Here is a 111186-nt window from a genome sequence, read left to right as displayed (position 1 = left end):
CGTCCCATGATGCGGTTTCTTCGGTTTGGACGACTTGTTTGGGGATTGGCTGTGACAGTTGGCTTTGAGCCTGCTCCTCGGGGGCATTCTCGTGGGTACTTGGCCCGGCCGGTCCGCCAATCGTGAGCGATGCGAGCTTCGGGGAGAGGCGCCTCACCTCGTTGCGCACCTGCTCGTCATACCGGGCCATTTCTCCGACCGAAGGGTCATCTCGCCCGTACCAGGACTGGAGCATCACCGTTTCGGCCCGCGCGGGACCAGCACCGAAACGCAAGGCGAGACGGTAATAGCCATCGAGAAGCGTGGCGGTCGCCTTGAGGTTCAGACACGGATCGAAGGCGTCAGAAACGGAGAGGTTCAGTTTCCGAAGTTCCTCGACACCGATCCCGCCAAGTCCGATCTGAACATCCTGATGGTCGGCGATCAGGGATGTTGCCACCTCAATCGCTTCGGCCTTGCTGGCGGGCTGCACAGCAAGCGGCATGCCGCTATTGATGCGGATGTTGAAGGGAAGGAACCTGCTTTCCAGGCTGACGACGGCGGCCAGCGTTTCCACCTGGACCATTGGCGCACAGCTCTGCGCGATATCGACGAAATCAGCACTCATCGCTCAATACCAGACGCGCTGCTTGCCGACGCCATCGATCGTGACATCGATATAGTGCGGCTGCGATCGCACGTTGGGACGCACGATCGGGTAACCCATGCACTGGAGCCGGCCATCCTGTCGCTGCCACCGTGCTGACAGGACCGAGCCGGAGTTGCCGCTGTCATTGTCACGGCCGGAAGAGCAAAGCGAGCCGTCTACCCGCTGGAGGGCGGTTGAAACGCAGGTCGCCTGTTCACCGCGAGATCCGTAGCTGCTCGAAAGGCGATAACCTTCATTGCAATAATATGGCTCGTAGCCGGGCCGGGAACTGTGAAACCCGACGCCGCTGCAGGTCGGAAACGAATGACCCTTGGCAAGCGCGCGCCAGAGTTTCTGAATCGGAGGCCGGCATTCGGCATATTGGGTTGCCCCGCCGGGATTGGAAAGGCAGAGGATGACCTGACATCCCCAGTCATCAGCCCGCGCATTGCCGTTGGAAATCAGGTAAGATGGCAGCACGAACGAGATAGACAGCAAACTACTGAGCAGAAGGTTTTTCATGGATTTGCCCCTCCGGAACAACGACAGCGCGCTACGGCAACAATGTCCGGCAAGAGCGCAACACAATTTTACTATCGTATATAACATAGTTAAATAACATGACAAGAGCGCTCAAGACGCAGTTGCACAATCTCGCCTTCTCGGGGCTTATCCTGCACGAAATCCTCGATCATCCACTGGAAGACGAAACGCCCCAGGCACGGCTGAAAGAGATCGGCATGATGACGATCCTTTACACGATGAGCCAGGGCCACCAGAAGCTAACCCTTTCCAATGTCGTTGAAATTACCGGATTAACGCGAAGCGGTGCAAAGGAGACCGTCGATCTTCTCGTCAAGCGGGGAATGCTGAATGAAACCATGGGCACGAATTCCATGGGGCGGGGAACCGCACGTCAGTTTGAGATATCCGAAGACCTTCTGAAAAAGCTGAGCACCTTCGAAAGCTGAATACACCTTCGCAATTAAACTAACGTTTTTTCGATATAATCCGATGTGGGGGCGAATCAAACCCTTGCGAAAGCGCGAGCAAGGGCGGCTATTCTCAGGGGGAGGATTGGGCTCTTGACCACATTTGGTCTCGGCAAAATCGAGAAGGAGTAAATGATGGCCTTGAAGGGATCTGAACCGTCGGTGTTGATTATCGCACGAATTTGACCCACTTTTCATTTCGTACGGATCCGCCTACGCGGCGAGAAAATGTGTTCGATCAACATCATAGTTGCTACTAGATGGTACAACGCGAAATGAAAAAGTGGCGCAAAATTACCTGAAACTCAACAGGCGACGTCTTTACGCAGCCCCTCGATCTCAAGCTGCTCGGGCTTCACCTGTCCGTGACCGGGAAACGCCTGCGCCGGGTCCGTACCGTATTCCCTGACCCACTTGCGTAGGACATTCTCATGAACATCCAGATCGCGGGCTGCCTGTGCAATGCTGACCCCGCGCTCTCGCACCTACTTCACTGCCTCAAGCTTGTACTCGCGGCTGAACTTCCTTCGTTGCATTCATGCGCTCCAGTTTCATTGGAAACACCTTAACTCGGTGTCCAAAAAACTGGCAGCAGGCCAACCACCGCCCTCTAGTTGCGTTCGCTCGCAAGAATCCAGCGAGTTCCGCCATTTTCGCACGCGCCAAGAAAAATTTTGGCGCGTTGGCCGACGGTCTGTTTAGCAGCAAGGCAACGTTCCCGCCGCCCCCTGCACTTGACCGCGTTCCAGATGTCGCTAAAAGCGGTTCAGGTGAACTACATCAGTCACGTTACTGCTTTGGAATTCCAGCCTTTTCGATCACCGCACTCCATTTTGCAATGTCTTCGTTGAGACGATTTCCAATTTCCTCTGGCTTGCTCGACCGAGCCTCGACCCCAAGTTCGGCGAAGCGCTTTTTGATAGCCTCATCCGCCAATACTGACGTTAATGCCCTGTTCAGCGCGGTACGAGCTTCTTCCGACGTACCCTTGGGCGCAAAAATGGCGTTCCAAGACGTTACATCAAAACCCGAAATTCCTGCCTCTATCACCGTTGGTACATCGCCGGTCAAGCTAGACCTTCTTGGGCCGGAGGATGCGATTGCGATCGCCTGGTTCTTCTGCAGTGCTGCCTGAAGTGCTGTCTGGCTGTCTATAATCATATCGATTTCGCCACCGAGCAGGGCAACCTGCAAGTCCGGAGTTGCCTTGTACGGGACGATGGTGAAATCGATTCCGGCAGCCGACTTAAATAACTCGGCGGCGAGGTTTTGAGTGCTACCGGTGTTGATGGTTCCGACATTCAGCGCTCCAGGTTCAGCCTTGGCCGCCTCTAGGATGTCGTTAAGCGCTTTGAATTTGCCATCCGCCTTGGTGACGAAGACAAAATCGAAATAGGCGAGGCTCGATACTGGCACAAACTCAGAGACCGGATCAAACGGCAACTTGTTGAACAGTGGCACGCTGATAGCCGTGCCATTCGAAAACAATGCGAGCGTGTAGCCGTCCGGTTCTGCGTTGAGTACAGCTTGGGCTGCAGTTGCGCCGCCAGCGCCCGGCTGGTTCATGATGATGATCTTCCGCCCGAGCTCCTTGCCCAATGCGTCGGCAACAATACGCGCGGTAATGTCTGCAATGCCCCCCGGGCCAAACGGCAGAACCAGCGTAATATCACGCTCTGGATAGGACTGCGCCGCTGCGGCACTCGCCGACAACGACAGGGCCAGCGCCAGGGCGCCGAGCCTTCCGATACGAAGGTAACGCGAAATCGTTCCTAAAAAGTGGTTCATGTCTACTCCTCCCAGTTGAACGCGTGTCATCTTTTGACCTTTTTGTTCCACGAGATGATGCTCTCCCGGCCTCCTCAAGCCGGGCACGCTACAACCCATGCCAGTTCATTTTGCCGGCGCAGGAAATACTCGCCCGTCGAACAGTTTGCGCGCCGTGCGCACTGTCCCGGCCGCTCTGACCTGTCCCTCGGCATCGATCTCCAGGAATACTTCCATCGCGCCGGTTGGATGCTCGATCAGATACCGGCCGTCTGGCGGCACATTGACGAGGGCGGATGCGGGGCTTCCCGCAAGCCGGGTGGCGGTCGCCACTGTCACGGCGGCAAGAACGCCGACGGAGGCGTGCACCCGATGCGGAATAAAACTTCGCGTCGAAATCGCGCCCCCATCCGTGGCGGCAGATACTAAGGTCATTTTCGGAACGGATGCCTTGGTAACATCACCGAGGTTCATCAGCGGCCCTGCTTGCAGACGGATTGCTTCGATGCGCGTCTTCAACGCATCATTTGCATCGATGTCTTCGCGACTTTCGTCGCCGCTGAGGCCAAAATCGGCCGCCCGCATGACGACGCAGGGCATGCCATTGTCGATAAGCGTCACCTCTACACCCTCGATCACATCCACGCTGTTACCGGTCGGCAGAAGCGATCCGCACATTGCCCCCGCTGTGTTTTTGAAAAGCAACGGGACAGTCGCATGATGGCCCGGGACGCCGGCAATTTCTGTATCACCAGTATAAGACACTCGGCCGCCGGGCGTTGAGATCTTGGCAACCGCGACTTCTCCCGAGTTGACCATGTGGATCCTGACCTCCGTCAGGTCGCCCTTTGCCACTACCAGTCCGCGCTCGATCGCCGCCGGACCGACCCCGGCGAGGATATTTCCGCATTCCTGGGCATCGCTGACAAGCGCCTGATCGACGAAAACCTGTAGGAACAGGTAATCTACATCGGCATCGTCACGGCTCGACGGCGAGAGAATGGCGACCTTTGACGTCAGCGGGTCGGCACCGCCGATGCCGTCAATCTGGCGCGTATCCGGCGAGCCCATGATGCGCAGCAAAAGGTCATCGCGAACACCAGGATTGGCTGGCACATGCTCAGCCAGAAAATAGGCGCCTTTGGAAGTTCCGCCGCGCATCCACAGGCAGGGGATCCCCTCTTCATACATATTTCAGGCCCTTCAGCTCGAGCGTCGGTCGCATGTTGTAGATGTCCAGTCCAAGCTCTCCTGCAGCGAGACGGGCCCGCTTGGCCTCCTCGTTGGCAAGGCGTTTTTCGGCCGCGGCCAGAACCTCATCAGCCTCGCTCCGCCGTACCACGCAGACGCCATCGTCATCGGCGACGATGATGTCCCCTGCTTCTATCTGCGCGCTGGCGCACACGATCGGCACATTGACCGATCCGAGCGTCTCCTTCACCGTACCCTGCGCTGAAATTGCCTTCGACCAGACAGGAAAACCCATCGCTGTCAGGTCACGGATGTCGCGGACGCCGGCATCGATTACCAGACCTCTGCAGCCTCGCGCCATTGCCGATGTCGCCAACAGGTCGCCGAAATAGCCGTTGTCGCAGGGTGAAGTCGGCGCCAGCACGAGAATGTCGCCTTCTTTCAGTTGCTCGATCGCGACGTGCAGCATCCAGTTGTCACCGGGGGGCGATGAAATCGTCACCGCCGATCCAGCGATCTGGGCACCGGTGTAGATCGGCCGCATATAGCTTGCCAGCATACCCTTGCGACCTTGCGCCTCGTGAACGGTGGCTACGCCTGCGGCACCGAGTCCCGCAATGGTGTCGGCTTTGGCACGTTCGAAATTCTGTACGACGATACCCATATTTGAATTTCCTTTCAGATAAACATTTGTCGCGGCAAAGCTCAGGCTGCGCTCACCCCGTGGATCCGTTGCAGGCGACGTGTGCCGATGGTTTCGGCAAGCAACTTCTCATCGAGTTTGCCTTCCCATTTGGCGATGACGACAGAGGCCAGCGCATTGCCGATCAAATTCACAAAGGTCAGCCCCTCGGCCAGGATGCGGTGGATGCCGAGGATCAGCGCGATGCTTGCAACGGGAATTGCGCCGGTCGTGTTCAAGGTTGCCGCCAGAACTACGAAGGCGGCTCCTGCCACGCCAGCGGCTCCCTTTGATGTAAGAAGCAGCACACCAATCAGCGTTAGTTCGTGCCAGATCGTTAGGGACGTGTTGGTGGCTTGCGCCAAAAACACCGCGACCGTGGTGAGGTAGAGACATGTCCCGTCGAGGTTGAAGGAGTACCCAGCTGGAACGACGAACCCGACGACAGATTCCTCGCAGCCCGCCTTACCCATTTTCTGGATTAGCCTCGGCAGCACGGTTTCAGTCGAGGTCGTGGCGGCAACGATGATGATTTCGTCCCATAGATAGCTGAACAAGCGAAACAGGCTGACACCGCACCAGTAGGCGATGCCGCCGAACACGATCGCGGTGAACAGGGCGCAAACGATGAAAAACTCAATGATCAGCGAACCGAGCGACCAGAGCGAGGATGTGCCGAACTGCCCGATAGTGAAGGCAATGGCGCCGAAGGCTCCGAGCGGTGCGAAATACATGATATAACCGATGATTTTGAAAAGACCCTGCGAGGCGCTTTCGATCACCTTGTAGACGGGCTGGCCCTTTTCACCGATCGCCGCAAGGGCAATTCCGAAGAGAACGGATATGAACAGAACCTGCAGGACATGTCCCTCCGTGAAGGCACTGACGAAACTGTCGGGGATGATGCCCATGAAATAGGCCGTCAGGGACTGGTCATGGGCGGTGGCAACATAGGACTTGATCGAGTCGGCATTGAGCGTTGTCGGATCGATGTTCATCCCGGCACCCGGCTTCCAGAGATTGACGGCAACAAGGCCGAAAATAAGCGCAAGGGTGGTAATTGCCTCGAAATAGAGGATTGATTTCAGGGCAACGCGACCAACGCTTTTCATATCATTCATGCCGGCAATGCCGTGAACGACCGTCACGAAAATGATCGGCCCGATCATCATGCGGATCATCTTGATGAACGCATCGCCGAAAGGTTTCATCGCTATCGCGATCTCGGGCGCAAAATGGCCAAGCAGGATCCCTATCACGGTACCGGCAAGAACCTGAAACCAGAGCTGGCCGAAAATCACGAAGTTGCCGCCGCTGCGCTTTCTAGCCGAACCCGATGGCACAGAATTGCTCATTGATGGATATGTCAAATGTTCTTCCTCCTTGGGCATTCAGCAACACGCAATGTCGCGCGGAACGCCCGGCACCTGACGGTGCAATGTCACTTTCCGGACCGGAATCAACCACTGTCAGGGTGTCTGGGCCGGCCGTCATGAGATGAAGAAAATTGCTCCGAACGGGTCCTGCGTAGCGAGCAGACCGACATCAAAGAATGTCAGCGACCGGATCCTCGGCAGAGTTCCTCCTCTTCCTCCACGGGTGAATTAAGGAATGGACTGGTGGAAAAGGCAAAATAGATTTGCACCCAAGCCATAAGCTCTGGTTAAGTATAGTGATGGATATGACCCGTGACATAAATCTGCGGCATTTCGAGGCCGTTGCAGCCGCCGCCCGGATGGGCAGTATCAGCGCCGCCGCGCACGCCCTCAACCTGTCGCAGCCAGCGATCACGCAGGCGGTGGCGAAGGTCGAAGCGCAACTCGGGCATGTGCTATTTGAGCGGCAACCCGGCGGCGTCACTCCGACGCGTGCGGGAGATTTGATGCGCATACGCATAGAGCGCGCGCTCGCCTATATCGTGCGCGGGGGACAAAACGTGCGCAGATCGGCACGGTTGCCGGCATTGCCGAATATCGAGCGTCGTATCACTTTTGGCCAACTGCGGTCTCTGCTGACCGTAGACCAGACTGGCAGCTTTGCACTTGCTTCGAAACTTACGGGGTTATCCGAGCCGGCCCTGCACAGATCCGCGAGGGAACTGGAGCAATTGCTCGGCATTCTGCTGTTGGCCCGACATGGCAAGACGGTTCAGCCCACGCCCGCTGCCACAAGTCTGCTTCGCTTCGCGCGGCTGGCCTTCTCGGAAATCGATGCAGGATATGACGAACTGGCGGCACTGCAACTTGAGGGGGCGGGACGCATTGCCATTGGCACCTTGCCGATGGCGCAAGCAATTCTTCTTCCCCGCGCGCTATCGCTCTTTTCGCGCATGCATCCTGCCGCACGGATTGATGTCATTGAAGGACCTTATACCGATTTGCTTGCCGGCTTACGCAATGGCCAGTTGGACGTACTTATCGGTGCTCTTCGTGAGCCAGTACCCGTCGGGGACGTGGTTCAGGAAGCCGTCTTCGACGACGACCTCGTCATCGTCGCGCGTGCTGGCCATCCACTAGCAGGCGACGCACCTCCGGCATTGTCAAGTTTGAGGAATTTTCCGTGGGTGATCGCGACAGGCGGCGCACCGATGCGGACGCGCTGGGAAGCCATCTTCGGCGAACAAGGACTCGAGCCTCCATCGGTCCATATCGAAAGCAACTCGGTGACGATCGGTCGTGGCCTCATGCTGAATGATGATTGGCTGACGTTGATGTCGCGTGACCAGTTCGTCTTCGAACGACGTGCCGGTCTGCTTGTTGAAGTGGGTGGCAGCTTCTCGTCGAAGCGCAAGATCGGCCTGACTACCCGCAGCGATTGGCGCCCGACACAACTGCAGACTGCGTTCATCGCCGACTTCAGGACAACTTGCCAAACATGGACTTCAGAAAAACTAATGGAGAAGAAGCCGTTTCGATATGCCTGAGACACTACTCTTCGGTACAACGTGTTTACGAGTTGGGAGGAGAGCCGCTCGCCAGGCATGATAGCGAGACCCGCCTTCCACGTTCATTTTGAAATCTGCGACGCGTTCGGCTTTGCCGATCGTTCGCACGTGCAGAAGGTCTTCCGACGCCATGATCATCGATTGCCACGGCCATTATACGACCGCGCCTACCGCCCACACAAAATGGCGTGACGAGCAGGAAAATGCCATCAAGAACGGTGGCGATATCGATCCGAGCTACCCAAACATATCCGACGACGAAATTCGCGATACGATCGAGGCCAACCAGTTGCGGCTGCTGCGCGAACGCGGCGCCGACATGACGATCTTTTCCCCGCGTGCATCGGCAATGGCGCCGCATATCGGCGACCAGGCGGCCGCGAAAGTCTGGGCACGCCGCTCCAATGATCTGATCAAGCGGGTCGTGGACCTTTATCCCGAAACATTTGCCGGCGTCTGCCAGCTTCCGCAGACACCCGGCATTTCGATCGAAACCTCTATCGAGGAGCTCGAGCGATGTGTTTCCGAGCTTGGTTTTGTTGGCTGTAATCTCAATCCGGATCCATCGGGTGGCCACTTTAGCGCTCCTCCCCTAACCGACCGAGCCTGGTACCCGTTTTTTGAAAAAATGGTCGAACTTGACGTACCAGCGATGATCCATGTCTCGGGTAGCTGCAATTGTGCCATGCACGCGACGGGCGCTTATTATATAGCTGCCGACACGATTGCTTTCATGCAGTTTCTTGAAGGCGACCTGTTCAAAGACTTTCCGGATTTGCGTTTGATCATTCCTCACGGGGGTGGCGCTGTACCATATCATTGGGGACGCTATAGGGGGCTGGCGGACATGCTCAAGCGCCCGCCGCTTGACCAGCATGTCATGAAGAACGTCTTCTTCGATACTTGCGTTTATCATCAGCCGGGCATTGATCTCCTTTTCGAGGTCATCGATATCGACAACATCCTGTTCGGTTCGGAAATGGTGGGCGCGGTACGCGGAATTGATCCGCAGACCGGGCATTATTTCGATGACACCAAACGTTATGTCGACGCACTGCAGATTTCCGACGCCGACAAACAGAAAGTCTTCGAGTTGAACGCCCGTCGGGTCTATCCGCGGCTCGACGCCCAGCTCAAGTCGAGGGGGTTGTAATGCCGAAATTTCAGATGGATCCGAACTGGCTGTGCTTTGATCCCGAACCGAGCAAGCCCGGCTATCGCCCTCCGGCCGGCGCAGTCGATGCCCATTGCCATGTTTTTGGCCCTGGCGATGAATTCCCCTTCGCGCCGGAGCGCAAATACACGCCGTGCGATGCCGGCAAGGCCAAGCTGTTCGCTCTTCGCGATTATCTTGGTTTCGAACGCAATGTTATCGTTCAGGCCACCTGCCACGGCGCCGACAATCGGGCCTTGGTTGACGCATTGCGCGCCTCCGATGACAAGGCCCGTGGTGTGGCGACGGTGCGCGACACGGTATCTGCAGACGAACTTTCCGAGTTGCACGAAGCCGGCGTCCGCGGCGTCCGCTTCAACTTCGTGCGCCGTCTGGTCGACCCAAAGCCGGACGCCTATTATCATGCCATCATCGACCGCATTGCGCCGCTCGGCTGGCACGTCGTCGTCTATTTTGAAGCGGCTGATCTTGAGGAGCGTTGGGATTTCTTCACGTCGCTGCCGACGACCGTCGTGGTCGATCACATGGGTCGCCCAGATGTGACGCAGCCAGCAAGCGGCCCGGAATTCGGCCGTTTCATCCGACTTATGACGGAACACGAAAACATCATCAGCAAGGTCACTTGCCCCGAACGTCTGTCGAAGATCGGCGGTCCGGGCTATGAAGATGTGGCGCCTTTCGCGCGTACGCTCGTGGAGCAGTTTCCCGATCGCGTTTTGTGGGGAACAGACTGGCCACACCCCAACATGACATCGCACATCCCCGATGACGGCCATCTCGTAGACTTCATCCCGCAGATCGCACAAACGGAAAACCTCCAGCAAAAACTGTTGGTCGATAATCCTATGCGCATCTACTGGCCCTGAATGTTGGCACCAGGATGCTGAGTGGCATTCTGCGAGGCCGCGCGGTGCATCCATGAACTCGGCCCTCAGGCCACAATAGCATAAACTTATATAAAAACTTACTGTTATGAATTGTCCAAAACGACATTCGGGCAGAAGAACAAGTGACTGATTGGGATGCCTGAGGAGTGGCGCCCCGATTTGGTCAATCGGGAGGAAAATGAATGGACGGCATAATCCAGTCGTTGGCTGTGATCTTTAGCCTATCAGGCATCGCAGCTTTGCTAATCGGGGCGGTACTAGGGATCGTCATCGGCGCCCTGCCGGGCCTTGGTCCATCAATCGGCCTGAGTCTGCTGATCCCTTTCACCTACAACATGTCTCCCGAGCTCAGCATGCTGCTGATGATTTCCCTTTACACCTCCGCCGAATATGGCGGGTCGATCAGTGCTATTCTTCTGTCAACGCCCGGGACGGCCGCCGCCGCCGCGACTGCCATAGATGGGTATGCGATGGCGCAGAAGGGGCGGGCTAATGAGGCAATCTCGATCTCCTTGACCGCGTCCACGGTTGGCGGGATTCTCGGGGGGCTCGCACTACTGCTTCTGGCTATGCCATTGGCGAAGCTCGCATTGCAGTTCGGCCCAGCAGGCTATTTTGCTGTCGGCCTGTTCGGCCTTACGTCGGTGGCAGCCCTTTCCGGCGGCTCGCTGGTCAAGGGCCTCCTCGGCGCCGTCCTCGGCCTCGCGCTGGCCACTGTTGGCATCGATCCTATTGCCGGCACGCCGCGTTTCACCTTCGGCCAATTCGAGCTCTACGAGGGCGTTCCGTTCCTCGCCGCATTGATCGGGCTTTTTGCTGTGTCCGAAGCCATCGCCCTTGCCGAAAAGCAGGCGCGGCGCACCGAAATGGGTGAAAGCCGTGTCGGTCACGTCTTCATGTCGGTCGCGTTGCTCAAGGAAACGTGGCGATCAATGGTGTCCGGTTCGGTCATCGGTACTTTGCTGGGCATTCTACCCGGCGTCGGCGGCAACATCGCATGCTGGGTCGCCCGGGATTATGCCCGTGCCCGCGACAAGAATCCGCAGGAATACGGCAAGGGCGCCGCTAACGGTATCGCGGCCCCCGAAGCCTCCAACAATGCAACGGTCGGTGGCGCTCTCGTCCCGCTCTTGTCATTGGGTGTGCCAGGATCGCCGACAACCGCTATTATGATGGGCGCCCTCATCATGCATGGACTGCATCCCGGCCCGCAGCTGTTCACTGAATCACCCGCGCTGGTGTATTCCATCCTCTTCGGCGTCATCATTGCATCGCTGGTACAGTATCTCGTCGGGTCGCTCTTCCTCCCGATAATGGCCCGTACACTGTTGCTGCCGACCGGAGTGATCGCCGCCGGCATTCTCGCCTTCGCCGTACTCGGCTCCTTCGCCATCCGCAACCTGATGTTCGACGTCTGGATGACGCTCGGCTTCGGTCTTCTCGGCTATCTTATGAAGAAGCTCAGCTTCCCGGTGGCACCCGTCATCCTGGCGATGGTCCTCGGCTACCTGATTGAATCCAACTATCGCACGGCGCTCGTGTCATCACAGGGAAGCTACATGATCTTCCTGACCGACCCAATCAGTGTGCTGTTCCTGATCCTCAGTGCAGTGAGCCTGACGGTGCCGGTCTATCGCGTCTGGTCCTCACGACGCGTTGTGGCCGTCGATCCGGCCTGAGCCATACCATCCACACATCCAGCTATCATTTCAGGGAGAGAGAAACGATGCACAGCACTACCATGTCCATGAGCAAATCCCGAGGCCTGAGGCAACTGGTTCGCTCCACCATTGCCGCCCTTTGCATGGCGACGGTCACAGGCGTCGCAATGCCTCGCCCTGCGGCAGCGGCCGACTTTCCGACCAAGGCCGTGACCCTGGTGGTCTGGTCAGGCGCCGGTGGGGCACTGGATACCTATGGCCGCAAACTTGCGGAACTGCTGGAAAAGGAAAGCGGCTGGACCGTGAAGGTCGATAACCGTGCCGGCGGAAGCGGTGCAGTCGGTCTGTCGCAGATCGTTACGCAACCGGCCGACGGCTACAACATCCTGGTGCTGACCGGCACCTTGACCTTCGGCATCGCGCAGGGCCTGATCCCGTTCAAGGTTGAGGATCTGAGGCTACTGCGCGCCATGCAGTCAGAACCGTCTTCCCTCGCCGTGCTGAGCACCAGCCCCTACAAGAACGTCGAGGAATTCGTCAAATACATGAAGGATCATCCGAACGGCATGAAAGTGGGTGGCCATTCGTCCGGTGGCTTCCACCAGTACATGCTCTATCAGATGATGAAACAGGGGGGCTTTGAAAGCGGATGGATCCCGCATGACGCCTCGGGCAAAGTGACGCTGGCGCTGCTCGGCAAGCATATCGATGCGGCGATGATGACGCCGTCCACGGGACTATCGCAGGTGAAGAGCGGTGAAATCCGACTTCTCGGCGTCAGCACCCCCGAACGGTCGCCCTTCCTTCCCGATGCCCCCACATTCAAGGAGCAGGGCTTTGATCTCGAGGGATCAATCTGGCGCGGCATCGCCGTCAAGGCGGGCACGCCGGACGACGTCGTCGCCTCGATCCAGATCGCGATAGACAAGGTAACCGCGTCCCCTGAGTGGCAGAAATTCCAGGAAGAACAGTTCCAGGACAGCCCGAACTGGAGCGAGGAAGAGTTCACCAGCCGCGTCAAAAAGGACCTGACCGAGCAGGCTGAGTTCCTCAAATCAGCCGGATTTGTGAAATGAGCGATCGAGATATCAAGCAAGCTGGCCGGGTTTTCCCGGTCAGCGACCTCATCGCCGGCATCGCTTGCCTTGCCGGTTGCGTCGCATTCCTGATGATGGCGTTGGCCTTGCCAGCCGGCCATTCCACCGGTGATACCGGACCCGGTGCCCTACCGGTTCAGGTCGGCATCTTCGGAACGATCTGTTCCCTAGCCTATCTCGTCACCACCATGCGAGGAGCTTTCGCTGAGGAGCAAGGCGATTTTTCGAGAGCGCACAGGGCATTGGCCGCTTTCCTGATCTTCGCCATCTGCCTAGCGGGCGTCAACTGGATTGGACTGCCGCTGTCGATTGCTGCGGCCTCCGGACTTGTGACACTGCTCTTTCCCGGCCAGCGCCGGCTCCTGCGAGCCGGGGCAACCGGGCTTGGACTGTGGTTGATCGCGGTGCTCCTGTTCGGAAAGCTGCTCGGGCTTCCGATGCCATGACACAGCCGTCCGGCACAGGTCAGCCACATGGACATGGCTGGTGGCGGCTGCTTATGATCTATCCGCTGGCGGCGCTAGCGGGCTGGATTTGTTCGACTTTGCACCTGCCTCTACCATGGATGATCGGCCCGCTGTTGATGACGGCGGGCCTTTCCCTTCGAGGAGTGATCCAGCGCCCGCTTCCGGTCCGCACTCGCCCCTTCGGGCAGGCGGTGGTGTCAACCGCCGTCGGACTTTCCTTCACCGGCGATGCGCTGGCCATCGTGCTCGACCTTCTGCCGCTTCTTGTCGGCATGGCGGCAATGACCACCGGCTTCTCGCTGGTCGTCGCCTTCATTCAAGCGAGGCTCGCGGGCGTACGGCTATCGCGAATGGTATTGGCGACGTTTCCGCTGGCTCCGGTGGAAGCTGCCATCATCGCCGAAAGCGTCGGTCAACCCGCCGCGCCTGTCGTGATCGCGCAGTCACTACGCATCGCCGCGGTCGTGGTCGTTATCCCCTCCCTTCTTTATTTGATAGATGGCGCCAGCAGAGGATTGGTTGCGGGCGTCGGGACAGCCACGGCATTCCTTGACCCATGGCTGCTTACCCTGCCGTTGATCGGACTGGCAGGCGGCCTACTGTTCAAGCATTTGAAGTGGGCAAATCCTTTTTTCCTTGGGCCTTTGACGATCGCCGCCTCCTTGACGGCCACTGGTATCATCCTGCCGCATTATCCTCACCTGATACTTGCAACCGCGCAGATGGTTCTCGGCGCATGGTTGGGCTCGACATTCCAGGCTAGCCTTCTGCGCGGCGCAGGCAGGGAACTTACCATATCGCTGGTGGGAACATTGTGCCTGCTATTGCTAACATGTGGGTCTGCCGCCATTCTGGCCCGGTTCACCCCGCTCGACTGGCGCAGCGCAGTTCTCGGTATCGCGCCAGGCGGCGTCACCGAAATGGCGCTGACGGCCCAGTTCCTTCATCAAAGCGTCCCTGTCGTGACCGCGGCGCAGGTCGTGCGGATATTTCTGCTAATGCCGCTAGCGCGGCCGCTGATCCGCTGGACGGAGCGCTTCGGATAACCGGTGGCCGGCTATCGAAGGCGTGCTCGTAACCCGTTGCGTAGACTGCCTCATCGAGATATAGGACCTGCGCCCGCGGCCATGTCGGCCGCCGGGCTTCGTATTTCACTCAATCTCTTGCAATCGGCGGCGTGCCATGGCTGTGAAAGGTCTCTATCGTCTTAAGACCCCATGCCTGGCCCCTTTTGCGGTCCGCCTCGGTCCACTTGATTGGCCGCCAATCGGGAGCAAGAATAAGCCGCGCGCCGGAGTTGGCGAGTTCCACACGGTTACCGGCAGGCTCCCACACATAAAGAAAGAACGTTCCTTGAATGGCGTGCTTGTGCGGCCCCGTTTCGATATGCACTCCGTTTTGTAGAAAGATGTCCGCGGCGCGCAGGATGTCCTCGCGCTGATCCGTGGCATAAGTCACATGGTGGAGCCTTCCCACCCCGCCGCCGTGTTCCTCCGTGCAGGCCAGATCATAGGTCTTGTTGTTGACGGTGAACCAGGCGCCGCCGATACGGCCGTTGTCGAGCTGAATGAACTCGGTGACGCGAGCGCCGAAGCAGGTTTCCATGAAGCTTCTGAACTCGCTTACATCGGAGGACAACAGATTAAGATGGTCAAGCCGGCGCGGAGCAGCACCGGTGAACGCGCTTGCGGTGTTCTTCAGAGCACTGCGTTCGGCCTCGATCTGCGGCGCATACCAATTGGTATCGTAGTAAATCTCGAAGACATGCCCGAAAGGATCTTCGAAGCGGAAAGCACGGCCGTGGCTAGAATCTCCCTCGACCCAGCCAAGCACATGATAACCCGACGCCTCTATGGCTTGCACGCGCCGTTCGAGCGCTTCGGGGCTGGAGGCGCGATAGGCGATATGGCCAACACCAGTTGTATGTGACCGCGTCAGCTTCAGGGTGCAGTTTTCGTAATCGTCCCAAGCCCGCAGATAAGCACTGGTCTCGTCTTGCCCTGAAAGCTTCAGGCCGTAGATTCGCGTGAAGAAGTCCAGGCTTTCGTCGAAACGGTCGGTAAGCATCTCGACATGACCGAGATGGGCGATGTCATGATAGGCCATCTCGCTCATCGGACACCTGCGCCATAAATGAGGCGATCTACTGCGGCGCGCGCACGTCCATCCAAGCACGTGCCTCCGGATGTCTCGTTCGATGGCTGGGTAATGGAAGTTGAATGAGTCACTGGTGTCATAGCGAATATTTCCTCCCTTCGCTCGAGTGTGGGATCTGATCGCTGGCACGACTAAAAGGCAAATCGAAATAACATTATTTCTATAAGAAAAAGCTATTTCACGTTCGAACATGCCTGCGAATACGCGTCCAGACAATGTCTGTTTCCGATTACATTCTATAGCAGAAACTTATGAATACGCATCGTGTTCGAATTGGGCTGTGAGTGAAAGCCACCTTATTCAAAGAGAGGAGGCGGGAGGCCTTTGGATCTGGAGGACTATATGAAAATTTTATCAAAGTTCGCGTCCGTAGCGCTGTTGCTGATGTCGACATCCGCTTTTGGTTCGGAATTGAAATTCGCCAACTACATGGCACCGACGCACCCCTATGTGTCACGCGCGTTCGAGCCCTTTGCAGAGGCCGTGTCACAGGGCACCTCAGGAGAGGTGACGGTCAAACTTTATAACGGCGGTGAACTGGGTGCAGGTCCGGTCGAGCAGTATTCTCGCGTTGTCGATGGCGTGGCAGAGTTTGCAATCTCGCTGCCCGGATATACGGCATCGCAATTCCCTTTGACGCTCACCGCGGAACTACCTGGCGTCCTGACTGAAAAGGACGGCACGCAGACTCTTCTGGCTCACCTCGATCTGTTTGCCAAAGAATACCGCCGCGTGAAGCTGGTCGGCATGTGGTCCAGTGCAGACAATGTTCTCTTCACCCGGTCGAAGCCGGTGCGTGCATTGGACGACCTCAAGGGGATGAAAATCCGCGTTCCCTCCCGCAATACCGGCCTTCTGGTCGAAGCATGGGGCGGTACACCAGTCTCGATGCCTGTGTCGGAAATCTATAACTCTCTGCAGACCGGGGTAATCGACGGTGCGATGATCGACGGCACGGCGGTAAACGCTTTCAAACTTGGCGAAGTCGCCAACTTCATCACCAAGGGAATGAAGACCACCAACTCCCCGTTCTTCATTCTCATGAACCGTGACGCCTATGCTGCACTTAAGCCGGAACAGCAAAAGGTCATCGACGAAGCCGGAAAGCAGGTTTCGCTCGATGGGCAGAAAGTCCAGCTGAGCGTCGCGGAAAAAGGTTTTGCTGATTTTGCCGCGCTGCCGAGCAAAGAGGTCATAACGTTGACCGAAGCGCAGGCGGCGCCGTTCAACGCGGCAGCCGAAAAGGTCACCGCTGCGGCTATCAAGGAAACCGAAGGCGCGCAAAACGTCGCGGATGCTCTGAAGGCGAAATGAATATGTCTTGTGATGCAACCCTGCCAGCACAAAGCTGGCTTGAACGGGTGACGGTCTGGCTGGCCGTCATCGCCGCCGCGGCCATGCTGTTTCTGGTCATCCTCATCTCGGTCGGCGTCATTTTGCGGTATGCATTCAACATACCAGTTCTCGGCCTTAACGAAATTAACCAACTGGCCGCGTTGACGCTGGTCATGGCAGCGTTGCCCTACTGCACGTCGCAAGGCGGCCATGTCGGCGTCGACGTCTTTGACAACGCCATCGGACGTCTCGGTCGGCTGGTGGGAGATATCGGTTCGCGCCTGCTTTCCGGTTTTGTCCTCTCCGTTCTCGTACAACGTGCCATTCTCAAGGCGCTGGACGCTCGCGAGTTCAGTGATACGACCAATATGCTCAACCTTCCGATCTGGCCATTCTACGGCGTTCTCGCAGTCGGCATCGCATTGTGCGTCATCGTCATGGCGGCGCAGTGCGCGACGGCTATCCGTGCAGGAGGCCGATGATGTCACCGACCACAATTGGCCTTCTAGGCATCTTCTGCCTGTTCATCCTGATGATTTTTCGCACCCCGGTGGCGTTCGCCATGCTGCTTTCCGGCTTCTTCGGAATGTGGGCACTCGAAGGGCTGCGCACCGCGGGCGCGCTAATGCTGACGGAAAGCTATTCGGCCGTGGCCAGCGAAACGCTAATCGTCGTGCCGATGTTCGTTCTCTTGGGTAACATCGCATCGGCGGCGGGATTTTCGCGCGGTCTTTATGATGCAGCTTTTGCTTGGGTCGGCCATTTCCGCGGGGGCTTGGCATCCGCCTCAGTCTTGGGCTGCGCCGCCTTCTCCGCCGTCTCAGGATCATCGGTCGCAACGGCGGTGACGATCGGTAAAGTGGCCCTGCCGGAAATGAAGCGGCTTGGTTATGCCGACGGTCTTGCCACAGGTGCCGTTGCCGCAGGCGGCACATTGGGCTTTCTGATCCCGCCCTCGACGGGTTTCGTTCTCTACGCAATCCTGACTGAGCAGTCGATCGGACGCCTGTTCATGGCAGGCATCCTGCCGGGACTGCTGTTGATGGTCCTCTTCATGCTGACTGTCTGGCTGGTCGCTCTTCGCAAGCCGGATCAGGCGCCCGCGGGCCCTAATGTTCCGCTTCGGCAACGTTTTGCCACCTTGACGCAGGCGGGGCCGTTGATGGCCGTGATGGTGCTGACCATCGGGGGCATTTATATCGGAGCCTTCACGCCTGTCGAAGCCTCCGGCATCGGTGCGGCGCTCGTCATCATCCTCGCCCTGGCCGGGCGCAAGCTGAACCGTGCCGGATTTGCGGCGGCGGTGATGGACACGCTGAAAACCACCGCCATGCTGTACATGATCGTTATTGGCGCCAACGTTCTCAATCCATTCTTCGCTGTCACGCAGATCCCGGCGCTTCTAGGCGACGGGCTCCAAGGGCTCGGACTCGGGCCTTACGGAACGCTCTTCGCGATCATTATCGCCTACGTCATTATGGGTATGTTCATGGACGGCCTGTCGATGCTGGTGATCTCGGTTCCGATAGTCTTTCCTGTCATTACCGCGCTTGGTTTTGATCCGATTTGGTTCGGAGTGGTTGCGGTGGTTGTCGTGGAAATGGGAATGATCACGCCGCCGGTCGGATTGAATGTGTTCGTTGTCAGGGGCGTGGCTGGCGACGTCCCGCTGAAAACCGTATTCAGCGGCGTCATGCCGTTCCTGTTTGCGATGATCATCGGCCTGCTGTTGATCATCCTTTTTCCGCAGATCGCCCTTGTCATACCAAATACGATGTTCGGGTAAGGGCGGAATATCCCAGGCGGCCTATCAGTTGTCGCAACATTCAACTGCTGTTCTCACACGACGCATGACAACACGAGGAATGACAATGACAGAACGTCACCCGAAGATCGCCTTCATCGGATTTGGCGAGGCGGCGGAAGCCTTCTCGAAAGGCTGGGGAGCGGAAATTTCTTCCGGTTTGAAGGCTTTTGACGAATTGTGCCTGCACGCCGACGCATCGGCAAAGCCGACCAAACGGGCCAAGGCGACAGGGGTCGTTCTGGCGGCCGATCGGGCAGCCGCGTTGCAGGATGTCGATCTCGTCTTCTGCCTCGTGACTGCCGACCGTGCAGTGCTGGCTGCAGAACAGGCTGCTCCATACCTCAAGACGGATGCACTTTGGCTTGACGGCAACAGCTGCTCGCCGGGCGCCAAACGCCGTGCCGCCAAGATCATCGGTTCTGCCGGCGGAAGATATGTGGATGTCGCCATCATGGCACCAGTTTATCCAAAACTGCATCGCACGCCGTTACTGCTGGCGGGCCCTCACGCCGATCCAGCACTTGCCGTTCTGACCGGCCTTGGCATGGAAGCGCGCGTTTCCGGGCCTGAAGTCGGCGAGGCGTCGTCCATCAAGATGATACGCTCGGTGATGATCAAGGGCATGGAAGCATTGACGGCAGAATGCCTGTTGGCGGCCCGGCGTGCCGGGATTGACGATCGCGTCCTTGCCTCGCTGCAGGCGTCCAACCCGAATATCGACTGGCCGCGCCAAGCCGCCTACAATCTGGAGCGCATGATGGTGCACGGAAGGCGCCGCGCAGCCGAGATGCGCGAGGTTGCCACCACCCTTTCCGAGCTTGGCTTGCCTAACGGACTGGCCAGCGCAACCGCCGACTGGCAGCAGCGCATCGGCGATCTCGTCCTCCCGGCGGGAGAAGAAAACTATCCCGACCGCGCCGACGCGATTCTATCACGCTTAGAGTGCTAACCGAGTTCGGCGGCCGTTTGCCGCAACACGTCCCGCAATTCCTTCTGGGCCCGAGTCGGCTCCCAGCCGGCGCGGGTTGTAATGCCGATGGGCCGCATCGCATTGGGCAATCGCACGGGCAGGATCCCAAGAACGCCTAGCTCGACCTCCGCCTGCATCCGCGAAAGCCCGCCGAGGTGATCGCTCTGCCGCAGGATCTCCCGCATCATGATAACTGATGATGTTTCGACGACATTGGTTGGTGCCTGAGTGGCGAAATAGCTGTCGAGAACGCGCCGCAATGGAGTAGAGCGACGGGGCATGACCCAAGGATGCGATGCCAATTCCGCGAAATCGAGGTCGCCGTTGTGCATCAACGCGTGATCGCGCCGTGCCACGACGACCACCTCGTCGTCGAACAAGCGTTCCTGCTCGATATCATCGATTGGACTTGGGAACCGTAACGCTCCTAGCACCATGTCTATTTCGCCCCGGCGCAGACCATGCAACAGTTCATCATACCGGCCGTCGATCACCTGCAGCGACAGTCGGGGCCTGATCTCGCGAAAGGCCAGAATGGCGCGCGGAAGCCAGCCGGAGCGCGACAGCGGCAGGGCTCCAACCACGATGCGACCCACTTCGCGACCATCGAGAGCCGCCAGATCGGCATCAGCCTGGTCAATTTCCGCCAGTGCGAGGCGTGCAGCCTGGGCCAACTGAAGCGCGGCGCGTGTCGAAATCAAGCCGTGCGCGGTCCGCTGAAAGAACGTAGTGCCTGCCGCCGCTTCCAGCATCGTGGTGGCGCGATGGACAGTCGGCTGGGCAAGGTCCAGCTGGTGCGCCGCAAGTGTGAAATTCTCGGTTTCGGTCACCGCGATCAGCGCGGCGAGTTGCTGCCACGTTGCCTGGATGCGGATCGCACGATCCATGTCTGACATTGCATTGTCGAGAATGCGCAACGCGCGATCGGCGCGGTAGTGCAGCAGCGTTCCAGCATCGGTGAGAAACAGGCCTTGCGGGCTGCGTTGCAGCAGGACATGCCCGCTTTCACGGGTGAGTTTGGCAATCGCTTGGGTGACGGCAGGCTGCGAGACGTGGTTGACGTCCGCAGCACGCGTAACGGAATTGGTCTGCCCCAGTGCCAAGAACATCCGCAGATGACGAATACTGGCAGGCATGAGCGTTCCTCTTCTTCCCCTTAGCTTACGAAGGACATAACATCCCGACAAGTCGCCTTGTCCACCTTTACTGCGAGAGCAGGTCGGCAATCATCCCCAGCGGGTGGCTCGGCTGCGTCCCGGACAAGCGTTTCGCCTGGCATCGACAGGAAAATCCGGTGGCGGCAACTATATCCCGCGATTCAATATGGCTGCGCCAGGAAAAATCAAACAGGCGGCGGGACATCGGCTGATGCCGTTTTTGGTGCCCGAACAAGCCCGCCATGCCGCAGCACCCGGTCGCCGGCGCATCCATCTCCAGCCCCATCGCCGCGAACACTTTCTTCCACAGCGCCCCGGTTTGCGGGAGGGCGGTCGCCTCCGTGCAATGCGATAGGAGCTTGATCGGCTTGTTAAGACGCGCCTTCGGGAAGTCGCGCCGGCCGGCCTCCTTAGCAAGAAATTCTTGAGGCAGGGAGACGAGCGGCAGAGCGATGCCCACTTTAGCATAGTCCTGGCGCAACATCATGGCGAAGGCGGGTTCGACGGCGATGAGCGGAAGGCCGGTCTTGGCCGCCGCGTGCAACTGACGGGAAAGGGCTTCTGCCATGCTGCGAAAACTCGCGGTGTCACCGAGATTCAGCGCAACCTTGCCGCCCGGCCGCATGGGAAGGAAGCGGACATTGTAACCCAGTGCCGCAAGCCCAGCGATTGCTTGCCGCTGTACCGCTCCATCGAAAAGTGCCGTGAACCAGTCCTGCGCAATGATCACGGTGTTTTCAGGCAACCGTCCCGGACGAAGGTCTTCTTCGCGCACTTGCAGCCCCCGGGGAAGCCAAGCCAGATGCCGCGGCAAATCCTGGCTCGCCGTCAGCCACCCACCGATCCTCGAAGCAATCGGCCATACGGGCGCAAGGACCGGAGCAAGCCGCGTGATCGCCGGGCTGAACCGTTCTGCCATTAGGACGAGGCGGTCCGCCAGCGGTCGGGGGTGGCGTGTGAAATAATCCGCCATGAAGGCCTGCCGCATAGACGGTATGTCAACCTGCACGGGACAGGAGGACGCGCAGGCCTTGCACCCAAGACACTTGTCCAGTGTTTCCAGCAGGTCCTTTTCCAGAAGGGGCAGATCAGCGTCAGCCTCGCGTCGGGCTTTGTGCCAGGTACGCAGGGCATCCGCCCTGCCCTTGGGGCTGTAACGGATATCGGCCGTGACCTTGAAGCTCGGACACATGGGCGTCGTCTTCGCATAGCTCAGACATTGGGCATTGCCATTACAGCGGAAGGCAAGCGTCAGCGGATCGCCGTCCGGCGCATTGAACGCGCGAAACGGTGTTGTCGCGATGCCCATGATCGGCACCTTGTTGGTCACTAGCTTGCCGGGATTGAAGCGCCCATCTGGATCAAAGGCCGCTTTGATACCCTGCAGCGCAGAATAGGCTTCCGCCCCGATCCAATCCCGAAGGTAGGCGCCGCGCAATCCCTTGCCGTGTTCGCCCCAGAAGATACCTCCATGCTTGCGGGTCAGTGCAAAGACTGCATCCGAAACCGCTACCATGCGCGCCCGATCCTCGGCCCTGTCGATATTGAGAGCCGGGCGGATATGCAGGCAGCCGACATCCACGTGTCCGTAAATTCCGAACCCCAACCCGTTGGTTTTCAGAATGTCCAGAAACTCGTCTACGAACGCCGGCAGGTTCTCCGGCGGTACAACGGCATCCTCGACAAAGGCGATCGGTCGTGCGAGACCGTCAACCTTGCCCAGCAGGCCGACGCCGGCCGACCGTATCGCCCAGAGCTCGGCAATCTCCGCCCGATCGCCAGCAACATGGATGGCGCTGATCCCTGCAAGGCCGCCCAGGATCCGCCGGCAATCGTCGAGCTTGACCTGAAGATGCGCAGGATCGTCGCCGTTGAGTTCTATGAAGACATAGGCAACCTTCTGACCCGCACCGGCATGCAGGGCGGCGGGCAACCGACGCAGGATCCCGGCCTGTTCGGCAATCGCCTGAACCGTTTCGTCCATCACCTCGATCGCGGTGGGATCGGCCCGGAGAAGCGGTGCGGCCGCCGCAAGCGCCGAGCGGAAATCATCAAAACCTGCGACGATCAGACGCTTTTCCCGATCGATCCGCCTCAGCTTCACACGAATGGCGCTGACGATGCCGAGCGTGCCTTCGGCACCAAGGAATAACCGCCACCATTCAAAACGCCCCTCGTCGGCACAGGCGCGTTCAAGATCATAACCGGTAAAGCGCCGGTTTAGTCGCGGCGTGTTGGCAACGAATGCCGACCTGCCCCGCCGTGCCGCCACCTCGGCGGCGTGTAGCATTGGCTGGGCCCACGCCGCAACCGGTTCGCGGCTATCGAGCAGCCCCTGCGGGTGTGCGATCTGGAGGCCCAGGATATTGTCTGAGGTTTTACCGTAGACGCGTGACCCCTTGCCGGATGCGTCGGTATTGACCATTCCGCCGATCGTGCATCGGGTGGACGTGGAGGTTTCCGGCGCGAAAAACCAGCCGGTTTCACGGATCTGTTCGTTCAAGTCATCGAGCACCATGCCGGGCTGCACATCCGCCCAGCCTTCCCGTTCATCGATGGCAATGAGACCGTTCATGTGCCGACGCAGGTCGACGATGACGCCGGTATTAAGACTCTGTCCATTGGTACCAGTCCCACCGCCCCTAGCAGTTACGGCAACGTCAGCGAACTGCGGCTGACCCATGACATCCAGCAGCGTCACCAGATCGGCCGCATCAAACGGTGCGACCACCAGATCGGGCTTGATCTGATAGACGGAATTGTCCGTCGACATGGCCGCACGCAAAGCCAAGTCGGTCTCGATTTCGCCAGCGAAACCTGCTTCCTCAAGCGCGGCCGCGAGAGCTCTTATCCGATTACCTGCAGCCTTGGCATCTGCCATTATCAACCTCCAAGTCAATGGAGGCACTTGACCACAAGCCTGGCATTCATAAAAATGCAAATAGATGAAGTTAAATTCAGAAAACCTGAATATAAACCTGAGACACTTGAGAGCGTTGGATGCGATCGCTCGCGAAGGGTCTTTTTTTGCTGCTGCGAAGCGCTTGGGTATCGTTCCATCCGCCCTGTCGGAATTGGTGCGGCATTTAGAAGAAACGGTGGGCGCTGCACTGTTCGATCGCAATACGCGACCACCGAGCATGACTCAGTTGGCGCTCACCTTTCTGGCTGACACAGCTCCACTATTGGCCGAAATGGACAAAGCGGTGGTGCGACTAAGGCAGAGCGCCAGCATTGAGCACGGAGAACTGAAAATCGGCGCTTCGCCTTCCGCGATTTCCGAACATGTAGCACCACTTTTGGCCGATTTTCTTGCCGAGAAGCCAATGGTGCATTGCCTCGTGTATGACGACATAGCCGAGACACTTGCGCAGATGGTAATCGAGGGAAAACTAGATATTGCGGTGGCAGGCCGTGCGCTTCATTCGCAAGACCTTCTGCAACACGAACTCATGCGCGACGATTTTGGATTAGCATGCCCAGTGGATGATGTGCTGACACGAACGCGCGTCAAACTCGACGACCTGAAGGACCGCGTTCTCATCGGCCTTGCTTCACAGACAGGCACCCAGCAACTATTGGTAGATAGCGATCTGCCAAGGGAGCTCTTGGACACGCGCATAAAGGCTCATTCCACCATCGCGCAACTCTGTATGGTTCGCGCAGGTATAGGATTGGCGCTCCTGCCTCAAAATGCGGTTAATCTGTTTAACGATCCGAAGATCTCATTCGTACCGGTCAGCGACTTTCAGCTTCAACGAAAGTTGTACATCCTCGAGCCCAAGAACCGAGGCCTATCACCTCTGGCTCGCGCGTTCGCAGACAAAATACGGGCTTCGCGGGTGGAGTGAATTTCGTTTGATGGCCGATCGCCTTGAAAGGAATCGAACCCGCGACCCGTTTCGTCATTGCGGAAGCTGTTGAAATATCGCGAAAATAGGTGTTCAACAGATTGCTAAGATCCTCTACGTATAGTTGAAAGATAAATGCATCTTGGAAGCACACTGCTTCGGGATCTGTCAGCCGATAACTGGATCCACGCTTTGCCGAAACGCTTCATTTTCCGCATGGTAGACCATAGGGACTGCGCCCGGTTTTTCAAAGATGGTGAGTTGCGTTCAAAAAACCATCCGCAAGCTCAACTCTGCCATCAAGCATCATATGCGGAGATCGTAAGCCGCCGCGGTGGTCCTGGCTTAAGTACCCCTGCCGGGCACGTCATTAACGACCATGTTGCGTTCTATTTCTCACCGTTGACCGGCATGGCGTACGCGATCCATAGCGGGCATGTGAATTCACTATCACCTGACGGAGCTCTCCTGGGAAAGGCAACAATGGATGACAGGGTGTTTTTCGTTGCAAACGTCGAAAATTTCCGCGATTCAGGACGAGAATATTGGTTCAGCAACATAGCGTGCAATTCGCTTGCTCCCGCTCCCTCATTCACGAACAATCTCGACGCTATCGAAAATCATGTCGCTTGGGACCTGTTCGACGAGTTTCCGATTGCGGGGCGGATAACCGAAATTGGATATACCGGATGTACGACATGGCAGCATAATCGCGATGATCCTCCGCGCTACCAAAATCGGAAACAAAAGCGCATGGCGGAGTTTTTAGTTCGAGATGCCGTTCCTTTGTCAATGTTTGATTGCATTATCTGCAAATCCGGTCTTATCAAGACCGCAGTAGAGGGTATGATGCAGGGAACGAACGTCGATCTGCCCATCTACGTTAAACCAGGATGTTATTACTGATGGCCCTGATCTTCAAAACCGGCGACATGTTCGAAGAGCCCGCGGAAGCGATCGTGAACACGGTCAACTGTGTCGGCGTTATGGGTAAAGGCGTAGCGCTCGAGTTTAAACGCCGTTGGCCCGAGAATTTCAAGGCTTACAAGCGACTGTGTGACAAGCATGACCTGCGACCCGGCAAAGTGTACGTTCACGAGAACACCGGCATGTTTCATGCCGACGGCCGGAAGTTCCTGATAAATTTCCCGACAAAGGATCACTGGCGGGCGAAGTCGAAGATCGAGTTTATCGAAGCCGGCCTCGATGATTTTGTTGAGCAGGTGTCCAGGCTGAAGATACGCTCGGTCGTGCTACCCCCACTGGGTTGTGGCAACGGAGGCCTTGACTGGCGCGACGTGAAGCCTCTGATCACCGAAAAGTTGAGCCGTGTCACGGATGTAGATTTCATCGTTTTCGTTCCGGAAGGAGAGAAGGACGCGATTGAAGCTGTGAGAGCGTCGACGGTCCGGATGACATTCGAACGCGCGGTCCTTCTTAAAGCGTTCAATGATTTGGCGATCCATTTTGACGGTAGCCTTACTCGCATAACGATGCAGAAGTTAGCGTACTTTCTGCAGGAACTGGGAGTGGATTTCGGATTGCCGTTCGCCCGAAACGAATACGGCCCCTATTCGGAAAGTCTTCGTGAGGCATTCATAGCGATGGAGCGGCAAGACCTGATTTCCGGTTTTATCGCTGGCGCGAGACAAACAACCGTGACGAAGGAAGGTCTTCGGCGAGCGCAAGAGTTTCTGAGCCGAAACGACCTTGTTCGCGCGGAGCAGCTGATTGCGGCCCTCAGCCGACTCGTAGAGGGTTACGAAAGCCCATACGGCTTGGAGCTCTTGTCCTCAGTTCATTTTGTTGCAAACTACGAAGAAATCAAAGGTGTTGACGCGATTGTTGATACGCTGGGTAATTGGAGCAAGCGTAAAAGCTTGGAATTCGACTCCAAAATGGTCGGGGTCGCTATTGATCGACTAACTGAAGATCGTCTTTTGAATTGACGCAGCCATAATAGTCGGACGCGATGGCGAGCACCCGTTAGGATTCGCCATCCGCGTCCGCGATCACCACAAATTCCACATTCAGAGACAAGCAATCGGCCCGAGCTCCAAGAAGGAGAGCGTCGAGTTGCTGCATACGCCGAACATCAGCGTCGACGATGTTGCCGTCAGCCATCTTGCCACGGATGTTATTGAAGACGGTGCGCCGGACTCTTGGCTGAAACACAACCACTTTCGTTTTCAGATTAGAGCCTAAGCCAGCGAGCATCGCGAGCAGTGCCTCCCTGTTTTCTTGGCGTTGCCCATCATGCCAAACTGCATTCTGGAGCACCCCTTCAGCGTTCGCTGCCAGTTTCTCTCTGAGCAGTCCGCGATCAACGTGGCGGAGATTTTTGATCGCCTGTCCGACGACGACTTCATAATCAGAAACGGAAAGCCCGCGATTGGCATGGTTGGAACCGCTGCCCTTCACGTGGATCAGCGTGAGCTCAGGCGGGTCGCTCGTGTCGTTGACGTGGATGAAATCTGCGGATTCCATCGCGCCATCGTCGCAAACGAGCCAACCAGTTTGCTGGCCGCGGTCTTCCAAGTTCGGCCAATGTCTGGCGACCATGCCGAAAAGAGAATTGTCCTGAGCATTGCCGGTATTTTCCACCGCAAAACGTTGCCCGTCCAGAGGCTTCTCCTGCCAGAACGCAGTTTCATCATGGGCCATCGCGACCCATCGCCAGTCCGAGAACCTGGCGTCCCGGAATCTTGTTTCATAGAAATGACCACGCGAGAAAGTGTGGCCAGTGTCGAAATAAACCGTGATGTTGTCTGGCTGCCGACATATTTTGAGGATCTCGGCATCTCGGGCTTCATTGTCGAAACCATCCATCTTGCGAATCTTGAGACGAACATCGCTACCCGGCGTCTGCTCGAATTCGTAGGCCAACCGCCCGAGCCTCACATCAGCCCAGTAGACGTCCGCTTCAAAGTTCGCGCTTCCGGTCGCCGCCGTGACTTCAAATCTGGCGGCATCGCCGAACTGCTGAAGCCAACGAAGTTCGTCTTCGCCAGCAGGGCCGCCTCCATCAGCCACTTGTTCGGGCACAATGAACGCTAAATCGTAAGGCTGCTCGATTCCATCCAGTGTGGTTATAGCGGAAGCGAGGATGGGAAGCGGCCTGTCCGGTCGCGCCGCGTCGCTCATGTAGTCTGCCGCTCGATCAAGGACCAGACCGACGTTTACGATGAATTCCTCCCAAGACCGTGTGGGTCCAATCCAGATCCTGCTCCCGGTTGGACTCGCACCGACCACGGCACTTGTGTGATGTTCGGACAAGGAAATCGTGCTGCGGACCGAGCTGAAGTAGTATGTCTGGTCCCCAAGGGGATCGAGGGAGGTCTCCAACTCAAGTCCTGAGAGAATTTTCGAGTCAGGCTTGATCGCTGTTCGACGATGTGTGCCGCTGAGCCAAAGCGTGCGGACCTGCCTCTCAACAAATGCCTTGTTGATTTCGCTCGAACTAAGCCGCCTAATTCTCGAAAACGGTCCATTGGCCGCGCGCAGGATTTTCTTTGCAACGGTGCCTCGAAGACCATTATCCGAGAACAGCAGGGCGTATAAATCTCCCCGCCTAGCCACAATGATCAGTTGGTTCAGCGTGTCTGCAATGCCTTCACCAACATACCAACTCGGCGATCGCTTTTCGACGTAGTGTGCCCAGGCAACCGTCGTCCCGTCACTTTCGATGGACGGGTCTTGGACCGCGGGGAACCTTGGCCTTTCCGTACCTTTCTTGTCAGCATTGTCTCTTGCGAGATCGCGAACTGCGGTAAGCAATTCGCTGGATGCGACGGCCTCTCCGTTGGCTCTGTAGAGCGAAACCGATAAGTACGGCGTACATTGATCGCTGGACAGCGCCATCGACATCCCCCAATCCGTCAGCGCACCAGCAACGACACGCGATTAAATAACATCAGTTCGCCCCACATCCTCACGTCTCCACTTCATAAGCCGCAGGCAAATTCTGCGGGCGATAGGCTGGCACGGCCTCCTTCCGCTGGAGCACTGACTCATGGATCGTCGCTCCTTCAGGAATAGATCGCGGCTCGTAGTGGGGCAGGTAGTAACCAAACAAGCCTTTCCGCTTCGGCCACTCGCGCCATTTTACCTTCTTCGGTAGCCACTCGAGAAGGTGCCAAGCCCCGATTGCTGATATGTGCAACTCCGCGCTTGCGCTGGGCTCGGCGTATCTGTGCTCGCTACCGCGCCTCGCCTTCCCTTCCACGAGATGATTGAACATCGACGTATTCACGTTCAAACCGTGCGCTTTGGCTTGTTGGACCATCCAACGGAGGGGGTATTTTGACAGACCGCTTTCCTTCTCCGGATAACCGCCGCCGATGTCAGAGTGGCAGCCCGAGAACCAAACCTGACGAATGTCTTGTTTTCGAGGCTCAGATGTCGAAAAGCGGTTGGGCTTGAATTCCTGGTCCTCTTTCCATCTGCGCAATCGAAACATCCGGCGAAATTCATCGATGGCAATGGCTTGACGGAAGACTTCGACGCTCGGGTTCTGCAGCGTATAAGGCAGCGTCTCCAAACTTGGAATGTAGAAGCGATCAGGTCGCGGCACGATGACGGATGCGACCGTATCCCAGACGCCAAGGAACTTGATCGGTACCGTCTGTCCACCGACAATTCTCCGGAAGTGCCAAGCTACCGAAAGATCCTCCCCATCCATGGCGGCTCGTTTGTAAGCGGCAAAGGCGTAGCCGAGGTAGTTCAGTTGGTCTGGGCGCAATAAACCGAGGAGGTAAATAAAACCAGCAAGGACACGGACGCTGTAAGCCCCGCGGCTAAAGCCGAAAAGAAATACCTGGTCGCCTTCGCTGTAATGTTCGGCCAAGAAGCGATAGGCACCCAGAACATCGTCGTCCAGACCATAGCCCGTGGCCAGTCCAAGAACGCCTTTCGCGTTCTGGCTAATTCTCCCCCAGGTCTTTCGTTGACCCAACGTTCCAACGCCGGGATCATAATAAACAACTTGATCGTCGTCCTTCTCAAGCATTCTGTATAGCTTGAGGACACTGGACATGCTCACGCCGATTTCATTGCCTGTTCCGTCACAGCAAATGACGATGTTCTTTGCCACCGTTAACTACCCCTCGCCCCGTCAGAATCTACCACAGATAGCAATCTCTTCAACTAGCTCGCGGATGCCTGTGAAGCTTGTTCTGATAAGCTCAGCGGCCTGTCACTGGATCCGCAGAGCCGATGCGAAACCACCGACGCGCCGATTCTGGTCAAAAACAATCATTGGCAAATCCGCCTTTGGCATCCACACGCGTCCAAGTTCCACCGCCGCAGAGACCGGCAAGGCTGGAAAAACGTTTATCGTTGCCCCTTCTCCGTGCACTGACTTTACTCTGTCAAAAAGCCGTCTCAGTTCCTGGCGAAAGCGCGAGAGGTCTCCGGAGTTTCGCATGATGTCGTTATGCGGCGAGGTGGTGGTGAGTGACCAAACAGAAACATCGTGGCCCAAAACGGTATCAATACGCTCCTTCGATATTGTCGCGCTCAAACCCAGAATCAGGGCCACCGTCGAATAAACCTCGGTGGGCGCCTCGACCTGGAACTCGATCGGCGCACTGTCGTTCTGCCACTTCCATGTCGCAGGCTCTCTGTGTCGTTGATGAACCTCGGCGGGCAGGATGTCGCAAAGCTGCCTTCCCAATTCGATCAGGAGCGGCTGAGGCGCAAGCGCGAAGACGCTTGCATGCGTGATCTGCTGCCGTTCGATCCGGCCCCGGATTTTTTCGGCAAACTGCCGCTGGAGGTTCGTCTGCTGAATCTGCCAATACTGTTCGTCGGCATCATCGAGCGAAAGACCAAGCATTTCCAGATCGATGGTGTCGAAGGACGCCGGGGAGCGATCAGGCTGCATGGAGGCGAAAATGTCCTCCCTTGCGACAAGCGCCTCGTTCATGCCGATATTCGCGCCGAAACGGATCACATGAGATGTCCGGTCTGGCTGAATACCAGCTGCGATACGCACCCGCCGCTCATGGTCGTCCTTCATCCGCAGGAGAAGTTCCTCCGGATGATCATCAGGTGCTTCGTCATCGATGAGACGATGGTGTTTCGCGCAGAGCAACATGAGATTTGAAATATCTTTCGCGAGAAGAGCGGACCGGGTCGGATGTCCTCGCGCGCCGTTCGGTGAGTCGGCAACAATGTGTGCGACGAAGCCGAACATCTTATCCTCCTTGCCAGACAGCAGCTCTCCAATAAGTTCGCAGTTGCAGCCACGATACTGGCAGCGGCCGGCGGCGCGCGCCCAAAGCGCCCGTTGCGTCTTCTGATCGACTTTCGTCTTCGCCATTTACGCAATCCTTTCGCGAAGGGGATGTCGGCGCTGCAAGCGGCTCCGGCTAATGCGGCGCTCGACGTCTTGTGGCTCGGGATGCTCTCCTCCACCTCGCCATTCGCCCTCACTTAGCCAGTCCTCGAAGTAAAACAGCCACAGCGACGTCCAGGGGACGATGGTCTGATCCAACCTCATCCAGGGCTGCCATTCATATGTTCGGGGCAGATAAAGACATACGCGCGTGGGGCTCTGCTCGTAGACGTGAGGAAGTTTCTTTCCACCTGCCAGCAGCACCAGGTCCGGAGTTTCAATGTAAACCCGGGGCGATCGGTTAGACGCAAATTCCAGGCGTGCCCCGTATATACGGGACAATGGAGTCGGCGTTGCGCGGAAGCGCCATTCAAGGCAGCCTGAGCCAAGGGTGCCGTCGCCAGCTGACAGCAGGTTCTTCCTGAGAAGAAGGAACTGCTGGGCGGCGGTTAGCGGCTTCGGCTCGGAAAAGCGCATGAGCTACCTGCCAAAGAACGTGTTCGCCCGCACCGGCGTGGCGGTTGCTGAAGCAAGGCCGGTCACGAGCCCGACATGCGGTGCGACGGTGAGCGCGCCGTTCCGACGCGACAGCGAGATTTCGTCGGTTATGGAGTCCATCACTGCTTTCGCTGGAGCCGGCCCAAAGGAATCCGAAAGACGCTGCTTCAGGCCGTCCAGCCCCTCAGCATCCCTCAGTCTGCCGATGTCATCGAGCACACGGGCGTGCCACGTATAGAACACCTCGGCCCGTTTCAGATCGCCGTTCCATTTCTCGGCAAAGTTCTCGCCTTTGGTGGTCTCGTTCCACACGAACCAGTGCGTCCGGCCGTCAACTATGCGAATCTCGATGAAATCTGGCATGCGCCGGATCACATCGACCAGCAAATCCAGTTCACTGTCGTAGACGTTGGTTCGGACGCAATACTCATAGCTCTGGGAGGCCACAGTGGTAACAAGAACAGATATGGGCGAGAGGGACACGTCGAGGTCGTTTGCCAGAATGAAGACGTCTCGATGCCTCTTAAGAATCTGGACGATCCGCTGCAAAATGCCCTTGAACTGGTCCTGCTCGGGATAGGGCTCCACACTGGCGTGCGCCCGATCTTCGGCCTGAAGGCCTTTCATCACCCGAAACCGGGGCACCAGTTTTACTCTTTCCAGAAAAAGTGCCTTGTAGCCTTTCGGGTTTGAGGGCTTCCAGACCTTTAGGGCGCGGTCCGGAACTAACTCGCCGCCCATGTTGCAATCACGGTTGGGAATCGATGGCGTAATATCCAGGTGGAACTCGTTGGCATATACCAACCGCCAGCAGCGGCCCATCTCGATGAGCAATGGCTTGTAGTGGCCGTTCTCCCTCAAGCGATCACCGATCGCTTTCTTCAGGACAGCCGGCTCAACCCAGATTCCAAGACCTGGAACATGCGCCACCAGGTCGACATCATGCTCGTTGCTGCCGATCGGCTTCACGGTCGTTCCGATGGCGGTCGAACCCTGGAGGGATATTCCGATCGCCTTCAGCAGCGGGTCATCAGACTCCGCGAGCCAACCCCCAACGCCTTCGTAGCGCTCCTGAGCGAGAGTGGTTTGGGACTGCGAGATTTCGAGTGTGGCGCACATCCGCTCAAGCGCACCGATGAGCATTCCCGCACGTAGAATAAGTCGCTGATCATGAAGCATTCATGCCTCCAGTCCCCGTAGAGGGGTCGATTGCGTAAGATTCGCACCTATCATTTCGTACAGATAAATCTAACGCTTGTTTCCGTCAATCCCTGTGTTATATTTTCGTACAGATAGATCGAACGGCGCGGCGCGAGAGTGCACGCGCCTTAAGCGATTCAAGGGAGCATTTGAGAATGTCTTTGGCTACCAAGCTCAAAGAACTAAGAGGGAAAAACCGGCAGTCGTTGCAGGATGTGGCAGACGCTATTGGAGCATCGAAAACCCACGTCTACGATCTGGAAACCGGCCGCAGCACCAATCCGTCTATCGACCTTCTCACTAAGCTCGCCACGCATTTTCGAGTTTCGATTGCCGATCTCGTCGGGGAAAACCCGGAAGGCGAGAGTGAGGACCCGGCGCTGGTTGCCATGTACCGAGACCTCAAGACGCTGGCCCCACAAGATCGGGAAACGATCCAGATGTTGATGGATCGACTTAAGGCTCCAAAGGAAAAATGACATGAGCGTGATGCGGATGGATTTAGCTGACACCGGATCGCCCGAAGGGCTCGTCAGTCTCATCCTGAAGCATGAGCCCGAGTTTCGAGTGCCAGTTCCGATCGAGGAGCTGGCATTGCAGCTTGAGATCGAGGAAATAGCTGAATTGGAAACCGAAGGCTTCGAGGGCGGGTTGATCACCGACAGCAGTCGGAGCCGCGGGATCATCCTGGTGAAGCGCGGCGTGAACCAGCCGCGGCGCCGCTTTACAATCGGCCATGAGCTCGGGCACTTCTTGATTGCCAATCATGTGCCGGACCAGGACGGTCGCTTCCTTTGCTCAAGACAGGATCTGCAAACCCTGTCCGCCAAGGAAAGTGACCGGCGCGCAAAGATGGAAGTTGAGGCGAACCGCTTCTCTTCCCTAATCCTAATGCCGCCGCCGAAGCTTCGTGAGTATTTCAAGAAGCAATCGTCGCCGAGCCTTGAGCACGTTTTCGAGCTTGCTGAGGAGTTTAAGGTCAGCAAAGAAGCCATGGCCCGGGCATATGCCGAGTATCACCCTGAATCCTTGGCCTTCATTATTGTGAAGGATGCGAAAGTCGGCCGGATATATCATAATCGGAAACGCTTTCCGTTCATCACAGCAAGCCGCAACAAGCCGGTTCCACAAGGTTCGTTATTCTACCGAAGAGATCTTCGGGTCGGCACTCCCAGTGAGATCGATGAAAGACTGCCGGATGTATGGATTGATGTGCCGCGCGGACAACGCGCTCCGGCGGTCAGTGAACAGGTCTGCCTTCAGAAAAATGGCTATGCGCTGATCATGCTCTGGCACGAGGAGGCTGACGAGGAACAGGATGAAAGAGAGGACTTGACGGCTCGCGACCGCTGGCGTGCTCAGCAGGAAAAATATCAAAGGCGCTGATCACAATGGAAAGCCACAACTTTGAACGCCTGAAAGCGCACATCCTCCCTTTGTCGGTTTCAAAAATGTTCGAAACGGCCCGCTTGGAATGGCAGTTGGTTGGCGTTGAGATAAGCGAGGAGTTCGACCAATGCCCTTGCGGTCAGGACATTCTTGAGCATTGCTACATCCGAAATCGCCTAAACGGAGCGACGACTTACGTTGGCAACGTCTGCATCAATCGCTTTGTAGGCATCAACACCGGCAATCTCTTTGAGGGCCTGAAGCGCATACAGGCGGACCCTTCTGCCAATGCAAACGATGACTTGATCGAGCACGCGTACCGAATGGGATATCTCTACGACGAGAAGGAATATCGGTTTCTTAAACAGACAAAGCTCAAGAGAAAGCTCTCGCCAGCGCAGCTGAACTGGAAGCAGAAGATCAATCGCCGAATTTTGAATCAAACGATTGTCCAGCGCCGGGGAGCGCATCAGTCTCGCTAACCTACTCGGGACAAGTCTACCGTGACGTGCAAGAAAGGAGAGCTCCTTCAGGAGAAGTGGCTGGAAGCAAGGGCCTACAAACACGGCTTCCTTTGGATCAGTGCCCTCGATAATAACTAATCAGCGGTGGATACTCGGGATCATCTACGACCATCTTCCGTTCAAACGTGCCGGTCTTAAAGCCTTCGAAGGGACTAAATGTCTGGTCTACGATTATGCACTGCCAATCAATCAATTCAGCGTTCAGCAACCGATACAATTCCTTGTAAAAATTCTTGAACACCAACGGATTGATATCAGGCGTAATGTTTTTCATCGTTGAATCCACGATTAGTAGCTGAGGTATGGGAAGTTTCTGTTCCGCAGCAGTTTTGTGAATAGCAAGCGCGTACGAAATCTTGAAAAGCACCGCCTTGCCGCCGCTACCTACATCGTAAAAAGTCCAGGCGGCATCAAAATTCCCCTCCGGATAAATGTAGGGAAGCCAAGTTCGCGTGTTGATGTGAATACCGTCAGTATCGCCGATCTCCGGAAACTTTATGGCTCGCAATATGGATTTGAAGTTCTCTTCTAGAGCCTTGACATGGATACGACCCTTTTCGAATTTCTCTTCTTCCTCACTGATATTGCGCATAATTTTTGCAATATCGGTGGAAAGTTTGTCTGCACTCGCCATTCTCGCCTCAATGTCCGCTGGCATTGCCCTGACGTGCATGAGAAATCTTCTTCGTTCGTTTAACTTACCCAGTTCGCTCTCGATCTGACGCGCCCGCTGCAGGTATTGCGATTCCACACTTTGTCGTACGGAATCGATAGAGCGAGATATTTCGGCACGCTTCGCCTGGATCTCCGAAAGTGACCGCGATTGATTTCTCAGCGAGTTCGATAACCTTCGTAACGATATGTCCAAGTCATCGATACGGTCTGACAAATCCTGTTCGACGGCGGAAGATGGCATGTCCCCTTCGTCGTCAGAATCGGTCTCGGCCTTACACAGATAGCAGTGACCAGGGGGACTCTTGGTCGTAACTGACGTTCCACAACACGGGCATGCTTTGAAGGTAGCTCCTTGCAAGAGTTTCGAAGCACTCGCTGCTCTGGCCGCTTTCATCTTCAAGATGATTAGTTCGGAACGAAGTGCTTCCTGTTCTTCCTGGCGCGCACGAATGTCTTCTATCGCTGCGGCTTTAAGCTGGTAAGCCTCTGCCAGGCGAACTGCCTCGTTGCGCAGGCTATCCTCGACGAATTCCGTCGGTGCCTCCTGGGCTGCTCGCTCAATTTCGAGCTTCTCGGTCAAGCCGTTGATCTCGTCAACTTGGCTGTCGATAGACGCTTCCGAAGCGAAACCGTAGGTGTTGAGGAATTCGCGGATCTGTTTCGCGGCCTCTCGCAGAGAGCGCTGCTCCTGTCTTTTTTCCTGAAGCTCCTGCTGTAACTGCGTGAGCACATCGCTCTGAAAGCCGAGAACGAATTTCAGAACATCCTTCGACTTTTCGGCCTTGATCGGCTGCTCTAAGGCGAACAAGCTTGAATCAAGATGGGGCTGGTCAAGGTAGCAGAACCGATAGAAGTCTCTAAAACTAAGTCTGTGCAGTTCCGAGTCTTCATCCGCTTTCCGTTTACGCACCTTCATCGGCGCGCTTCCCATACGCACAAGCAGGAAGTCGCTAAGGTTGAAGACGTCGTCACCGATTATCGCCCTTTCTCCCGCTTGGAGAGGCAGCACTTCGCGAAAAACGTTTCCATCTTGCTCCCAGCTTACTTCCACGTTTGACGCCGGAATTGCACGTTCTATGAGAACCTCAGTATCGCCCAAACGGACGGTCAGCTGCGCCTTTAGCACCTCGGATGAAACGGCCGGCGTCTTTACAAGCCTTCCTCCGAGGCAGAAATTTATCATTTCAACGATCGTTGACTTTCCGCTCGACATCCGGCCATGGAAAAATGAGATCTTCGGTCCGAAGGTGATTAATTCTTCAGAGCCTCGGCAAAGCAGTTTAAGATGAACAATGCTAATTTTCACCGATGAGCCCCGTTGCATCGATTTCGTCATTCAGCTGCATAGAATTTAGTTCTGGAAAAGTATCGTAGATAAAATTCATCAGCTTGGTTGCTGACAGGTCGAGATGCTTGGCAAGCATGGAAGATCGAAACACCAACTGTTCGAACTCCGCCTGCTTGGACAATGTCTCGGCGATAGCTACGCCTGAATCTGTCAGGTCGATCGATATCTTACGCCCCTCAACCTTGAAGCTAACGAATCCGCGCGCCGCAAGATTGTTAAGGAAACGTCGGTATCGGTGATCCCACGGGCCAAATCTGTACCGGACCATAGTAGCTTCGATGGATTTTCGTTCAAAATCTGCAACTTGGAGCTTAGCCCTTTGCACACCTCTCTTCTCAAGCGCGGCTTCGAAATACGATGGGTATCTCAATAGGAAGTCCAGCTTTGCAAGTTTAGTTATTCCCTCGACCGCGCTGGCGTCTTTTTTCATAAAGGCATTCAAAAGCACCAATAGCCGCGCGAGATGAAGCTCCTCATTCTGCTCAAGCGACGAGACGATGTCGATCAGATCCATCGTCATGCCTCCGCCAATAGTTCAAATGGTGACGACCACCACACTTTACAGTATTCAGTCAGAAGACCTGCTGCTCCGATCAGGTGATCGGGCTTACATCCGTAAAGTGTCGCCTGCTCACGAGCATACCGAGCTTCCAACTTCGCCTTCATCAGTGAAAACTGTGAAGAGCCATAACTCATGCCCGACGCGGCAGCTTCAGCCTCCACGTGTGCCTCAACGCACTCGGTGAGCGTCCTGGCCAACAGGTCATTCACCATCTCTTTCGCTTTGTCGCCACCATATCGGGTGGCCCACCGCACCTTCAGCGCTTCGAAACTTCGAACCAGGTCCTGCACGTGATTTATTCTAGCGAGCTGGACGCCGCCCGCGGCCATCTTCTGGACCATGCGGGAAAGCCCCACTGGCAGATCTGAATGCACAAGGAGATCGGTTATGGCCAAGGGTTCGTCAACCGGCTCCAATCGATCGGCGATAATTGCCTGCACCATCTCGCGTCCGAGCGTCTTTCCTTGCAATGCCGCTTTCTCGAAGACGCTGGCGTAGTCGACGTCAGCCGCATAGAGCGAAGGTACGAAGGTATTTCTACCTTTCGAAGAGGCATGAAATGCCGCGGCGATAAGGTCGTCGACGAGCCTCAGAACGGTTCTATGCTGGAGGTCTGAACATTGTTCGCACTCGACGATAGCATGCTCGACTGCTCGATCGATTGTTTTGATATCTTGCTTCTGCGGGTTGCACCGCGTTCGCGATAATGTGGCGATCACACTATCTGCATCGGCGCCAGACGCTTTACACAAGCGGTCAATGGCGATTTTCTTCGGATTGGTGGCTTTTAGCCTTTTTACAGAGGGTTGGCGCTCAATCTCATCCAACAGCCAAACAAGATTGGAATCGTTCTCCTTTTCGATCCACATCTCATGGTTTGTGACGAATACAAACTCGTCGAAGATACCTGGGAAGCGGAGATCAAGACGGACGAAGCGGACAATAGCCTTTTCGACTGCTAGTTCATTCAGCTTAAATGGTGACAAGTGTCGCTCGCGCGATTTTACTTGAATTGCCGAAAAGGTGCCCGCGTGACGCTCGATGATAAAATCTTCAAAATTCTCGCAGATTATCGCTTTAGCCCATTGTGGCTCAACGACCATTTTGAGTGCTTGGATAGCGACGTGGCTGAATTGGTACCTAAACCGCGCGATTACATCATCACCCGGATCTTCAAGATCTAGCAGTACAGATGGGCAGGCAGTCTGCAAAATAGGACCCGGCTATGCTTGTTTCAGAACAACTTCGAATTGTTCTTTCGTATTGTCAATCGCGCTCAATGAACTTCCTGCATCAGACGTTTAGATAAAGCTCAACGGCGACGTCACAGCACGCCCCACGCCCGAAACCTCCCCCTTCCGGTCATCTCGCGCAACCCTAGCTCCAATACGATCCGCCGCGCCGCCTGCGGCGTCACGTCTAGCGTTTTCGCTACCATGCCGGCCGACACGAGCGGTTTCGCCATCACCAGATCGACCAGCTCCGGCAATTTCGAGGAGGTTCGCCGTCCTTCCAGTTTTCGGTCCATCATCGTTTTTGCCAGCGTCAGCCGGTCATGCTCTTTGATGCCGATCTCGGCGGCCGCCAAAAATCCGTGGGCGATGGCCAGCAGCCGGGTTTCCCGATCGCGATGCCGGCGCCGATCCACCGGGATGGTTCTGAGGCCGGTATTGATGGCGGCAAGATGGGCGCCTGACGTGACGCCGGCCTGCCGCAATATCGAAGCAGCTAATTGTCGGCCAAGCCAGGGTGCATGTTGCAGGACGGAGAGCTCGTTCCAGGCATCGAGGGCGATGATCACCTGCAGGGCCGCGGGCAGGTTTTCTGCCTGGCGCAGCACACCACGCCACTCGTCGAGCCGGGCATCCTCGTCCCAGTCGAGATCATAGACCAGCGGATCGGCCGGAGTCCGGCCGGGCATTTTGGCTCGTACAATCGCCGCCTCCGATCGGGCCAGCACCGCGTCGATGGCGGCGTAGTCGACACCCGGAAGGTTCTCGTCGTCGTCGACATCGTCCCCCTCCCCTTCCAGACTTTTTTCAGCGGCCGCGGGCCGAATGACGCCGGCTGCCTCTATCTCGGCGTCGCCGGCCGACGTGATGTCTGACGTTTGTCGCAAAGTGCGAATACCCTCTGCGGACAGCGCCCAGTCCGGCGACTGCGCAGCGATACGCCGACGGGTTCTCAAAACGTCGCGGGCGATGGTGAGTTCGTGGGTGGGCGTGCGGATGTCGCGGGTGGCGTCGTGAAGGACGAGGTCTTCGAGGTGGACGAGTTCGCCGTCAATCCACAGCGAGGCGCAGGCATCGGCAAAATTCTGGCGTTCGATCCAGCCGAGACCGACCGGCGAACGGGCGATGCGCTCGTCGAGACGCGTGAACGCGACGCCGGCGTCGAAAGCCGGCCGGATCAGGGCTGTCATGCTGATTTGCGCGAGATCGTAAGCCATTGAAATCATGGTAAATGATTTACTAAAGGAACTCTAGATAAATATTACGGTTCGCCACATGGTACGATTGTGGGTTGGATTCATAACCATCGATAAGTCTTCATTATCGTTGGTAGATCGACAAAGCCCGCAAATTCACTTAATCTGAGCCAAATCACGCTCTGCAAAGGCTCCCAGACATGGAAGATCGCGTCCGTTTCGCCCTCGAAAAACTACTCAATGTCGCCCATCAGGATACCGGCCAGGGTGGGCGCGTCGCCAACTTCCTCCTGGCCTGGTGGAATGCAGAAGTACATGGCGGCTTCGACCTAACCGATCTCGCCAATGTCGATCGCGAGGTTGCCGACGACATGGTGACCGTTTTCACCTTCCTCGCCCGTGAAGACGGGCTCATTTACCCTGACGCCTACAAGCCAGAGATCATTCAGATCATTCGCCGCTGGCGGCCACATGTCGAGATCGACTGATGGCGACCCCAAAAAAACCAGCGTCGCTGTCGCCGGTCGAACGCCGTGGCGTCGAACTCGATACCATCGCCTCGGTGCTACCGATAGAGCGTCGTGACGAACTCGCGGAATTGTTGACCGACCAGGATGTCGAGACGCTGCGGCACCTGGTCAACGAAGGCATGGGCGCGAACACACTTCGGGCCCTGACTTCCGATCTCACCTATCTCGAAGCCTGGGCTTTGGCCGCGACGAAAAGATCACTGCCCTGGCCCGCCCCCGAGGCGCTGCTTTTAAAGTTTGTCGCTCAGCATTTGTGGGATCCGCAGAAGCGGGTCGACGATCCCGATCATGGCATGCCGGCCGATGTCGATGACAACCTGCGCAGCCAGGGGTTTCTGAAAGCCGTCGGCCCGCACGCCCCGGATACGGTGCGCCGGCGGCTGGCCAGCTGGTCAACTCTGACGAAATGGCGTGGACTTTCTGGCGCCTTCTCCTCCCCTTCCCTCAAATCGGCCATTCGGCTCACCGTGCGTGCCGTGCCTCGGCCGCGTCGCCGCAAGAGCGCCAAGGCGGTCACAGGCGACGTGCTGACCAAGCTGCTGGCAACCTGCGCTAGCGACAGCTTGCGCGATGTCAGGGACAGGGCGATCCTGATGGTCGCCTTTGCCTCCGGCGGCCGCCGACGCAGCGAGATCGCAGGGCTGCGCCTGGAACAACTGACCGTGGAGTCTCCAATCGAGACCGAAACCGGCCCTCTCCTCCTCTCACTCGCCATCCATCTAGGTCGAACCAAAACCACGACCGGCGAGCAGGACGACGTGGTCTATTTGACTGGACGACCTGTCGAGGCGTTGAATGTCTGGCTGACGGCGGCGAAGATCGACAAGGGCAGCGTCTTCAGGGGGATCGGCCGATGGGGAACGGTGTCGAAGCGGGCGCTCGATCCGCAGTCGGTCAATGCGATCCTCAAGCAGCGGGCGGAGATGGCGGGGTTGGATCCGGCGGAGTTTTCGGCGCATGGGTTGCGCTCAGGGTATTTGACCGAGGCTGCCAACCGGGGCATTCCCCTCCCCGAGGCGATGGAGCAATCACGCCACCGATCCGTTCAGCAAGCATCCAGCTATTATAACAGTGCTACACGCAGAAGCGGGCGAGCGGCCCGATTGTTGTAGGATCGGGTCTCACTGTCAGAATTGCCAGGGCGAGATCAATTCGAGCCCTGTTGTCTCGAAACCTTTGAGGTTTCGGGTCGCCAACCGGCCACCATTGATCCGCGCTATCGCCGCGATCATGCCGTCCGGAGCCGACACCCCCCTCCCCTGCCGCGCAGCGTCTCCCATGATATCGCCATAGGCCAATGCTGCTTCTTCCGTGAAGGCAAACATCTTGTCGGAGAACCGGCGACGCCAGCTCACAAGTCCCTCTTCCAGGCGATCTGCGCGCTGATCCGGCCTGATCTTTTGAATACCAAAAGCGATCTCAGCAACTGCAACCGTCGGCAATGCCAATTCGGCGTCGTGACGAACCAGCCATGCTATAACCGCAGAATCGGGAGCTTTCTTCAAAGTCTCCGACATCACATTCGTGTCGAGAAAAATCAAAGCTCGACGCCTTTGTGAACGCGTCTGTTTTCATCGATGATACTGTCGAAATCGATATCCGTACCCGACTGCGATGAAAGACAGCTATAGAATTTCGCAGCGGGTTCACGTCCCGCCTCACGAGCGTCGTAGGTGTCGAGCGCGCGCTCGACAATATCGGCAATCGTGCGATTTTCTCGGCGGGCAAGCTTGTGGGCGAGGTCGCGCGCTTTGGAACTGCGGACAGATAGTTGCGGTGTTACCATTGAATGCTCCTTCGTCTGAATCCAATCGAACTTAAATTGAGACAGCCATCAAGATGGTATATGCCATCTTGATGGCTTTCAGGCGTTTCTGATATTTAGCCCTGCGTTTTTGCCATCATGCATGTTCGTTGCGCCTGAAGACCAACACAAACGCCACACTTTAAACAATTTCTGCCAAAGACGGCCACCAGAACGCATTTCATGCTGGCTATCTGAATGGCATCCATCGACCGCCGCATTTCGAGCCTGACGACGTTGTATTCCGATCATGGGCCCCGCTTGCAACTGTTCATTTTCTCGCGCATTCCTTATCTGTACAAAGCACCTGAAAACGCGTGAGAAAACCATGGTAAAACGGCCAGGCGAAAATCCATCGTCAGCACCCAGACGGCTTATCGGCTATGACGCGTCTCGACCGACGATCAGGTCCATGACGCTCAGATGGACAAGTTGCGCGCCGCCGGCTGCGGGCGGGCCTTTGCCATCCATGGAAAAACTTAGCGAATCCCCTTGTCCGGATCGCTCCTTGAACATCCAGCGGTAGACCGGCCCCCCGAACAGCCGGACGTTGACGCAGGCGTGCTCACTGAGCTGTTCCGGACGTAGCGGTTTACCTCTGTGGGCGAAATACGCCGGAGATCCCAGGACAGTCAGCGGCGAAGGTTCAGTGAGCCTTACAGCCACCATGTCTTGCGCGATCACTTCGCCGATGCGGATGCCAGCGTCATACCCCTCAGCGACGATATCGACAAAGCGGCCTTCAAACGCCAGCTCCAGCTCGATACCGGGATACGCGGAAGAAGGTAATCTCGGGTTTTCCGCTGTTCGCAGAGTCGCTCCAAGGCGTTAGCCCGCCCTTCCCTTCTCGGCATCATCGGTCGCCTCCATCGTCGCGATGAGCAGGTCGGCGTGACGGGCCTCAAAAAGTGTGTCGGCGGTGCACGCGACAGGTGCCAGGCCGCCGGAGCAAATCAGCTCGGCCAATCCATTCCGATATTCGAACCGGAAGTCGTATCGCGTGAAACATTTCATGCAGGAGAAGCGCAGGCAAACTCGGTGGATGGGGCAAGCCACGGTCTCGGAGCGCGACCAGCATCTGCGAACGTATTGATCGCGGCCGCTTTGCCGATCGCCCTCCAGGCAGACGGGACAAATGCCGCGCGATCTGGACTGTCCGACATTGCCAAGTGGGGCGGCGTGCCTGGAAAGTGCAAGCGCCTCGACCACGGCAGGTCGGATTCTCAAGCGCGGCTACATGTATTTCATCGTTACCTTGAATAAGTCCCTTCAGTCGACGGCATGTCCATTTCTTGATACCAGTGGGTGCGGTCTTCACTGCTTGGCTTGGAAGGCACCTCTGGAAAACCTTGTCAGCTGACAAGGTTTTCAAATCGCTGAGTCGCCCTTGTTAGCCTCCGAAGCCAACGGAGTTGCACCGAGAGAACCCGGGCGAATTAGGAAGCAATTGGCACGCCGCACCAAAACCTTGTCAGCTGACAAGGTTTGCAAAAGTGAAAAATTCGCTTGGAACGCAGCTCAGGTGGAGCAGGGATGCCGCAGAGCTCAATATTGCCTTGCGAAAAACACCGCTTGGCATAGCTCGGCCACAAAAGAGAGCCGACATACTTTCGCAGGGACGGGGGAGGGAAGGCGGGCAGGGGAGGGGCCACTGACCGGCATGATAGTACGCTACCAAAAGAGCCACTTCCCAAGTGCCGGCATGTCTACGATGTGGAAGAACAACGGGCTCAATTTTGGCACTCCACCAAGGTGAATCTCTCCGGTCGAGCGCGAACCAGAACGGCGGTATCAACCGCCGCAAACCAAGGCGGCATAACCGCGAGCCCCCCGGTAACGCCAGAAAAGCCGTTGCGGGATGACGAGGTTCGCCGCAACCGTGGAACTCTTCAAACTCGCCCGGTGTCATTTTATTCGCCGTAAACGGGAAATGCGCCGGGAACGTCCGAAGCGCCAGTTCGTTAACAACGCGCATCTGCAAGATAGCCGGAAGTGACTTACCCGTCAGTGATACCACCGCATGATCAATACCGGAGAAGGGGAGGGGCCTGCAACGGTATGCCTCTCTCGTGAGGCCTACAGAAGCTTTCAACACGCCGCCAGGATACACTTGTCTGCACGGCGCACCAAAAGATTACTATTCCGTCTGCGGTGACGAGGAGATCGAATCCCTTTCCAAACCGGTTGCCCCTGATGGCTGGTGCGTCTTCGACAGTATCAACCCAAGGGCCGCACGTTGGTCCTGCGATGATTGAGGACGTCGCGGCCATGCCACAAACGGAAGCAACGTGGAAATCCAAGGGCCAGGGGCGACGGTTAATGTCAAATGGCCTGCGTGGAAGCGCGTTCAACGACCTCGGTTTTTAGAACCACCTTGCGGGCGGCCCGATCTTCGCCATTTAATCGCTCAACTAAGAGCTTGGCCGCTGTCGCTCCCAGTTCGTAGACGGGTTGCCGCACGACAGTAACCGGGGGGGTGGTTACAGATGTCCAGTCCGCGTCATGGAACGACACCAGAGATAGATCACCCGGAATATTTAATCTCAATTCACGATGTGCTTTGAACACTTCAAGACCGATTATACTGTCCGATGCAATGATCGCCGTTGGACGGTGTCCCGACTGGAACATTTCGATAATGATCCGGTGCGTGCGTTCCGGTGTAACGGCCCCAACCTTCACCCAGTCCTCCATACCGATAAGGCCAGCCTCACGGCAGACACCAAGATACCCTTCGATGCGGCGCCGCACCGAACCGGTGCTGATGTCCCGCGGCGTATGGAAGCGATGATCCGGTGTGTCACAGGCGGTAAGATAGGCGATGCGGCGGTGGCCAAGTGTGATCAGCTGGCGGGTAATATTCTCTGCAGCGTTCTGGTCGTCGGCGATGACAGTATCTACGTCCAACGCCTCGCCGCAACGGTCGAGCAATGCGAGTGGCAAGCCTGAACGGATAGCTTCCCTGAGGTGATCGACATCATTCTCCTTGGCAGGGGAAACAATCAGGCCATCGACGCGTTTGGCAAGCAATGTGCGGATCGCGGCCTTCTCCGCCGTCGCGTCCTCGCCCGAATTGATGAGAATGACGGTAAAGCCCGCCTGCCGGGCGATATCCGTGATGCCGCGTACCGCGAGGCTGAAGAAGGGGTTCTCGATATCCCCCACTACGACGCCGATTGTGCCGGAGCGGCCCGTCGTCATGCTGCGGGCAAGCTCATTGGGGCGATAATCAAGGGAACTTGCGGCAGCTGTGACAGCCTCGCGCACCCTGTCGCTGACAGTTCCGTAGCCGCCAAGCACGCGTGCAGCCGTTGCCTTCGAGACGCCGGCCTTGCGTGCGACGTCAGCCACGGTGACGGAAGGAGATTTAGATAGGCTCTTGTCCATGAACGGTAGCCTTACAAGAGAACTTGACGAGTGGCAAATGCGAAGATAACAATTGCCAACACTCAAAGAGACCGGTCTCTTTCTCTTTGAGACCGGTCTCAATAACAGAAGAAGACTTCCGACTTGCGAACTGCATGGGCCGGGCAGGCGACGTCGTGTCGTTTTCCGGATGGGACCCGTGCGCCTTGAATACATCGCAGACAACGACACCAGAGGAGACGAAACCAATGCGATTTACCGAAGCCTTCACTTCTCCCTTTACCAAAATCCGCGCCACCGCCATCGCGGTCACGCTCGGTGTCCTCGCAGGCGCAACGACCCCGGCGCTTGCCGACAATCCACTTGGCCTCATTGATCCCACCACCATCAGTGTCGGAACGATGGGTGACGCCAAGCCCTATGCCTTTACCACTGCCGACGGTAACTTTACCGGTTTCGACATCGAGCTTTTCCTCAACGTTGCCGGACGCCTCGGCTTCAAGAAGGAGCAGGTGGTCTTCACCGGTCAGGAATTCTCGGCGCTGATGCCGTCTGTCGCCAACGGCCGCTTTGATGTTGCGGCCGCCGCAATTGGCACGACGGCCAAGCGCAAGGAGACCGTTGATTTCTCCGATGGCTATCTCGCAGGTTTCCTGAGTGTCCTGACTTCGGAGGCTGGCATCACCGATGCGGCAGGCCTCAAGGGCAAGCGTCTCGGCGTCGTGCAGGGCACGCTGCAGGAAATCTATGCAGAGAAGAACTTTGCTGGCACCGATCTCGTCAAGTTCCCGGACAACAACTCAGCCGTTTCTGCGCTCAACAACGGCACGGTCGACGCCCATTTCCTCGATTTCGAGGCGGCAAAGGACTACTCCGCCCGCTATCCGGCGCTGAAGATTGCGGTCAACATTCCAAGCTTCGATGCGCCTGCCGGCTTCGTCATCCATAAGGGGAACGATGCATTGCGCGAGGCGCTCAACAAGGGCCTGAAAGAGGCCATGCAGGACGGCACCTGGAAGAAGCTTCATGAAAAATGGTTCCCCGGCACACCGATGCCGGCGGCGTATCTTCCCAAGCAGTGATGCCGCCTTCCGGTCCGGCCTTCACCGGTCGGACCGGCCTTTCTTTCAAGGGATATACTGATGAACTGGCTTGAAAACCTGCGCCGCAGCTTCCTCGACTGGAACGCCATGGCCGAAGTGCTGCCGACCATGATCACGGTTGGCCTGAAGAATACGCTGATCCTGGCTGCGACCTCGACGGTGCTTGGCGTCGCCATCGGCATGATGCTCGCCATCATGGGCATTTCCCGCTCCCCATGGTTGCGCATTCCCGCGCGTCTTTATACCGATATTTTCCGCGGCCTGCCGGCTATCGTCACAATCCTCCTCATCGGCCAGGGCTTTGCCCGCATCGGCCGCGAACTCTTCGGTCCGTCGCCTTATCCGCTCGGTATTCTGGCGCTCAGCCTGATCGCTGGCGCCTATATCGGTGAAATTTTCCGGTCCGGTATACAGAGTGTCGACCGCGGCCAGATGGAGGCCTGCCGGGCACTCTCGATGAGCTACGGTCAGGGCATGCGCCTTATCGTTGTGCCGCAGGGCGTGCGCCGCGTGCTGCCGGCCCTCGTCAACCAGTTCATCGGCAACGTCAAGGATTCGAGCCTTGTTTATTTCCTCGGGCTTCTGGCCTCCGAGCGTGAGATCTTTCGCGTAGGCCAGGACCAGGCGGTGGTGACGGGCAATCTTTCACCGCTATTGCTGGCGGGCGTATTTTATCTCATCGTCACCGTGCCGCTCACCCATGTCGTCAATGCGATCGACAATCGCCTGCGGATTGGCAAGCAGCGCCCCTCCGTCATCACCAGTGGGCTGGAGGAGGTCAGTGAACTCGACGGTGCAGCCCGCGCGTCCGGTGTCGCCTTCAAGGGTGGCAGCCTCGATGTGCGCCGTCTCGGCATGGCGTATGGCGATCTCGATGTGCTGAAGGGTGTCGACCTTTCGGTAAAGCCGGGCAGCGTGACTTGCATCATCGGCCCGTCCGGTTCAGGCAAATCCACCCTGTTGCGCGGACTTAACCGTCTGGTCGAGCCGAAGAGCGGCGATATTCTCATCGATGGTGAAAGCATCCTCGCCATGAAGCCGGAAACGCTGCGCCGCCGGGTCGGCATGGTCTTCCAGCATTTCAACCTCTTTCCGGATCACACGGCACTGGAAAACGTCATGCTGTCGCTGACGAAGATCAAGGGCCTACCGGCAGCCGAGGCCGAGCGCATTGCCAAGGCAAGGCTTGCCGATGTTGGTCTTGCGAGCCGCCAGCATCACCGTCCCGGCGGTCTTTCCGGCGGGCAGCAGCAGCGCGTTGCCATTGCGCGTGCGCTTGCCATGGAACCGGAAGTCATCCTCTTCGATGAGGTGACGAGTGCGCTTGATCCGGAATTGGTCAAGGGCGTGCTCAACTTGATGGCCGAACTCGGCACGCGCGGCATGACCATGGTCGTCGTCACGCATGAAATGGGCTTCGCCCGCCGAGTCGCCGATCAGGTTGTCTTCGTGGACGAGGGGCGCGTGGTGGAGGCCGGCACGCCGGACGCAATATTCGACAATCCGCAGAGTCCGCGTCTTCAGCGTTTCCTTGCGGAAGTGCTCTGAGCGTCGGGAGGAGAAAAAGATGACACGAACGATACGATGGGGCGTACTCGGTTGCGCCGGCATTGCTGCCACGGCGGTCATTCCCGCCATTCAGTCCAGCCGCCTTGGGCGCGTTGCGGCAATCGCCTCGCGTGATGCCGGCAAGGCAAAGGAAATGGCGGACCGCTTCGGCATCGCCAAGGCCTATGGAAGCTACGAGGATCTGCTTGCCGATCCGGAAATAGACGCAATCTACAACCCCTTGCCCAATCACCTGCATGTGCCGCTGACAATCAAGGCGCTGGAGCAGGGCAAACCCGTGCTCTGCGAGAAGCCGATCGCCCTTGATGCCGTGCAGGTGAGGGAACTGGCGGCCGCACAGAAGGCAGCAGGCCTGCCGGTCGCTGAAGCCTTCATGGTTCGCCACCACCCGCAATGGAAGAAAGCACGTGCGTTGATCGCCGAGGGGCGTCTCGGCGAGGTTAGGGTCATCCAGACGATCTTTTCCTATTATCTCGATGATCCCGGGAATGTGCGCAACCAGGCCGATATTGGCGGCGGTGGTCTGTTCGACGTCGGTTGTTATGCCATCAACACGGCGCGTTTCCTGTTCGACGCGGAACCGGGGCGGGCAATCGCGCTCATGGAGCGTGATCCCGTCTTCGGCACGGACCGGCTGACGAGCGGACTGCTAGCGTTTCCGGAGGGAAAGCAGCTTGCCTTCACCTGTTCCACGCAACTCTCCCTCACGCAGAAGGTGACGGTGCTTGGAACGCGCGGGCGTCTGGAAATCCCCATTCCCTTCAATGCACCGGCCGATGAGCCGACTGTCCTTATCTTCGACGATGGCCGCGATCTTGCTGGCGGTGGGCGCGAGGAAATTACGATCGAGCCGGTCGACCAGTATCGCGAACAGGTCGATGCATTTGCCGAGGCCGTTCTCTCCGGCAAGCCACTCGAAACGGGGCTTGGCGACGCGATCGCGAACATGAAGGCGATCGACGCACTTTTCCGCTCCACCACCAGCGGCCACTGGGAAGAGCCCTGATCGCTTCACCCCATCCGTATGACAATTGATTGAAAGCCAACCCCATGACCGACAACACCATCTCTTCGGCCGTCATCATCGGTGCCGGTATCTTCGGCGTTTCCACGGGCGTGCAGCTTGCGCGGCGCGGCATCCAGGTCACGATCCTCAATGACGGCCCGCCCGCCAACGGTGCCTCCGGCCGCTCGCTCTCCTGGCTGAACTCGGCGCGCATGCGCTCTGAACCCTATCATCGGCTGCGTATGGCCGGCATCGATCGGTATCGCACGCTCGCGGCACAGAACCCGGATGCGGAATGGCTGCGCTTCGATGGCGGCCTGACCTGGGATGCGGATGACGAGCGCAACGAGATCGACGCGGCCTATCGCCACGAGGTTTCGCTCGCCTATGACGCGCAGCGGCTTTCCGCAGCCGAAGTCGCCCGTGTCGCGCCGGGTCTCGACGCAGGCGCAATCACCCCGCAGGGTGCGATCTTCAATGCCGGGGAGGGCTGGGTCGACCTGCCGACACTGATCGGCGTGCTTCTGGAGGAATTTTCCACACTCGGGGGCATTCTGGTGACGGACCAGGGTGCCGCACGGGTCGTGATCGAGAGTGGTCGTGCCGTTGGCGCGGAAACCGCAAAAGGTTACCTCCATCGGGCGGATGCTGTCGTGCTCGCCACCGGGCCGGCGGTGCCAAAGATGGCTGCGGAAAGCGGGCAGACCATCGGGGACGGGACCCCGATCGCCCTTCTCGTGCAGACCAAGCCGCTCGCCCATCCCCTGCGCGCAGTCCTCAATACACCGCGTGTCGCTGTTCGCCCCGCGCCTGGCGGCACCTTCTCGCTGGATGCGGACTGGGGGGCAGAGGAGGGGGTGACAGTACGCGCAGACGGCACCTACGAGATTGCTGACAGCGTTATTGCCGAACTTCTGACGGAGGCTGCCAAGGTGTTGGAGGGCAATCCGCAACTCGAAGTCGCTTCGATCGGTGTTGGTGGGAAACCGATCCCGGGCGACGGCGAGCCGGTGATTGGAGCCATCAAGGCCATTCCCGGCTATTACGTCGCCTTCAGCCACAGTGGCGCAACGCTTGGTCTTATCACCGGCGAGCTGCTGGCCTATGAGATTGCAACGGGAGCGGAACATCCGATGTTGGCGACCTTCCGTCCCGAGCGTTTCGCGGGCTAGAACCATTTTAGGAAGATTTCCGGAGGACGAGCCTGCCGAACTAACGGCGGGCTTATTTTGCGGCATGCACCAATTATCGACCGGACGTGGATTGATCTTGTTCCGTTCACCAGTTCGGTGAAGTGAACGGAACGGGTCAATGAAGGGCAGGGCGGGTGGTGATAACTGGCATGGCCGTCTTCCTGACGTGAGCAGTTAAACGCCTCACCACCTTGACTACGGTTCCGAAGTCCCAGGCTGCGGCCGTCATAGATATCACCTCTCCGCCAACCATCATCCCGTGGCTTTCACCTGGTGACCGCCAGCTCGCAACAGCGCCATAAGTACCGGACCAAGTGAAAATTCACCACGCTTTGCCTTGTTCGTCAAATTCCTGAGATACCCGCCCGGTGAATTGATGTGGCCACCACGTTCCAGAATGCAGGCGATAGTTACCGCGGCATTCTCTGGACCCATTATCTCACAGGCTTCCTGATATGCGGAGGGACTAACCCCAAGCATTGACCTGACAACCACGGCGGCGGTCATGAGTTCGCGCCAACTCCCGATTTGGCCCCCAGGCCCATAGTTCGAAATCTCCGGGCAGGCTCGCAATACAAGGCCAATAGGAAAAGCCTTGATCGGCACATGGCCCGTCTGCTTGTTCTCGCCCGGCTTCGCTCCCTGCTCGTTTCTAGAGCTAGGTTCAAGTTCTTTAGGAGGGTTGGTATTTGAATTCTGTATGTGACGCTCAATTTGAGCATCATTGGTGATCATTTTTGAAGAAAAATCGCCAGAATTCAGGAGTTTGAGGATATCCGCTCGCAAACTGCCCATCTCGGCACCCAGATCGCCAAGTTCATTCAGTGTCGGATTGCGCGGAATTCGCCCGACGAGCATAAGATATCGCTCTTCAAGCCCGCCCCAATCGCCTGAGGCTCCCTCTTCAACGCCAGCGGTGATCAGCTTTCGGATATCGCGCCGGCAGATCGTCAGGCTTTCCTTTGCTCTTCTGAAGGCAATTCGATCAGCGGCAACCTGCTGAGCCAGGCATGCGAGTTCCTCAGCACGCATAAGAAGCGGGGATATGTCGAATCCGAAGGCGTGTTCGATTGATCCCTCGTCATCCTTTCGAGCGTAGCGCTTGCCGTTCGCACTGTCCTTGCGGATGATTAAGCCGGCCTCAACGAGAAGAGCAAGATGCCGACGCAAAGTGGCACCTGCGATGCCATGCGCGCGAATTGACAGCTGAATGTTCGACGGGAAGACGACGAGCTGCGCGTCCTGGCGCAGTTCATTCTCGGGATAAAAGCTGAGGAGAGCGTCGAGCACCGCAAGGCTACGATCCTGCAGACCGAGCACTTCTCTTGCCTCCGATGCATCGCGAAAGACTTTCCATTTGTCTGCCGACTTGCCTTCCTCGATCTTGGTCGTGGCAATCTGCCGCTTCACAAGCGCAAGGGTCACCGGCCGTCGCCCAAAGGGCGTCGTCACTTGTCCACCTTCCATGTCCTCACCTTTCAAAAAGGCAAAAGATCCACGCTCACCAAAACGATGCCAAAGACTCTTGACTAGGATTCATGGAAATGCGATTCTCAAGTTCTCACACAACGAGAAGGGCTTCCATGACGGCAACGTTTCGGGGGCCTTTTTCTTTTGCGCACTTTCCTTCCGTAAAATCATTTCGAAGCCTGCCAGTCAGCTTCGATTTAAGTCCTGGATCCCCTCGCGTGCGAACCGCTCCACCAGCGTAGGCAGTTCGGCTTCGATAAAATCCAGGAATTCTGCTCCGGCCGGCGTCTCCGCCGAAATGCGAATGTCCTTGGGCGTGCGCAAGTAACTGCCAAGCGGCTCGCCCGCGGCACCGGCAATCTTCTTGCCGTCCTTCCGGGGCTCTGTTGCGGGTTTCAGGGCATTGAAGGCGGCTAGAAACTTCTGGTCTGACCCAAGCCGCTTCTCTGCGGCGGCTGACAGCACTCTACGCAGTTCTTCGTGCAGATCAGCACGTTCAGAAAACACCTTCGCGAATTCTACCCATCTCGGACGGCCGACCTTGGCAGCCCGACCGATCGCCTCGATGATATCGAGGGGAACTGAGCGATAAACCGCCCGCATTCGCGCAAGCTCCGGATCATCGATCGACAATGCCGCCTTGATATCGCGAGGCTTCACGTCGGCGTAATCCATACGACGGGCGAACAGGGCGCGCTCGACCCAGCTCAGATCCTGACGATCGGCATTTTCGATACCCTGCGCGATGACAAGCTCGACATCGGAAATCTCGACCTCGATCGCCCTGACCGGAATTCCGAGATCTTTGGCTGCCTGCAGTCGACGATGGCCGTAGATCACCTGATAGCGATCCGGTGAGGATGGTGACTTGCGGACCTGAATGGGAACTTTCTGACCTTCGGACCGAATGGAGTTCCTGAAAGTCTCGAAGTCCGATGCATCGTCGTCCGGAAGACGATCAGGAAAGGGGGAGGGATCGACCATCAACGGATCGAGTTCCCGGATCGCACCGCCGCCCGATTCAACAAGCGCCTTCAGCCGGTCGCGTTCCGATTTGATGTCGTCGATTGCCCGATGTGCCGCACCGATGACGCCAGCGCCCACACGTGCGGGTGCTGGCGATTGTTGCGGGGAGGCAGAACTGTCCGTCGACAGCCGGTTTTCGAGCTCCGCCGACAGCAGTCCGAAATTTGCAACGATGGATTTACGCGACGACTTGCTGGTCATGTGCGTCCCCAACTGATGTTGATGAGTTTCAATATCGCCTCGTTGACGGCGTCCACCGCCTCGCGTGCGCGTTTGTGCGTATCACGGCCGATCTGGCCCATCTCCAGTTCGTAAATGGACCGCTTGGCAAGTCCCGCTGCCTCAACCGCCGTGCTTTCAATCAGCGTGGGTAGAAGCACATCAGTTCCGAACAGATGGCGCATCATAGCCACGACCTGCGACTGCGGCGCATCGTTCGGATCGTGGCGGGTGACAAGATACCGGATGAAATCCTGATCGAGCTGTGCTCCACTCTCGTTCAGCACGCTGATCAAATCGCCCATCATCAACAGGAACTGGCTCATGGAAGCCACGTCAAGCATCGCCGGATGTACCGTGATAATCATGCTGGTCGCAGCATAAATTGCACTGAGCGTCAGAAACCCCAGTGACGGAGGTGTATCGAGGATAACGACATCGTAATCTTGGTCGACCTCCGCAAGTGCGAGCTTCAGGCGCTCAAAGAAGATTGCCCCGGAGCCTGATTTTTGGGCCAGCACACGCGGTGTCTCGTGCTCGTACTCCATGACTTCGAGATTGCCGGGAATCAGGTCGATACCATCGAAGTACGTCTTGCGAATAATATCGCGGATCGGGCGACGCTCGGCGTCGTCATAACGAAGAGCCGCATAGATAGTCTCGTTGGCGCCGACATCGAATTCGGGCTGCGCACCGAAGAGAGCGGAAAGCGATGCCTGCGGATCAAGGTCAAGTGCAAGGACGCGATACCCCTGCAATGCGAGATAATGTGCAAGATGAACGCAGGTCGTGGTCTTCGCGCTGCCGCCCTTGAAGTTGGCGATCGCGACGACCTGAAGATGTTCGCCCTCGCGTCTGCGCGGCAAAAATCTCAGCGCCTCTGAAGGCTTCTGGCTGGCAAAGAATTCGCGCAACTCGTTTATCTGGGCAAGCGTATAGACGCGATGATTGTTCTCCAGCCGACCGGGAATCGGACCGCGTCCTTCGCTCGACATGAGCTTCAGGGTGGAATCGGGTATGGACGTCAGCTTGGAGACTTCGTTCGTAAGGAAGGGCCTCAAGCTCTTCTCCGACTTCGGAGGATACATGCGGGTGCGAAGCTGCTGCAATTGCTGTGACAGAAGGCCTGCGTGACGCATGATCTTTCCACCCGCGTCTTCCTTCTGACTGATCGTTGCTTCTACGTTTTTCGCTATCGCCATATTGCCCCCTTGGCGGGCATCCTTCGGTTTGCCGACTGTTGCCCGCCAAAGATACAGCACGATTCTTGCCGCACGTCCAGTCGTTTAGAGTTAACAACGCCTTAACAGACCGCTCTTTTGAAACAGGGTTCGGTTAGCCAAAATCGAAATTTAACATTTGTTTTTTATGTATTTAGAGAATAACTCTATAGGGAATCGATACCAGTTTGTTCGAGGGCTGATTATCCAGAACAACGATCTTCGGAAATACGTTCAGCGCGCTGTAGCTTTGTCCAGATGCACGCGACTCAGAGGTAGCTCAGTTTGTCTGAGCAGTTTTGCGGGGGCTTAAATAATAGTCACCTCTGTCATGCTGCGGCGTGTTATGCCTCGTGCGAGGGGCGCTATGACCTGCCTGCTCTAGATGTCTGGCTTGACGTCCCGCTTTCCGAGATCCAGCATGTCGTCCATAAACCACGAGCACCAGCTATCGAGGACGCAGTCGTTCATCCCATCGTTACTACCCCAAACCACTCCCGATCGGATTGCCCCGCACGACCCATTCCGCTCTAGCGAACATTGCTTTCGTCGCATTTCCGATGCATCGGCCAATGCGTCATCCTCGCTTTACCAATCCGTCGGGCGAGGGAGACGCTTGCCATGGAGGGTTTACATGCGACCTGCAATCGGAGGACTGAAGCGGATCAAGCTGAGGATTTCGAACAGCATCTGCGCGCCGGCATGCGCGGTGTTTGTGGTCCCGTCATATTGCGGCGCTACCTCAACCACGTCGCCGCCGACAAAATTGAGCCCTTTCAGCCCGTGAAGAATGTCGAGTGCCTGGCGGCTTGTCAGCCCGCCGATTTCCGGAGTACCCGTTCCGGGTGCAAAGGCGGGGTCGAGACTGTCAATGTCGAAAGACAGATAAGTGGGGCCATCGCCCACGACTGCCCTCGCCTTGGCGACCACGGCGTCGATACCCATTCTGGCAATGTCTTCTGCGTGGATGACTGTCATCCCACTTTCATAGGAGAACTCCCAGAGATATTCTGCGCCACCGCGAATGCCGATCTGGACCACGCGGGATGGGTCAAGAACACCGTCGAGCACAGCGTTTCTAAACGGTCCCCCATGATGAAATTTCGTCAGATCATAGGCTCCCCCGGTATCACAGTGAGCGTCGATATGGATCATCCCTACCGGACGGTCGCGACCGACCGCCTTGAGGATCGGATGGGTGATGGAATGGTCGCCCCCCACCGAGAGTGGGATAACATTGGCGTCAATGAGTTTATTAAGGTGCGCTTCGATATCCTCGTGACTGAGTTCAAGACGATAGCGGCTGCGGAATGGCACATCACCGATATCGGCAACCTTCATTTCAAATACCGGAGCGGTCTTGAGGACATGATTGTAAGGTCCTATGCGCTCGATGGTGCGCAGGGCCCGGGGGCCGAAACGCGAACCGGGGCGGTTGGTGACACCAAGGTCCATGGGAACACCGACAAGCGCGACATCCAGATCGCTGAAATCGGGGTTGTCGCTGTCGATCTGTCTCAAGGGCGCATCAAGCAGCGTTGATATGCCACCGTAAGGGGCAGCGCGGGAGCCGGATTTAGTGAAAATTCGATCAGCGACAGCACGGAATTCAGGATCGTGGATACTGCCCCCGTGGCCTTCGCTATATCGTTCTCGCAAGCTCCTGAGCTTTTCTTCGTCGATTGCCATCACGCGTTCCTTTCGGTTTATTGTTGCCCTTGGGCAGCTTCGAGCATCTCGAAATGATCGGCAATCTGGACGCCGGTTGCGATCCAGACATCGCCTTTGTCGAGTATGTGCTTGAGGAAATCGCGCAGAATGTGCCAGCGCATAGGCCGGCCAGACACCTGCGGATGCAAGACCATGGTGGTGACTCCGCCCCAGAGATGGGTCGCCTCGAATTCATCGAGCCAGAGCTGCATGACGGCATCACGCCCAAACAGCGGACGCGCGCTCGTGCGGCTGGACATGCCAAAGTTCCAGTCGTCAAAAGCGAAGTTGACGGGGATTTCCACCGGCCCGGTCTCGCCCGCCGTGCCGGCATGGCGATAGGGTAAGATGTCGTCCCGAAAAGAGCTAGAGTAGCGGATACCCGACTTCCTGAGATAGGAGAGAAGTTCCGGGAAATTTTCGCCTGAAGGTGCGCGATAACCGACCGGCCGCACGCCCAGCGCTGACTTGAGGGCTTCAAAACCACGATCGATTTCCTCGAAAGCTTCATCGAGTTTCGAACGATCCGGCAATCTGTGGAGATAACCGTGATGGCCGATCTCGTGGCCGGCCGCGACTATCGCTTCGCATTGGGCAGGATGAGCAAGCGCCGTCCAGCCTGGCGTAAAGAATGTGCCCTTCAGGCCAAGCTCGTCGAGAAGCTCCAGAATTTTTGCGATGCCGACGCGCGCGTCGTAGCCACCGTGAGAAGTGGTCACCATCCGATCGACATTCGAGGGGTTGTTGCCGATCCAGGCGGTTTCTGCATCCACATCAAAGCCGATGAACAAAGCGCTCTTCGCACCGTTCGGCCAGGCCATTTTGGGTGTTGGCGGAGCGGGGTTGAGTGGACGGGGAGACAGGTCAAAGGTCATGTTTCAGGCTTTCATCTGAAAGTGGGGAGGCTGTCTGCGTTTCCGACAATCAGGGGTTCTATCATCGAGCAGTCCCTGATATTTTCGAGTTCGCCCAATGTGTTCCAAAGAGCATCTCGATTGGCGCTTGAAAGGCTCATACCGGCGAGTTCGCGAAACTTTGCGGCAATTGCCTCAGATTGCATGGGGCGTTCGGCGGAACCCGTTGCGCGCGGCACCATGCGTTCCACCCTTAAGCCATCACGAAAAGTCAGTATGATCAGAGGTTCTGCCATGGGAGCCATGCTGTCGTCGATGTCGAGACGCATACTGTCCATAAGGGCATGGACGGCTGAGTCGAGGCGTTGTTTTTCGGTGTAAGCCTGAAGCCCGGCCGTCCCGAAGGCGCAGCGTGCTGCCAGCGCGTAAGGCAGGCTCATCTGCGTCGGCGCCATGGCGCCGCCCACGTTTGCCCCGCACATGTCTTTCAGCATCGCGCTCAGCCGCACATCTATCTTCTCGATCTCCGATGCAGGCCGCCCAACCTCGGTCAAAAGGTCTTCGAGTGCATCGACGGCCGAATGGGCTCCGCGGCAGGATGCATAGGGTTTCAGGACGGCGCGATTGATCTTCCAGACGTCGCCTAGACCTTCGGCCAAAAGTTCCGGCTGGCAGGGAGACTTGTTGAAAGCGTTGAAGAAGCCGCCCCATACGTCGTCGAACACACGGGAGGGTCCGGCAAAGCCATTGGCTGCGAGTTGCGCTGCCAACAAACCGCCTTCCGCTGCGCGGCCGGCATGCAGTTTTTTCGCCTGCGATCCATCATGAATGAATGCCCACAGGCCGGATGAGAAACTGGTGGCGAGTGTGATGGCGTCTCGCGTGGCGGCGGCATCAAGGCCAAACAGGCGCGCGCAGGCGGCTGCGGCTGCAAGCGTGCCGCAGGTATGCCCAGCGCCTCGCAGAGCAAGGCTTCATCACCATCACCGCCGACGCCGCCTACCAGGGCGGAAGCGGCGGCGAGCCGCGCAGCGTCGACAAGCCGCAGTTCCGCATTGAGGACATCCATGGAATGGCGGACTTCATCAGTCGCTTCCCAGGCGTCGATACGGCACGTCTTGGCCTGTTCGGCATTTGCGGCGGCGGTGGGTATTCGCTGTCGGCCGCCAAGACGGACAAGCGATTCAAGGCCGTGGCGACGCTCAGCATGTTCAACTCCGGGCGCGTCCGCCGCAACGGCTTCCAGGATAGCCAGATGGACACGATCCAGCAGCGCCTGCAGCAGGCATCTGCGGCCCGTGCTCAGGAAGCGGCCGGTGGCGAGGTTCTATACTCGGGAGACGCAAACCTGACGGACGCGCAGATCGCGGCCTTGCCGTTCGATCTCTATCGCGAAGGTTATGAGTACTACTGGCGCACCCACGCCCATCCGGGCTCAACCTTTAAGTACACGACGAGCAGCCTGATGGACCTGATGCGCTGGGACGCGACAGACGAGATCGCGCTGATCGACGTGCCGTTGCTGATGATCGCGGGCAGCGCTGCCGACAAGGCGCCGTACCTCGGCGCGGCTCCCGTGATAACGATCATCATTAATCTCCCACAATTCCCAAGGCTGCGCGGCCACAGGCCGCGCGCCAGATCGAAAAAAGCTATGGCCACCGTCGCATCAGAGAACAGATGTCCGCACCCATGACCAGTAATGTCTGATGGGGTTGATGAAATCAATGGGAGAGGCCGCGGGCTATTTTTCGGCGGGGAAAAATCTTATGAGCTGTGTCTTCATAAGCGTATCTCGACTTGCGGCATCCAAGGAGATGCAATGTTCAATATTTGCACGCAAATCCGCAGGCACTTCTGGTCCGCCGGCTTTCAGGAGCTTATCGCCCATCGCGAGAAGAGCCGCCAGCTCGACACCACATCGGGACGCAGACATAACTGTTGCTCCTGCCGGACCGGGTCGTATTTCTTCAAGGTCGTTGCTGGCGGTATAAAGCGTCAACAGATACCAGATCAGAAAGAAAGCGGACCAAAGCATCATGCTTCCAAGAACATATGCGCGCACAGGTGTTTCCCCGTTATCTGCCGAACTCCGGAAGGCCTTGGATTGCGTACCTCGCGAGTGGTTTGCGAGCTGGCACACGGTCCCGCTTCTGCACCCCGAACAGGAACAGCATTTCTCCTTTGAGTTTGGAAGGGTCGGTCATTCCACCCTGAAAAAGATCAATTATCTTGCGAGTGGCCTTGTTGAATGTCCGGTCGTCATCCAGGCGCGTATCGCTTTCAAAGCCTGCATCTGACAATAGAGACCGCAACATATTCAGATCGTGAGACGAAATCGGGCCATATTCTTGTGCGGAAGACATCGTGTCCTCCTTTCGTTGGGGCCAAGGGATTTCACCTTGAAGCGGTAACGCCCTTTAAAAAAGCTACCGAAGAAATCAGCCTGCGCGTTTTGAGTTTCATTAGCAAGGGAATTCCAATGCGCCAGAATACAGCCGCCGCTCAATGATGACCAGCGAATGGCTGGCGAACTTCGCTTGATGTTCTTCCAAAACCGTATTCGCTTGCGTCTGGAGCTATTCAGGCGCACTGTAAAGTGTCGGTAGCGATGTCACGGGCACTACTGGTTGAGGGTCGGTTACCCTGGCCCCAACGAGAGGAGGACAATATGTCTTCCCACGCCAGCCTTGCAGCCATCTCCCCAGAGGAGATGGAGATGATCCAGTCAGTTTTGAAGAGAGCAGGCTATAACGCCACGTTGCTGGGCAATGACCAGCGACAATTCAATACGGCCGCGTTTCTTGTAATGAGACTGTTTCTTGCGGGAGAAACATCTGCAGATGCTCTCGCGGCACAATTGAAACGCCGTCTTGGAAATGCGGACTCACTCAAACAATCCTATCAATCACGGCCTGTTGTTGAGGCCGTCAGAAGTGTTCCGCGCAACACGATATACGTCCTCAACTTTTTCAGGAAGGCGCGTGATCGATCGATTGAGGGTTGATGAACAGTCCTGGAAGAACGAAGGCGTTATTGTAAGGAACCCCGTTGCCAATCCTTCTCGGGGTCCGAAATCCACTTAGTTGAGAATGACAGTTGAGAATAAACGTTGCGGCTCCGTGTGAATTACATGTCAGGAAAGAGTGAGGGTATGAAAGAAAGAAAGACATACAAAGAAATCACCTTCGCGAACCCGTTCGTACTGGATGGACTGGTAGTTCCTTTGGAAGCTGGAACATACCGTCTGGTTGTCGATGAGCAGCTTATTGAAGGTCTCAGTTTTCCTTCGTATCAACCCGTCGCTACACACCTTGAGATACCCGCTATCTCCGCCCAATTAGTCAAGCGCCAGTTTTTGCAGGTGTCCGCGGAGGAAATAGAGGAGGCGCTGCAAAAAGATACCGAATCGCAATGCGGCGACTCCGACCAGTGATCAAAACGCTTCACCCGTTGGCCGGTGAGTGCGCTAGTCAGTTTGTGCGTAAGCGGTAATACGACGCTATTTGCACGCTGCTTAGTTTTCTCCAGACAAAATCTATCTCCGGCATAGCGCGGGCGAGCGCAAAATGAGTAAGAAGGATATTCTTGTGTTGCGCGCCTTCAGAGGCAAAAAGCTGATAGTGGTAGAGCGGCGTCCGTCATTGACGGCAGCGTGCCATGCGCAGCTTACAGCCGCCGGAGCCATCGTTGCAGGCCCTGTTTCCTCTGTCGAGCAAGTCTTGAACCTGGTGGAAGCTGGCGATGTCGACGGGGCAATTATTGACGTCAAAGTTGACGTGGAAATGATGTTACGTTTAGCCATGCTTCTGGAATCAATGGCGACGCCGTTCGTTTTCGCATCTTTCATCGAGGTGAACTCGGAAGGCTACGCCTTTAGCGGTGATAGGGAGCATCTCCGCAAGATAGCGGACGCTCTTTTTGGCTCGCCTGGACCGGCGTCAACCCTCCATTAATGTGGCCCCGTTGAATAGATGGCGTGGTTGCCACTCCACCCACGGCACGTTCTGCCAGAGGATGACCGGATTAAATCCGACGAGTGAAAGGATGGCGGCATGACATACAACACTAGGATTGGGATCGATTTGGCGAAGAGCGTTTTCCCAGTTCATGGAGAGCTCAGGGTTCGGCAGAAGCTGTCCTGGCAGCATTTTTCCCAATTTATATAGCCGGGCAAGGCGTTCTGATAGTCGTAATAGAGGCGTGCGGGAGTGCTCGTTACTGGTCACGCGAGCTGGCGAAACTAGGCCATAATGCACGGCTGATAGCACCACAATATGTGTGTCCATTCGTAAAGCGCCAGAAGAACGATGCTGTGGATGCCGAAGCGGTTGTCACCGCCGCACAGCGGTCCGAGATGCGCTTCGTCACGCCGAAACCGGAGGAGCAGCAGGCACAGGCGCATCTTTTTTGCGGAAGAGAACGACTTGAACGTCAGCATAACGACTTGGTGAGCGCGCTGCGATCAGTGCTCTACGAATTTGGGCATCCGGTTCCTCCAGGCATTGGGCACCTGAATCGGATTGAAGCGATGGTCGAAGCTGAAAACAGCGATCTGCCAGAACTGGTTCGTGACGAATGCCGCGATATTCTGCTGTAAATTGCCGAGAGGACGCAACTGGCTCGCCTGCTCAACGGGGAGTGATAGAGCAGGATCGGCCCTTCGCATTCACGAGCTTTTCCAGCAGAATCCCTTTCACACAGCGAACCAAATTGTTCAGGTGACGGGTTTGTCCGCACCAACGGTCAACGCCGCACTTGCCGACCTGGAGCGTTGATGAGATTACCGGCCGTAAGCGTGGCCGGGTGTTCAGCTATCGACGATACCTTGCGATTCTAGGAGAAGGCACCGATCCCTTGCCTCTCAATTCATGACAAATTGATGGGCCAACGGTTCAAATCCCTTCAAGGCGAAGACGCTCGCAAGGCGTCTTGCTCAAGCTCTATTGCGGTCGTTCATGCGGGCCGCAAATTTCGCTAAAGCAGTCGCTCGGCTGTTTGGGCTGAATGTCCCAGTTGGGGTGGAGAGCGGCCTAAGCGCTTTCAGGCCGACAGAGGATGAAGCGGCCCCCGCTCACTCGAACAATTGCGACACTGACACTTGTCGGATGCGCTGTTCGTCCGAGGTGAAGCTTAGCAGCATCCGCTTGTCTCCAAGCACCCAGCGATCGTTTTTCAAACTACCACCGCTGCTCCATTCCGGCTCGCCGAACTTTGCTCGCGCCTGCTCCCGGGTCATGGTCATATCGAGATCGAAAGGCGTTCCATCGATCGGTCTTCCTGCTCCCTCCGGAAGAACGAAGAATGTACGCAGAACCAACTCCCCTTCCGCAAAGCGCGTCCCGTTCGGCAACTCGCTTCCGAGAGTAAAGAGCAGTTCAATCTGTTGACCGGGGACCTCGACGTTCGTTTCCTTCTCGCCGCGTGGTGGCCGCGTGAGCGGGAGTGTCGCACCCAGCGACTTTAAGTAGTCCACGACCGCTGCGTCGGTTTCCGACTTTCCCAGCAATGCCAGCGCGCCCTTGTAGATTGCCATGCAACACCTCCAATGCTTACTTGCGACGATTGCCATGAGATCGGTACCGGGATGCCGCGAAGACCCTGTCAATAATAAGCAACGACGATCGGGACAAGTGGCTCATGAAGAGGATCCGAAGAATTGAGAAGGCAGGTGAAAACATGAATGCAGATCGACTGTTTACCCAAAGTGAATTGCACGGAAAATCGGCCGATCCGTTCATCCAGGACGGCGGCATTCATTGATGGCGAGGCGGTGGTACTGAATGAGGAAGGCCGCCCGGACTTTGGAGGGCTGCAGCGCTGGCTCGGCAGAAGAGGGGGCAAGCGCGTTTCGACGGAGTCCGTTCTCTTCGCCTTTGACCTTCTCTATTTGGACGGTCACGATTTGATCCGGACCGAACTGTCAGTTCGCCGTCATCTCTTGACAGACTTGCTGGAGGGCGCCGTCGGTGCGATCCAGTTGTCCGAAGAGATAGAGGGAGACGACGCTGAGCTATTGGTCAACGCCTGCTCGATCGGCATGAGAGGTATCATCGCCAAACATCGAAATAGCCCCTACCGCCCTGGTCGGACCGGCGACTGGCTGAAGATCAAGTGCGTGCAGAGCAAGAGTTTCATGATCGTCGGCTACGAGCAGTCGGCGGTGGCGCGCGGCGGGATTGGCGGTTTGCTGCTGGCGGCTCGCCGGGACCACGATTGGTCTATGTCGGCGCCGTCGGCGCGGGCTTCAAGGAAAAGGATGCAGCCTACCTGAAGAAGACGCTCGACACACTGAAGACACGGACACCAGCCGTGCCGCTTAAAGGCAAGAACTACGTTTACGCGCAGCCGACCTTGATCGCGGAAATTGAATTCCGCGGCTGGACCGACGACGGTAATTGGCGACACGCATCTTACAAAGGGTTGCGCGAGATCCAGGACAATGCCGCTGTTTATGACCTCAACTGAGCAAAGGGTTTCAGTGCGTCGGCGAGGTCTTAAATTTTTTCGACTGGTGCTCTTGAATCCTAAATTCTCAAAAACCAAATCGATTGCCGCCAACCGCTGATAAAGGGCTGGCCTTGCTGGGAGCGCTGCCTTTCGGCGCTTCCGTACCCATGTTGCTTCAAGGAGGATATGGCTATGGCAACATCTTACGACTACGCACCTCTCTTCCGCTCCAGCGTCGGCTTCGACCGGGTGTTCAATCTTCTCGAAAACGCTCAGCGCGCCCGTTCGATCAGCGACTGGCCGCCCTATGACATCGTCAAGATCGGTGATGATAGCTACCGGATTTCGATCGCGGTCGCAGGTTTTGCCCAGGATGATCTCGACATCACCTTCCAGTCCAATCTGCTGACGGTCACTGGCAAGAAGCAGGAGACGGCATCCGAAGGTTATCTGCATCGCGGCATTGCCGGCCGTCCGTTCGAACACCGGTTCGAGCTTGCCGACCATGTCAGGGTGAATGGTGCCGATTTGAACAATGGTCTTCTGTCGATCAATCTCGTTCGTGAGATCCCCGAGGCCTTGAAGCCGCGGAAGATCGACATCCAGACCCAGCCGGCCCTCGTGCAGTCGACCGCCCCGGTGCAGATCGAAGCGCAAAAGGCCGCCTGACCGAAACTGCGGAGAAGGGGCGTCGCGGGCAGCGGCGCCCGTTAACATCACGGGTTGGGAAGGAGAGAGACAATGAAACCCGATATGTTCAGACAACCAGTTACCATCCTTGTCGGCCTCGGCTTCCCGGCTGTGGTCAGGAGCGTCATGGATGCCTACCGGCATCTTGCTGAATGGCCAGCATCGTTGCGTGACACGGCACACTCGATGGCGCTGAAAGCCTGTGGTGCGGCACTGCGCGGCGAGATCGAAGCGGAGACCGCGCGCGGCCTATTCGCCGCCTTCGCTGAAAAGCATGATCTGCTGGCGCCGGAGAATGATGCCATCGCGGCATCGCACCTTCGGCGGGACAAAGATCCACACGTTCGATAGGAAGGCCGACATGCACGAGATGTTACAGCAGGCCGTGAGCAATGCCGCGGCGATGGGGCCGGCGATCCTGCTTCAGGGCATGCAGATTGAGCGGCCGATCGATGTCGTAAAAGTGACTGCTCTCACCGCACACGACAAGCGGACCATCCTGGCTGCATGGGCCTCGGATTTCTACGCGGTCGATTCGAAGCCGTTGTTCCGCCATATTCCCGGAACACCGGAGTCGGTTTCCATCGATGAGGTTCAGGCTGCCCTCCAAGAACTTGATCGACGCTACGGCTTCTGATCTCTGGCTTCTCAGGCAGCCTGTTTCATCGACTTCGCCAGCCGCTTGATGGCCTGCTCCAAGGAACGCTGGCCATCGCAATAATCCAGTCAGGCGCTCGTATTTTGGAGGAGTGTCGGCACTGTGCGGTGAAGAAAGTTCAGCTCACTCGCGCCGTCCTGCGAATAACAGGGTTGCCGGTTCGATAGGGTTCAAGACCTTAAAGCAGACACTACTCAGTCAAAATACGAATCCGCAACGACACCATCGTAACGGTGCTTGTAACGATGGTGTCGTTACGGTATATATCCTTATCACATAGGAGTTGCCCATGCCGACGTCACACACGAGCAAAAACTTGGATGCAAGTGTTCCGCTGAATATCCGTATCAAACCCGCGACGCGCAATCTCATCGATCGCGCGGCTGAGCTGCTTGGCAAGACACGGACGGATTTCATGCTGGAGGCCTCCGAACGTCGCGCCGAGGAAGTGCTTCTTGATCGCACTGTATTCACGGTCAGCCCGGAGGCGTATGCTGAATACCTCGCCCGGCTCGATGCGCCTGCGCAGTTGAATGAGCGCCTAAAGCGCACGATGTCGGTCAAAGCTCCGTGGGATAAGGCGTGACCCTTACTTCCCCAGCTCCATTGGCTGAACATCATGAGCTTGTAGAGTTTAATTCTGGGGTCCCGGAGCTTGATGATTGGCTGCGTCGAAGAGCGCGAGCCAACCAGGCGGGCGGTGCATCACGTACTTTCGTTGTCTGTGAGGGGAACCGCGTCGTTGCTTACTATGCTCTCGCCTCCGGAGCGGTCAGGACACCAGAAGCACCAGGTCGCTTCAAGCGAAACATGCCAGATCCGATCCCGGTTGCTGTGCTTGGTCGACTCGCTATCGACCTTTCTTATCAAGGCTGTGGTATCGGCCGGGCGTTGGTGCGTGATGCCGGCCTGCGTCTGCTGAACGCCGCCGAAATCCTCGGTATCCGTGGCGTACTGGTGCACGCGATATCCGATGACGCACGTGCATTCTATGAAGCTGTCGGATTCATGCCCTCTCCGTCCGATCCGATGATGTTGATGATTGGATTAAAAGATCTCAGCAACGCACTGAGCGCGTAGACCGTGTGATGGCTCTATGTAAAGCAAATATACCCGCCACGGGCGCTCAAAACTTTCCGGGCCGACTTGGTATCAGAGATTGCAACGATTAGAGGCATAGGATCTAACGTGCGCATGGAAGGGCGGTAAGGCACCGGCATATTGTTTCGGTCCGAACATTGCCTCAATGAAGTGCGCGCGGATCCAATTCCTTAGGGTAATCCGATAACGAGTCGGCGGTTCATGTCCCTTCAAGGCGCCAAGGTTCTTGAGTGCGCCACAGGAGCCGACTGTCATCGGACTCTATTCATTTCCGGTCATGTTCAATTATTGCCTGAAACGGCTCGGCAGAAACGGAAGGGCTTCGCCGCTGATGCGATTTTCGAGTGCGTCGAGCACGAGGTCAGCTGTCTTGGGAGCGGCGGCAATGCCGACATGCCCGTGGCCGAATGCGGCGACAAGACCAGGATGCCGCGACAGCGGGCCAATCACCGGCAGGCCATCCGGCGTGGAGGGACGATGCCCCATCCAGAGCCGAAGCCTGGGTGTCTTGTCCGTGGACAGATAGGGGTAGCTCGCCAGAGCATGCCGTTGCAGCACCTGCGCGCGCTCCCAATTCGGAGGCTTATCGACCGATGCGAGCTCGACCTGGCCCGAAAGGCGCAAACCCATGTCTGTCGGTGTATTGGCCATCCGGCCGGTGCTCGGCATCACGGGGATCTCGAAAGGCGTTTGCCCCGATGTAACGGTCACATGGTAACCCCGTTCGCTCTGCATCGGAATGCGCACACCGAGCGGGCGCAGCAGATGGCCGGAATGTATGCCCGCAGCCACAACGATGCGGTCGGCAGATAACGTCTCGCCGCCCTCGAGTACTGCCTGCGGTGTCGGGCCGTCGAGGATAGCGGTCACGGCGGATTGGTGGAATTGCACGCCCCTGCGTCGCGCGGCGTCCACAATGCCGGTCACATAGCGTCCGGTGTCGCGGCAGTGAGCACCGTCGACCACATGGATGGCGAACCGATAGGCAGGGCCGAGCGCCGGCAGCCTTTCGCGGATTTCAGCCTCATTCCATTCCGCATAGGCAACGCCATTCTCGCGACGCAGCTCCCAGCTCAGTGCTTCCGCCTCGAAGGAGGCTCGGTCGGGATAGGCGTAGAGCAGCCCCTTTTGAAGAATGAGCTGCTCCTGTCCGGTCTTCCGCGCGAGCTCCAGATGCCGTTCGGGTCCATCGTGCAGCAGGAAGTTCAGTAATTTCGCCGTCCGGCGCACACGGGACTTGCTCGCACCTGCCCACAAAAAACGCAGGAGCCACGGCGCCAGCTGCGGCAGAGACGCCCAATCGATCGTCAGCGGCCCGTTTCGGTCGAGGAGGAAACCGGGAACCTTGCGCCACAGGCCAGGCATGCTCATCGGGATGATCGATGCCGGGCTGATCCAGCCGCCATTGCCATAGCTTGCGCCGGCCTCGCTGCCTGGCGCATTGCCATCGCAAAGTGCCACGTCCCAGCCCGCTTCCGCCAATCTTAATGCTGTGGTGGCACCGATGATGCCCGCGCCGACCACGATTACCTTGCCTGTCATTGCTGTTTTCGTCCTGCTCTCAGGAAAGTCCGCCATGGAAATGGCTGAGGAATTCCCGCGTTTTTGTCTCGCGGGGTTCGTTGATGACCTGGCGCGCATCGCCCGACTCGATGACGAAGCCGTCCTGCATGAAGATGACGGTGTCGGCGACATCGCGGGCAAAAGCCATCTCATGGGTGACGAGGATCATCGTCATACCCTGCTCGGCGAGCTGGCGGATGACCGCCAGAACCTCACCCACCAGTGCAGGATCGAGTGCCGAGGTGGCCTCGTCGAACAGCATGACCTCCGGTTTCATCGCCAGTGCCCGGGCAATCGCCACGCGCTGCTTCTGTCCACCGGAAAGCTGCTCCGGGCGTGCATCGGCTTTCTCGACCAGCCCGACTTTGGAGAGAAGCTCCATCGCGAGTGCCCGCGCAGAATTGCTGTTCTGCTTCAACACGCTCACCGGCCCGATCATCACATTGTCGATGACGCTCATGTGCGGGAACAGATTGAAGTTTTGAAACACCATTCCCGTATTGGCGCGGAAGGTTGCCAGATCCCGGTCGCGCATGGCGACATGGCCCGAGGAAAAGTCCATCCGCTTTCCGCCGATGGTGATGCAGCCCGCATCAGGCAACGACAGCAGATTGAGGCTGCGCAACAGGGTGGATTTTCCCGAACCGCTCGGCCCGATCATCGCCACCACATGACCGCGTGGCACGGAAAGATTGATATCTTTCAGGACCTCCAGCGGTCCGAAGGACTTCTTCAAGCCCACGACCTCGATCATCGGTTCCGTGCCGGCCATCGTCTGGATCTCGTTATTCATGTCCTGCGGCCCTCCAGCCAATGCGCCAGGCGTGTCATGGGAAACAGGACGGCCAGATAGATGGCTGCAATCAGGGTGTATGTTTCGAGTGGCCGGTAGGTGGCGGATGTCACCAGTTGACCTTGATAGAGCAGGTCGGGCACCGCGAGCACGGAGAGAAGCGAGGTGTTCTTGAGCTGCAGGACGGACTGGTTCACCAGCGGCGGCACCATGCGGCGCAAGGCCTGCGGCAGGATGATCTTGGCCATCAACTGGCCTCGCCGCATGCCGATCGCGCGGCCCGCATCCCATTGTCCCGTATCGATCGAGACGATGCCGCCCCGGATGATCTCGGCATAAAACGCGGCGCCGTACATGGTCAGCGTGATGAAGGCTGCCATCGCTGGCGAAATCTGGATACCGACCAGCATGGGCAGGGCATAATAACACCAGACCAGTTGCACGAGGACAGGTGTACAGCGGAACAGCTCCACAATCGTCATGATCGGAACGGTAACGACTTTCATCCCAGAGAGCCGGGCAAGAGCGAAGACCGTGCCGACGACGATGCCGGAGATGATGGTAAGAACAGTAAAGCCGACCGTGTAACCCAAGCCTTGAAGAAACAGGCCGCGGTATTGCCAAAGGCCGGAGAAGTCCCATTGATACTGCATCACAGCGCGCTTTGTTCGGCCCGGCGGAATATCCGGGGAGAGGTTGATGTGAAAAGCCACTCGCCAAGCGTCAGGATATCGAAGACGGGAAGGCCGAGGGCTGCCGAGATCGCTTGTGCAAAGGGCGGCATGTTGGTGCATTCCAGCACGATCGCGCCGACCGAGGGATGCTCGGCGATGAGCTTTCGGGCAACATCGATCACTTCGGCCTCCAGTGCCGCATGATCATATGCGGCGGAGCCCTCGATGAGCGCATGAAATGCGCCGCCGGCAGGCACCCCGTGCACGGGCACCGATGGATCGGCCCCGCAGGCTTCGAACACGTCGGGACCGAGGCTGGCGGCATCATAGGTTATCACGCCGGGACGCAGCCCGGCGCCAAGCGTCATTTCCACCATGGGCAGCTGCATCAGGCTGGAGGCGGCGACCGGCACGCCGAGCGCCTCGGCCAATTTCCGCTGATGTCGCGCCATGAAGCCGCAGGACGTGATGATTGCGCTGCAGCCCTCCGAAATCAGCTCTCGTCCGGCGGCGATGAAATCTTCAACGAGACCCTCGCCGCCTGCACGGACGACGAGGGAAACGGACGCACCGCGCACTTTGCGAAACTTGACCGGAAAACGCCATGACCCGGCATGGCCGACATCACCAGGTGGACGCTCGAACGTCGTATCCAGCATGATGATGCCCAAGGCACCTGAGGAAGCGGACATTGGGTTCCTGTCAGAACGTCAGATTTGCAGGCAACGCAGCCTTGTCGACCCCGACGAGTGCGAGGCTTTCGACAATCCAGTTCGAGATCTTGCCCTGCTCGCGGCGCTCCGCAAGCCAGGTATCGACATAATCGCGGAACTCGCCATTCGGATCGCGGCGCACACCAATCGTGGTCGGCTGGCTTGCATGGGGTTCAGGAATGATAAGCTTGACATTCGGCGCAAGGTTCTTCGTCGTCACGACAGCAAGCAGGGCGACCTGAATGATGGCGTCGGCGCGGCCCGACTGAAGCGCCAGAATGGTCTCATCCGCAGATTTGAGCGCGACCAGTGTGCAGTTCGGCAGGTTCTTGCGGGCGAAATTGTCCTGCGTCGACCCAAGGTCGACCGCCACCCGCACCTCCGGCCTGTTCATCTCCTCCCACTTCGTCACTTCCAGGTCCTTGCGGGCAACGAGGGTGAAAGTATTGTCCATCAGCGCCTTGGTGAAGTCGACAACCTTGGCGCGCTCCGGATTGTTGCTGAGCCCGAACATGATGTCGATCTTGTCGCTTTGCAGATCGATCACGGAATTGCCCCAGGTCGTCTCGACCAGCTCCAGTTTGACGCCGATATGTTGCGCCAGATCACGGCCCATTGCGACGCAGAAACCTTCCCACTCTCCGGTTGCCAGGTTCTTGTGATAATAAGGCTCGGTGCCTGCAAATACGCCGATCCGCAACGCACCACGAGCCCGGATTGCTTCGAGCGTTGCGCCTTCGGTTGCTGCGAGAAGTGCGGAAGATGGGAGGAGTGCTGCAGCGCCTGCAAGCAGCATTACTCTTCCGAAGTCACGTCTGTTCATGGCCATATCCCCAGTTGATTATTCGTTCCCTATTGCGCCTTGCGGGCGATCAATGCGTTGTCGCGATTGATTTTATTGGAAAGCACGACCGAATAGGTCACGCTCTCGATTTCCTCGATCCGGGCGAGCTCTTCGATCAGGGCTTCCAGATCTTCCAAAAAATTGACGTTCACACGGCAGAGGATGTTTGCCGGGCCGCTGATCGCATCGGCTGTCAATATCTCGGGATAGCCGCGCAATACCACGAATAACCTTTGCGTGGCGCGCATGGCGGTAGTGATGAAGATATAGGCTGAAACGCTTTGATCGATCTCGCGGCGACCGACGATCGCGCGATAGCCGAGAATGACGCCGCGGCGTTCCAGCCGCTCGATGCGCTCCTGGACACTCGATCGTGCGAGGCCGACACGTCGGGCCAATTCACTGGCAGGCACGCGTGCGTTTTCCTCAAGGATGCTGAGCAGATTGCGGTCAATGCTGTCGCCGTAGTCCATGTTGTTCCCACTTTCTTTGTGGAAAGACTGCGTTCAAACTTTCCCAAAGAAAAGCATTGAAAAATGGGTTCTTCATGACTTTTATTCATGATCGTCTACAGGAGCTTCGTCATGCGCCGTTTTCTGCCATCCTTGAGTGCCCTGCATGCATTCGATGCATCCGTGCGTCACTTGAGTTTTACCAAGGCGGCCGAGGACATGGGGATCACCCAAAGCGGCATCAGCCGGCAAATAAAAAACCTTGAAGATTTTCTGGGTCTTACCCTGTTCGAGCGCGCCGGGCCTAAGCTGATCCTGACGGAGGAGGGCACGCGGTATTATGATGAGATTTCGCGCCTTCTCGATAAGCTGGAAGATGTCTCCATCGATGCCGTCCGCGGTCGAAAAGCACAGAGCATGCTGAAGATCGGCTTTCCGCCGACACTGATGCGGCGTTGGGGCGCGACGATGCTGACCGCATTTGCAGCCGCGCATCCCCAGACATGGTTCGAGGTTTATCCCTGCCGTCACGATCTCGATTTCGCGGCATCCGAGCTGGATCTGGCGTTTCTGCGCGGCACCGGAAATTGGAGTGGAGCGCGCAGCCAGCTGCTTTTCGATGAGGAATTGATTGTGGTAGGCGCGCCGAAGCTGATGCCGTTGCAAGGCCTCCCGAACGACGAGGCGCTGCTGGAATATCCGCTGATTCAGAATTCCAGCCGCCCGAGCCTATGGCTGCATTGGCTGCGGGGTGCAGGCGTGCATTACAAGAGCCGCATTTATGGCCCGCGCCTGCCGAACTTCGATATGATCCTTGAATGCGCCATCAACGGCATGGGGCTGGCGATCGTTCCCGAGCTCCATGTGCGCACCGAACTGGCCGCGGGGATCCTTAATCCCGCGCTAGGCAGGCTTCAAACATCGGGAGAAGGCTTTTATCTCTGTTTCCCGCAGGCGCGGATGAACTCGGCTAATGTGCGGATCTTCCGTGACTGGTTTGCCACCGAATTCGCGCGCCGGCGGCAATTCCTGCCTCTGACGCATCCCTTAAGTCAAAAATAGGACTTCTCTATGGGCTTCAGTTCAAGCGGATCTTCTCCCCGCTTCAATAGCCAGGAATAGACCGGCGGCACTCGGTCTGCGATGGATTCGACGTGAATGTCGACGAAGCACGGTCCGTCGCCGTGGGCAAAGGCGGCGGCAAGTGCGCCATCGAGTTCCAAACCCGTCTTGGCTGTCCAGGCCTTGAGGCCATAGGCTTCCGCGATTGCCTGACCGCGCGGCGCCAGAAAGTCTACGCCAAAGCATTGATTGTGACCTTTGAGCCGGTGGAGGCCCTTGATCCAGCCGAATGTCCCGTTGTTGAAGAGGAGAAGGATTGCCGGCACTTGCAAGCGCACCAGCGTTTCCAATTCGCCGACCGTCATGCCGAACGATCCGTCACCAAAGAGACCGATCGGCCTCTTGGATGGATCGGCCCGCCAGGCTCCGACCGTGGCGGGAAGGGCCGAACCGAGCCCACCGAAGGCGCGCGGAATGGCGAAACGCGTTTCACGATCATTGATTTTAAGAAAGCGCGTCATGTAGGGCGTCGGCGTGCCGGCGTCGGAGTAGATCAAAGCCGGCTTGCAGGAGGCATGGAGCGCCTCATTGAAGGCACGTACGGCCCTCTCCGGCCGCAAGGGAACCCGCTCGTCGGAAAGCGCTTCCTCGGCGTGCTCCCAGAAAACCTTTCGACGATCATTGAGGCTGTCGATCCAAGCTTCGTGTCGGGCGGGTTCTATTGCAGCGTCCAGCGTCAGGAGTTCTTCCAGAACCAACAGGGCATCGCCCTGGATGGACAGCAGGTTCTCATAGTTGTTCGCCATGATTTCCGGGGAAATGTCGATCTGCGCCAGACGGCGGTTAAGGGTGATCCGCGGGAAGGTCCAACCGATGGTGACGACAGAGCCGATGCGTGAGCCAACGAAGAGTGTGAAATCCGAATGCTCCAGCGCCCAGTTCGCATGGGGATGAAAGCCGTTGTCGCCGATGACGCCGATGGCGAGGCGGTGGTCGTCGTCAATGGCGCCCTGGCCGGTCATTGTCGTGCACATTGGCACGTTGTATTTTTCGGCAAGCTGCGTGATCCGGTCGCCGGCGCGCGCGCGGTTCACCCCGCCGCCCGCAACGATCAGCGGCCTCTCGGCCCTGGCCAGAAGTTTGAGCAGGTTCTCCAGCTTCGAGCGTGGCGGCAGCGTCGGATAAGCGGGAAAAGTGCGGCATTCCTCCTCGACATGAAGGGAAATCCGCTCTGGGTCCACTTCTGCAAGCAGCATATCCTCCGGGATCTGCAGATGCACAGCGCCGGGTTTGCCGGAGCATGCGACACGAAAAGCCCGGCGGATGATTTCCGGCAGTTTTTCCGGCGATTTCACCTGAACGGACAGTTTCGTCACCGGCTCGAAGAGCTTGGCGCAATCGAGTTCCGTGAGGACGCCGCGGCCTTCACCGGGAAGCGGGATGTCGATGGTGAGAAGGATTACTGGCACGGACGAGCCGTTCGATTCGGCGACCGGGGGCAGCGAATACATCGCGCCCGCGCCTGAGGGGCACTCCAAAACCCCCGGTCTATTGGTGAACCGCCCATAGGCGTCAGCCATGTAGCCGGCTGAACGCTCATCGCGGGCCATGACATGGTGAATCTTGTCTTCACGGTGCTGAAGGGCCTCGTAGAGGGGGACGTTCGTGTCCCCCGGGACGCCGAAAATGGTGTCAACCCCGTAACCGATGAGCATTTCCACCAAAATATCCGCTCCACGCATTTCGTTCTCTCCTGTCTGTGCTGCAGGAGGATAGGACCGTCGGGAGCCGGCGGGGACTGGCGATGTGCCGGGTCTATGAGGCGTGAACCGTCAGATCGCCGGCCTCGGCCGCTCTTCGGTTCCAAAACAAATCCTCACGCCCGCCCTGCGTGCAATCGCGACGGCCTTCAGGCCTTGATCCCTGACCTGCGAAATTTTGTGTATGCTGTTGGTGGAGAAGCCGTATTGCGGACAAGATGAGATACTGGGTCACTTCGGCAGCCCGGTTGAAGTTGGATTGAGTGTCGCGTTCGATGAAGCGGATGGGATGGCGGTTGCCGCCGTTTTCGATCACGCCTCCCGTTGCCTCCATGATCCTTGCCATGACGAATTCGGTCGGCTCCGCGAATGCCGCCATGGCGCCGGTTTTCGGCGAAACGACGCCGATCCTGATTTCCCTTGCCGCCGCCATGGCCGTGCGCGGCAGAAGAGGGGCCGCAAGTGCGCCCAGGGACGTGAAGACGCCGGCGCGAAGAGCCGCACGGCGGGTAATCTCGATTGGCATTGTGTTCCTCCCTTGTCGACAAGTTCCTCGGCTTGCCGTTGGGAGTGATGCCCTAACATTGAAAATCATCAAAACCATCAAATTATCAAAACATGGTAATTTTTTATATTTATTGCTGCGCAATCAGGACGTTCCCCGGCATACCGCAATTTTCGATGAAATAGCGGAATAATTCCGTAAAAATGAAATTTTAGATGAATCTATATTGCATAATTATCAAAAAACGATAATTTAATTAGCGTCACATCAGGGAGGACAATATGACCCATACAGCTGTTCGCGCTGGCGCGTATCTGCACCACGTTGCATTTGAAAGCTCCGATCCGGAGAGGCTGGCGCGGTTTTATGCCAATGCCATGAACATGGAGCTGTCGCAGTCCGGCGACGAATGGCGTTGCGAAGGTCCGAGGCGCCGTTTCATCGCGGTTGCGGGCACGGACAGGAAACTTGCCTATTCCGGGCTAGCCTGCCGCAATGCCGAAGGACTGGCCCTCCTGCGCGAGCGTGCGGAGGCTGAGGGCGTTGCCTTGCTGCCAAGCCCCTCGCCCTATTTCGAGGATGGCGCCTTCGCGGTTCGCGATCCCGATGGCCGCTTGGTCTGCTTCGGTGTTGCAAAGCCTGATAAGCCGGGCCTCAAAGGCATTCAGGGGCCCACGCAACATCTCACCTATGCATCCGAGGATGTTGCCGCCTTCGTGGATTTCTACGTCCGTAAGCTGGGTTTCCAGCTTACGGACCGCGTGCTTCATGAAGACGGGCGGCTTGCCACGGCCTTCACCACGTCCAACCATGAGCACCACACTATCGCCTGCTTCTGTACGCCGGGCCGCGTGGGCGTCGACCACCATTCCTACGAGGCAGGGGAGTGGGTTTATATTCGCGACTGGTGCGATCATCTGGCCGCTTGCGACGTGCAGCTCACCTGGGGTCCGGGTCGCCATGGCCCCGGCAACAATCTCTTCATCTTTATTACCGATCCCGATGGCAACTGGATCGAGATTTCGGCCGAGCTTGAGGTTATCTACGACCGCGACACTGTCGATTGGCCGCAGCATCCGCGCACGCTCAACAAGTGGGGCGAGGCGATCCTTCGTTCGTGATCCGCCAGAGCGTAGATTGAGGAAACATCCATGCAGTTCATCAGTTACACCCGGCTTGGCCGGACAGGTTTCGGCGTGCGCGTCGAAGGCGGTATCGTCGATCTCACCGGCAGGCTTGCCGCCGGTGCCGTTACGCTGAAACAGGCCATAGAGGCCGGTCTTCTCGACGCGGCTAAGGATTATGCCGCTGGCCGCAAGGCGGAGTTCACCGAAGCGGATGTCGCGCTTTTGCCGGTCATTCCCGACGCGGGAAAGATTTTGTGCGTCGGCCTTAACTACGAGACGCACCGCGCCGAGACCAAGCGGCCGGATGCCAAATTCCCCACCATCTTCACGCGCTTTGCCGATACGCAGATCGCGCATCGCCAACCGATCCTGAAGCCCCGCGTTTCGGATCATCTGGACTATGAGGCGGAGCTGGCGGTGGTTATCGGCCGTGGCGGGCGCTATATTACCGAGGCGGATGCCATGGACTATGTGGCAGGCTACGCCTGCTACAACGACGCAACGATCCGCGACTGGCAGCGCCACACGTTCCAGTTCACGCCGGGCAAGAACTTTCCCGCCACGGGGGCGTTCGGGCCGCAACTGGTGACCCCTGACGAGATCGGCGATTACACGAAGCTGAAGATCACAGGGCGTCTCAACGGGCAGGTGATGCAGGATGCGACGCTGGCCGATCTGATTTTCCCGATCGCCACGTTGATTTCCTATTGCTCCTCCTTCACGCCGTTGCAGCCCGGCGACGTCATCCTCACCGGCACGCCGGGTGGCGTGGGCGACCGCCGTGATCCGCCGGTCTTCATGAAGCCGGGGGATGTGTTCGAAGTGGACATTCCCGGCGTGGGCCTTCTGGTCAGCCCGATCGAGCAGGAACCCTGACGGTTCGCGGCGTGGGGAGCGCCGCGAATTTAAAAAAGGGACCGAAACAATGGGAGAGGAGAACCCGATGACCGTCACAGAAGCCGTTTTGGAGGTCGATATTGCCATTGTCGGTGCGGGACCGACAGGGCTGACCCTTGCGAATCTTCTCGGGGGCATGGGCATTTCGGTTGCGCTCATCGAGCGCAACGTCACGACGGTGCAGGAGCCGCGCGCCGTTTCAATCGATGATGAATCTATGCGAGCCCTGCAGGCCGCCGGTCTTGCCGAAGACGTGGAAAAGATCGTGGCGCGCGGCTACGGCTCGCGCTACCTGTCGCCGGGGCATGATCTCTTCCTGACGGTCGAGCCGACTTCGCGTGATTACGGTTTCGATAAGCGCAATGCCTTCCAGCAGCCGGATCTCGAAGCGTTGATGCGCGACGGGCTTGCGCGTCATGAGAGCGTCATCCAGCTTTTCGGTTGGGAAATGCAGTCCTTCACGCAGGACGAACGGGCTGTTTCGCTTGAGGTCGTTCACGCCACGGGTGCGCAGCGCACAGTGACGGCCCGCTATATGGTGGCAAGCGATGGCGGGCGCTCACCCACGCGCGGCAAGCTGGGTATAGCGCTGACCGGCTCTACCTTTACCGAACGCTGGCTTATCGTCGATCTGGTGAGGACCGAAAACCGCTTCCGCCATACCGAAGTGTACTGCGATCCCGCCCGCCCGTGCATTTCGCTGCCGGGGCCGGACAATATCCGCCGTTATGAATTCATGCTGCATGCCGGCGAAGATGAGAAAGCGGCGACGGATGAGGCTTTCGTGCGCGGCATGCTGGCCCATGTCGGCCCCGATCGCGATTGCGAGTTCCGCCGCGTGCGCGTCTACACTTTCCACGCACGCCTTGCCGAGCGCTGGCGGGAAGGCCGTATCTTCCTGGCCGGAGACGCTGCGCATCTGACGCCGCCCTTTGCGGGGCAGGGCATGAACAGCGGCCTGAGAGATGCCCATAACCTGGCCTGGAAACTGGCCGAGGCAGTGCATGGAAATGTTTCGGATGCGCTGCTCGACAGCTACGAGACCGAGCGCAAGCCGCATGCCTGGGAAATGATTGAGCTGGCATTGCGCATGGGGCGGATCATGATGCCGGAAAATGCCGCAAAGGCGCTTCTTGCCCGCGTGGCCTTCCGCGCTCTGGGTCTGTACCCACCGGCCCGTGATTATTTCGCCCAGATGCGCTACAAGCCCAAGCCCCGCTTCCGCCACGGGCTTCTGTGGCCGGACGGACGTTCGGAAAAGGATACGGTGGTGGGGCGGCTTATTCCTCAGCCCGTGGTGGACGATACCGGGCGCAGCCGCGCACTGCTCGATCATGTCCTGCCGGACAAGCCGGTGGTTCTGCTTTTCGATGAGTTTCCCGATCTGGTTCTTTCCGCAGAGACCGTGCAGGCGCTTGAGGCGGCCGGTGCGTGCATTGCCGGGTTGACGCCGGAATGGATGAACCCAATCGACGGCGCCTTCCCCGTGTATCGTGATACCGGACGCCTGTTCAGCGCACCGCAGATGCAGGCCTATCTTGGCCATGCGCTTCTTCTGAGGAGGGATCGTTATGTGGCGGCGGCTGTGCCGGTGGCGCGCAGCGGTGAACTGTTGGCGCACATCGCGACCCTCGGAGCATTCATGCCCGGCGTGCCCGATAGGGATTTATTCGCTGCCGCCTCATGAAATGCGGTAAAGAAGGAGCTGCCGCATCGCAGATTGACTTCGGTTATCATTAAATGGCAACTAGAACAATATTATCCGTTCTTGTTGGCATATCCGAGGGAGATTCATGGCGGGACTTGATCGCTTTGTCGAAATTTTGAGGCTGTTCGACGAGCGCAAACCTGACTGGACAATTCAGGAGATGGCGGGCGCCACCCAGGTGCCCGCCAGCACTGTCTATCGCACCGTTCGCGAACTGGTTGGGCAGGGATTTCTCGATCCGTCGATCGAGGCACATTATCGGCTGGGGGCGGCAATCATCGAGTTCGACCGGCGCCTGCGTATTTCCGACCCGCTGATCCGCGACGGCGATCCAATGCTGGCCGAGGTTTTGGATGCGGTGCAGGTTCCCTGCATCGCCGTTCTGGCGCGGCTTTACCGGGATCAGGTCATCTGCGTTGCGGACCACAGGACGCCCGGAAGCGCCGTCGAGACGAGTTATGAACGCGGCCGGCCCATGCCGCTTCTGCGTGGAGCCACTTCCAAGACCATTCTCGCGCAATTGCCGAAAGTTCGTCTCGGCAAGATCCTCAAGACTGCCGGGCATGGTCGCGCCCTGAAGGACGACATGCTCGCCGAACTGCTGACGATCCGGCGTCAGGGCTACGCCATCACCCGCAGCGAAGTCGATCAGGGGCTGGTTGGTATCGCGGTTCCTGTTTCGTGTCCCGAGACCGCCATCAATGCCAGCATGAGCCTGATTGTGCGCGCCGCCGACAGCAGTGAAAGTATCGAGCGCCGACTTCTCATGACCTTGACGCCGGTTGCCGACATGTTGTCGCGCAAGTTGCGGGATGTGACCGCGCCCGACCCGGCCTAAACCGTTCATTTTCAGCGGGCCTTGAAGCTTTCGAGAAACATCGCGCAAGCTGGCTCCACATTATCGTTGATTTCCGCATCGGTCACGCTGCTGCGGGTCGCCCAGAGATATTGCTCGAAGAGCCTCGCCTCGCAAAGTGCCTTGAACTGCCACGCGGCGACGTCCGGATCGTCGATGACCAGTTCGCCTGCTGCCGCCGCTTCGCCCAGCACGCCAGCGATGACGCTTTTCGGGCCGTGATCATAGAATATCCGACCGAGTTCGGGGAAGCGGTTTCCAGGGACACTCTGGAGATTGCCTGAAGCGAAGCGTTTCGCGCGATTGCCCACTATGTAGTCAATTGACAATCCCTCGGAGGCCGATGCCTTCGACGGTGTTCCGTCTTTTGTCACGTTTGTCTCTTTCTACTTTAATATAATTGCTAAATTTTTCATTTTATCAAAATATGGTAATTTGCGATTGACATTCTGCAAATGATTCGCAGAATATTACTATCAATGAGGAGCTTGCTCTTTCGTGCCGATCATTGCGATCGCGAATGGAAGAGCGTCATCGGTTGCGGTCCCGTCCGAGCAGATGCCGTCGAGAGGAGGTGTGCTTTGCAGCAGAACATCAATTCATTCGTATTTTCTTCACCGGCCTATGATGGGTTCAACGGCCAGTTCATCGCCGGCCGATGGGTGACGGGCACCGAGGGGGCGCTCACCCTCGACCGGAATCCCTTTGACAATGCGGTTCTGGCGGAAATCACCCAGGCGAGCCTTGCCGATCTCGATGCTGCTTTCGCTGCGGCGAAGGAGGCGCAGACGACATGGGCGCTCACGCTGCCGGCCGAGCGTGCCGCGGTGTTCCTGCGGGCCGTGTCGATCCTTGATGCCCGCAAGGAAGAGATCATCGGCTGGCTCGTGAGGGAATCCGGCAGCACGCGGATCAAGGCGGGGGTCGAATGGGGTGCTGTGCGCGCCGGCATGCTGGAAGCCGCCACGATGCCTGCCGCCGCCCAGGGTCATATCATTCCGGTCGACAGGCCGGGTAAGGAAGCGCGCGTCTACAAGAAGCCGGTCGGTGTCGTCGGTGTCATCAGCCCGTGGAACTTTCCGCTGCATCTCTCCAACCGGTCCGTCGCGCCGGCTCTGGCGCTCGGGAACGCGGTTGTGCTGAAGCCTTCGAACGACACGCCCGTCACCGGCGGCCTCCTGCTTGCGAAAATCTACGAAGAAGCGGGGCTGCCAGCCGGTGTGCTCAACGTCGTGGTCGGTTCTTCCGGCGTGATCGGCGATGCCTTCTCGCGCCATCCGGTGCCGCGGGTACTCACCTTCACCGGATCGACGCCGGTCGGGCGGCATATTGCCCAGACCGCAGGTGAATCGTCCCTGCTGAAGCGTATCGGTCTCGAACTCGGCGGCAATGCGCCGCTGGTGGTGCTCGATGACGCCGATCTGGAGAAGGCGGTGGGCGCGGCCCTTATTGGTCGCTTCATGCATCAAGGCCAGATCTGCATGAGTACCAACCGCATCATCGTCGACGCCTCGATCTACGACCACTTCGTTGAAGCCTACACCGCCGCCGTGAAGGCGGTGAAATACGGCGATCCCAACGAACCCGATACGCTGGTCGGGCCGCTATGCAACGACAGCCAGGTACGCAGCGTGAAAGCAAGCATTGCACGCGCCCGTGAAAGCGGTTTCCGCGAATGCGTATCCGGCCCGATCGAAGGCCGCCTGGTGGCTCCGCATGTTTTCTCGGACGTGACCAACACTTCGGACTTTGCTCGGAACGAAATTTTCGGGCCGGTCGCGCCGCTCATCCGCGCCGCCAACGAAGCCGAGGCACTAGCCTTCGCGAATGATACGGAATTCGGCCTGTCCAGCGCGGTCTTCACCCGCGATGAGGCGCGGGGACTTGCGTTTGCGCAGCGCATCGAGGCCGGCATGACCCACATCAACGATATCACCGTCCACGACTATCCGCATGTGATGTTCGGGGGCGAGAAGAATTCCGGTCTCGGCCGCTTCAATGGCCGATGGATCATCGAAGAGTTCACCACCGATCATTTGATTTCGGTGCAACGATAATGGGTCAGGCGCCGCTGGAGGAGAGCGGAGCCTGATTTTCCATGAAAGGGTGGGGTGTAGCCCCGTCACACGCATAATTTCTGAAACAGCATCAAGGAGTTCGGCACGCTTCGCGCGTGGGCGATTGCGCGTGCCTTTGAGGAGGGTAAAAGATGCAACATTTGACAGCGGGTGCCCGCCAGGGGCTGCTGCTGGTGGCGGTCGCATGGCTGGCGCCGATAGGCTCCACCCTGTTCGCCCCGGTCCTGCCGCATATGATCGATCATTTTTCCGCCGTGCCGCATGCGGGGCTTCTCGCCCCGGTGGCACTGGTCACGCCGGCTTTGTTCGTCGCGCTGCTCGCGCCGGTCGCCGGTCTCATGGCTGATCGCATCGGGCGGCTGCGCGTGCTTGTCGTGGCGCTTTCGATCTATGCGGTTGCCGGCCTTGCGCCGTTCTGGCTCGACAATCTCTATGCCATCATCCTCACGCGGGCCATCGTCGGCGTGGCCGAGGCCGGCGTCATGACCGCCAGCACGGCGCTTATCTGCGATTACTTCACCGGCGAGCGGCGGACCCACTGGCTTTCGGTGCAGTTCGGCTCCGCTTCGCTGGTGGCGACCATCTGCTTTGGGCTTGCCGGTTTTCTCGGCGGCTATGACTGGCGCGCGCCCTTCCTCGTCTATGGGGCGACGGCGCTATTCATTCCGCTCGTGCTCGTTCTTCTGTTCGAGCCGGCGCGCGCCGTCGCCGAAGACCAGCGGGAACAGGAGCGCCCCGGCGGGCTGTTCACCGCTCGCTTCATCAGTTGCCTGGCACTGACCCTTGTCTGCGGTGCGCTGTTCTATGTCATGCCGGTCCATATTTCCCTCGTGCTCAGCGAGCGGGGTTTTTCCCATCCGGCCATGCTGGGACTGGCAAGCGCCATTGGATCGCTCGGCGTGGTGGTGGGCGCGACGCTGTTCCGCCTCCAGTCCAGGCGGTCCATCGGAGCCCTGCTGGCCTTTGCCATGGTCGCGCAGGCCTCAGGTTATGCCGTGCTCTACACTCAGCCGTCGCTGGCGGGCGGCATTGCCGGCATGTTCGTCAACAATATCGGCTGCGGTATTTCGCTGCCTTTGGTGCTGGCCTTCACCATGAACCGGCTGCCGGAATGCTATCGGGGCCGAGCTTCCGGCGTGTGGACCTCAATGTTCTTCATCGGCCAGTTCGTTTGCCCGCTCTGCGTCGGCGCGGCGTCGAACCTCGCGGGCAGCATGGTCGCGGCCATGGGGGTGTTTTTTGGCTTTACCGTCGTGGCCGTACTGCTTCTTCTCGCCGGTTTGGGATTCGGACGCGGCCTGCGTGAACCCGCCACGACGGGCGCACCCGTCCTCACCATGCACTGACAGTCATCGCAAGGGGGATTTGAAATGAAAAAGCGTTATGCAAGCATCGGTGTCACAGGCCTTGTTCTGTCCTGTTGCGCCGTTTTGACGGCCGGCGGCACGCATGCCGCGGAATTCTACCAGACCGCGACACCCGGCGCGACCACGGACATCCGGGCGGCCGAACTGCCGCCGGAATCGGGTTTCTATGCGATCGGCGGACTATGGGGCAACTGGCGCAACCGGCTGAACGACGGCGATGGAAATGCGATGTTCCCGGATACGCAAGAGCGTCTGTTTCAGGGCCAACTGGGTGGCCTCTACGTCTATCCCGGTGAGGTCCTCGGCGGGCGGATGGCCTCGTCGCTGGTCTTTGCCTATGGCAAGCACGACATGACCATCACCAATACGCTGCCGGTCGATCTCAGCAGCAAGCATACCGGTTTCTTCGACGCCTATTCGGATGTCTTCTTCTGGTCGAAGAGCTGGTATGAGGGGCCGCCTCCGGCGGCACTTGGCCAGCCGCGTCCGACGCCGGATTTCGTGCCGCCCATGCCGGTGGGACTGACGCTCGGCTTCGGTCTCGGCGTCACGGCGCCGATCGGCACCTTCGACAATGCCGCCGTCGGCAATCCGGGCTTCAGCAACTGGGTTCTCTCGCCCAATGTCGCCTTCACCTACCGGACGCGGCCGATCCTTCTTGATGCGACCGAGTTCTCCGCGCGGCTGTTTTACAACCACAACTTCGAGCGCGACGATTCGACCGGCGGTTTCAGCTATCGCGACGGCGATTATCTCTCGGCGGATTTCGCAGTCACGGAACGCTACAACCGTTTCCAGTTCGGCCTTGCCGGCAATGTGAAGTGGCAGGTTCAGGACGATGAAGGTTCTCCGGCCGTGCCGGCCGCCGGAGGCCAGCGGCATGAATCGCTGCGGCTTGGTCCGATTCTAGCGATCGATTTTCCAGAATACCGCAGCACGCTTTCGATCAAGTACCTGACCGACGTCTACACGCGGAACGCCTTCGACGGGGATTACCTGCAATTGAGCTTCATCCGCAAGATCTGGTGAAAAGCGCCGCAGCCGGTTCTTCGGGGCCGGCTTCAGCTGGCTTTCGAATTGATCAAAGACCGGGGAGCGGAAAATTGAAACGCACGACATTTCCAGGGCGCGGCCGCCTTCCGCTGCGTTCCCTTTCGATCAGCACATATTTCTACGCTTTGATGGTGCTTCCCGTTCTGTTCCTATGCTTGGTGGGCGGACAGCAGAGCCTGCGCCATTACCATGAATATACGGCATTGCGGGACATGGCCGTTCTCCAGCAACTGGCCATTGCCGTCGCTGATCTTTCCGCGGCTCTGGCCGAGGAGGCATTCATGCCCCTGGCCGGCCGGGCGGCGGCGCGGACACAGACTGATACCGTCTTCTCCGGACTCTTTGGTCTGGAAGCACAATATCGAGATAAGGGCGGAGACCATGCTCGGATCGCACCCCTTGTACTGCAATTGCGCGAAGGGAGGTTGCGGATCGCCGAGGCCAGACAGCAGGAAGATCGCGGTATTGCCTATCCCGGGGGTCCTGTCGCGCTCTACCAGCCTCTCGGTGCGGTGGCGCTGGCACTTGTTCGCCAGTCCTGAAGTCTCATGGACGATACGGCGATCGCGCGGGCCCGACGGCTACTATGCGCTGCTTCAGCTCGCCGATGCAGCCATGATCGAGCGCGGCGCGGGGCTGGACTTGTTCACCAACCAGTCTCTGGATCGCAAACAAGAGGATTTCCTGCGTCTGGCCAGCGATCTCCGGCATGTTTACGAGCCGGTAGCGGAGAACTTCCTGCCGTCCGCGATCCATTCCGCTTTCAGGGCTTTTGCGACATCCGATCCAGGCCGGGTGATCGACACATATCGCGATGCTCTTTTCGCCAACCGTGCGGAGAATTCCGCCCCGGAGGATCTGCAACGCTGGCGCATGGCGACTGATGCCCGGCTTGCGGCATATGTTGAACTGATCGGTCAGGCTTAGAGCAGCATTGAACACCTTCACCCGGGAGCGGATCGATGCGGCGCGGGAAACCGTCATTCGATACGCCGTTCTTACGATGTGCATCATTTTAGGAATTTTGGCCTTGAGCACAGTTGCGCATAACCAGATCACGCATGCTATCGCTGAACTGCGCGAACGCATGTTCAGCTTTGCGAACGGAGATGCGGCATCACCGGTCGAAATGCAGGACCGTGGCGATGTGATCGGCGACATGGCCCGCTCAGTCGAATTCTTCAGGCAATCAGCCCTTCGGAGCGCGCAACTGGAAACGGCGGCTCAGGAGGCGCGGCATCGTGCAGAACTCGAGCGAGCGGAAATGCAGGCCTTGGCGGAGCGTGAAACAGGGGAACGGCTCGACCTTGCGACCGCCGCGCTCGCGACAGGGCTAAACCGGCTCGCAGATGGCAATATGTTATTCGAACTCGATGAGCCTTTTGCCACGCAATTCGAAGGGCTCAGGCACGATTTCAACCGGTCGATCCGAAAGTTGCGACAAGCCTTCGCCGAAGCAGGTTCGGTGGTGATCGGCGTCACGGCGGGTGCGCACGAGGTTTCTGAGGCGGCTGAGAAACTCGCCCGCCGCAGTCAACGGCAGGCCGTCGCGCTTGAGGAAACCGCAGCCGCACTGGAACAACTTACGGTCAATGTGGCGGCGACCTCCCAAAGGACCATCGAAATCCGAGATCTGACAAGGGAGACGAACGAAGGGGCCATATGGGCAGCCGAGGGGATGGGCGTCGCGATCGACGCGATGCAGAGAATCGAACACGGTGCCGAACAAATGAATGAAATCATCGGCGTCATCGACGGGATTGCGTTCCAGATCAACCTTTTGGCGCTTAACGCCGGTGTGGAGGCGGCCCGCGCAGGAGAGGCCGGCAAGGGCTTTGCCGTGGTAGCCGGGGAAGTCCGCGAACTGGCGCAACGGTGTGCCTCGTCGGCAAGGCAGATCAAGAACCTGATCGGGAAGTCGGAAACGGCTGTCGGCAAAGGCGTGCACCTTGTCAAGGCTACGGGTAGCGAACTCGCGGGCATCGTCGAGACCATCAAGGTTGTCAACAATCACATGGCCGCAATGACCATCGCCGCACATGAACAGTCAGGCGCGCTCGACCAAATCAATGGCGCGATTGGCAATATCGGTCATGTCGCACAGGAAAACGCTTCCATAGGGGAAAGTATGGCCTCAGCTGGCCAGAGACTCGCCTTGGACAGCCGGAAACTGGATCATGCATTTTCCCGGTTCCAGACATCGTCTGTATCTTGCGGAGAACTACAGTCTGCCTCAGTCGGCCCTTGATAGAAATTACATTATTATCAATAAATGATAATATTCAACATTTTATCACATTTTAAAATCTGAAATCAATATTAGTCTTGATTTTTCTCAAAATTCGATAATAATCTGATGTACTTCTGCGATTAAAGCCGGGGGCATTGGGAGTGTCGCCGCGGGAGGCTCATCGCTATGGTAGCATCGGAGGATGAGCGCAACTGTATGTGTTGAGCGCGTTGGGGCCCTTAGGTTCGGCGAAGCTCGTGTCATGCGCGACGACGTGTTTTTTGGGAGGAAATCATGACGACAGGATTGCAATTCACACGCCGCAAGGCGCTCGGACTTTTCGCGGCCGCACCGCTGGCCGGTTGGGCCGGAAAAGGGCGCACGGCCAGCTCGCCGATAAAGATCGGACTGGTGCTGACCATGTCCGGTCCTTTCGCGTCGAGCGGCCAGATCATGGCCAATGCGGCGAAACTCTACCTTGAAACGGAGGGCAAAGCGCTTCTGGGCGATGTTCCGGTCGAACTCGTCATCCGCGATGACGGGGGCGCCAATCCCGATGTCGCCAAGCGGCTAGTGCAGGAACTCGTCACCCGTGATGGCGTGCAATACCTCGGCGGTTTCCAGTGGACGCCGAACGCCAATGCAGTCGCGCCACTGCTCAACAAGGCCAAGGTGCCCTGTGTGCTGTTCAATGCGTCGGGCGCCAACACGACCCAGCTTTCACCTTGGTATGCGCGCACGGCCTTCACCCATTGGCAGGTCAACCAGCCGCTCGGGGAATGGGCTGCGGGAACGCGCGGCTTCCGGCGCGCCTATTTGCTGACGACCGATTTTGCGCCCGGCCACGATGCGGAGGAATCCTTCACCAGAGGCTTCACGGCCAAGGGTGGCGAGATCGTCGCATCGGTGAAAATGCCGCTTCAAAGCCCGAATTTCGTGCCCTTCCTGCTGGCCGCCAAGGAAAAGAAGCCGGATGTGGTCTTTGCCTTCCATCCGGGCGGCGTGCAGGCTTCGGCCTTTATGCGTGCCTGCCAGGAAGCGGACCTTCGCGGCGCGGGCATCCAGCTCATTGGTCCCGGAGATCTGACGAGCGATGAGGAACTGCCGAATATCGGCACTGCCGCACTCGGCGTCATCACCGCCGGTCAATACAGCATGGCGGGCGAGCGCCCGGCCAACAAAGCGTTCGTGGAGGCGTGGAAGGCGACCTACGGCTTCTCGCCCGTGCGGCCCAACTACATGGCGGCTGGCGCCTATGACGGAATGCACCTCATCTGCGCCGCCATTGCCGCAACGAAGGGGCAGGCCGATGCCGCCGCCGCCATTGAGGCGATGAAGACCTTCAAAGCCGACAGTCCGCGCGGGCCGATCTCGATCGATCCCGAAACCCGCGACATCGTCCAGAACATCTACATCCGTGAGGTGCGGGAGGCCGCAGGAGAACTCACCAACGTCGAGATCGAAACGATCCCGGATGTGAAGGATCCCTGGAAGGCCGAACATCCTCTCTGACGGAGGCTCAACTATCGGGAAGGAGGGGCCGATGAACATTTTGGTCGATATTGCATTTCAGTCGCTGGCTTATGCGAGCGTTCTCTATCTAATATCCGTGGGGCTGTCGGTCACGTTGGGTCTCATGGGGTTCGTCAACCTCGCGCATGGCGTCTTCGCCATGGCGGGCGGCTATATGGCCGCCATCGCCATTGCCGGGGGCGTGCCATGGCCGGTCATGCTCGTCGCTGCGCCCATCGCGGTGGGAATTCTCGCCGCCCTTGCCGAGAAACTTCTTTATTCGCGGCTCTATGGGCGCTCCGAACTCGATCAAGTCCTGTTCTGCATCGGCCTGATCTTCATCGTCGGGGCGTTGGCGCGGTTGTTCTTTGGGCCGTTGATGCGCCCCGTGGGCGTGCCGGAAAGCCTGGTCCAGAATGTTTCCATCGGCCCCTTTTCCTTCTATCTCTACAAACTGGTGGTCATCGGCATCGGTGCGCTGACCGCCGTTCTCATTCTGCTGGCCCTTGAACGCACCCGGATCGGCGCCATCATCCGTGCGGCTGTCGAAAACCGGGGCATGGCGGAATCCATCGGCATCAGAACCCGGTTCGTCTTTACCGCTACCTTTGCCTTTGGCGGGGCACTCGCCGCGCTGGGGGGCATGCTGGGCGCCGATGTCTTCGGGCTGAACCCTTCCTATGCCTTCGATATTCTCGTCTATGTGCAGATCGTGGTGGCCATTGCCGGCCTCGGAACCCTCAAGGGGTCGTTCATCGCGGCACTTTTCGTTGGCGCCATCCAGACTCTGTCGGCCTTCTACCTGCCGTCGCTCGGCACCATCATCCTATTTCTCTCCGTCTTCGTCCTGCTGCTTGTCCGGCCGAGCGGTCTCTTCGGAAGGATATGACGCATGAACATGCCCGTTTCCCCTTCACCTCGCATTTCCACGCCAGCCTTTCGAGATACTCTGCGTGAGAAGCATCGCATCAGGGTCAGCGAGGGGCTTATCCTGCTGGCGCTGGCGGTGGTGCCGCTGCTGGGCGAACACTATTATGCGCTCGGCACGCAGATCCTCGTTGCCGTCATCTTCGCTCTCTCGCTCGATCTTCTGGTCGGCTATGCTGGTATCGTCACGCTCGGCCATGCCGCCTTCTTCGGGGTCGGCGCCTATGCGGCGGGTATTGCTTCGCAGCGCGGCTGGGGCGAACCACTCAGTGGGCTTCTCATCGGTGGCATCGCCTCCGCCGTGGTCGGCTTGGCGGTCGGCGCCATCGTGCTCAGAACCTCGCGCTTCACCCTGCTCATGCTGACCCTTTGCACAGTCTTCCTGTTCAGCGAGATTGCCAACAAGGCAACATCGATCACCGGCGGCGTTGATGGCCTGCTCGGCATAGAAACATGGCCGGTTCTCGGCCTGTTGGAATTCGATCTCATGGGTGAGACGGGCTATTATTTTTCCGCGGCGGTTTTCCTTCTGGTCTTCGCCGCCGTTAGACTGCTGGTGCGTTCACCACTTGGCCAATCCATCATGGCGATCCGTGACAATCCGGGCCGCGCTGCGGCCATAGGCATGGCAGTTCTGCCCCGGCAATTGCTGATCTTAACCGTTTCCGCCTTCCTGGCCGGGCTGGCGGGTGCGCTTCAGGCAGAGGTCAACCAGTTCGTAGGCCTCAAGGATATCGGCTTCGAGCTTTCCGCCACCATTCTCGTGATGCTAGCACTCGGCGGTTCCGGTCGCCTTTACGGCGCGATCATCGGCCCGTCAGTCTATCTCATCGCCCAGGATTTCCTGTCTAGGGACAATCCGGTTATGTGGCAGCTGTGGCTCGGCATCATTCTCGTCGGTCTCGTGCTGTTCGCGCCGGGCGGTCTTGTCCGTCTGCTCGTCCGTATTAAGGAAAGGCTCAGCCAATGAGCGCTCTCGAACTCGCCAACCTGACGATGAAGTTCGGCGGTCTCGTTGTTACCAACGACGTTTCCCTCTCGCTCGAAAAGGGCGCGCGTCATGCGCTGATTGGCCCAAACGGCGCTGGAAAGACGACGCTTATCAATCTCATCACCGGGCGGCTGACGCCGCGCAAGGGCAGGATATTGCTGGGGGGCGTAGATGTCGTATCGCTGCCGCAGCATCGCCGCGCCCGCATGGGTCTTGTGCGGAATTTCCAGGTCACGAATCTATTCGCGAGTTTTACAGCGCTGGAAAACATCGCGCTGGCGGTTTCGGAAAGGGAGAGGCTTGGCCTGTCACTTTCCGTCTGTCACGGTTTTCCGGGCAAGGTGGTCGCTGAAGCCGAGGATATTGCCCGGCGCATGCGGCTGGGCAATGTAGCACCCGTTGCCGTGCGCGATCTGGCCTATGGCCAGCAACGGCTGGTGGAGCTGGCCGTGGCCATGGCCTTGCGGCCCAGGGTGCTGCTGCTGGATGAACCGGCTGCCGGGCTTCCCGCCGCCGACCACGACACAATCCTCGGCGCGCTGGAAGAACTACCCGACGACATAGCCGTACTGCTGGTGGAGCACGACATGCCGCTGGTGTTCCGCTTCGCGCGCCAGATCACGGTTCTAGCCGAGGGCACCGTCATCGCCCGGGGAACGCCTGAGGAAATCCTCCACGACGCCAATGTGCGCGCAGCCTATCTAGGGAACAGATCATGGTGACCGACGTCATACTCGATGCCCGCGACATCGTCAGCGGCTACGGTCCAACCCGGATCGTGGACGGGGTTAGCCTTTCTCTACCAATTGGCGGAGGGCTTGCGCTTCTCGGGCGCAACGGCGCGGGAAAGACCACGCTGATCTGTACCCTCGCTGGCCGTCTGTCGCTAAAGAAAGGCAGCATTCGCCTGAAAGGAACCGAAATAGGTGCGTTTTCGCCAAGCCTACGCTGCCGGAGCGGAATTGGCTTCGTTCCGCAGGAGCGGCAGATCTTCGCGACACTGAGCGTCGAGGAGAACCTTCGCGTCGCCGATCTCGGTGGCAACTGGACGCTGGAGCGGGTCTACGATCTCTTCCCGCGGCTTGCCGAGCGGAGGCAGAATGGCGGTGGGCAGTTGTCTGGCGGCGAACAGCAGATGCTAGCGATTGCGCGAGCGCTAATGAGCGATCCCGCGTGCCTCTTACTTGACGAGCCATTCGAGGGATTGGCCCCCGTCATTGTCGATATCCTTCTCGACGTTCTGATCCGCCTTCGCCGAGAAAGCGCCATGGCGATGATCATCGTTGAGCAGCATGCAAGAATGGCCCTCGAGATTGCCGAGCAGGGGATCGTGGTGGAACGCGGTCGTGTAAGAGCTCGCGGATCTCGAGACCAATTATTCGAACGATGGGATGAGATCGAGGATATGCTTGCGGTAGCGCACTAAGATCCAATATATTACAACCTATTTAAATCCAAATATCGTGACTTCTCGGACGTGAATACGACTGTACTTAGGTAATCTCTACATCATGCTCCGGCCCGTGGCTGCCAGTCCCAAAAGCTGATAGAAAAACGGAGGTCGCCCTGTTGACGGCAGCCTGACGAATTCGTTCGTCAGGCGTGACGTCAAGTCCCCATAGCTGACGTTCAACTATACCTGCGTCGCAAAGAGCTTTGAAATAAAGGCTTGTCTCGCGAACGTCAGATTTTACGAGTTTGCCGGAATCTAACAAAGCTCCAATTGTGTGCTCGATAGCATCCAAGGTTCTTCGGGCGCCATTCTCATAAAAGATGCGGCTCAGATGTGGATGTCGTCCTGCTTCTCCCATGATGAGGCGATTAACCTCAATCACATACGGTCGCGTGACCAATGCAAGATACGCCACTCCCACTTGCTGAAGTGTATCAAATGCATCCTCCTGAAGTTTGGCCGCCTCGATTTGTTCGATACCTCCCTTTCCAACATGTATGACGAAGGCTTCGAACAAAGCCTCTTTTGCGGGAAAATAGCTATAAAGCGTCGCCTTGGACGCACCTGCTTCGGCCGCAACGGCCTCCATCGTCACTGCACCAAACCCTTTTTCAATAAAGAGCTTCCCCGCGGATTCCACAAACTTTAGCCGCTGGTCTTCAGTCTTTCTTCGCATTGCAGCATTCCCGTACGCTGGGCCTGACGGCCAGGCTGCATTTAAAACTGAACGGTATAGTACAAATAACATTGACAGCGATCAAGCCTTCCTATAACTGAACGATAACGTTTAGATATGGAGATTGTGGTTGGATTTCGTTGCTACATCGTGTGACCTTAGTGAAGGCGTTGGGCGAGCCTGCTCCCCACCTGCTTGCACGCCGACTAAGCGCTCCGATATCCGGCCGACAGAGCGCCCTCCCGGTCGCCCCTTGGAGTTCGCCATGCGGACGACGATTGCCGGGCTGCTGGCCCTGGCTGCCGCGCAAGAGGTCGGTATTGATCATCCATGGTGGGCGGCGATGACCGTGTGGCTAGTTGCCCAACCAACCCCGGGCCTACTCCTTGAACGCAGCCTGGCGCGGTTGGTCGGTACGATCTGTGGCGCCACTGTCGGCGCTTCTATCCTGACTTTGTGGATGGATAATTTGCTAATCGCATCGGGTGTACTCGCCGCTTGGCTAGGGCTTTGCGCCGGACTTGGTACGATTTTCCGCCATTTCCGCAATTATGGTTTTGTACTGGCCGGCTATACGGCAGGCATCGTTGTCATGCTCGGTCTAGATGGTGGTGTCGCGGATGGCGCGCTGGCCCAGGATCGTATCCTTTGCACACTTATAGGCGTCGCTTCTTCGGCGGCGCTATCGTTTCGGGCGTTGTCGTCACGGGATGACGGCGCCGAAATGATGGCCCGAAACCTGCTAGAGCGGGTGATCCTCCGGGTGGAAAGCGATCTTCACGGCTACGAACCGGCTTCAGATCCTTCACTTCTTTCGGAAATTAGTGCTTTCGATCGCGCTCTTGATCAATTCGCAGCAGGATCTTTGCGCCGTAGAGCCGATGCCCTGCGCCTGCGCTACATATCCGGTGCGTTGCTGGAATTGATCGCGTTGACAACGCCGGGACAGGGCAACCGTCCTGCCCCTAACCTTGAACCGCGCGCTCCAGGGCAGCATGCGTGGCACCTGGCTCAGAGCGCAACGGCGAGTGGTCGGTTGGCCCTTGCTCACACCTTATGTGAGCTCGCGGCGGCGCTGGAACCCAGCCCCTGGTCGGCAAAGACCTATTTCTGGTTCGATTTTGATTTTGCTGCCATATGGCGCGCTGCGGCACGGCCCGTGTTAGCGCTGGCGATCGCGGTTGCAGTCTGGATCGGTGTTGACTGGCAAGCCGGTGCGATGATGGCGATGACTGCCGTTTTATTTACCTCGCTTTTCTCTGATCATGATCATGGAAATCATATGGTCATTCAGGTCCTACTTGGCACAGTTGTTGGTGCAACCGCGGGATCCCTGGTGCGCCTCTATGTTTTACCGCATGCGGACAGCCTGTTCCTAACACTCTTCAGCATCATGCCATTCCTGTTGATTGCAGCCTGGCTGATGCGTCAGTCGGCGACAGCTAAAATGGCCATCGACATGGCAATGACGTTTCTTCTGACCGCGCAGCCGGGAAGTGCGCCCACGGCAACTGGCATCGTATTGTCAGAGGCAGCGGCGATCGTCTCTGGTGTTATGATAGCTGTTGCTATTTTTTGGCTGGTTCCTTCGACACCTGCGCTTCGACGCGACGCACTGGCACGCCGTGTCGCCCGGCTGACGAAATACATTGCCGAGGCCGCCGAAGGAAAGAATTTGGCAGCCTATTTCCAGCGCCTGCGCAACGCCCATCTGCGGCTGCTTGATGTCACAGAGGCTGATAGCGCTCTCTTCAAGGCAACGCAGGTCTGCGTCGCAGCTGCAGGTAACGTTCGCGAATATCAACAGGAATCCGCGCGGAACGCCGCCACGAAGGCCAGCGTCGCTCTGGATGCCCTGATCGCTTCGAATAACAGGAGGACACCCAATGCCTGATTACCAAACGACGAGCCAATTCGCCGGCCAATACATTGCCGGTCGCTGGCGAGCCGGTCGAGCAGGAAGCACGATCGTCGATACAAATCCCTATAATGGCGAGCTTCTTACAGAAATTCCCTGCGCTTCACGTGAGGATCTCGACGAGGCCTATCGCACAGCAGCCGAGGTGCAGATCGAATGGGCACGGCTACCACCGGGCGACAGGTCTGCCATCATGTATCGCGCAGTTGAGGTCATTGAGCGGCGCCATGCCGAAATCGTCGATTGGCTCATCGCTGAATCGGGAAGCACACGGATCAAGGCCGAGATCGAATGGGCCGCCGTTCGTGACTGCACATTGGCAGCTGCGACCATGCCGGCCAGGGTCGCCGGACGAATCCTGCCAACCGATATTTTAGGAAAGGAAAGCCGGGTCTATCGCAGCCCAATTGGGGTCGTCGGGGTCATCAGCCCCTGGAATTTTCCGATGCATCTTTCAAATCGATCCATTGCTCCGGCGCTGGCAGTGGGCAACGGAGTGGTGATCAAGCCGGCAGAAGACACGCCGGTGACAGGCGGTCTTCTAATTGCGAGCATATATGAGGAAGCAGGCTTGCCGGCTGGTCTCCTCAACGTGGTCGTTGGCGACGTTAGTGAGGTTGGCGACGCTTTCACTCTTCACGAGATCCCGAAGTTTATTTCCTTCACTGGCTCAACGCGTGTGGGCCGGCGTATCGGCGAACTGGCGATGAACGGTCGAACCCTTAAGCGCCTCGCGCTGGAACTCGGCGGCAATGCTCCGTGCGTTGTCCTCGACGACGCAGATCTGGACCGTGCAGTGTCTGCGGCGATCGTCGGACGATTCATGCACCAGGGCCAGATCTGCATGAGCACCAACCGCATCATCATCGAGGCCAAGCTCTACGACCGTTTCGTCGAGGCCTTTGTTGATCGGGCACGCAATCTCAAGGTGGGCGATCCCGATGATCCCGATACTGCGATTGGCCCGCTCATCAACACCAAGCAATTTAGTGCAGCTATTGGACATATCGAGAAGGCACGCACTGCCGGTACCCGCCAGCTTCTGGGGGAGGCCCCCGCCGGCCTGGTCTTGCCGCCGCAGGTTTTCGTGGACGTCGACAACGCGTCCGAACTGGCTCAAACTGAGCTGTTTAGTCCCATTGCACCTTTGATACGCGCCGCCAACGAAGGCGAGGCGCTACGCATGGCGAACGCAGTAGAGTTTGGTCTTTCAAGCTCCGTGTTCACCGAAAATGCCGCCCGAGGGCTGCGCTTCGCCAAGAACATTGAAGCCGGCATGACCCACATCAACGATATTTCTCCCAATGACGATCCGAACACGATGTTCGGTGGGGAGAAAAACAGCGGGATTGGCCGCTTTAACAGCGACTGGATCATCCAGGAACTGACCACCGATCATTGGATCAGCGTGCAGGAAACACCACGCGCTTATCCATTCTAACCCTCACTTCATCAAAAGCGAAAGGAATTCATTATGACAATGTCTTTTCCGGAAATCCCTGAGTTCACCGGCCTTTATAAGCCCAGCCGCGTCGAAACGCAGATTTTCGACCTCGAGATCGAAGGTGATCTTCCCACGGAAATCAACGGCACCTTTTTTCAGGTGTCGCCAGATTCTTACTATCCCCCCATGCTGGGCAAGGACATTTTCTTCAACGGTGATGGCCTAGTCTCGGCGTTCAAGTTCGACAAAGGCCGTGTCAGCCTGCGCCGTAGATATGTCCATACGGACCGGCTGGTAGCGCAACTGCGCGAAAGACGTTCCCTCAACGGGGTCTATCGAAACGTCTTTACTAACGATCCGCTGGCTGCCGAGAACAACACCACTGCCAACACAACAGTTCTCTATCACGCTGGCGTGTTGCTGGCTATGAAGGAAGACGCACTTCCTTACGCCCTTGACCCAGAGACACTCGAGACGATCGGTATTTGGGATTTCAACGGCCAAATCAAATCCGCAACCTTTACCGCGCATCCAAAAGTGGATCCCGACAATGGCGACCTTCTTTGTTTCGCCTATGAGGCTAAAGGAGATGGTACCCCTGATATCGCCTATTTCGAGATCGACGCGACGGGAAAACTGAAGAAGGAAATCTGGTTCAAGGCTCCCTATGCCGCGATGATCCATGACTTTGCGGTTACCGCCCGGCACGTCGTCTTTCCACTCATTCCGCTAACCGTTGACGTCGAGCGGATGAAGGCCGGCGGCCAACATTTCGAATGGCAACCTGATCTCCCCCAGCTCTTTGGCGTCCTTCCTCGCGACGGCAGCGCTGAGGATGTCATGTGGTTTCATGGACCGAAGGACGGGTTCCAGGGCCACACCCTCAATTCGTATGAAGAAGATGGGATGCTGCAGGTCGACATGCCTGTCACGACCGGCAACATTTTTTACTTCTTCCCGCAGGCCGACGGCTCACTTCCACTCCCGGAGACGCTCAGCTCACAGCTGATGCGCTGGTCATTCAATCTCAATGGTCCGGGAGATTCCGGTACAGACGAACATGCGATCCAGCCAAGGCCCATCACCTCATTTCCTTGCGAGTTTCCGCGCTGTGACGAGCGTTTCACAGGAAAACCGTATGAACACGGCTTCGTTCTTGCATTCGATCCCACGCTGCCTTTCGATGAGAGCCTTGGCGAGCGACCGTTTCAGTTCTTCAACCAGCTTGCTCATGTCAACGTCAAGACCGGAGAGACGGATGCCTGGTTTCCGGGAAACGCTCAATGCTTTCAGGAGCCTATTTTCGTACCGCGCTCGGAGGGTGCGCCAGAAGGCGATGGATACGTCATCTCACTCCTGAACCATCTCAACGGTGATGATACCGAATTGGTCGTGCTTGACTCCCTGAAAATGGCTGCGGGACCCGTTGCACGGATCAAGATTCCGTTTCGCCTGCGCATGTCTCTGCACGGAAACTGGACCCCTGCTGCGGCCCTGTCCGCTTCAGAAAAGCCCGTCTGATCAGACCCTCGTTGTCGTGCGCCACGCCAGAGCCGTGGCGCACGGTCGCACCTCCAAGTCGCTGCAACGCTCGCATCGTGCTTGGCCGCAGAACTTACCGTTGATTTTCATGCTCGTCTTCCGTTCGAGCGCTTCCAAAAGGAGATTGTCATTGTTTATTGTCCATCGTCCTGCGCATCATGTGCGGTGCCTCGGCTTGCTGGCGGCGATGGGAGCCGCGTTTCCGGCTTTCACTTCGAGGCGTGTCACATAGATATCCATGTAGAACACACGCCTTCAACGGATGTGGCGAATGTTGAGTTGGATAACCAGGAAAAGATGACCTTGTTCTCCGGCAATTTACCGGTCTTCGCGTCGACGTTTTCAATTCCGAAGATTTTCTGGCGGGCGCTGATTGTCTCCGCTAACCCGGCATGACTATCAGCTGGCGCCAGAAATGAGGCGGCGGATAAGCCTGCTAAAATGAAGCTGCGCATCATGGGAACTCTCCTCCAGAGTTTATGTTCGAATCATTCTTTTGCCGCAGGCGAGGCTGTCTCAATCTTCCTCCACGAAGACCTTGTCGCGTTTCGAACGTATGGCCGGTAGCAAGGCGATGACTATGCAGGCCAACCCGACCGCCAGAAGGCTTGCCGCGATCGGATTGGTAACGAACACCATCGCGTCTCCTCGCGAGATGATCATCGCGCGTCGGAGATGTTCCTCCAGGAGCGGCCCAAGAACGAATCCAAGTAGCAGCGGTGCAGGCTCGCATCCCATGCGGATCAGAAGGAAGCCGAGCACCCCGGCGACGATGATCGCATATACGTCGAACGGATTATTATTAATCGAGTAGCAGCCGATGGCGGCGAACACCACGATAGCCGGAAACAGCATCCGGTAGGGGATAGTCAGCATCTTAACCCACAGGCCAATCAACGGCAGATTAAGGATCACCAGTAGCAAGTTGCCGATCCACATCGAGGCGATGATGCCCCAGAACAGCGCGGGCTGGCTGTTGATAACGTCTGGACCAGGCGTGATCCCTTGAAGGATGAAAGCCCCTACGATCAACGCCATGACGGGATGGGCGGGAATTCCAAGCGTCAGGAGCGGAATAAATGATGTCTGGGCAGCTGCATTATTAGCGCTCTCCGGACCTGCAACGCCCTCAATTGCACCATGACCGAATTCCTCCGGATGCTTGGACAGGTTCTTTTCCGCCGAATAGCTGGCAAAAGAAGCGAGCACGTGGCCACCGCCAGGCAGGACGCCTAAGACGGAGCCTAGAGCGGTGCCGCGGATGACCGGACCGACGACGCGGCGAAAATCCTCCCGACCGAGCCATAGGTTGGTAACACGTTTGACGCCGACCTCTCGTTCGTGTTCGTCTTGAAGGTTGCGGAAGATTTCAGCCACGCCGAACACGCCGACCGCGATGGAAACGAAGTTGATCCCTTCCGTCAGTTCCATTTGCCCGAAGGTGAAGCGTTCCTGTCCGGTATAGATATCCTGACCGACCGTGCCCAACAGCAGGCCGACGACAATCATGCCGAGTGCCTTGAGAACCGAACCGTGTGCCAGAGAAATAGACACCAGAAGACCCAGCACGATCAGGGCGAAATATTCGGGAGCGCCGAATTCAAGGGCCACGGCGGCGAGTGGCGGCGCCGCAATGGCCAGAAGCAGGGTTGCGACGCATCCGGCAAAGAAAGAGCCGAGCGCAGCCGTGGCGAGTGCTTGTCCGGCCCGGCCCTTTCGGGCCATTTGATAGCCATCGATCGCCGTTACGGCAGACGAGCTTTCGCCCGGCAGATTGATCAGAATTGCCGTCGTCGAGCCACCGTATTGCGCACCATAATAAATTCCCGAGAGCATGATCAGCGATGTCACCGGCGAAAAGGTGAAGGTGATAGGCAGGAGCATCGCGATGGTTGCAGTCGGCCCGATCCCGGGCAACACGCCGACCAAGGTACCGAGGAGCACGCCGACGAAACACCAGACGATATTGACTGGCGTGAGCGCCGTTTCGAAGCCGAGCGCGAGATTGGAAAGAAGGTCGAACATGGAATGTACCTCAGCGCCCGAAGAATGGTCCAAAGGCCGGCAATGCGACCGCAAGACCGATCTTGAAAATGATGTAGCAAAGCACAGCCATCACCAATGCCATGACCGCTGCGGACAAGAGAGAGTTCTTTCGCGAAGCCAGGGCGGTCATGAAAGTGCAGATCAGCACGACGGGAATGAGGCCGAGCGGACGTGCGCCAGCCCCGAATACGGCCAGTGCCAGACAGACGAGCACAAGTGCGCGCCAGGAGACCGTGCCGTCGCTTGCCTCCGGCGCCTTGCGCAATCCGCCGATGACCGTAAAGAGGCCGAAGACCCCCAGGAGTGCGGCCAACACCACGGGAAAGAAACCCGGGCCCATCTGGATCGCTGTACCGAATTCGTAGCGAGATCCCTGGATCAAAAAAATCGATGCTATGACGATGAAGGTGCCGCCGGCAAACACGTCGCGGCGGCTCCTTGTTTCTTGTCCCATCATCTTCTTCCTCCTCCGACAGATGCCCTTAAAGGATCAAAGAATATTCGATCCTGCGATGGCTTCGCAGACGGCGTCGGTGACTTGTTGCGTGTTTGCAGTTCCGCCGACATCGGGCGTCAGGATGCCAGCCTCGGTAACGCGCTCGACAGCTGCCATTAGCCGCGCGGCGGCATCCTTCTCGCCGAGATGTTCGAGCATCTGTGCTGCCGTCCAGAACGTGGCGATCGGATTGGCGATGCCCTTGCCGGTAATGTCGAAGGCAGATCCGTGGATCGGCTCGAACATCGACGGGAAACGGCGTTCAGGATCGATGTTGCCGGTCGGAGCAACCCCGAGCGAACCTGCAAGCGCGCCGGCGAGGTCGGACAGGATGTCGGCATGCAGGTTGGTGGCGACGATGGTATCGAGGCTCTTGGGGTTCAGCGTCATGCGAACCGTCATCGCATCGACCAGCATCTTGTCCCAGGTGACGTCGGGAAACTCCTTTGACACTTCCGCGGCGATCTCGTCCCACATCACCATGCCGTGGCGCTGGGCGTTGGATTTGGTGACGACGGTCAAGAGCTTGCGCGGCCGCGACTGCGCGAGTTTGAAGGCATAGCGCATGATGCGGGTGACGCCGACGCGGGTGAAGATCGCCACTTCCGTGCCTACTTCCTCCGGCAGGCCCTTGTGGGCGCGACCGCCATGACCGGAATATTCGCCTTCGGAATTCTCGCGCACGATCACCCAGTCAAGGTCGCCCGGGCCGCAATTGCGCAGGGGAGGAGTGATGCCCGGCAGGATCTTCGTAGGGCGCACATTCGCATACTGGTCGAAACCCTGGCAGATCGGCAAACGCAGACCCCAGAGCGTGATGTGGTCGGGTACGTCGGGTGCGCCGACGGCACCGAAATATATGGCGTCGAACGTCTTGAGCGTCTCCAGCCCGTCGGCGGGCATCATGACGCCGTGCTTCTTGTAATAATCCGAGCCCCAGTCGAAGGTCTCCGAGTGGATCTTGAAGTCGCCGCTGCGCTTCTCCAGTGCTTCCAGCACCTGCAGCCCGGCTGCAATCACTTCAGGGCCGATCCCATCAGCAGGAATGGCGGCTATCTTGTATTCTCGCATGGTGATTTCTCGAGTTAGGAACGAACAAGCGGTGAGAGCGTGCAAACAGGAATGCACGCCCTCTCCAAATCCGCGTCAAGGGTGCAGACGAGGCCAGAACTTGAATGTCTTATTTGCCGGTTTCGCTAACGATCTTGGTCAGTCGTTCGACTTCAGCTTTGAATTTCTGATCAAGTGCGTCAGGCGTCGCCAAGTCTTCCGACACCGGGACCGTGCCGAGGCTGGCGAACCGCTCGACTACGACAGGATCCTTTAGCGCGGTTTTCAATGCTTGGGAAAGTTTGCCCCGGACAGAAGCCGGCGTACCCTTTGGAGCCCAAAGGGCGTGCCACGCGCTTAATTCGAAACCTTTTAGTCCGCTCTCGTCGACAGTGGGAAGATCGGGAAGAACGTCTATCCTCGCCCTGGTCGTAACAGCATAGGCGAAGACTTCCTTGGCCTTGATTTGCGTTGTTGTATTTGTCGTTTGATCGCAGGCAAGATCGATGCGTCCACCGATGAGATCCGTCATCGCAGGGCCCATACCCTTATAGGGAACGAGTGTGATTTTGGTCGCCAGCGCATCCTGCAGAAGGCGCCCGCACAAGTCCGAAACGGCACCCGTACCAGCTGTGCCGAAGGTTACCACTGGTCCATTCTTCTTCACGTAGCTGACCAGATCGGCAAACGTCTTGGGCTCAAGGTTCTTGCGTCCGACGATGGTCATCGGAACTTCGGTAATCAGACCTACGCTTGAGAAGTCGTCGATAGGTTTGTAGCTCAGGCTGGGATAAAGCGCTGCGAACGTCGCCACACCAATATGATAAAGCAGGAGCCGGTATCCATCGGGCTCTGCCTTGGCAACATTCCCCGCTCCAAGCGATCCCCCGGCACCGCCCATGTTTTCGACAAGAACCTGCTGACCAAGTGTCTTCGACATGGATTGCGCAACGAGGCGTGCGACCGTGTCGCTTGGCCCCCCGGCTGCGGCGGGTACCATGATGGTGATGGGCTTGTTCGGAAAATTTTCCTGAGCGGAAACGAAGGAACCCGAGGTTGCCAACATAATTCCTGCCAGGTTCAATAGGGTAGTCTTCATCGCGTCTTCCTCCTCAAGAGCGCGCCGGAGTGCCTCCACACTCCGATCCATGCCAGCTTGCATGCAAGAATAAATTTAACAACTCGCGTCCGTTTGTCAACCGCGATATACTCACTATAAATTTTGCGAACTGGTAGGAATAGTGATGATCAAAATGGATGAAACTCTCGGTGTCGCTCCGCGCGACCCTGAATATGACGCGGCTCACGAAACCGAGGGCGCCGGTAGGGTGTCGGCGGCGTACAACGCCATCAAGGCTGCCATCCGCTCGAATGTTTTCCCGTCCGGATATCAGGCCGCGGAAATTGAAATTGCGCGCCAGCTGGGTATGAGCCGAACGCCCGTTCACGAGGCTATGGCCCGTCTCCAGGAGGATGGACTCGTTCGGATCCTTCCGAAGAAGGGCATCATTATCTGCGCTTTGTCCCCTGCGGATATCGAAGAAATATACGAAGTCATCATTGCGCTGGAGGGTGCGGCTGCGACCCGGCTGGCGAGGCTCCCTGATGACGAACGTCGGTCAGTCGTTCGATCTCTTACCCGATCAACTGAATCCATGGTCAGGGCAATAGAACGAAATGATCTCGCGACATGGGCGGCGGCTGACGAGGAATTCCATGAGACGCTCGTGTCGCGGTGCGGAAACCGTCGCCTCATGCGGATGGCCGGGACGGTTTCCGATCAACTCCATCGGGCTCGGATGTTTACGCTTAACCTTCGACCGCGCCCTGTTCACTCTTCTGACGAGCATTTTGAAGTCATCAGGGCGATCGAACAGGCTGACGCTGCTGCGGCGAGCAGGGCAGCCCGCAAACACCGTGAACATGCCCACGACGCTCTCGTCCCGTTGATTGACCGCTTTAATCTGCGGAACCTTTAGCTGGATCCGACCTGAGCAACGCGCAAGTTATTGGTGCTGCCGGGTTGGCTCAGTGGGAATCCCGTGACAATCACGATATTATCGTTCGTTCTTGCCAGGTTTGTATCCAGCACCGCCAACCGCGCCCGTTGAATCGATTGTTCATAGTCATGCACGTCCTCCGACTGCAGGCTGACAACACCCCAGAAAAGGTTGAGTTGACGTGCGACCTGCAGCGATGGCGTAAGGGCAAGTACCGGCAACGGAGGCCGAGAACGGGAGATCCGCGATGCGGTCGTACCACTCGCCGTGTAGGCAACAAGAACGGGCGCCTTGACCGCTATAGCAACACCGGCTGCTGCGGCGGCAACCGCATGGGGCGGCGACTGTACGACCTGCGGCTCCGTAGCCTCAACTATCAGTCGATAATGTTTGTGCTGTTCTGTCTTTTCTATGATGCGGCTCATCATCTCGACAGCTTCGATCGGATAGGAACCGGTGGCAGATTCCGCCGACAGCATCACTGCGTCCGCGCCGTCGTATATTGCGCCGGCGACATCCGAAGCCTCCGCCCGTGTCGGCGTCGGTGCCGAGACCATGGAATCCAGCATCTGCGTTGCGACGATCACCGGCTTTGCCGCCATCCGGCAAGCGCGGATGATCTCCTTCTGCTTGCCGGGTACGTCCTCCGGAGGGATTTCGACGCCGAGGTCGCCGCGTGCAACCATGATCGCATCCGAAAGTGCGACGATATCGTCGATCTCGTCCAGCGCAGATGGCTTCTCGATCTTGGCGACGAGCCCGGCGCGGTTGCTGACGAGCGAGCGTGCCTCGATCATGTCGCGCGCCTTCTGCACAAATGAAAGCGCGACCCAATCGACCCCAAGCTCAAGGCCAAACTCGAGATCTTTCCGGTCCTTCGTGGTCAGCGGCGATATGTCGAGTACCGCACCTGGGACGTTCACACCCTTGCGGTTGGAAATCGGGCCACCGACAATTACCTCGGCATCGAGATGTTCGTCATCGATGCTGATGGTGCGTACCCGCACCCGGCCGTCATCGATCAGCAGATCGTCACCCGGCCTGACCGCTGCAAAAATCTCGCGATGAGGGAGCGGGATATCCATCAGGCCATTGCCGGGCTCCGTGCCGCAGACGAAGCGAATGGCAGCACCCTTCTGGAGGTCGAGACGACCATCCTCCAGTACACCGATACGGATCTTCGGTCCCTGGAGGTCCTGGAGGATGCCGATCGCCGTATCGAACTCCTTCTCCATCGCCCGGATGTGGCGATAGACGGCGGCATGATCGTCACGGCTTCCGTGGCTGAAGTTGAGCCGGAATGTATCGACGCCTGCATTGAAAAGTGCTTTCAGAATTTCGGGCGAATTGGAGGCCGGCCCGACCGTTGCGACGATCTTGGCCCTGCGATTGCTGCGAATGAACATGGTGTTTCTATCCGATCAGGATGGCGCGAATGTCGTTGACGTTGGTAAGCGTCGGCCCGGTGACCACGAGGTCGCCGATCGCCTTGAACGCGGTGTAGCTGTCGTGGCCCGACAGGGCCGCGCGCGGTGTGACGCCGGCCTGGCGCAGGCGGGATAAGGTTGTCGGCGTAACGATGGCTCCGGCGGCGTCCTCGACACCGTCTATCCCGTCCGTGTCGCCCGCGATCGCCCAGATGCTGTCCGCTTCATTCAGGCCGATGGCGAGACTGAGCAGGAACTCGGTGTTGCGCCCGCCGCGGCCTGTGGCGTCAGGCGGAAGCGAGACAGAGGTTTCACCGCCGGACAGGATGACAGCTGGACCGTCAATCGGGTTGCTATTCTGCTTTGCAGATAGCGCGATCCCGGCAAATACGGTACCGACTTCCCTTGCTTCCCCCTGCAGCGCGTCGCCAAGGATCAAGGACTTCAGTCCGTGGGAGCGGGCGGTTTGTGCAGCGGCAACAAGCGCCATGCCTGGTGAGGCGATCATCCTGACCTCAGAATTCCGGCTGTCCGGACCTGCGGCTGCACCGCCATTGGCAAGGACCTCAACGGCTGTCTCGGGAAGGTTCAGACGATACCGGCTGACAATTTCCCTGGCCTCATCCACGGTCGTCGGGTTTGCGACCGTCGGACCGGAAGCGATTTCGGATGGGTCGTCACCCGGAACATCGGAGATGACCAGGCTGACGACACGGGCGGGGTAGGCGGCCTGTGCAAGGCGGCCGCCCTTGATCGCAGAAAGCTGTCTGCGCACGGTATTCATTTCGGAGATGGTGGCACCGCTTGCCAGGAGCGCCCTGTTAACCGCCTTCTTGTCATCGAGCGTCATGCGTCCTGCAGGGGAAACGAGAAGAGAGGATCCGCCCCCTGAAATCAGGGCAATCACCAGATCGTCCGCTCCGAGACCGCCCACCGCTGCCATGATACGGGTTGCTGCCTCGACGCTCATTGCATCAGGAACCGGATGGGATGCTTCGATGATTTCGATACGCCCGGAAGGTACGGCGTGGCCGTACCGCGTAACAACGATCCCGGTGAGATCCACATCGCTCCAGGCGGTATCGAGAGCCGCGGCCATTGCGGCCGAGGCCTTGCCGGCGCCGATCACGACGCAGCGACCCTTGGGCCGTTCCGGCAGGTGGGATGCGACCACCTTGGCCGGATCGGCGCTTGCAACGGCTGCGTCGAAGATGCGACGCAGCACATCGCGGGCGGACGCATCGTTCCAGATCATTCCGCGGCAACCAGAATATTCGATCCTGCGATGGCTTCGCAGACGGCGTCGGTGACTTGTTGCGTGTTTGCAGTTCCGCCGACATCGGGCGTCAGGATGCCAGCCTCGGTAACGCGCTCGACAGCTGCCATTAGCCGCGCGGCGGCATCCTTCTCGCCGAGATGTTCGAGCATCTGTGCTGCCGTCCAGAACGTGGCGATCGGATTGGCGATGCCCTTGCCGGTAATGTCGAAGGCAGATCCGTGGATCGGCTCGAACATCGACGGGAAACGGCGTTCAGGATCGATGTTGCCGGTCGGAGCAACCCCGAGCGAACCTGCAAGCGCGCCGGCGAGGTCGGACAGGATGTCGGCATGCAGGTTGGTGGCGACGATGGTATCGAGGCTCTTGGGGTTCAGCGTCATGCGAACCGTCATCGCATCGACCAGCATCTTGTCCCAGGTGACGTCGGGAAACTCCTTTGACACTTCCGCGGCGATCTCGTCCCACATCACCATGCCGTGGCGCTGGGCGTTGGATTTGGTGACGACGGTCAAGAGCTTGCGCGGCCGCGACTGCGCGAGTTTGAAGGCATAGCGCATGATGCGGGTGACGCCGACGCGGGTGAAGATCGCCACTTCCGTGCCTACTTCCTCCGGCAGGCCCTTGTGGGCGCGACCGCCATGACCGGAATATTCGCCTTCGGAATTCTCGCGCACGATCACCCAGTCAAGGTCGCCCGGGCCGCAATTGCGCAGGGGAGGAGTGATGCCCGGCAGGATCTTCGTAGGGCGCACATTCGCATACTGGTCGAAACCCTGGCAGATCGGCAAACGCAGACCCCAGAGCGTGATGTGGTCGGGTACGTCGGGTGCGCCGACGGCACCGAAATATATGGCGTCGAACGTCTTGAGCGTCTCCAGCCCGTCGGCGGGCATCATGACGCCGTGCTTCTTGTAATAATCCGAGCCCCAGTCGAAGGTCTCCGAGTGGATCTTGAAGTCGCCGCTGCGCTTCTCCAGTGCTTCCAGCACCTGCAGCCCGGCTGCAATCACTTCAGGGCCGATCCCATCAGCAGGAATGGCGGCTATCTTGTATTCTCGCATGGTAGATCTCCTATTCATGTGTCAATGTTGGACAGTAGCTTCGACGTTCTTTTCGCCGGCCTTCCGGGCGAGGAGAAGGGTTATAAACGCCGAGACCACAAGAAGGGCAGCGACGAAGTAGAGTCCGCCCGTAAAGCTTCCGGTGGCATCTTTGATCCAGCCGATCATCGAAGGGCCCACAAACCCGCCGAGATTGCCGATAGAGTTGATGGTGGCAATCCCTGCCGCAGCAGCCGGACCCGAAAGGAACAGCGTGGGCATGCTCCAGAGCGGAGGCTTCGAGCAGCTAATCCCGATATTGACCAGCGTGAGAGCAATAAGGACCGCAAAGATAGTGGTTGCGCCGGTCGCAAAAGCCAGACCTGCTGCGGCCAACAGACACGCTCCGACAACATGCCACGTGCGTTCGCCGGTCTTATCGGAGTGCCGTGCCCAAAGAACCATCGCCACTACCGCGAAGACAGCGGGAATAGCATTGATAAAGCCGACCTGAAGCGACGACAGGCCGAACTGTTTGATGATCTGCGGTGCCCAGATACCGAGCGTGTAGAGGCCGGCCGAGGTGCCGAAATAGACGAGCGAAAGTGCCAGAACACGGATATCGGCCAGTCCGGCGAGAATGCTGTGGCTCGACTTGCTTGCTTTTGACGCCTGTTCAGCGTTCATGGTCTTGACGAGCCAGTCACGCTCCTCCGCTGTCAGCCATTTGGCCTTTTCCGGACGATCGGTCAGATAGAAAAGGACGACGACGCCGAGGATGACAGCAGGTGCAGCCTCGATCAGGAACATCCACTGCCAGCCTGCAAGGCCAAGCAACCCGTGCATTTCCAGGAGCGCGCCGGAAATTGGCGATCCAAGCGCGGTCGACAATGGAGCTGCGGCCATGAAGATCGCTGTTACTGCCGCGCGGCGCCGTGCGGGAAACCAGAAACTCAGATAAAGAATAATGCCGGGAAAAAAGCCTGCTTCGGCGATACCGAGCAGGAACCTGAGCGTGTAGAAACTGGTAACCCCTTGCACAAAGGCCATGCACCCGGAAATGATACCCCAGGTGATCATTACTCTGGCGATCCAGATACGCGCGCCGACCTTGTTCAGGATAAGGTTGGAGGGTACTTCGAAAAGGAAGTAACCGAGAAAGAAAATACCGGCACCCACGCCGAATACGGTCGACGAGAAACCCAAGTCCTGGTTCATCGTCAATGCTGCAAAGCCAATGTTCACGCGGTCCAGAAACGCTATGAAGTAGAGCAGCATAATGAAGGGTACGATACGAAAAGTGATTTTGCGCAGAACACGCGCTTCAAGGTCGCCGGTCATAGCGAGCTCCTCCCAAGTTAACTACAGCGCCTCCTGCGCCTTCTGTTGACCGTAGTGACGACTTTCCCTCTATCCAATCCTCAAATAATTATATAAAAATATGGAATAATGGAGGAGATTATGGAACTTGAGCAACTGCGATGTTTCGTTGCTGTCGCGGAAGAACTGCATTTCGGTCGTGCCGCTCAGAGGATCGGGCTATTGCCTGCCTCACTTGGCAGACATGTGAAGTTATTGGAAGCGTCGTTACGAACGCCTTTGCTCAGTCGAACGACGCGCAACGTTGCCCTTACCGAGGATGGAGTTGTTCTTCTCGAAGAGATTCGGCCGATTCTCACACGGCTTGAGGAGCTTGAACAGCGGTTCAGAGCGGAACGGCACAGGCCGAGCAGTGTCCTGAGAATTGGCGCGATCGACAGCGCAGCGGCAGGCCTGATACCGCAGATCCTCCACGATCTGAAGGCAGAAAGGCCTGAACTCATCGTTCACCTCGTTGAAGACAAATCGATCCGTCTGGTCCCCAAGCTTCTTGCCGGAGGATTGGACCTCGTGTTCATCCGACCACGCGAGGGGTTGAGCAGGAACATCAACGTGAAGACGCTTCTGGAAGAATCGGCCGTGGTAGCGCTCCCGGAAAACCATCCATTGGCCAGCAGAGCCGACATCACGGTGCGGGACCTCGTCGACGAGCCTCTCATCGTGCCGGAGCGTCGCTCCAGGCCGCACAGCCACGATCTTACCTTTGAAATTTTCTCGGATGTCGGCCTTCGTCCGCGAATTGCACAAATGGCGGACGAGAAGCAAACGATCATCAATCTGGTTGCCGCTGGTATTGGATGCGCCGTCGTACCACGCTGGACCTCGAAACTCACGATTTCCGGCGTGCGCTATGTGACGCTGAAGTCTTCCGACGGTCCCCCACTAAAGACATTGCCGCTTGCGGTCGCCTGGATGAAAGCGGTGCGGGATCAAGATCGAGACGCCGTTTTGGAATTGCTCGACAGAAAACTCAAACAGTATTCGGCACTGTGACACCCGAGTTGACGAAGTGACATTGTCCAGCCGTCACGGAAGCCCGCACACGACCCAGGCGACTTCAGCCATCAGAAGACCGGGTTGTCCTTCCATAGGGTACCCGCGACAGTCTGGTCATATCCGTCGGCAAATACAGCACGCATATAGTCGGTATTGAAAGGATCGAATATGCTGTAAGGGATTTGTTTGTCGATCGAGGCAATCCTCAATCGAATGTTCGTTCTTTGACTGTGGTTATAGAGCGCGAGCAGAGCTTGCTTCGTCTGGGATTTCACCATCGTCGCGTAGGACCTGCCGGCCACCGCGATTGTCGAGTTATTCGTTGTCGCGAATTCTGGCATCAACGCGTTGTTTATAATCACATAGATTTCAAGCTGCTTCTTGTCGGGAAGGCTGGGTTTGCCCGGCGATGCGAGCATATTGTCGGGTAACCCGAAAAATTGCATGGAGGCACCACCATCGGAATGCAGTTCTTCGATCTGCTTTGCGCCGGACTTTGCCTTGACAGCCACCGCGGGAAAGACACCTGGTATGCTGGCGGAGGCGATCAAGATGTTTCGGAAAAGCGCCAGAGAGTCGGGGTTGCCGCTGTCCGCGATCGCACCCATGTTCCAAACGACGCCGCGCTGTGAGTCGAGATTGGTCGTCAAGACAAACAGCCTCCTTCCACGGCGATGTTCGGCTGCGACCTGTCGGAGGATATCGCTTGTGATGTATTCTGATATCACCTGTCGCAAGCGTTCGCCCTTAAGGATGCTGGTTCCCAAGAGACCAGTTCCCAACCATCGCGCGTCTACGAGTTCCTTCGCCTTTCCACCAGTGTAGAGGTCGGCGAGAGGCTTATCATATGCCGAGCCGAGGAAAGCATACGGTGCTATAAGCGCCCCGGTACTAACCCCGGTGACCACATCGAATACAGGTCGGGTATGTTGCCTGCTCCATGCCGACAGGACACCGACTGTGAATGCTCCCCCTGACCCTCCGCCGGAGAGGCACAGAACGTCGAGGCTCTTTCCGCCTGTCAGCGGTAACCACCGGGTCTTGTCTCCAAGACTACTAGGCGGGGCATCAGCATATGCGCGAATATCGTCGAAGCCGTCGATCTGTGCAACTGATGCTTCACCGGCGGTATAGATGGTACGAGGCGTCGTTACGCAACCGGAGCCAGATAGCGAGATTGCAAAAGCCAGTGACAGGGCAAAGTGGCGGTGTCTAATCCGGGCGGCTAATCGATTGTCTAACCATGAAGACAGTCTTTCAACGCGTGATCGTCCGGCTAAAGGCGGATTTTTCCAGGTAAATATGGCCGGCCATTTCTTTGCGAACGATTGATTCATTCATTCGAATACCATTGAGGAGCGTCAAAAATTATAAGGTCGCCCGGCTCAGGAACGCCTTCATCTTCTGCTGCATCTCCTCCAATGGTGACAAATTTGTGTCGTTTTTCGTGGAGCAGGGCGTGGCGATTCAAGATATGCAGTGCTATGGATAATTTGCCGCTCGCGGGTGCTGCTGGAAAGGGCGGCCGCCGTCATCCCCTTGGCAACATAGTTTCACGGGTAATGTCCATTATCATTCTCCAACGTCATTCAGACCGATCTTGCTCTACCGTCGCATAATCGGGCTCGAAAGGTTGGACGCGCTGCATTTCACGCTTGTTGAACAACAACTTCACGACATCCGGGCGAGAGTAATGGCCAGCGGGATCATAGGCTGCCTTGGCGACGCCGATTGATCCGAGATTGACCTCCGCATAGACGATCCCTTCTTCCGTCTCGGGTATCGGCTGTGCTAACGGCGCCCCGTCCGGCCCGAAAATCATCGTGAAGCCGCCACCTTCAAGGAGCAGGTTCTGCTTTGCCGGTGTATCGACCAGCATCTCGATCATTGCCTTGGACACGGTGGCGCATGGTGCAAGAACATAGGTTCCGCCTTCAAGCGCATAAACCTGACTGGCAGCGAGATTGGCCTCTGCGCTCAACTGAAACGCCGCACCGCGATAAACTGAGAAGCTTGGCCAGCTCGCAACGTGAACCTGCTCGTTCTGGGAATACATTGCATATTTCGAGAGCGGCTGAACGTGTTCGGCACAGCACAAAGCGCCCAGACGCCCCAACCGGGTGTTATGGACGGCCAGATGCGAACCATCGCCTTCGCCAAACACGGTACGTTCCGCATGCGTAGGCTTCAACTTCCGCCGGTTGGCGATCGTGGCGCCTTTGTCATCGATGATTGCCTGTGAAATATACAGCGTGCTGCCAAAGCGTTCGACATAACCCATGACGAGATGGATGCCATTGTCGGCTGCTGCCTTCTGCAGCTTTTCATAATTGGCGTCGCCCACTTCCATGGCGTTGGCGAAATACCTTTCCAAAAATTGCATGCCCCAGGCTGGGGAATCAAGCCAAATCCACCAAGGATAGCCCGGTAGCCAGACCTCCGGAAAGGCGACCAAAGACGCACCTTCGCTTGCGGCTTGCTCAATCAATGAGATTGCCTTGTCCACCCCTTTTCCAAGATCGAGAAATTCCGGCGCGGCCTGAACAGCCGCCACTTTATACTGCGCGGTTATCATATTTGTCTCCCTTGTTCCGTGTCTCAGACAAGCACATCGCATGAGGAGCTGCTTGGCCAAAATGGCCAATTCTGTTGGGGGGAATGGCCATCTGGCCCAGTCTTTGCTTCCCGTCTTCCAGCGAAATATTCGGAGGGGTCAGTCATGCAAGCAACGCCCAATGCGCTCGATGTTTGGAAAGAAAAGATCTGGTCAACTTATGTTCGCCTTGAAAGCAAAAGCGAGGCTGCCGATTTCTACGGCGAAGTCAGAGAGTTCTTTCGGGGAGCCGATAGTTTGAGCATCGTGGACTCGACAGCCCAGCTTACCGAGCGCACATCCGAGCATATCCGCGCCGATGGCCAAGAGGTGCTTCTGATCGCATTTCAGATCGAGGGCCAAGGGGTCGTGCGTCAGGACGACCGGGTTGCTGAAACAAATCCTGGTGAATTCGTCTTCTACGACAGCGCGAGATCCTATCGGCTGGGATTCAAAGGCCCTTTCAAGCAGATAGTGCTTCGCGCTTCGCATGAAGCGCTGGCATCCTGGTCCCCTGGACTGCGAAAACTGAACGCCCGGACCTTTCAGGCGCGGGAGGGAGCGAGCGGCGTGGCACTCGACTTTCTCAAAAGTCTCGCACGACGCGTCACTCAGATCAGTCCTCAGGAACTGCAAACGATAGGAGGCATTGCAAGCGATCTTGTCGTTAACGGAATTCTTTCCCAGGCCAACGAGTTACCTCCTCGTCATCGACTCTTCGAAAGATTGTGCGACACAGCCGCCTGCGAGGTCAGAAATCCAGACTTCGGGCCTTCCGACCTTGCACGGCTCGCTGGTATGTCACCCCGGTCGTTAAGGCGGCTTTGCGCTGAAAACGGAGCCTCGCCTGTGCAAGTCATACTTCAGGCGCGGCTGCGGGGCGTAAGGAGAGATCTTGCCGCGGGATCGAAAGCGCGACGATCTGTCACTGATATAGCTGTTGATTGCCACTGAGAACTGACCCGGCGTTTCCACCGAGAATTGACCCGCCTGTTAGGTATGTTTCGGGTCTGCGGTCGTGGTCAAGTTCCTCGTTT

Annotated in this window: 108 protein-coding genes and 8 pseudogenes (1 of these 116 only partly in view); 60 read left to right on the top strand and 56 right to left on the bottom strand. The window is 57.8% G+C overall.

What is annotated here, in order from left to right:
* Window positions 1-607, bottom strand: partial view of a type IV secretion system protein VirB1 gene (locus ACQZ5N_RS19125; RefSeq protein WP_448733798.1) — the 5' portion only. It extends 68 nt beyond the left edge of the window; 607 of the gene's 675 nt are visible here — the first part of the coding sequence; its start codon is at window positions 605-607; its stop codon lies beyond the left edge, outside the window.
* Window positions 608-610: 3 nt separating this feature from the next.
* A complete protein-coding gene (locus tag ACQZ5N_RS19120; RefSeq protein WP_448733797.1) occupies window positions 611-1150 on the bottom strand; it encodes a hypothetical protein in 540 nt (179 codons plus the stop codon).
* Window positions 1151-1248: 98 nt separating this feature from the next.
* Between ACQZ5N_RS19120 and ACQZ5N_RS19115 the strand changes: the two genes are divergently transcribed.
* On the top strand, window positions 1249-1599 hold the full coding sequence (locus ACQZ5N_RS19115; protein ID WP_448733796.1) for a MarR family transcriptional regulator: 351 nt from the start codon (window positions 1249-1251) through the stop codon (window positions 1597-1599).
* A gap of 332 nt (window positions 1600-1931) precedes the next feature.
* Here ACQZ5N_RS19115 and ACQZ5N_RS19110 read toward each other — a convergent pair.
* The 5 genes and pseudogenes from ACQZ5N_RS19110 to dctA all read right to left on the bottom strand — a co-directional run.
* A pseudogene (locus ACQZ5N_RS19110) lies at window positions 1932-2105 on the bottom strand (transposase); the annotation flags it as partial.
* A 304-nt stretch (window positions 2106-2409) separates the two neighbouring features.
* The gene (locus ACQZ5N_RS19105; RefSeq protein WP_448733795.1) at window positions 2410-3408 is read right to left on the bottom strand and encodes a Bug family tripartite tricarboxylate transporter substrate binding protein; all 999 of its coding nucleotides are present in this window, start codon (window positions 3406-3408) and stop codon (window positions 2410-2412) included.
* Between the two features lie 105 nt (window positions 3409-3513).
* Window positions 3514-4578 (bottom strand): 4-oxalomesaconate tautomerase, encoded by a 1065-nt coding sequence (locus tag ACQZ5N_RS19100; RefSeq protein ID WP_448733794.1) that lies wholly within the window; start codon window positions 4576-4578, stop codon window positions 3514-3516.
* A complete protein-coding gene (locus ACQZ5N_RS19095) occupies window positions 4571-5242 on the bottom strand; it encodes a 4-carboxy-4-hydroxy-2-oxoadipate aldolase/oxaloacetate decarboxylase (RefSeq protein WP_448733793.1) in 672 nt (223 codons plus the stop codon). Before ACQZ5N_RS19095 ends, ACQZ5N_RS19100 begins: the two co-directional genes overlap by 8 nt.
* 41 nt (window positions 5243-5283) lie before the next feature.
* Window positions 5284-6615, bottom strand: coding sequence for a C4-dicarboxylate transporter DctA (dctA, locus tag ACQZ5N_RS19090; RefSeq protein WP_448733792.1), 1332 nt, complete (start codon window positions 6613-6615; stop codon window positions 5284-5286).
* A gap of 320 nt (window positions 6616-6935) precedes the next feature.
* Here dctA and ACQZ5N_RS19085 point away from each other — a divergent pair, with 320 nt between their 5' ends.
* From ACQZ5N_RS19085 to ACQZ5N_RS19055, 7 genes are all read left to right on the top strand, one after another.
* On the top strand, window positions 6936-8183 hold the full coding sequence (locus ACQZ5N_RS19085; RefSeq protein WP_448733791.1) for a LysR substrate-binding domain-containing protein: 1248 nt from the start codon (window positions 6936-6938) through the stop codon (window positions 8181-8183).
* Between the two features lie 151 nt (window positions 8184-8334).
* Window positions 8335-9357 (top strand): amidohydrolase family protein, encoded by a 1023-nt coding sequence (locus tag ACQZ5N_RS19080; protein WP_448733790.1) that lies wholly within the window; start codon window positions 8335-8337, stop codon window positions 9355-9357.
* Window positions 9357-10244: an amidohydrolase family protein gene (locus ACQZ5N_RS19075; protein WP_448733789.1), complete on the top strand. Its 888-nt coding sequence runs from the start codon at window positions 9357-9359 to the stop codon at window positions 10242-10244. The genes ACQZ5N_RS19080 and ACQZ5N_RS19075 overlap by 1 nt, the downstream gene beginning before the upstream one ends.
* Before the next feature lie 203 nt (window positions 10245-10447).
* Window positions 10448-11944, top strand: a complete 1497-nt coding sequence (locus ACQZ5N_RS19070; protein WP_425644503.1) for a tripartite tricarboxylate transporter permease — start codon at window positions 10448-10450, stop codon at window positions 11942-11944.
* Between the two features lie 125 nt (window positions 11945-12069).
* Window positions 12070-13002: a tripartite tricarboxylate transporter substrate binding protein gene (locus tag ACQZ5N_RS19065; RefSeq protein WP_448733833.1), complete on the top strand. Its 933-nt coding sequence runs from the start codon at window positions 12070-12072 to the stop codon at window positions 13000-13002.
* Window positions 12999-13469, top strand: coding sequence for a tripartite tricarboxylate transporter TctB family protein (locus ACQZ5N_RS19060; protein WP_425644501.1), 471 nt, complete (start codon window positions 12999-13001; stop codon window positions 13467-13469). Before ACQZ5N_RS19065 ends, ACQZ5N_RS19060 begins: the two co-directional genes overlap by 4 nt.
* A 53-nt stretch (window positions 13470-13522) precedes the next feature.
* Window positions 13523-14536, top strand: a complete 1014-nt coding sequence (locus tag ACQZ5N_RS19055; RefSeq protein ID WP_448733788.1) for an AbrB family transcriptional regulator — start codon at window positions 13523-13525, stop codon at window positions 14534-14536.
* A gap of 109 nt (window positions 14537-14645) precedes the next feature.
* Here ACQZ5N_RS19055 and ACQZ5N_RS19050 read toward each other — a convergent pair whose 3' ends face one another.
* A complete protein-coding gene (locus ACQZ5N_RS19050; RefSeq protein WP_425644498.1) occupies window positions 14646-15605 on the bottom strand; it encodes a VOC family protein in 960 nt (319 codons plus the stop codon).
* 384 nt (window positions 15606-15989) lie between these two features.
* Between ACQZ5N_RS19050 and ACQZ5N_RS19045 the strand changes: the two genes are divergently transcribed.
* From ACQZ5N_RS19045 to ACQZ5N_RS19030, 4 genes are all read left to right on the top strand, one after another.
* Window positions 15990-16961 carry a TRAP transporter substrate-binding protein gene (locus ACQZ5N_RS19045; RefSeq protein WP_448733787.1) on the top strand — a complete coding sequence of 324 codons (972 nt, stop codon included), beginning with the start codon at window positions 15990-15992 and terminating at the stop codon, window positions 16959-16961.
* A gap of 2 nt (window positions 16962-16963) precedes the next feature.
* On the top strand, window positions 16964-17464 hold the full coding sequence (locus ACQZ5N_RS19040) for a TRAP transporter small permease (RefSeq protein ID WP_425644494.1): 501 nt from the start codon (window positions 16964-16966) through the stop codon (window positions 17462-17464).
* Complete coding sequence (locus tag ACQZ5N_RS19035; RefSeq protein ID WP_425644493.1) at window positions 17464-18768, top strand: TRAP transporter large permease; 1305 nt, start codon at window positions 17464-17466, stop codon at window positions 18766-18768. The genes ACQZ5N_RS19040 and ACQZ5N_RS19035 overlap by 1 nt, the downstream gene beginning before the upstream one ends.
* 85 nt (window positions 18769-18853) lie before the next feature.
* Window positions 18854-19738, top strand: coding sequence for an NAD(P)-dependent oxidoreductase (locus ACQZ5N_RS19030; protein WP_425644492.1), 885 nt, complete (start codon window positions 18854-18856; stop codon window positions 19736-19738).
* Here ACQZ5N_RS19030 and ACQZ5N_RS19025 read toward each other — a convergent pair.
* Together ACQZ5N_RS19025 and ACQZ5N_RS19020 are read right to left on the bottom strand one after the other, a co-directional pair.
* A complete protein-coding gene (locus tag ACQZ5N_RS19025; RefSeq protein ID WP_448733786.1) occupies window positions 19735-20895 on the bottom strand; it encodes a LysR family transcriptional regulator in 1161 nt (386 codons plus the stop codon). The genes ACQZ5N_RS19030 and ACQZ5N_RS19025 overlap by 4 nt on opposite strands.
* Before the next feature lie 67 nt (window positions 20896-20962).
* Entirely contained in the window at window positions 20963-23797 is a 2835-nt protein-coding gene (locus ACQZ5N_RS19020) for an FAD-binding and (Fe-S)-binding domain-containing protein (protein WP_448733785.1), read from the bottom strand.
* 64 nt (window positions 23798-23861) lie between these two features.
* On the opposite strand from ACQZ5N_RS19020, the gene ACQZ5N_RS19015 reads away from it, so the two are divergent.
* From ACQZ5N_RS19015 to darG, 3 genes are all read left to right on the top strand, one after another.
* Complete coding sequence (locus ACQZ5N_RS19015; RefSeq protein ID WP_448733784.1) at window positions 23862-24767, top strand: LysR family transcriptional regulator; 906 nt, start codon at window positions 23862-23864, stop codon at window positions 24765-24767.
* A gap of 135 nt (window positions 24768-24902) precedes the next feature.
* On the top strand, window positions 24903-25673 hold the full coding sequence (locus tag ACQZ5N_RS19010) for a DUF4433 domain-containing protein (protein WP_448733783.1): 771 nt from the start codon (window positions 24903-24905) through the stop codon (window positions 25671-25673).
* Complete coding sequence (gene darG, locus ACQZ5N_RS19005) at window positions 25673-26716, top strand: type II toxin-antitoxin system antitoxin DNA ADP-ribosyl glycohydrolase DarG (protein WP_448733782.1); 1044 nt, start codon at window positions 25673-25675, stop codon at window positions 26714-26716. The genes ACQZ5N_RS19010 and darG overlap by 1 nt, the downstream gene beginning before the upstream one ends.
* 37 nt (window positions 26717-26753) lie before the next feature.
* On the opposite strand, the gene ACQZ5N_RS19000 is transcribed toward darG, so the two are convergent.
* The 5 genes from ACQZ5N_RS19000 to ACQZ5N_RS18980 form a co-directional block, all read right to left on the bottom strand.
* Entirely contained in the window at window positions 26754-28628 is a 1875-nt protein-coding gene (locus ACQZ5N_RS19000) for a hypothetical protein (RefSeq protein WP_448733781.1), read from the bottom strand.
* A 70-nt stretch (window positions 28629-28698) separates the two neighbouring features.
* Entirely contained in the window at window positions 28699-29859 is a 1161-nt protein-coding gene (locus tag ACQZ5N_RS18995; RefSeq protein ID WP_448733780.1) for a DUF2235 domain-containing protein, read from the bottom strand.
* 102 nt (window positions 29860-29961) lie between these two features.
* Window positions 29962-31089 carry an SAVED domain-containing protein gene (locus ACQZ5N_RS18990; RefSeq protein ID WP_448733779.1) on the bottom strand — a complete coding sequence of 376 codons (1128 nt, stop codon included), beginning with the start codon at window positions 31087-31089 and terminating at the stop codon, window positions 29962-29964.
* The gene (locus ACQZ5N_RS18985) at window positions 31090-31581 is read right to left on the bottom strand and encodes a hypothetical protein (RefSeq protein ID WP_448733778.1); all 492 of its coding nucleotides are present in this window, start codon (window positions 31579-31581) and stop codon (window positions 31090-31092) included. It lies immediately after the preceding gene.
* A 3-nt stretch (window positions 31582-31584) separates the two neighbouring features.
* Window positions 31585-32781, bottom strand: a complete 1197-nt coding sequence (locus tag ACQZ5N_RS18980) for a nucleotidyltransferase domain-containing protein (RefSeq protein WP_448733777.1) — start codon at window positions 32779-32781, stop codon at window positions 31585-31587.
* 176 nt (window positions 32782-32957) lie between these two features.
* Here ACQZ5N_RS18980 and ACQZ5N_RS18975 point away from each other — a divergent pair, with 176 nt between their 5' ends.
* The 3 genes from ACQZ5N_RS18975 to ACQZ5N_RS18965 are packed head-to-tail and all read left to right on the top strand — an operon-like array spanning window position 32958 to window position 34673.
* Complete coding sequence (locus tag ACQZ5N_RS18975) at window positions 32958-33281, top strand: helix-turn-helix domain-containing protein (protein ID WP_448733776.1); 324 nt, start codon at window positions 32958-32960, stop codon at window positions 33279-33281.
* A gap of 1 nt (window position 33282) precedes the next feature.
* Window positions 33283-34188, top strand: coding sequence for an ImmA/IrrE family metallo-endopeptidase (locus tag ACQZ5N_RS18970; protein ID WP_448733775.1), 906 nt, complete (start codon window positions 33283-33285; stop codon window positions 34186-34188).
* 5 nt (window positions 34189-34193) lie between these two features.
* On the top strand, window positions 34194-34673 hold the full coding sequence (locus tag ACQZ5N_RS18965) for a hypothetical protein (RefSeq protein ID WP_263825752.1): 480 nt from the start codon (window positions 34194-34196) through the stop codon (window positions 34671-34673).
* A 97-nt stretch (window positions 34674-34770) separates the two neighbouring features.
* On the opposite strand, the gene ACQZ5N_RS18960 is transcribed toward ACQZ5N_RS18965, so the two are convergent.
* The 4 genes from ACQZ5N_RS18960 to ACQZ5N_RS18945 form a co-directional block, all read right to left on the bottom strand.
* Entirely contained in the window at window positions 34771-36696 is a 1926-nt protein-coding gene (locus ACQZ5N_RS18960; RefSeq protein WP_448733774.1) for an AAA family ATPase, read from the bottom strand.
* Window positions 36686-37252 carry a hypothetical protein gene (locus ACQZ5N_RS18955; protein ID WP_448733773.1) on the bottom strand — a complete coding sequence of 189 codons (567 nt, stop codon included), beginning with the start codon at window positions 37250-37252 and terminating at the stop codon, window positions 36686-36688. The genes ACQZ5N_RS18960 and ACQZ5N_RS18955 overlap by 11 nt, the downstream gene beginning before the upstream one ends.
* A gap of 2 nt (window positions 37253-37254) precedes the next feature.
* Window positions 37255-38511 carry a dsDNA nuclease domain-containing protein gene (locus ACQZ5N_RS18950; RefSeq protein ID WP_448733772.1) on the bottom strand — a complete coding sequence of 419 codons (1257 nt, stop codon included), beginning with the start codon at window positions 38509-38511 and terminating at the stop codon, window positions 37255-37257.
* 113 nt (window positions 38512-38624) lie between these two features.
* Window positions 38625-39758, bottom strand: a complete 1134-nt coding sequence (locus ACQZ5N_RS18945) for an RHE_PE00001 family protein (protein WP_448733771.1) — start codon at window positions 39756-39758, stop codon at window positions 38625-38627.
* A 170-nt stretch (window positions 39759-39928) separates the two neighbouring features.
* Between ACQZ5N_RS18945 and ACQZ5N_RS18940 the strand changes: the two genes are divergently transcribed.
* Both ACQZ5N_RS18940 and ACQZ5N_RS18935 read left to right on the top strand, forming a co-directional pair.
* Window positions 39929-40216, top strand: a complete 288-nt coding sequence (locus tag ACQZ5N_RS18940) for a DUF7673 family protein (protein ID WP_425644423.1) — start codon at window positions 39929-39931, stop codon at window positions 40214-40216.
* Window positions 40216-41370 (top strand): site-specific integrase, encoded by a 1155-nt coding sequence (locus tag ACQZ5N_RS18935; protein WP_448733770.1) that lies wholly within the window; start codon window positions 40216-40218, stop codon window positions 41368-41370. The genes ACQZ5N_RS18940 and ACQZ5N_RS18935 overlap by 1 nt, the downstream gene beginning before the upstream one ends.
* Window positions 41371-41385: 15 nt before the next feature.
* On the opposite strand, the gene ACQZ5N_RS18930 is transcribed toward ACQZ5N_RS18935, so the two are convergent.
* Window positions 41386-41799: a type II toxin-antitoxin system VapC family toxin gene (locus ACQZ5N_RS18930; protein WP_425644426.1), complete on the bottom strand. Its 414-nt coding sequence runs from the start codon at window positions 41797-41799 to the stop codon at window positions 41386-41388.
* On the bottom strand, window positions 41796-42044 hold the full coding sequence (locus tag ACQZ5N_RS18925; protein WP_448733769.1) for a type II toxin-antitoxin system VapB family antitoxin: 249 nt from the start codon (window positions 42042-42044) through the stop codon (window positions 41796-41798). The genes ACQZ5N_RS18930 and ACQZ5N_RS18925 overlap by 4 nt, the downstream gene beginning before the upstream one ends.
* A gap of 216 nt (window positions 42045-42260) precedes the next feature.
* On the opposite strand from ACQZ5N_RS18925, the gene ACQZ5N_RS18920 reads away from it, so the two are divergent.
* Together ACQZ5N_RS18920 and ACQZ5N_RS18915 are read left to right on the top strand one after the other, a co-directional pair.
* On the top strand, window positions 42261-42383 hold the full coding sequence (locus ACQZ5N_RS18920) for a hypothetical protein (RefSeq protein ID WP_425644429.1): 123 nt from the start codon (window positions 42261-42263) through the stop codon (window positions 42381-42383).
* Window positions 42384-42390: 7 nt separating this feature from the next.
* Window positions 42391-42536, top strand: a pseudogene (locus tag ACQZ5N_RS18915) (recombinase family protein); the annotation flags it as partial.
* Window positions 42537-42578: 42 nt separating this feature from the next.
* Here ACQZ5N_RS18915 and ACQZ5N_RS18910 read toward each other — a convergent pair.
* From ACQZ5N_RS18910 to ACQZ5N_RS18900, 3 genes and pseudogenes are all read right to left on the bottom strand, one after another.
* Window positions 42579-42827: pseudogene (locus tag ACQZ5N_RS18910) on the bottom strand (LysR substrate-binding domain-containing protein); the annotation flags it as partial.
* A gap of 63 nt (window positions 42828-42890) precedes the next feature.
* Window positions 42891-43028 (bottom strand): hypothetical protein, encoded by a 138-nt coding sequence (locus ACQZ5N_RS18905; protein ID WP_448733768.1) that lies wholly within the window; start codon window positions 43026-43028, stop codon window positions 42891-42893.
* Window positions 43029-44384: 1356 nt separating this feature from the next.
* A complete protein-coding gene (locus ACQZ5N_RS18900) occupies window positions 44385-45449 on the bottom strand; it encodes a LacI family DNA-binding transcriptional regulator (protein ID WP_448733767.1) in 1065 nt (354 codons plus the stop codon).
* 227 nt (window positions 45450-45676) lie between these two features.
* Between ACQZ5N_RS18900 and ACQZ5N_RS18895 the strand changes: the two genes are divergently transcribed.
* From ACQZ5N_RS18895 to ACQZ5N_RS18880, 4 genes are read left to right on the top strand one after another with little or no spacing between them, the layout of a single operon-like run.
* On the top strand, window positions 45677-46510 hold the full coding sequence (locus ACQZ5N_RS18895) for an ABC transporter substrate-binding protein (RefSeq protein WP_425644433.1): 834 nt from the start codon (window positions 45677-45679) through the stop codon (window positions 46508-46510).
* Window positions 46511-46570: 60 nt separating this feature from the next.
* Window positions 46571-48079: an amino acid ABC transporter permease/ATP-binding protein gene (locus ACQZ5N_RS18890; protein WP_448733766.1), complete on the top strand. Its 1509-nt coding sequence runs from the start codon at window positions 46571-46573 to the stop codon at window positions 48077-48079.
* 19 nt (window positions 48080-48098) lie between these two features.
* Window positions 48099-49106 (top strand): Gfo/Idh/MocA family protein, encoded by a 1008-nt coding sequence (locus ACQZ5N_RS18885; protein ID WP_448733765.1) that lies wholly within the window; start codon window positions 48099-48101, stop codon window positions 49104-49106.
* 44 nt (window positions 49107-49150) lie between these two features.
* Window positions 49151-50278, top strand: coding sequence for an NAD(P)/FAD-dependent oxidoreductase (locus ACQZ5N_RS18880; protein WP_425644437.1), 1128 nt, complete (start codon window positions 49151-49153; stop codon window positions 50276-50278).
* Between the two features lie 273 nt (window positions 50279-50551).
* On the opposite strand, the gene repC is transcribed toward ACQZ5N_RS18880, so the two are convergent.
* From repC to ACQZ5N_RS18850, 6 genes and pseudogenes are all read right to left on the bottom strand, one after another.
* Window positions 50552-51766, bottom strand: a complete 1215-nt coding sequence (gene repC, locus ACQZ5N_RS18875) for a plasmid replication protein RepC (RefSeq protein WP_425644438.1) — start codon at window positions 51764-51766, stop codon at window positions 50552-50554.
* A gap of 189 nt (window positions 51767-51955) precedes the next feature.
* A complete protein-coding gene (gene repB / locus ACQZ5N_RS18870; protein WP_448733764.1) occupies window positions 51956-52996 on the bottom strand; it encodes a plasmid partitioning protein RepB in 1041 nt (346 codons plus the stop codon).
* Window positions 52993-54216, bottom strand: coding sequence for a plasmid partitioning protein RepA (gene repA, locus ACQZ5N_RS18865; protein ID WP_162729542.1), 1224 nt, complete (start codon window positions 54214-54216; stop codon window positions 52993-52995). Before repA ends, repB begins: the two co-directional genes overlap by 4 nt.
* 648 nt (window positions 54217-54864) lie before the next feature.
* Window positions 54865-55923 carry an agmatinase gene (speB, locus tag ACQZ5N_RS18860; RefSeq protein WP_425644441.1) on the bottom strand — a complete coding sequence of 353 codons (1059 nt, stop codon included), beginning with the start codon at window positions 55921-55923 and terminating at the stop codon, window positions 54865-54867.
* A gap of 17 nt (window positions 55924-55940) precedes the next feature.
* Window positions 55941-56819 (bottom strand): polysaccharide deacetylase family protein, encoded by an 879-nt coding sequence (locus tag ACQZ5N_RS18855; protein ID WP_425644443.1) that lies wholly within the window; start codon window positions 56817-56819, stop codon window positions 55941-55943.
* Between the two features lie 11 nt (window positions 56820-56830).
* Window positions 56831-57745: pseudogene (locus ACQZ5N_RS18850) on the bottom strand (MmgE/PrpD family protein); the annotation flags it as partial.
* Here ACQZ5N_RS18850 and ACQZ5N_RS18845 point away from each other — a divergent pair.
* Window positions 57730-58347, top strand: a pseudogene (locus tag ACQZ5N_RS18845) (alpha/beta hydrolase); the annotation flags it as partial. The pseudogenes ACQZ5N_RS18850 and ACQZ5N_RS18845 sit on opposite strands and share 16 nt — an antisense overlap.
* A 195-nt stretch (window positions 58348-58542) precedes the next feature.
* Here the strand turns inward: ACQZ5N_RS18845 and ACQZ5N_RS18840 are convergent.
* Both ACQZ5N_RS18840 and ACQZ5N_RS18835 read right to left on the bottom strand, forming a co-directional pair.
* Window positions 58543-58863, bottom strand: coding sequence for a hypothetical protein (locus tag ACQZ5N_RS18840; protein ID WP_425644480.1), 321 nt, complete (start codon window positions 58861-58863; stop codon window positions 58543-58545).
* Window positions 58864-58876: 13 nt separating this feature from the next.
* The gene (locus ACQZ5N_RS18835; RefSeq protein WP_448733763.1) at window positions 58877-59164 is read right to left on the bottom strand and encodes a hypothetical protein; all 288 of its coding nucleotides are present in this window, start codon (window positions 59162-59164) and stop codon (window positions 58877-58879) included.
* 305 nt (window positions 59165-59469) lie between these two features.
* Here ACQZ5N_RS18835 and ACQZ5N_RS18830 point away from each other — a divergent pair, with 305 nt between their 5' ends.
* The 3 genes from ACQZ5N_RS18830 (at window position 59470) to ACQZ5N_RS18820 (ending at window position 60754) form a co-directional block, all read left to right on the top strand.
* Complete coding sequence (locus ACQZ5N_RS18830; RefSeq protein ID WP_209159751.1) at window positions 59470-59805, top strand: hypothetical protein; 336 nt, start codon at window positions 59470-59472, stop codon at window positions 59803-59805.
* Window positions 59806-59952: 147 nt separating this feature from the next.
* Complete coding sequence (locus ACQZ5N_RS18825; RefSeq protein WP_448733762.1) at window positions 59953-60234, top strand: hypothetical protein; 282 nt, start codon at window positions 59953-59955, stop codon at window positions 60232-60234.
* 133 nt (window positions 60235-60367) lie between these two features.
* The gene (locus tag ACQZ5N_RS18820; RefSeq protein ID WP_448733761.1) at window positions 60368-60754 is read left to right on the top strand and encodes a hypothetical protein; all 387 of its coding nucleotides are present in this window, start codon (window positions 60368-60370) and stop codon (window positions 60752-60754) included.
* On the opposite strand, the gene ACQZ5N_RS18815 is transcribed toward ACQZ5N_RS18820, so the two are convergent.
* Window positions 60740-61087: a hypothetical protein gene (locus ACQZ5N_RS18815; protein WP_448733760.1), complete on the bottom strand. Its 348-nt coding sequence runs from the start codon at window positions 61085-61087 to the stop codon at window positions 60740-60742. The two genes, ACQZ5N_RS18820 and ACQZ5N_RS18815, sit on opposite strands and share 15 nt — an antisense overlap.
* 26 nt (window positions 61088-61113) lie before the next feature.
* Between ACQZ5N_RS18815 and ACQZ5N_RS18810 the strand changes: the two genes are divergently transcribed.
* Window positions 61114-61398: a hypothetical protein gene (locus tag ACQZ5N_RS18810; protein WP_448733759.1), complete on the top strand. Its 285-nt coding sequence runs from the start codon at window positions 61114-61116 to the stop codon at window positions 61396-61398.
* Window positions 61399-61438: 40 nt separating this feature from the next.
* A pseudogene (locus ACQZ5N_RS18805) lies at window positions 61439-61673 on the top strand (winged helix-turn-helix domain-containing protein); the annotation flags it as partial.
* A gap of 199 nt (window positions 61674-61872) precedes the next feature.
* Here ACQZ5N_RS18805 and ACQZ5N_RS18800 read toward each other — a convergent pair.
* Window positions 61873-62334, bottom strand: a complete 462-nt coding sequence (locus ACQZ5N_RS18800; RefSeq protein WP_425644513.1) for a hypothetical protein — start codon at window positions 62332-62334, stop codon at window positions 61873-61875.
* A 216-nt stretch (window positions 62335-62550) separates the two neighbouring features.
* Here ACQZ5N_RS18800 and ligD point away from each other — a divergent pair.
* From ligD to ACQZ5N_RS18780, 4 genes and pseudogenes are all read left to right on the top strand, one after another.
* Window positions 62551-63266, top strand: a pseudogene (gene ligD / locus ACQZ5N_RS18795) (non-homologous end-joining DNA ligase); the annotation flags it as partial.
* 174 nt (window positions 63267-63440) lie between these two features.
* Window positions 63441-63917 carry an Hsp20 family protein gene (locus tag ACQZ5N_RS18790; protein ID WP_137454906.1) on the top strand — a complete coding sequence of 159 codons (477 nt, stop codon included), beginning with the start codon at window positions 63441-63443 and terminating at the stop codon, window positions 63915-63917.
* Window positions 63918-63989: 72 nt separating this feature from the next.
* A complete protein-coding gene (locus tag ACQZ5N_RS18785) occupies window positions 63990-64289 on the top strand; it encodes a DUF982 domain-containing protein (protein ID WP_448733758.1) in 300 nt (99 codons plus the stop codon).
* A gap of 10 nt (window positions 64290-64299) precedes the next feature.
* Entirely contained in the window at window positions 64300-64575 is a 276-nt protein-coding gene (locus ACQZ5N_RS18780; protein WP_448733757.1) for a hypothetical protein, read from the top strand.
* Between the two features lie 11 nt (window positions 64576-64586).
* Here ACQZ5N_RS18780 and ACQZ5N_RS18775 read toward each other — a convergent pair.
* Window positions 64587-64712, bottom strand: a pseudogene (locus ACQZ5N_RS18775) (ATP-dependent DNA ligase); the annotation flags it as partial.
* Between the two features lie 173 nt (window positions 64713-64885).
* On the opposite strand from ACQZ5N_RS18775, the gene ACQZ5N_RS18770 reads away from it, so the two are divergent.
* Window positions 64886-65182 (top strand): type II toxin-antitoxin system TacA family antitoxin, encoded by a 297-nt coding sequence (locus ACQZ5N_RS18770; protein WP_448733756.1) that lies wholly within the window; start codon window positions 64886-64888, stop codon window positions 65180-65182.
* The gene (locus ACQZ5N_RS18765) at window positions 65179-65676 is read left to right on the top strand and encodes a GNAT family N-acetyltransferase (protein ID WP_448733755.1); all 498 of its coding nucleotides are present in this window, start codon (window positions 65179-65181) and stop codon (window positions 65674-65676) included. Before ACQZ5N_RS18770 ends, ACQZ5N_RS18765 begins: the two co-directional genes overlap by 4 nt.
* Window positions 65677-65982: 306 nt before the next feature.
* Here the strand turns inward: ACQZ5N_RS18765 and ACQZ5N_RS18760 are convergent, their stop codons facing one another.
* Genes ACQZ5N_RS18760 through ACQZ5N_RS18735 form a run of 6 tightly spaced genes read right to left on the bottom strand, consistent with a single transcriptional unit; the run spans window position 65983 to window position 70757 of the window.
* Window positions 65983-67239: an NAD(P)/FAD-dependent oxidoreductase gene (locus ACQZ5N_RS18760; protein WP_425644106.1), complete on the bottom strand. Its 1257-nt coding sequence runs from the start codon at window positions 67237-67239 to the stop codon at window positions 65983-65985.
* A gap of 19 nt (window positions 67240-67258) precedes the next feature.
* Window positions 67259-68053 (bottom strand): amino acid ABC transporter ATP-binding protein, encoded by a 795-nt coding sequence (locus ACQZ5N_RS18755; protein ID WP_448733754.1) that lies wholly within the window; start codon window positions 68051-68053, stop codon window positions 67259-67261.
* On the bottom strand, window positions 68050-68706 hold the full coding sequence (locus ACQZ5N_RS18750; RefSeq protein WP_077984671.1) for an amino acid ABC transporter permease: 657 nt from the start codon (window positions 68704-68706) through the stop codon (window positions 68050-68052). Before ACQZ5N_RS18750 ends, ACQZ5N_RS18755 begins: the two co-directional genes overlap by 4 nt.
* Entirely contained in the window at window positions 68706-69386 is a 681-nt protein-coding gene (locus tag ACQZ5N_RS18745; protein ID WP_448733753.1) for an aspartate/glutamate racemase family protein, read from the bottom strand. Before ACQZ5N_RS18745 ends, ACQZ5N_RS18750 begins: the two co-directional genes overlap by 1 nt.
* Window positions 69387-69429: 43 nt before the next feature.
* A complete protein-coding gene (locus ACQZ5N_RS18740) occupies window positions 69430-70263 on the bottom strand; it encodes a transporter substrate-binding domain-containing protein (RefSeq protein WP_425644111.1) in 834 nt (277 codons plus the stop codon).
* 29 nt (window positions 70264-70292) lie between these two features.
* Window positions 70293-70757 carry an Lrp/AsnC family transcriptional regulator gene (locus ACQZ5N_RS18735; protein WP_113082058.1) on the bottom strand — a complete coding sequence of 155 codons (465 nt, stop codon included), beginning with the start codon at window positions 70755-70757 and terminating at the stop codon, window positions 70293-70295.
* A 111-nt stretch (window positions 70758-70868) separates the two neighbouring features.
* On the opposite strand from ACQZ5N_RS18735, the gene ACQZ5N_RS18730 reads away from it, so the two are divergent.
* Window positions 70869-71798 (top strand): LysR substrate-binding domain-containing protein, encoded by a 930-nt coding sequence (locus ACQZ5N_RS18730; RefSeq protein WP_448733752.1) that lies wholly within the window; start codon window positions 70869-70871, stop codon window positions 71796-71798.
* On the opposite strand, the gene ACQZ5N_RS18725 is transcribed toward ACQZ5N_RS18730, so the two are convergent.
* Both ACQZ5N_RS18725 and ACQZ5N_RS18720 read right to left on the bottom strand, forming a co-directional pair.
* On the bottom strand, window positions 71789-73540 hold the full coding sequence (locus ACQZ5N_RS18725; protein WP_448733751.1) for a thiamine pyrophosphate-binding protein: 1752 nt from the start codon (window positions 73538-73540) through the stop codon (window positions 71789-71791). The genes ACQZ5N_RS18730 and ACQZ5N_RS18725 overlap by 10 nt on opposite strands.
* A 73-nt stretch (window positions 73541-73613) precedes the next feature.
* Entirely contained in the window at window positions 73614-74084 is a 471-nt protein-coding gene (locus ACQZ5N_RS18720) for a hypothetical protein (protein ID WP_448733750.1), read from the bottom strand.
* A gap of 260 nt (window positions 74085-74344) precedes the next feature.
* Between ACQZ5N_RS18720 and ACQZ5N_RS18715 the strand changes: the two genes are divergently transcribed.
* The 4 genes from ACQZ5N_RS18715 to ACQZ5N_RS18700 all read left to right on the top strand — a co-directional run bounded on the left by ACQZ5N_RS18715 (window position 74345) and on the right by ACQZ5N_RS18700 (window position 78633).
* Window positions 74345-75184 carry a VOC family protein gene (locus ACQZ5N_RS18715; RefSeq protein ID WP_425644119.1) on the top strand — a complete coding sequence of 280 codons (840 nt, stop codon included), beginning with the start codon at window positions 74345-74347 and terminating at the stop codon, window positions 75182-75184.
* A gap of 30 nt (window positions 75185-75214) precedes the next feature.
* A complete protein-coding gene (locus ACQZ5N_RS18710) occupies window positions 75215-76066 on the top strand; it encodes a fumarylacetoacetate hydrolase family protein (protein WP_448733749.1) in 852 nt (283 codons plus the stop codon).
* Entirely contained in the window at window positions 76002-77774 is a 1773-nt protein-coding gene (locus tag ACQZ5N_RS18705) for a bifunctional 3-(3-hydroxy-phenyl)propionate/3-hydroxycinnamic acid hydroxylase (protein WP_448733748.1), read from the top strand. Before ACQZ5N_RS18710 ends, ACQZ5N_RS18705 begins: the two co-directional genes overlap by 65 nt.
* Before the next feature lie 106 nt (window positions 77775-77880).
* Window positions 77881-78633 carry an IclR family transcriptional regulator gene (locus ACQZ5N_RS18700; protein ID WP_425644125.1) on the top strand — a complete coding sequence of 251 codons (753 nt, stop codon included), beginning with the start codon at window positions 77881-77883 and terminating at the stop codon, window positions 78631-78633.
* A gap of 11 nt (window positions 78634-78644) precedes the next feature.
* On the opposite strand, the gene ACQZ5N_RS18695 is transcribed toward ACQZ5N_RS18700, so the two are convergent.
* Entirely contained in the window at window positions 78645-79025 is a 381-nt protein-coding gene (locus ACQZ5N_RS18695) for a TetR/AcrR family transcriptional regulator C-terminal domain-containing protein (protein WP_425644127.1), read from the bottom strand.
* 207 nt (window positions 79026-79232) lie between these two features.
* Here ACQZ5N_RS18695 and ACQZ5N_RS18690 point away from each other — a divergent pair, with 207 nt between their 5' ends.
* The 11 genes from ACQZ5N_RS18690 to ACQZ5N_RS18640 all read left to right on the top strand — a co-directional run bounded on the left by ACQZ5N_RS18690 (window position 79233) and on the right by ACQZ5N_RS18640 (window position 90235).
* Window positions 79233-80708, top strand: a complete 1476-nt coding sequence (locus ACQZ5N_RS18690; protein ID WP_448733747.1) for an aldehyde dehydrogenase family protein — start codon at window positions 79233-79235, stop codon at window positions 80706-80708.
* A gap of 152 nt (window positions 80709-80860) precedes the next feature.
* Window positions 80861-82075 carry an MFS transporter gene (locus tag ACQZ5N_RS18685; RefSeq protein ID WP_425644130.1) on the top strand — a complete coding sequence of 405 codons (1215 nt, stop codon included), beginning with the start codon at window positions 80861-80863 and terminating at the stop codon, window positions 82073-82075.
* Window positions 82076-82099: 24 nt separating this feature from the next.
* Window positions 82100-83125: a SphA family protein gene (locus tag ACQZ5N_RS18680; RefSeq protein WP_425644131.1), complete on the top strand. Its 1026-nt coding sequence runs from the start codon at window positions 82100-82102 to the stop codon at window positions 83123-83125.
* Between the two features lie 74 nt (window positions 83126-83199).
* On the top strand, window positions 83200-83691 hold the full coding sequence (locus ACQZ5N_RS18675; RefSeq protein ID WP_425644133.1) for a hypothetical protein: 492 nt from the start codon (window positions 83200-83202) through the stop codon (window positions 83689-83691).
* A 73-nt stretch (window positions 83692-83764) separates the two neighbouring features.
* A complete protein-coding gene (locus tag ACQZ5N_RS18670) occupies window positions 83765-84076 on the top strand; it encodes a hypothetical protein (protein ID WP_448733746.1) in 312 nt (103 codons plus the stop codon).
* A 7-nt stretch (window positions 84077-84083) separates the two neighbouring features.
* Window positions 84084-85397 (top strand): methyl-accepting chemotaxis protein, encoded by a 1314-nt coding sequence (locus tag ACQZ5N_RS18665; RefSeq protein ID WP_425644136.1) that lies wholly within the window; start codon window positions 84084-84086, stop codon window positions 85395-85397.
* Window positions 85398-85673: 276 nt separating this feature from the next.
* Window positions 85674-86891 carry an ABC transporter substrate-binding protein gene (locus ACQZ5N_RS18660; protein ID WP_425644137.1) on the top strand — a complete coding sequence of 406 codons (1218 nt, stop codon included), beginning with the start codon at window positions 85674-85676 and terminating at the stop codon, window positions 86889-86891.
* A 31-nt stretch (window positions 86892-86922) separates the two neighbouring features.
* Entirely contained in the window at window positions 86923-87780 is an 858-nt protein-coding gene (locus ACQZ5N_RS18655) for a branched-chain amino acid ABC transporter permease (protein WP_425644139.1), read from the top strand.
* A 3-nt stretch (window positions 87781-87783) separates the two neighbouring features.
* Window positions 87784-88788 carry a branched-chain amino acid ABC transporter permease gene (locus ACQZ5N_RS18650; RefSeq protein ID WP_448733745.1) on the top strand — a complete coding sequence of 335 codons (1005 nt, stop codon included), beginning with the start codon at window positions 87784-87786 and terminating at the stop codon, window positions 88786-88788.
* The gene (locus ACQZ5N_RS18645; RefSeq protein WP_425644142.1) at window positions 88785-89531 is read left to right on the top strand and encodes an ABC transporter ATP-binding protein; all 747 of its coding nucleotides are present in this window, start codon (window positions 88785-88787) and stop codon (window positions 89529-89531) included. The genes ACQZ5N_RS18650 and ACQZ5N_RS18645 overlap by 4 nt, the downstream gene beginning before the upstream one ends.
* The gene (locus ACQZ5N_RS18640) at window positions 89525-90235 is read left to right on the top strand and encodes an ABC transporter ATP-binding protein (protein WP_425644143.1); all 711 of its coding nucleotides are present in this window, start codon (window positions 89525-89527) and stop codon (window positions 90233-90235) included. The genes ACQZ5N_RS18645 and ACQZ5N_RS18640 overlap by 7 nt, the downstream gene beginning before the upstream one ends.
* Before the next feature lie 67 nt (window positions 90236-90302).
* On the opposite strand, the gene ACQZ5N_RS18635 is transcribed toward ACQZ5N_RS18640, so the two are convergent.
* Entirely contained in the window at window positions 90303-90938 is a 636-nt protein-coding gene (locus ACQZ5N_RS18635) for a TetR/AcrR family transcriptional regulator (protein WP_448733744.1), read from the bottom strand.
* Between the two features lie 265 nt (window positions 90939-91203).
* Here ACQZ5N_RS18635 and ACQZ5N_RS18630 point away from each other — a divergent pair, with 265 nt between their 5' ends.
* Genes ACQZ5N_RS18630 through ACQZ5N_RS18620 form a run of 3 tightly spaced genes read left to right on the top strand, consistent with a single transcriptional unit; the run spans window position 91204 to window position 95821 of the window.
* On the top strand, window positions 91204-92832 hold the full coding sequence (locus ACQZ5N_RS18630) for an FUSC family protein (RefSeq protein WP_425644146.1): 1629 nt from the start codon (window positions 91204-91206) through the stop codon (window positions 92830-92832).
* Window positions 92825-94297, top strand: coding sequence for an aldehyde dehydrogenase family protein (locus ACQZ5N_RS18625; RefSeq protein ID WP_448733743.1), 1473 nt, complete (start codon window positions 92825-92827; stop codon window positions 94295-94297). The genes ACQZ5N_RS18630 and ACQZ5N_RS18625 overlap by 8 nt, the downstream gene beginning before the upstream one ends.
* Before the next feature lie 33 nt (window positions 94298-94330).
* Window positions 94331-95821 carry a carotenoid oxygenase family protein gene (locus ACQZ5N_RS18620; RefSeq protein WP_425644148.1) on the top strand — a complete coding sequence of 497 codons (1491 nt, stop codon included), beginning with the start codon at window positions 94331-94333 and terminating at the stop codon, window positions 95819-95821.
* Between the two features lie 245 nt (window positions 95822-96066).
* Here the strand turns inward: ACQZ5N_RS18620 and ACQZ5N_RS18615 are convergent, their stop codons facing one another.
* The 5 genes from ACQZ5N_RS18615 to ACQZ5N_RS18595 form a co-directional block, all read right to left on the bottom strand.
* Window positions 96067-96300: a hypothetical protein gene (locus ACQZ5N_RS18615; RefSeq protein WP_425644149.1), complete on the bottom strand. Its 234-nt coding sequence runs from the start codon at window positions 96298-96300 to the stop codon at window positions 96067-96069.
* Between the two features lie 58 nt (window positions 96301-96358).
* Window positions 96359-97867 (bottom strand): tripartite tricarboxylate transporter permease, encoded by a 1509-nt coding sequence (locus ACQZ5N_RS18610; RefSeq protein WP_425644150.1) that lies wholly within the window; start codon window positions 97865-97867, stop codon window positions 96359-96361.
* A gap of 10 nt (window positions 97868-97877) precedes the next feature.
* Window positions 97878-98345 carry a tripartite tricarboxylate transporter TctB family protein gene (locus ACQZ5N_RS18605; protein WP_448733742.1) on the bottom strand — a complete coding sequence of 156 codons (468 nt, stop codon included), beginning with the start codon at window positions 98343-98345 and terminating at the stop codon, window positions 97878-97880.
* A gap of 33 nt (window positions 98346-98378) precedes the next feature.
* A complete protein-coding gene (locus tag ACQZ5N_RS18600) occupies window positions 98379-99455 on the bottom strand; it encodes a tartrate dehydrogenase (RefSeq protein ID WP_425644153.1) in 1077 nt (358 codons plus the stop codon).
* 109 nt (window positions 99456-99564) lie between these two features.
* Window positions 99565-100533 (bottom strand): tripartite tricarboxylate transporter substrate binding protein BugD, encoded by a 969-nt coding sequence (locus ACQZ5N_RS18595; RefSeq protein ID WP_425644155.1) that lies wholly within the window; start codon window positions 100531-100533, stop codon window positions 99565-99567.
* Window positions 100534-100678: 145 nt separating this feature from the next.
* On the opposite strand from ACQZ5N_RS18595, the gene ACQZ5N_RS18590 reads away from it, so the two are divergent.
* Window positions 100679-101413: a GntR family transcriptional regulator gene (locus tag ACQZ5N_RS18590; RefSeq protein WP_425644156.1), complete on the top strand. Its 735-nt coding sequence runs from the start codon at window positions 100679-100681 to the stop codon at window positions 101411-101413.
* On the opposite strand, the gene pyk is transcribed toward ACQZ5N_RS18590, so the two are convergent.
* The 4 genes from pyk to ACQZ5N_RS18570 are packed head-to-tail and all read right to left on the bottom strand — an operon-like array spanning window position 101410 to window position 106521.
* Complete coding sequence (pyk, locus tag ACQZ5N_RS18585) at window positions 101410-102840, bottom strand: pyruvate kinase (RefSeq protein WP_425644158.1); 1431 nt, start codon at window positions 102838-102840, stop codon at window positions 101410-101412. The genes ACQZ5N_RS18590 and pyk overlap by 4 nt on opposite strands.
* A 7-nt stretch (window positions 102841-102847) precedes the next feature.
* Window positions 102848-104116, bottom strand: coding sequence for a glycerate kinase type-2 family protein (locus tag ACQZ5N_RS18580; protein ID WP_425644160.1), 1269 nt, complete (start codon window positions 104114-104116; stop codon window positions 102848-102850).
* Complete coding sequence (locus ACQZ5N_RS18575; RefSeq protein WP_425644161.1) at window positions 104113-105201, bottom strand: tartrate dehydrogenase; 1089 nt, start codon at window positions 105199-105201, stop codon at window positions 104113-104115. The genes ACQZ5N_RS18580 and ACQZ5N_RS18575 overlap by 4 nt, the downstream gene beginning before the upstream one ends.
* A 21-nt stretch (window positions 105202-105222) precedes the next feature.
* A complete protein-coding gene (locus ACQZ5N_RS18570) occupies window positions 105223-106521 on the bottom strand; it encodes an MFS transporter (protein WP_425644162.1) in 1299 nt (432 codons plus the stop codon).
* Window positions 106522-106641: 120 nt separating this feature from the next.
* On the opposite strand from ACQZ5N_RS18570, the gene ACQZ5N_RS18565 reads away from it, so the two are divergent.
* The gene (locus ACQZ5N_RS18565) at window positions 106642-107553 is read left to right on the top strand and encodes a LysR family transcriptional regulator (protein WP_425644164.1); all 912 of its coding nucleotides are present in this window, start codon (window positions 106642-106644) and stop codon (window positions 107551-107553) included.
* Between the two features lie 71 nt (window positions 107554-107624).
* On the opposite strand, the gene ACQZ5N_RS18560 is transcribed toward ACQZ5N_RS18565, so the two are convergent.
* Both ACQZ5N_RS18560 and ACQZ5N_RS18555 read right to left on the bottom strand, forming a co-directional pair.
* Complete coding sequence (locus ACQZ5N_RS18560; RefSeq protein WP_448733741.1) at window positions 107625-108893, bottom strand: patatin-like phospholipase family protein; 1269 nt, start codon at window positions 108891-108893, stop codon at window positions 107625-107627.
* A gap of 248 nt (window positions 108894-109141) precedes the next feature.
* A complete protein-coding gene (locus ACQZ5N_RS18555; RefSeq protein WP_448733740.1) occupies window positions 109142-110131 on the bottom strand; it encodes a carbon-nitrogen hydrolase family protein in 990 nt (329 codons plus the stop codon).
* Between the two features lie 144 nt (window positions 110132-110275).
* Between ACQZ5N_RS18555 and ACQZ5N_RS18550 the strand changes: the two genes are divergently transcribed.
* Window positions 110276-111103, top strand: a complete 828-nt coding sequence (locus ACQZ5N_RS18550) for an AraC-like ligand-binding domain-containing protein (protein WP_448733739.1) — start codon at window positions 110276-110278, stop codon at window positions 111101-111103.
* Window positions 111104-111186: the final 83 nt, after the last annotated feature.

This window comes from Agrobacterium sp. 22-221-1 (assembly GCF_053522445.1).
Note: the sequence above shows the minus strand (reverse complement) of the source record. Positions and strands in the feature narration are given on the sequence as shown.

Coding starts and splice junctions, on each gene's coding strand:
- ACQZ5N_RS18880 (WP_425644437.1), top strand. CDS start 49,151: ATGACCGACAACACCATCTCTTCGGCCGTCATCATCGGTGCCGGTATC.
- repC (WP_425644438.1), bottom strand. CDS start 51,766: ATGGAAGGTGGACAAGTGACGACGCCCTTTGGGCGACGGCCGGTGACC.
- ACQZ5N_RS19075 (WP_448733789.1), top strand. CDS start 9,357: ATGCCGAAATTTCAGATGGATCCGAACTGGCTGTGCTTTGATCCCGAA.
- ACQZ5N_RS19025 (WP_448733786.1), bottom strand. CDS start 20,895: ATGCCTGCCAGTATTCGTCATCTGCGGATGTTCTTGGCACTGGGGCAG.
- ACQZ5N_RS18735 (WP_113082058.1), bottom strand. CDS start 70,757: ATGGACTACGGCGACAGCATTGACCGCAATCTGCTCAGCATCCTTGAG.
- ACQZ5N_RS18570 (WP_425644162.1), bottom strand. CDS start 106,521: ATGACCGGCGACCTTGAAGCGCGTGTTCTGCGCAAAATCACTTTTCGT.
- pyk (WP_425644158.1), bottom strand. CDS start 102,840: ATGTTCATTCGCAGCAATCGCAGGGCCAAGATCGTCGCAACGGTCGGG.
- ACQZ5N_RS19120 (WP_448733797.1), bottom strand. CDS start 1,150: ATGAAAAACCTTCTGCTCAGTAGTTTGCTGTCTATCTCGTTCGTGCTG.
- ACQZ5N_RS19015 (WP_448733784.1), top strand. CDS start 23,862: ATGAAGTTAAATTCAGAAAACCTGAATATAAACCTGAGACACTTGAGA.
- ACQZ5N_RS18575 (WP_425644161.1), bottom strand. CDS start 105,201: ATGCGAGAATACAAGATAGCCGCCATTCCTGCTGATGGGATCGGCCCT.
- ACQZ5N_RS18980 (WP_448733777.1), bottom strand. CDS start 32,781: ATGCTTCATGATCAGCGACTTATTCTACGTGCGGGAATGCTCATCGGT.
- ACQZ5N_RS18610 (WP_425644150.1), bottom strand. CDS start 97,867: ATGTTCGACCTTCTTTCCAATCTCGCGCTCGGCTTCGAAACGGCGCTC.
- ACQZ5N_RS18620 (WP_425644148.1), top strand. CDS start 94,331: ATGACAATGTCTTTTCCGGAAATCCCTGAGTTCACCGGCCTTTATAAG.
- ACQZ5N_RS18800 (WP_425644513.1), bottom strand. CDS start 62,334: ATGGCAATCTACAAGGGCGCGCTGGCATTGCTGGGAAAGTCGGAAACC.
- dctA (WP_448733792.1), bottom strand. CDS start 6,615: ATGAGCAATTCTGTGCCATCGGGTTCGGCTAGAAAGCGCAGCGGCGGC.
- ACQZ5N_RS19105 (WP_448733795.1), bottom strand. CDS start 3,408: ATGAACCACTTTTTAGGAACGATTTCGCGTTACCTTCGTATCGGAAGG.
- ACQZ5N_RS18920 (WP_425644429.1), top strand. CDS start 42,261: ATGGCATCCATCGACCGCCGCATTTCGAGCCTGACGACGTTGTATTCC.
- speB (WP_425644441.1), bottom strand. CDS start 55,923: ATGGCAATCGACGAAGAAAAGCTCAGGAGCTTGCGAGAACGATATAGC.
- ACQZ5N_RS19115 (WP_448733796.1), top strand. CDS start 1,249: ATGACAAGAGCGCTCAAGACGCAGTTGCACAATCTCGCCTTCTCGGGG.
- ACQZ5N_RS18580 (WP_425644160.1), bottom strand. CDS start 104,116: ATGATCTGGAACGATGCGTCCGCCCGCGATGTGCTGCGTCGCATCTTC.
- ACQZ5N_RS18755 (WP_448733754.1), bottom strand. CDS start 68,053: ATGAATAACGAGATCCAGACGATGGCCGGCACGGAACCGATGATCGAG.
- ACQZ5N_RS19010 (WP_448733783.1), top strand. CDS start 24,903: ATGCATCTTGGAAGCACACTGCTTCGGGATCTGTCAGCCGATAACTGG.
- ACQZ5N_RS18635 (WP_448733744.1), bottom strand. CDS start 90,938: ATGCGAAGAAAGACTGAAGACCAGCGGCTAAAGTTTGTGGAATCCGCG.
- ACQZ5N_RS18560 (WP_448733741.1), bottom strand. CDS start 108,893: ATGAATCAATCGTTCGCAAAGAAATGGCCGGCCATATTTACCTGGAAA.
- ACQZ5N_RS18815 (WP_448733760.1), bottom strand. CDS start 61,087: ATGGACACACATATTGTGGTGCTATCAGCCGTGCATTATGGCCTAGTT.
- ACQZ5N_RS19035 (WP_425644493.1), top strand. CDS start 17,464: ATGTCACCGACCACAATTGGCCTTCTAGGCATCTTCTGCCTGTTCATC.
- ACQZ5N_RS18935 (WP_448733770.1), top strand. CDS start 40,216: ATGGCGACCCCAAAAAAACCAGCGTCGCTGTCGCCGGTCGAACGCCGT.
- ACQZ5N_RS18710 (WP_448733749.1), top strand. CDS start 75,215: ATGCAGTTCATCAGTTACACCCGGCTTGGCCGGACAGGTTTCGGCGTG.
- ACQZ5N_RS18565 (WP_425644164.1), top strand. CDS start 106,642: ATGGAACTTGAGCAACTGCGATGTTTCGTTGCTGTCGCGGAAGAACTG.
- ACQZ5N_RS18745 (WP_448733753.1), bottom strand. CDS start 69,386: ATGCTGGATACGACGTTCGAGCGTCCACCTGGTGATGTCGGCCATGCC.
- ACQZ5N_RS18680 (WP_425644131.1), top strand. CDS start 82,100: ATGAAAAAGCGTTATGCAAGCATCGGTGTCACAGGCCTTGTTCTGTCC.
- ACQZ5N_RS18900 (WP_448733767.1), bottom strand. CDS start 45,449: ATGGACAAGAGCCTATCTAAATCTCCTTCCGTCACCGTGGCTGACGTC.
- ACQZ5N_RS19030 (WP_425644492.1), top strand. CDS start 18,854: ATGACAGAACGTCACCCGAAGATCGCCTTCATCGGATTTGGCGAGGCG.
- ACQZ5N_RS18785 (WP_448733758.1), top strand. CDS start 63,990: ATGAAACCCGATATGTTCAGACAACCAGTTACCATCCTTGTCGGCCTC.
- ACQZ5N_RS18970 (WP_448733775.1), top strand. CDS start 33,283: ATGAGCGTGATGCGGATGGATTTAGCTGACACCGGATCGCCCGAAGGG.
- ACQZ5N_RS18670 (WP_448733746.1), top strand. CDS start 83,765: ATGATCGAGCGCGGCGCGGGGCTGGACTTGTTCACCAACCAGTCTCTG.
- ACQZ5N_RS18820 (WP_448733761.1), top strand. CDS start 60,368: ATGAGTAAGAAGGATATTCTTGTGTTGCGCGCCTTCAGAGGCAAAAAG.
- ACQZ5N_RS18750 (WP_077984671.1), bottom strand. CDS start 68,706: ATGCAGTATCAATGGGACTTCTCCGGCCTTTGGCAATACCGCGGCCTG.
- ACQZ5N_RS19050 (WP_425644498.1), bottom strand. CDS start 15,605: ATGAGCGAGATGGCCTATCATGACATCGCCCATCTCGGTCATGTCGAG.
- ACQZ5N_RS18790 (WP_137454906.1), top strand. CDS start 63,441: ATGGCAACATCTTACGACTACGCACCTCTCTTCCGCTCCAGCGTCGGC.
- ACQZ5N_RS18740 (WP_425644111.1), bottom strand. CDS start 70,263: ATGAACAGACGTGACTTCGGAAGAGTAATGCTGCTTGCAGGCGCTGCA.
- ACQZ5N_RS18770 (WP_448733756.1), top strand. CDS start 64,886: ATGCCGACGTCACACACGAGCAAAAACTTGGATGCAAGTGTTCCGCTG.
- ACQZ5N_RS18760 (WP_425644106.1), bottom strand. CDS start 67,239: ATGACAGGCAAGGTAATCGTGGTCGGCGCGGGCATCATCGGTGCCACC.
- ACQZ5N_RS18725 (WP_448733751.1), bottom strand. CDS start 73,540: ATGCGTGGAGCGGATATTTTGGTGGAAATGCTCATCGGTTACGGGGTT.
- ACQZ5N_RS18595 (WP_425644155.1), bottom strand. CDS start 100,533: ATGAAGACTACCCTATTGAACCTGGCAGGAATTATGTTGGCAACCTCG.
- ACQZ5N_RS18700 (WP_425644125.1), top strand. CDS start 77,881: ATGGCGGGACTTGATCGCTTTGTCGAAATTTTGAGGCTGTTCGACGAG.
- ACQZ5N_RS19085 (WP_448733791.1), top strand. CDS start 6,936: ATGGATATGACCCGTGACATAAATCTGCGGCATTTCGAGGCCGTTGCA.
- ACQZ5N_RS18555 (WP_448733740.1), bottom strand. CDS start 110,131: ATGATAACCGCGCAGTATAAAGTGGCGGCTGTTCAGGCCGCGCCGGAA.
- ACQZ5N_RS18685 (WP_425644130.1), top strand. CDS start 80,861: ATGCAACATTTGACAGCGGGTGCCCGCCAGGGGCTGCTGCTGGTGGCG.
- ACQZ5N_RS18940 (WP_425644423.1), top strand. CDS start 39,929: ATGGAAGATCGCGTCCGTTTCGCCCTCGAAAAACTACTCAATGTCGCC.
- ACQZ5N_RS18990 (WP_448733779.1), bottom strand. CDS start 31,089: ATGGCGAAGACGAAAGTCGATCAGAAGACGCAACGGGCGCTTTGGGCG.
- ACQZ5N_RS18890 (WP_448733766.1), top strand. CDS start 46,571: ATGAACTGGCTTGAAAACCTGCGCCGCAGCTTCCTCGACTGGAACGCC.
- ACQZ5N_RS18715 (WP_425644119.1), top strand. CDS start 74,345: ATGACCCATACAGCTGTTCGCGCTGGCGCGTATCTGCACCACGTTGCA.
- ACQZ5N_RS18655 (WP_425644139.1), top strand. CDS start 86,923: ATGAACATTTTGGTCGATATTGCATTTCAGTCGCTGGCTTATGCGAGC.
- ACQZ5N_RS18625 (WP_448733743.1), top strand. CDS start 92,825: ATGCCTGATTACCAAACGACGAGCCAATTCGCCGGCCAATACATTGCC.
- ACQZ5N_RS18550 (WP_448733739.1), top strand. CDS start 110,276: ATGCAAGCAACGCCCAATGCGCTCGATGTTTGGAAAGAAAAGATCTGG.
- repA (WP_162729542.1), bottom strand. CDS start 54,216: ATGGCGATAGCGAAAAACGTAGAAGCAACGATCAGTCAGAAGGAAGAC.
- ACQZ5N_RS19095 (WP_448733793.1), bottom strand. CDS start 5,242: ATGGGTATCGTCGTACAGAATTTCGAACGTGCCAAAGCCGACACCATT.
- ACQZ5N_RS19045 (WP_448733787.1), top strand. CDS start 15,990: ATGAAAATTTTATCAAAGTTCGCGTCCGTAGCGCTGTTGCTGATGTCG.
- ACQZ5N_RS18605 (WP_448733742.1), bottom strand. CDS start 98,345: ATGATGGGACAAGAAACAAGGAGCCGCCGCGACGTGTTTGCCGGCGGC.
- ACQZ5N_RS18975 (WP_448733776.1), top strand. CDS start 32,958: ATGTCTTTGGCTACCAAGCTCAAAGAACTAAGAGGGAAAAACCGGCAG.
- ACQZ5N_RS18660 (WP_425644137.1), top strand. CDS start 85,674: ATGACGACAGGATTGCAATTCACACGCCGCAAGGCGCTCGGACTTTTC.
- ACQZ5N_RS18705 (WP_448733748.1), top strand. CDS start 76,002: ATGTGTTCGAAGTGGACATTCCCGGCGTGGGCCTTCTGGTCAGCCCGA.
- ACQZ5N_RS18965 (WP_263825752.1), top strand. CDS start 34,194: ATGGAAAGCCACAACTTTGAACGCCTGAAAGCGCACATCCTCCCTTTG.
- darG (WP_448733782.1), top strand. CDS start 25,673: ATGGCCCTGATCTTCAAAACCGGCGACATGTTCGAAGAGCCCGCGGAA.
- ACQZ5N_RS18825 (WP_448733762.1), top strand. CDS start 59,953: ATGAAAGAAAGAAAGACATACAAAGAAATCACCTTCGCGAACCCGTTC.
- ACQZ5N_RS18650 (WP_448733745.1), top strand. CDS start 87,784: ATGAACATGCCCGTTTCCCCTTCACCTCGCATTTCCACGCCAGCCTTT.
- ACQZ5N_RS18855 (WP_425644443.1), bottom strand. CDS start 56,819: ATGACCTTTGACCTGTCTCCCCGTCCACTCAACCCCGCTCCGCCAACA.
- ACQZ5N_RS18600 (WP_425644153.1), bottom strand. CDS start 99,455: ATGCGAGAATACAAGATAGCCGCCATTCCTGCTGATGGGATCGGCCCT.
- ACQZ5N_RS18630 (WP_425644146.1), top strand. CDS start 91,204: ATGCGGACGACGATTGCCGGGCTGCTGGCCCTGGCTGCCGCGCAAGAG.
- ACQZ5N_RS19000 (WP_448733781.1), bottom strand. CDS start 28,628: ATGGCGCTGTCCAGCGATCAATGTACGCCGTACTTATCGGTTTCGCTC.
- ACQZ5N_RS18830 (WP_209159751.1), top strand. CDS start 59,470: ATGTCTTCCCACGCCAGCCTTGCAGCCATCTCCCCAGAGGAGATGGAG.
- ACQZ5N_RS18925 (WP_448733769.1), bottom strand. CDS start 42,044: ATGGTAACACCGCAACTATCTGTCCGCAGTTCCAAAGCGCGCGACCTC.
- ACQZ5N_RS18895 (WP_425644433.1), top strand. CDS start 45,677: ATGCGATTTACCGAAGCCTTCACTTCTCCCTTTACCAAAATCCGCGCC.
- ACQZ5N_RS18945 (WP_448733771.1), bottom strand. CDS start 39,758: ATGATTTCAATGGCTTACGATCTCGCGCAAATCAGCATGACAGCCCTG.
- ACQZ5N_RS18640 (WP_425644143.1), top strand. CDS start 89,525: ATGGTGACCGACGTCATACTCGATGCCCGCGACATCGTCAGCGGCTAC.
- ACQZ5N_RS18955 (WP_448733773.1), bottom strand. CDS start 37,252: ATGGATCTGATCGACATCGTCTCGTCGCTTGAGCAGAATGAGGAGCTT.
- ACQZ5N_RS19070 (WP_425644503.1), top strand. CDS start 10,448: ATGGACGGCATAATCCAGTCGTTGGCTGTGATCTTTAGCCTATCAGGC.
- ACQZ5N_RS18615 (WP_425644149.1), bottom strand. CDS start 96,300: ATGATGCGCAGCTTCATTTTAGCAGGCTTATCCGCCGCCTCATTTCTG.
- ACQZ5N_RS18835 (WP_448733763.1), bottom strand. CDS start 59,164: ATGTCTTCCGCACAAGAATATGGCCCGATTTCGTCTCACGATCTGAAT.
- ACQZ5N_RS18590 (WP_425644156.1), top strand. CDS start 100,679: ATGATCAAAATGGATGAAACTCTCGGTGTCGCTCCGCGCGACCCTGAA.
- ACQZ5N_RS19080 (WP_448733790.1), top strand. CDS start 8,335: ATGATCATCGATTGCCACGGCCATTATACGACCGCGCCTACCGCCCAC.
- ACQZ5N_RS18645 (WP_425644142.1), top strand. CDS start 88,785: ATGAGCGCTCTCGAACTCGCCAACCTGACGATGAAGTTCGGCGGTCTC.
- ACQZ5N_RS18780 (WP_448733757.1), top strand. CDS start 64,300: ATGCACGAGATGTTACAGCAGGCCGTGAGCAATGCCGCGGCGATGGGG.
- ACQZ5N_RS19040 (WP_425644494.1), top strand. CDS start 16,964: ATGTCTTGTGATGCAACCCTGCCAGCACAAAGCTGGCTTGAACGGGTG.
- ACQZ5N_RS18885 (WP_448733765.1), top strand. CDS start 48,099: ATGACACGAACGATACGATGGGGCGTACTCGGTTGCGCCGGCATTGCT.
- ACQZ5N_RS19065 (WP_448733833.1), top strand. CDS start 12,070: ATGGCGACGGTCACAGGCGTCGCAATGCCTCGCCCTGCGGCAGCGGCC.
- ACQZ5N_RS18985 (WP_448733778.1), bottom strand. CDS start 31,581: ATGCGCTTTTCCGAGCCGAAGCCGCTAACCGCCGCCCAGCAGTTCCTT.
- ACQZ5N_RS19055 (WP_448733788.1), top strand. CDS start 13,523: ATGATCTATCCGCTGGCGGCGCTAGCGGGCTGGATTTGTTCGACTTTG.
- ACQZ5N_RS18730 (WP_448733752.1), top strand. CDS start 70,869: ATGCGCCGTTTTCTGCCATCCTTGAGTGCCCTGCATGCATTCGATGCA.
- ACQZ5N_RS18720 (WP_448733750.1), bottom strand. CDS start 74,084: ATGCCAATCGAGATTACCCGCCGTGCGGCTCTTCGCGCCGGCGTCTTC.
- ACQZ5N_RS19020 (WP_448733785.1), bottom strand. CDS start 23,797: ATGGCAGATGCCAAGGCTGCAGGTAATCGGATAAGAGCTCTCGCGGCC.
- repB (WP_448733764.1), bottom strand. CDS start 52,996: ATGACCAGCAAGTCGTCGCGTAAATCCATCGTTGCAAATTTCGGACTG.
- ACQZ5N_RS19060 (WP_425644501.1), top strand. CDS start 12,999: ATGAGCGATCGAGATATCAAGCAAGCTGGCCGGGTTTTCCCGGTCAGC.
- ACQZ5N_RS19100 (WP_448733794.1), bottom strand. CDS start 4,578: ATGTATGAAGAGGGGATCCCCTGCCTGTGGATGCGCGGCGGAACTTCC.